This is a genomic window from uncultured Brachybacterium sp. (genome assembly GCF_947500705.1).
In the GTDB taxonomy this organism is placed as follows: Bacteria; Actinomycetota; Actinomycetes; order Actinomycetales; family Dermabacteraceae; genus Brachybacterium.
This window is the reverse complement of the sequence record NZ_CANMSY010000010.1, coordinates 56,421-143,674: the sequence shown is the minus strand read 5'-3', so window position 1 is coordinate 143,674 and position 87,254 is coordinate 56,421. Positions and strand designations below refer to the sequence as shown.

Annotated in this window: 86 protein-coding genes, 4 tRNA genes, 1 other RNA gene and 1 riboswitch (1 of these 92 only partly in view); of the genes, 60 read left to right on the top strand and 31 right to left on the bottom strand. The window is 70.0% G+C overall.

Translation table 11 applies throughout. The features are described 5' to 3' along the window. The 5 genes from Q0937_RS15415 to Q0937_RS15395 all read right to left on the bottom strand — a co-directional run. The coding region (locus tag Q0937_RS15415; RefSeq protein WP_299305467.1) for a thioredoxin domain-containing protein at positions 1-413 on the bottom strand (413 nt) is incomplete at its 3' end. Then, the gene (locus tag Q0937_RS15410) at positions 410-2,305 is read right to left on the bottom strand and encodes a cation-translocating P-type ATPase (protein ID WP_299305464.1); all 1,896 of its coding nucleotides are present in this window, start codon (positions 2,303-2,305) and stop codon (positions 410-412) included. The genes Q0937_RS15410 and Q0937_RS15415, both read right to left, overlap by 4 nt. 137 nt (positions 2,306-2,442) lie before the next feature. After that, positions 2,443-2,823, bottom strand: a complete 381-nt coding sequence (locus tag Q0937_RS15405; protein ID WP_299305461.1) for a helix-turn-helix transcriptional regulator — start codon at positions 2,821-2,823, stop codon at positions 2,443-2,445. Then, positions 2,817-3,338 (bottom strand): hypothetical protein, encoded by a 522-nt coding sequence (locus Q0937_RS15400; RefSeq protein ID WP_299305458.1) that lies wholly within the window; start codon positions 3,336-3,338, stop codon positions 2,817-2,819. Before Q0937_RS15400 ends, Q0937_RS15405 begins: the two co-directional genes overlap by 7 nt. Before the next feature lie 128 nt (positions 3,339-3,466). Then, positions 3,467-3,540 (bottom strand) — tRNA-Ile (locus Q0937_RS15395). A gap of 173 nt (positions 3,541-3,713) precedes the next feature. Here Q0937_RS15395 and Q0937_RS15390 point away from each other — a divergent pair. The 4 genes from Q0937_RS15390 to Q0937_RS15375 all read left to right on the top strand — a co-directional run bounded on the left by Q0937_RS15390 (position 3,714) and on the right by Q0937_RS15375 (position 5,406). Further along, positions 3,714-3,785, top strand: a tRNA-Asn gene (locus Q0937_RS15390). 76 nt (positions 3,786-3,861) lie between these two features. Further along, complete coding sequence (locus tag Q0937_RS15385; RefSeq protein ID WP_299305455.1) at positions 3,862-4,338, top strand: OsmC family protein; 477 nt, start codon at positions 3,862-3,864, stop codon at positions 4,336-4,338. Next, on the top strand, positions 4,335-4,826 hold the full coding sequence (locus tag Q0937_RS15380) for a peptide deformylase (RefSeq protein ID WP_299305452.1): 492 nt from the start codon (positions 4,335-4,337) through the stop codon (positions 4,824-4,826). Before Q0937_RS15385 ends, Q0937_RS15380 begins: the two co-directional genes overlap by 4 nt. Positions 4,827-4,914: 88 nt before the next feature. Further along, a complete protein-coding gene (locus tag Q0937_RS15375; RefSeq protein ID WP_299305449.1) occupies positions 4,915-5,406 on the top strand; it encodes a DUF3145 domain-containing protein in 492 nt (163 codons plus the stop codon). A gap of 184 nt (positions 5,407-5,590) precedes the next feature. On the opposite strand, the gene Q0937_RS15370 is transcribed toward Q0937_RS15375, so the two are convergent. The 5 genes from Q0937_RS15370 to aceE all read right to left on the bottom strand — a co-directional run bounded on the left by Q0937_RS15370 (position 5,591) and on the right by aceE (position 12,110). Further along, complete coding sequence (locus Q0937_RS15370; RefSeq protein ID WP_299305446.1) at positions 5,591-6,832, bottom strand: beta-ketoacyl synthase; 1,242 nt, start codon at positions 6,830-6,832, stop codon at positions 5,591-5,593. Between the two features lie 91 nt (positions 6,833-6,923). Then, the gene (locus tag Q0937_RS15365) at positions 6,924-7,172 is read right to left on the bottom strand and encodes an acyl carrier protein (RefSeq protein WP_010551652.1); all 249 of its coding nucleotides are present in this window, start codon (positions 7,170-7,172) and stop codon (positions 6,924-6,926) included. 126 nt (positions 7,173-7,298) lie between these two features. Beyond that, positions 7,299-8,300: a beta-ketoacyl-ACP synthase III gene (locus Q0937_RS15360; RefSeq protein ID WP_299305442.1), complete on the bottom strand. Its 1,002-nt coding sequence runs from the start codon at positions 8,298-8,300 to the stop codon at positions 7,299-7,301. Position 8,301: 1 nt separating this feature from the next. Then, on the bottom strand, positions 8,302-9,249 hold the full coding sequence (locus Q0937_RS15355) for an ACP S-malonyltransferase (RefSeq protein ID WP_299305439.1): 948 nt from the start codon (positions 9,247-9,249) through the stop codon (positions 8,302-8,304). A 110-nt stretch (positions 9,250-9,359) separates the two neighbouring features. Then, on the bottom strand, positions 9,360-12,110 hold the full coding sequence (gene aceE, locus Q0937_RS15350; RefSeq protein ID WP_299305436.1) for a pyruvate dehydrogenase (acetyl-transferring), homodimeric type: 2,751 nt from the start codon (positions 12,108-12,110) through the stop codon (positions 9,360-9,362). Between the two features lie 307 nt (positions 12,111-12,417). On the opposite strand from aceE, the gene Q0937_RS15345 reads away from it, so the two are divergent. Together Q0937_RS15345 and Q0937_RS15340 are read left to right on the top strand one after the other, a co-directional pair. Further along, on the top strand, positions 12,418-12,837 hold the full coding sequence (locus Q0937_RS15345) for a DUF3052 domain-containing protein (protein WP_299305435.1): 420 nt from the start codon (positions 12,418-12,420) through the stop codon (positions 12,835-12,837). A 78-nt stretch (positions 12,838-12,915) separates the two neighbouring features. Then, a tRNA-Val gene (locus Q0937_RS15340) sits at positions 12,916-12,989 on the top strand. Between the two features lie 21 nt (positions 12,990-13,010). Here Q0937_RS15340 and Q0937_RS15335 read toward each other — a convergent pair. Continuing rightward, positions 13,011-13,229 (bottom strand): hypothetical protein, encoded by a 219-nt coding sequence (locus Q0937_RS15335; protein WP_299305433.1) that lies wholly within the window; start codon positions 13,227-13,229, stop codon positions 13,011-13,013. Between the two features lie 188 nt (positions 13,230-13,417). Here Q0937_RS15335 and Q0937_RS15330 point away from each other — a divergent pair, with 188 nt between their 5' ends. The 3 genes from Q0937_RS15330 to Q0937_RS15320 are packed head-to-tail and all read left to right on the top strand — an operon-like array spanning position 13,418 to position 16,028. Next, positions 13,418-14,695: an aminotransferase class V-fold PLP-dependent enzyme gene (locus Q0937_RS15330; RefSeq protein WP_299305431.1), complete on the top strand. Its 1,278-nt coding sequence runs from the start codon at positions 13,418-13,420 to the stop codon at positions 14,693-14,695. Next, positions 14,692-15,147, top strand: coding sequence for a Fe-S cluster assembly sulfur transfer protein SufU (gene sufU, locus Q0937_RS15325; RefSeq protein WP_299305429.1), 456 nt, complete (start codon positions 14,692-14,694; stop codon positions 15,145-15,147). Before Q0937_RS15330 ends, sufU begins: the two co-directional genes overlap by 4 nt. Further along, positions 15,144-16,028: a Nif3-like dinuclear metal center hexameric protein gene (locus Q0937_RS15320; protein ID WP_299305426.1), complete on the top strand. Its 885-nt coding sequence runs from the start codon at positions 15,144-15,146 to the stop codon at positions 16,026-16,028. Before sufU ends, Q0937_RS15320 begins: the two co-directional genes overlap by 4 nt. Positions 16,029-16,036: 8 nt before the next feature. Here Q0937_RS15320 and yaaA read toward each other — a convergent pair whose 3' ends face one another. After that, positions 16,037-16,816: a YaaA family protein gene (yaaA, locus tag Q0937_RS15315; protein WP_299305423.1), complete on the bottom strand. Its 780-nt coding sequence runs from the start codon at positions 16,814-16,816 to the stop codon at positions 16,037-16,039. 202 nt (positions 16,817-17,018) lie between these two features. Between yaaA and rnpB the strand changes: the two genes are divergently transcribed. Next, positions 17,019-17,381: RNase P RNA component class A (gene rnpB, locus Q0937_RS15310), an RNA gene on the top strand. A 69-nt stretch (positions 17,382-17,450) separates the two neighbouring features. Here the strand turns inward: rnpB and ppgK are convergent. Further along, the gene (gene ppgK, locus Q0937_RS15305) at positions 17,451-18,326 is read right to left on the bottom strand and encodes a polyphosphate--glucose phosphotransferase (RefSeq protein ID WP_299305419.1); all 876 of its coding nucleotides are present in this window, start codon (positions 18,324-18,326) and stop codon (positions 17,451-17,453) included. Positions 18,327-18,453: 127 nt separating this feature from the next. Continuing rightward, a complete protein-coding gene (gene map / locus Q0937_RS15300; RefSeq protein ID WP_299305417.1) occupies positions 18,454-19,341 on the bottom strand; it encodes a type I methionyl aminopeptidase in 888 nt (295 codons plus the stop codon). A gap of 37 nt (positions 19,342-19,378) precedes the next feature. Here map and Q0937_RS15295 point away from each other — a divergent pair, with 37 nt between their 5' ends. Next, the gene (locus Q0937_RS15295; RefSeq protein ID WP_299305415.1) at positions 19,379-19,597 is read left to right on the top strand and encodes an SPOR domain-containing protein; all 219 of its coding nucleotides are present in this window, start codon (positions 19,379-19,381) and stop codon (positions 19,595-19,597) included. Positions 19,598-19,607: 10 nt separating this feature from the next. Here the strand turns inward: Q0937_RS15295 and panB are convergent, their stop codons facing one another. Then, positions 19,608-20,441: a 3-methyl-2-oxobutanoate hydroxymethyltransferase gene (gene panB, locus Q0937_RS15290; protein ID WP_299305413.1), complete on the bottom strand. Its 834-nt coding sequence runs from the start codon at positions 20,439-20,441 to the stop codon at positions 19,608-19,610. 174 nt (positions 20,442-20,615) lie between these two features. On the opposite strand from panB, the gene Q0937_RS15285 reads away from it, so the two are divergent. From Q0937_RS15285 to Q0937_RS15245, 9 genes are all read left to right on the top strand, one after another. Then, a complete protein-coding gene (locus tag Q0937_RS15285) occupies positions 20,616-21,176 on the top strand; it encodes a hypothetical protein (protein WP_299305411.1) in 561 nt (186 codons plus the stop codon). Positions 21,177-21,299: 123 nt separating this feature from the next. Then, a complete protein-coding gene (locus Q0937_RS15280; RefSeq protein ID WP_299305409.1) occupies positions 21,300-21,920 on the top strand; it encodes a hypothetical protein in 621 nt (206 codons plus the stop codon). Between the two features lie 96 nt (positions 21,921-22,016). Beyond that, on the top strand, positions 22,017-23,354 hold the full coding sequence (locus tag Q0937_RS15275) for a glutamine synthetase family protein (RefSeq protein WP_299305407.1): 1,338 nt from the start codon (positions 22,017-22,019) through the stop codon (positions 23,352-23,354). 27 nt (positions 23,355-23,381) lie between these two features. Further along, positions 23,382-26,492, top strand: a complete 3,111-nt coding sequence (locus Q0937_RS15270; RefSeq protein WP_299305405.1) for a bifunctional [glutamine synthetase] adenylyltransferase/[glutamine synthetase]-adenylyl-L-tyrosine phosphorylase — start codon at positions 23,382-23,384, stop codon at positions 26,490-26,492. Between the two features lie 145 nt (positions 26,493-26,637). Beyond that, a complete protein-coding gene (locus Q0937_RS15265; protein WP_299305403.1) occupies positions 26,638-27,555 on the top strand; it encodes a hypothetical protein in 918 nt (305 codons plus the stop codon). A 312-nt stretch (positions 27,556-27,867) separates the two neighbouring features. Beyond that, a complete protein-coding gene (locus Q0937_RS15260; RefSeq protein WP_299305401.1) occupies positions 27,868-28,530 on the top strand; it encodes a TetR/AcrR family transcriptional regulator in 663 nt (220 codons plus the stop codon). After that, on the top strand, positions 28,527-29,501 hold the full coding sequence (locus Q0937_RS15255) for an ABC transporter ATP-binding protein (RefSeq protein ID WP_299305398.1): 975 nt from the start codon (positions 28,527-28,529) through the stop codon (positions 29,499-29,501). Before Q0937_RS15260 ends, Q0937_RS15255 begins: the two co-directional genes overlap by 4 nt. Further along, positions 29,498-31,153, top strand: coding sequence for an ABC transporter permease (locus Q0937_RS15250; protein ID WP_299305396.1), 1,656 nt, complete (start codon positions 29,498-29,500; stop codon positions 31,151-31,153). The genes Q0937_RS15255 and Q0937_RS15250 overlap by 4 nt, the downstream gene beginning before the upstream one ends. An 88-nt stretch (positions 31,154-31,241) precedes the next feature. After that, positions 31,242-31,583 carry a YciI family protein gene (locus Q0937_RS15245; RefSeq protein ID WP_299305393.1) on the top strand — a complete coding sequence of 114 codons (342 nt, stop codon included), beginning with the start codon at positions 31,242-31,244 and terminating at the stop codon, positions 31,581-31,583. 235 nt (positions 31,584-31,818) lie between these two features. Here the strand turns inward: Q0937_RS15245 and Q0937_RS15240 are convergent, their stop codons facing one another. Together Q0937_RS15240 and Q0937_RS15235 are read right to left on the bottom strand one after the other, a co-directional pair. Beyond that, positions 31,819-32,748 (bottom strand): hypothetical protein, encoded by a 930-nt coding sequence (locus Q0937_RS15240; RefSeq protein ID WP_299305390.1) that lies wholly within the window; start codon positions 32,746-32,748, stop codon positions 31,819-31,821. Positions 32,749-32,963: 215 nt separating this feature from the next. Then, complete coding sequence (locus Q0937_RS15235) at positions 32,964-33,617, bottom strand: hypothetical protein (RefSeq protein WP_299305388.1); 654 nt, start codon at positions 33,615-33,617, stop codon at positions 32,964-32,966. A gap of 77 nt (positions 33,618-33,694) precedes the next feature. On the opposite strand from Q0937_RS15235, the gene Q0937_RS15230 reads away from it, so the two are divergent. Genes Q0937_RS15230 through Q0937_RS15220 form a run of 3 tightly spaced genes read left to right on the top strand, consistent with a single transcriptional unit; the run spans position 33,695 to position 35,490 of the window. Beyond that, the gene (locus Q0937_RS15230) at positions 33,695-34,006 is read left to right on the top strand and encodes a hypothetical protein (RefSeq protein WP_299305386.1); all 312 of its coding nucleotides are present in this window, start codon (positions 33,695-33,697) and stop codon (positions 34,004-34,006) included. 30 nt (positions 34,007-34,036) lie between these two features. Continuing rightward, on the top strand, positions 34,037-35,242 hold the full coding sequence (locus Q0937_RS15225) for a LuxR C-terminal-related transcriptional regulator (RefSeq protein WP_299305383.1): 1,206 nt from the start codon (positions 34,037-34,039) through the stop codon (positions 35,240-35,242). After that, a complete protein-coding gene (locus Q0937_RS15220; protein ID WP_299305380.1) occupies positions 35,227-35,490 on the top strand; it encodes a hypothetical protein in 264 nt (87 codons plus the stop codon). The genes Q0937_RS15225 and Q0937_RS15220 overlap by 16 nt, the downstream gene beginning before the upstream one ends. Before the next feature lie 60 nt (positions 35,491-35,550). Here Q0937_RS15220 and Q0937_RS15215 read toward each other — a convergent pair whose 3' ends face one another. Both Q0937_RS15215 and Q0937_RS15210 read right to left on the bottom strand, forming a co-directional pair. After that, positions 35,551-35,877: a 2Fe-2S iron-sulfur cluster-binding protein gene (locus tag Q0937_RS15215; protein WP_299305377.1), complete on the bottom strand. Its 327-nt coding sequence runs from the start codon at positions 35,875-35,877 to the stop codon at positions 35,551-35,553. Between the two features lie 110 nt (positions 35,878-35,987). After that, positions 35,988-37,034, bottom strand: a complete 1,047-nt coding sequence (locus Q0937_RS15210) for an LLM class flavin-dependent oxidoreductase (protein ID WP_299305376.1) — start codon at positions 37,032-37,034, stop codon at positions 35,988-35,990. Positions 37,035-37,289: 255 nt separating this feature from the next. On the opposite strand from Q0937_RS15210, the gene Q0937_RS15205 reads away from it, so the two are divergent. Next, positions 37,290-37,808 (top strand): MarR family winged helix-turn-helix transcriptional regulator, encoded by a 519-nt coding sequence (locus Q0937_RS15205; protein WP_299305374.1) that lies wholly within the window; start codon positions 37,290-37,292, stop codon positions 37,806-37,808. A gap of 118 nt (positions 37,809-37,926) precedes the next feature. Here the strand turns inward: Q0937_RS15205 and glnA are convergent, their stop codons facing one another. Then, the gene (glnA, locus tag Q0937_RS15200) at positions 37,927-39,357 is read right to left on the bottom strand and encodes a type I glutamate--ammonia ligase (RefSeq protein WP_299305372.1); all 1,431 of its coding nucleotides are present in this window, start codon (positions 39,355-39,357) and stop codon (positions 37,927-37,929) included. Positions 39,358-39,532: 175 nt separating this feature from the next. Here glnA and Q0937_RS15195 point away from each other — a divergent pair, with 175 nt between their 5' ends. Further along, positions 39,533-39,967: an RDD family protein gene (locus tag Q0937_RS15195; RefSeq protein WP_299305369.1), complete on the top strand. Its 435-nt coding sequence runs from the start codon at positions 39,533-39,535 to the stop codon at positions 39,965-39,967. Positions 39,968-40,189: 222 nt separating this feature from the next. Here the strand turns inward: Q0937_RS15195 and Q0937_RS15190 are convergent, their stop codons facing one another. The 3 genes from Q0937_RS15190 to lipB form a co-directional block, all read right to left on the bottom strand. Then, complete coding sequence (locus Q0937_RS15190; protein WP_299305366.1) at positions 40,190-40,945, bottom strand: DUF4191 domain-containing protein; 756 nt, start codon at positions 40,943-40,945, stop codon at positions 40,190-40,192. Positions 40,946-40,977: 32 nt separating this feature from the next. Beyond that, positions 40,978-42,000, bottom strand: a complete 1,023-nt coding sequence (gene lipA / locus Q0937_RS15185) for a lipoyl synthase (protein ID WP_299305363.1) — start codon at positions 41,998-42,000, stop codon at positions 40,978-40,980. 62 nt (positions 42,001-42,062) lie between these two features. After that, entirely contained in the window at positions 42,063-42,761 is a 699-nt protein-coding gene (lipB, locus tag Q0937_RS15180) for a lipoyl(octanoyl) transferase LipB (RefSeq protein WP_299305360.1), read from the bottom strand. An 80-nt stretch (positions 42,762-42,841) separates the two neighbouring features. Here lipB and Q0937_RS15175 point away from each other — a divergent pair, with 80 nt between their 5' ends. Further along, the gene (locus tag Q0937_RS15175) at positions 42,842-44,329 is read left to right on the top strand and encodes a hypothetical protein (RefSeq protein WP_299305358.1); all 1,488 of its coding nucleotides are present in this window, start codon (positions 42,842-42,844) and stop codon (positions 44,327-44,329) included. Between the two features lie 112 nt (positions 44,330-44,441). On the opposite strand, the gene sucB is transcribed toward Q0937_RS15175, so the two are convergent. The 3 genes from sucB to Q0937_RS15160 form a co-directional block, all read right to left on the bottom strand. Beyond that, positions 44,442-46,286 (bottom strand): 2-oxoglutarate dehydrogenase, E2 component, dihydrolipoamide succinyltransferase, encoded by a 1,845-nt coding sequence (gene sucB, locus Q0937_RS15170; RefSeq protein WP_299305355.1) that lies wholly within the window; start codon positions 46,284-46,286, stop codon positions 44,442-44,444. A gap of 23 nt (positions 46,287-46,309) precedes the next feature. Next, positions 46,310-47,713, bottom strand: coding sequence for a dihydrolipoyl dehydrogenase (gene lpdA / locus Q0937_RS15165; RefSeq protein WP_299305352.1), 1,404 nt, complete (start codon positions 47,711-47,713; stop codon positions 46,310-46,312). A gap of 147 nt (positions 47,714-47,860) precedes the next feature. Then, positions 47,861-49,339 carry a leucyl aminopeptidase gene (locus Q0937_RS15160; RefSeq protein WP_299305349.1) on the bottom strand — a complete coding sequence of 493 codons (1,479 nt, stop codon included), beginning with the start codon at positions 49,337-49,339 and terminating at the stop codon, positions 47,861-47,863. Between the two features lie 64 nt (positions 49,340-49,403). On the opposite strand from Q0937_RS15160, the gene Q0937_RS15155 reads away from it, so the two are divergent. From Q0937_RS15155 to Q0937_RS15145, 3 genes are read left to right on the top strand one after another with little or no spacing between them, the layout of a single operon-like run. Further along, positions 49,404-49,766 (top strand): hypothetical protein, encoded by a 363-nt coding sequence (locus tag Q0937_RS15155; protein ID WP_299305346.1) that lies wholly within the window; start codon positions 49,404-49,406, stop codon positions 49,764-49,766. Further along, positions 49,763-50,251, top strand: a complete 489-nt coding sequence (locus Q0937_RS15150) for a hypothetical protein (protein ID WP_299305343.1) — start codon at positions 49,763-49,765, stop codon at positions 50,249-50,251. Before Q0937_RS15155 ends, Q0937_RS15150 begins: the two co-directional genes overlap by 4 nt. Positions 50,252-50,284: 33 nt before the next feature. Further along, complete coding sequence (locus Q0937_RS15145; protein WP_299305340.1) at positions 50,285-51,385, top strand: quinone-dependent dihydroorotate dehydrogenase; 1,101 nt, start codon at positions 50,285-50,287, stop codon at positions 51,383-51,385. Positions 51,386-51,431: 46 nt separating this feature from the next. Here the strand turns inward: Q0937_RS15145 and Q0937_RS15140 are convergent, their stop codons facing one another. After that, on the bottom strand, positions 51,432-52,502 hold the full coding sequence (locus Q0937_RS15140) for a patatin-like phospholipase family protein (protein WP_299305338.1): 1,071 nt from the start codon (positions 52,500-52,502) through the stop codon (positions 51,432-51,434). 175 nt (positions 52,503-52,677) lie between these two features. On the opposite strand from Q0937_RS15140, the gene Q0937_RS15135 reads away from it, so the two are divergent. The 10 genes from Q0937_RS15135 (at position 52,678) to Q0937_RS15090 (ending at position 62,445) form a co-directional block, all read left to right on the top strand. Further along, positions 52,678-54,039 (top strand): replication-associated recombination protein A, encoded by a 1,362-nt coding sequence (locus Q0937_RS15135; protein WP_299305336.1) that lies wholly within the window; start codon positions 52,678-52,680, stop codon positions 54,037-54,039. A 149-nt stretch (positions 54,040-54,188) separates the two neighbouring features. Next, a complete protein-coding gene (rpsD, locus tag Q0937_RS15130) occupies positions 54,189-54,815 on the top strand; it encodes a 30S ribosomal protein S4 (RefSeq protein WP_299305334.1) in 627 nt (208 codons plus the stop codon). A gap of 134 nt (positions 54,816-54,949) precedes the next feature. Beyond that, a complete protein-coding gene (gene alaS, locus Q0937_RS15125) occupies positions 54,950-57,658 on the top strand; it encodes an alanine--tRNA ligase (RefSeq protein ID WP_299305332.1) in 2,709 nt (902 codons plus the stop codon). Beyond that, positions 57,655-58,182: a Holliday junction resolvase RuvX gene (gene ruvX, locus Q0937_RS15120; protein ID WP_299305329.1), complete on the top strand. Its 528-nt coding sequence runs from the start codon at positions 57,655-57,657 to the stop codon at positions 58,180-58,182. Before alaS ends, ruvX begins: the two co-directional genes overlap by 4 nt. Then, complete coding sequence (mltG, locus tag Q0937_RS15115; protein ID WP_299305326.1) at positions 58,179-59,366, top strand: endolytic transglycosylase MltG; 1,188 nt, start codon at positions 58,179-58,181, stop codon at positions 59,364-59,366. The genes ruvX and mltG overlap by 4 nt, the downstream gene beginning before the upstream one ends. Beyond that, positions 59,363-60,220 (top strand): shikimate dehydrogenase, encoded by an 858-nt coding sequence (locus Q0937_RS15110; protein WP_299305324.1) that lies wholly within the window; start codon positions 59,363-59,365, stop codon positions 60,218-60,220. Before mltG ends, Q0937_RS15110 begins: the two co-directional genes overlap by 4 nt. Positions 60,221-60,344: 124 nt before the next feature. Next, positions 60,345-60,770: a hypothetical protein gene (locus Q0937_RS15105; RefSeq protein WP_299305321.1), complete on the top strand. Its 426-nt coding sequence runs from the start codon at positions 60,345-60,347 to the stop codon at positions 60,768-60,770. Between the two features lie 92 nt (positions 60,771-60,862). Then, positions 60,863-60,948: transfer RNA gene (locus tag Q0937_RS15100), tRNA-Leu, on the top strand. A gap of 145 nt (positions 60,949-61,093) precedes the next feature. Then, positions 61,094-61,561, top strand: a complete 468-nt coding sequence (locus Q0937_RS15095) for a tRNA (cytidine(34)-2'-O)-methyltransferase (RefSeq protein WP_299305318.1) — start codon at positions 61,094-61,096, stop codon at positions 61,559-61,561. Beyond that, complete coding sequence (locus Q0937_RS15090) at positions 61,558-62,445, top strand: RNA methyltransferase (RefSeq protein ID WP_299305315.1); 888 nt, start codon at positions 61,558-61,560, stop codon at positions 62,443-62,445. The genes Q0937_RS15095 and Q0937_RS15090 overlap by 4 nt, the downstream gene beginning before the upstream one ends. Before the next feature lie 67 nt (positions 62,446-62,512). Here the strand turns inward: Q0937_RS15090 and Q0937_RS15085 are convergent, their stop codons facing one another. Further along, positions 62,513-63,016 (bottom strand): hypothetical protein, encoded by a 504-nt coding sequence (locus Q0937_RS15085; protein ID WP_299305312.1) that lies wholly within the window; start codon positions 63,014-63,016, stop codon positions 62,513-62,515. A gap of 82 nt (positions 63,017-63,098) precedes the next feature. Further along, on the bottom strand, positions 63,099-63,377 hold the full coding sequence (locus Q0937_RS15080; RefSeq protein WP_299305310.1) for a DUF5703 family protein: 279 nt from the start codon (positions 63,375-63,377) through the stop codon (positions 63,099-63,101). A 132-nt stretch (positions 63,378-63,509) separates the two neighbouring features. Between Q0937_RS15080 and Q0937_RS15075 the strand changes: the two genes are divergently transcribed. From Q0937_RS15075 to mshC, 3 genes are all read left to right on the top strand, one after another. After that, positions 63,510-63,845, top strand: a complete 336-nt coding sequence (locus Q0937_RS15075; protein ID WP_299305307.1) for a DNA primase — start codon at positions 63,510-63,512, stop codon at positions 63,843-63,845. Between the two features lie 163 nt (positions 63,846-64,008). Further along, positions 64,009-64,881, top strand: coding sequence for an undecaprenyl-diphosphate phosphatase (locus Q0937_RS15070; RefSeq protein ID WP_299305304.1), 873 nt, complete (start codon positions 64,009-64,011; stop codon positions 64,879-64,881). A 34-nt stretch (positions 64,882-64,915) separates the two neighbouring features. Beyond that, on the top strand, positions 64,916-66,166 hold the full coding sequence (gene mshC, locus Q0937_RS15065; protein WP_299305301.1) for a cysteine--1-D-myo-inosityl 2-amino-2-deoxy-alpha-D-glucopyranoside ligase: 1,251 nt from the start codon (positions 64,916-64,918) through the stop codon (positions 66,164-66,166). Positions 66,167-66,199: 33 nt separating this feature from the next. On the opposite strand, the gene Q0937_RS15060 is transcribed toward mshC, so the two are convergent. Beyond that, the gene (locus Q0937_RS15060) at positions 66,200-67,009 is read right to left on the bottom strand and encodes a PAC2 family protein (protein WP_299305299.1); all 810 of its coding nucleotides are present in this window, start codon (positions 67,007-67,009) and stop codon (positions 66,200-66,202) included. Positions 67,010-67,115: 106 nt separating this feature from the next. Here Q0937_RS15060 and Q0937_RS15055 point away from each other — a divergent pair, with 106 nt between their 5' ends. The 17 genes from Q0937_RS15055 (at position 67,116) to Q0937_RS14975 (ending at position 85,752) form a co-directional block, all read left to right on the top strand. Then, positions 67,116-68,231, top strand: a complete 1,116-nt coding sequence (locus Q0937_RS15055; protein ID WP_299305296.1) for a site-2 protease family protein — start codon at positions 67,116-67,118, stop codon at positions 68,229-68,231. Positions 68,232-68,274: 43 nt separating this feature from the next. After that, on the top strand, positions 68,275-69,342 hold the full coding sequence (locus Q0937_RS15050; RefSeq protein ID WP_299305293.1) for a tRNA (adenine-N1)-methyltransferase: 1,068 nt from the start codon (positions 68,275-68,277) through the stop codon (positions 69,340-69,342). A gap of 22 nt (positions 69,343-69,364) precedes the next feature. Beyond that, the gene (arc, locus tag Q0937_RS15045) at positions 69,365-70,957 is read left to right on the top strand and encodes a proteasome ATPase (RefSeq protein ID WP_299305290.1); all 1,593 of its coding nucleotides are present in this window, start codon (positions 69,365-69,367) and stop codon (positions 70,955-70,957) included. Then, positions 70,954-72,651: a depupylase/deamidase Dop gene (gene dop / locus Q0937_RS15040; protein WP_299305287.1), complete on the top strand. Its 1,698-nt coding sequence runs from the start codon at positions 70,954-70,956 to the stop codon at positions 72,649-72,651. The genes arc and dop overlap by 4 nt, the downstream gene beginning before the upstream one ends. Before the next feature lie 12 nt (positions 72,652-72,663). Continuing rightward, a complete protein-coding gene (locus Q0937_RS15035) occupies positions 72,664-72,855 on the top strand; it encodes a ubiquitin-like protein Pup (RefSeq protein ID WP_299305284.1) in 192 nt (63 codons plus the stop codon). 4 nt (positions 72,856-72,859) lie between these two features. Further along, on the top strand, positions 72,860-74,317 hold the full coding sequence (gene pafA / locus Q0937_RS15030) for a Pup--protein ligase (RefSeq protein WP_299305281.1): 1,458 nt from the start codon (positions 72,860-72,862) through the stop codon (positions 74,315-74,317). A gap of 93 nt (positions 74,318-74,410) precedes the next feature. After that, entirely contained in the window at positions 74,411-75,349 is a 939-nt protein-coding gene (locus Q0937_RS15025; RefSeq protein ID WP_299305278.1) for an FKBP-type peptidyl-prolyl cis-trans isomerase, read from the top strand. A 64-nt stretch (positions 75,350-75,413) separates the two neighbouring features. After that, the gene (locus Q0937_RS15020) at positions 75,414-75,797 is read left to right on the top strand and encodes an FKBP-type peptidyl-prolyl cis-trans isomerase (protein WP_299305276.1); all 384 of its coding nucleotides are present in this window, start codon (positions 75,414-75,416) and stop codon (positions 75,795-75,797) included. 170 nt (positions 75,798-75,967) lie between these two features. Then, a complete protein-coding gene (locus Q0937_RS15015) occupies positions 75,968-77,953 on the top strand; it encodes a primosomal protein N' (RefSeq protein ID WP_299305273.1) in 1,986 nt (661 codons plus the stop codon). A 113-nt stretch (positions 77,954-78,066) separates the two neighbouring features. Next, a complete protein-coding gene (locus Q0937_RS15010; RefSeq protein WP_299305272.1) occupies positions 78,067-79,692 on the top strand; it encodes a DASS family sodium-coupled anion symporter in 1,626 nt (541 codons plus the stop codon). Positions 79,693-79,725: 33 nt separating this feature from the next. Continuing rightward, positions 79,726-80,691 (top strand): methionyl-tRNA formyltransferase, encoded by a 966-nt coding sequence (gene fmt / locus Q0937_RS15005; protein WP_299305269.1) that lies wholly within the window; start codon positions 79,726-79,728, stop codon positions 80,689-80,691. Then, entirely contained in the window at positions 80,688-82,277 is a 1,590-nt protein-coding gene (locus tag Q0937_RS15000; RefSeq protein ID WP_299305266.1) for an RsmB/NOP family class I SAM-dependent RNA methyltransferase, read from the top strand. Before fmt ends, Q0937_RS15000 begins: the two co-directional genes overlap by 4 nt. Beyond that, entirely contained in the window at positions 82,274-82,960 is a 687-nt protein-coding gene (gene rpe / locus Q0937_RS14995) for a ribulose-phosphate 3-epimerase (RefSeq protein WP_299305263.1), read from the top strand. Before Q0937_RS15000 ends, rpe begins: the two co-directional genes overlap by 4 nt. A 102-nt stretch (positions 82,961-83,062) precedes the next feature. After that, positions 83,063-83,180: riboswitch (FMN riboswitch) on the top strand. Positions 83,181-83,271: 91 nt separating this feature from the next. After that, on the top strand, positions 83,272-83,979 hold the full coding sequence (gene pnuC / locus Q0937_RS14990) for a nicotinamide riboside transporter PnuC (protein WP_299305260.1): 708 nt from the start codon (positions 83,272-83,274) through the stop codon (positions 83,977-83,979). Positions 83,980-84,040: 61 nt separating this feature from the next. Then, positions 84,041-84,304: a phosphoribosyl-ATP diphosphatase gene (locus Q0937_RS14985; RefSeq protein WP_299305257.1), complete on the top strand. Its 264-nt coding sequence runs from the start codon at positions 84,041-84,043 to the stop codon at positions 84,302-84,304. Between the two features lie 118 nt (positions 84,305-84,422). After that, positions 84,423-85,280 (top strand): ATP phosphoribosyltransferase, encoded by an 858-nt coding sequence (hisG, locus tag Q0937_RS14980; protein WP_299305254.1) that lies wholly within the window; start codon positions 84,423-84,425, stop codon positions 85,278-85,280. A gap of 7 nt (positions 85,281-85,287) precedes the next feature. Further along, entirely contained in the window at positions 85,288-85,752 is a 465-nt protein-coding gene (locus tag Q0937_RS14975) for a PH domain-containing protein (RefSeq protein WP_299305251.1), read from the top strand. 67 nt (positions 85,753-85,819) lie between these two features. Here the strand turns inward: Q0937_RS14975 and Q0937_RS14970 are convergent, their stop codons facing one another. Then, entirely contained in the window at positions 85,820-86,935 is a 1,116-nt protein-coding gene (locus tag Q0937_RS14970) for a DUF3866 family protein (RefSeq protein WP_299305248.1), read from the bottom strand. A 67-nt stretch (positions 86,936-87,002) separates the two neighbouring features. Here Q0937_RS14970 and Q0937_RS14965 point away from each other — a divergent pair, with 67 nt between their 5' ends. Then, on the top strand, positions 87,003-87,254 hold the start of the coding sequence (locus tag Q0937_RS14965; protein ID WP_299305246.1) for a WYL domain-containing protein. The gene runs 1,740 nt beyond the window's last position; only the first 252 of its 1,992 coding nucleotides appear in the window; its start codon is at positions 87,003-87,005; its stop codon lies beyond the right edge, outside the window.

Genomic DNA, 87,254 nt, shown 5'->3' with positions numbered 1-87,254 from the left:
TGGTGACTCCACTCGGCCGCGTTGTCGAACAGCGCCTTGTACATGGCCTCGAACTCGCCCTGCTCTCCGGCGGCCTCGGCCGCCTTGGCGGCTTCGACAGAATTTCCGTGCAGCGGCAGATACCGCACCACGAAGGTCACGCGGTCGCCGTACTCGGCGCGGATCTCCTCGACCGCGGGATACAGGGATAGACAGGCTTCACATTCGAAGTCGAGGTACTCCACGAAGACGACGTCGCTGCTGCCCTCGGACAGCGTGGGACTGTCTTCGCGCACGAGCTGGGCCGACGCGGAACCCGTGCCCTCGGCCGGCGCCGATTCCTGCTCGTCGGGGTTGAGGAAGATGACGAACCCGGCGAAGACCAGCGCAGCTGCTGCGATCAGTGCCAGGGTGAATTTCGTGCTCCTGCTCATGCGGCGGGTCCTCCCACAGTCGACGTCTCGCGCAGATCCTGCCGGATCGGCCTGGACGGCTCCTGCGCGCCCACCCCTTTGGTGCGTGCGGCCCGCATGCCGTTGGCGATCACCACGACTTCGGCGACCTCGTGCACGAGCACCACCGCGGCCAGACCCAGCACCCCGAACAATGCCAGGGGGAACAGCACCACGATGATCGCCAGCGCGAGGGCGATGTTCCCGGTCATGATGCGGCGGCCCCGGCGAGCATGTGCCAGAGCGGCGGGGATCTGTCGCAGGTCCGTGCCGGTGAAGGCGACGTCGGCCGACTCGACCGCTGCTGCCGTGCCGGTCGCTCCCATCGCGATGCCCACGGTCGCTGACGCGAGGGCGGGCGCATCGTTGATGCCGTCTCCGATCATCGCGGTCGGGGCCTGCTCCGAGAGGCGACGGACGTGGGCGGCCTTGTCGGCGGGCAGCTGCTCGGCATGAACTTCCTCGATACCGGCCTCCGCCGCGATCGCGCGAGCGGTCAGGGTGTTGTCGCCGGTGAGCATGACCGTGCGAATGCCCTGGGCGTGCAGCGCAGCAACCGTCGCGGCAGCTTCCGGGCGCAGCTCGTCGCGGATGCCGACAGCGCCGATCACCTGGCCTTCCTCCTCGACCATGACGACGCTCATTCCACCTGCGGCCATCTCGCGAGTACGGTTCTCGAGCTGGCCAGGGGAGATCCAGCGGGGACTTCCTACGCGCATCAACCGGCCACCGATGTTGCCGGTGATGCCGTGTCCGGGGGTTTCCTGGACATCGTCGGCGTCCACCGTGGTATCGGTTGCGGCGAGGATGGCGGTGGCGAGGGGGTGAGCGCTGGCGGATTCGAGAGCAGCGGCCGCTGCGAGGACCTCCTCACGGCTGCGGCCCTCGCTTGTGGCGACATCCACGACCCTGGGTTCGTTGCGGGTGAGCGTCCCGGTCTTGTCCAGTGCAACAGTGCGGATCGTCCCCAGCTGCTCGAAGGCGGCGCCGGACTTGATGACCACACCGAGCTTGCTCGCGGAGCCGATCGAGGAGATCACCGTCACCGGCACGGCGATCGCCAACGCGCAGGGCGACGCGGCGACGAGCACCACCAGGGCACGCTCGATCCAGATCGCCGGTTCTCCGGTGAGGACGCCGATCAGTGCGACCAGTGCGGCGACGATCAGCACCACGGGGACGAGGGGACGGGCGATGCGATCAGCGAGGCGCGCACGTTCACCCTTGGCGGCGTGGGCCTGCTCGACCAGGCGCACGATCTGGGTCAGCGAGTTGTCTCGACCGTCAGCCGTGGCACGCAGCGATAGCGAGCCCGAGCCGTTGACCGAACCTGCATGCACCTCATCCCCAGGGCCGACCTCGACCGGTATGGACTCGCCCGTGATCGCGGAGGTATCCACCCAGGAGCGCCCGGAGACGATGACCCCGTCCGTGGCTACCTTGTCGCCCGCGCCGAGCAGGAGCACGTCGTCGCAGCGGACCTCCGCAGCCGCGATGGTCTGAGATCCTCCTCCCGGGCGTGAGACGCGAGCAGTTTCGGGGATGAGCGCGAGCAGTGCCCGCAGGCCCTGCTTCGCACGATCCATCGACCGGTCCTCGAGCGCCTCTGCGAGGGAGAACAGGAACGCCAATGCGGCGGCTTCGCCGATGTGCCCTAACAGCACCGCACCGAGCGCGGCAATGGTCATCAACAGGCCCACACCGAGCCGACCGCGTCCACGGCCCTGCACCAGGCGACGCAAAGTGCCGGGGACGAAGGTCCAGGCCCCGGCCAGCAGGGCGAGAACGTGGGCCGCGAGACCGGCCGTGCTGAGCCCTGCCCAACCGATCAAGAGCCCCACTACCCACAAGACACCGGACGCGACCGGCAGCATCAGCGCACGATCGCGCCACCACGGTGTGGGCTCTTCGAGCTCGAGCGCCTCCGGCGGACCACTGCTTCCGCAGCATGCATCTTCCACCACTGGGGCCACGGGGGGTGCGGGCTTCTCGGGACCGCAGCAGTCGTCGCTCATCGCGCACCCGCCTCGGAGCGCACCTCAACGGACGCGTCGCAGCACAGCGGGACGTCACAGTCCTCGTCAGTGCACGGAAGGCCGTCGTCAACCGCGAGCACGGTATCGACCAGGACCGAGAGCGCCTTGGTCAGGTGCGCGTCTGCGATCTCATAGCGCGTGCGTCGCCCCTCGGGGGATGCGACCACGATGCCGCAGCCGCGCAGGCAGGAGAGGTGATTGGATACGTTCGTACGGGTCAGCGACAACTCCTCCGCCAGTACCGCGGTATAGCCGGGATGGTCGAGGAGGGACAGCAGGATGCGGGAACGAGTGGGGTCGGCCATGGCCCGGCCGAGCCGATTCATGACCTCAAGACGCGAAGCTTTAGTCAGCATGCACTGACCATACAGCATGTGATGACCAATTCGGGAGCCGGCAGCTGCTCGACGAGCGAAAGCTCGTGCCGCTTGAGGGTAGTGAGCATCACCCCTCCGAGTCGAGCCATCGAGCGAACCCCGAGTGTCGTGCCGGGGGTCGAGGTCGCGCGAGCGACCGAGAGAGGGAGTGCGCAGCGCGCGTGCGGCCACTCGAGCACCTCCCGTCTCGTGCGCCGAAAGATGGTCTGCACCGGCCGAGTCTCGGGCTGAAGATCGTGGCAGCCGAGGAGCCCGTGCAACCACGTCGTACCACGACCGAGCGCGACGGAGAGCGCCTCCATCGGAACGCCGTCGTCGACGATGGATCGGCAGGCTTCCGCCGGTCGGCGCTCTTCGGGGCCGCGGACGGCTCGGCGGGAGAAGCCGGGATCTTCGGCGATCCGGTCGAGGGGCTGCCCGTTGTCCCTGCGTCTGAGGACCTCTTCAGTGTCGGCGAAAGGTTGCCCCTTCTGGCCACCGAGGGTCAGGTCCACGGCAGTGGGGCGGACAGGCAGGGGGAGCCGCTCCTGAAGCGCGAGTCCATACGAGAGATCATTTCTCGCTCTCAACTCGCTCCTCGCTATTCCGGAATGTACCGAAGCGGGTGAACCTGCTGGTCAAGTAGCCCAGGCGGGGCTTGAACCCGCGACCGACGGATTATGAGTCCGCTGCTCTGACCGGCTGAGCTACTGGGCCGTGCGCTCCCGAGGAGCGCACCCGAATCTACCGCACCAGGCCCGCTCGCACGGACACCGCCGCCCACCGTCTGGTCCCGGCCGGCAGGGCGTTACCTTCGTCATAGTGGCCGGTGGGAGCGCAGAACGGAGATGCGAACACCGGCCGGATCCTGCTACAGTCGTTCAGGTCGATCCCGCATAGCTCAACGGCAGAGCACTCGACTGTTAATCGAGCGGTTCTTGGTTCGAATCCAAGTGCGGGAGCCCCACACAGGAGCACAGCCCCGGAGATCTCCGGGGCTGTCCCATTTTCTGATGGTTCTCGCGAAGGAGAAGGGCGATGCCCACCGTCCCCGATGATCGTTTCGAGCTTCCGGAGAACTTCGGTCCCGGCAGCGTCTGGGCGGACCGCTCCGGCGAGCGCACCCTGATGGGTCGCAACCAGCGCGGCCTCGAGATCCCGATCGGCCACGGCGAAGGCGAGATCAACCCCGGTGAGCTGCTGAAGCTCGCGCTGATCGGCTGCGCCGGGATGAGCTCGGACCTGAACCTCGCCCGCCGTCTGGGGGAGGACTTCAGCATGCGTCTGTGGGCTCACGGCACGTCCGACGAGGCCGAGAACCGCTACCTGAGCATCGCCGAAGAGGTGCAGCTCCCGCTCGAGGGGCTCACCGAGGCCGAGGTCGAGACCGTGGTGAAGGTGTTCGGCCGTGCGGTCGCCGCCGGCTGCACGGTCGAGCGGACCGTCGTCCCCGGTGTGGAGGTCACCCACCGCGTGCTCGGCGCCGAGCAGGACGAGCAGGAGCCGCAGGCATGACCATCCGTCCCATCCGCGTCGTCGGCGACCCCGTGCTGCGCACCGCCTGCGACCCCATCACGACGATCACCGACGGCACCCGCACCCTGGTGCGCGACCTGCTGGACACCGTGGACGACGAGGGCCGGGCCGGCGTCGCCGCCAACCAGATCGGCGTGAACCTGCGCGCCTTCTCCTGGCACCTGGTGGAGAAGCAGGAGCTGGGCTACATCCTGAACCCGGTCATCGTCGAGCTCTCCGAGGAGCTCCAGCACGACGACGAGGGCTGCCTCTCGGTGCCCGGGCTGTTCTTCCCGCGCACGCGCTCCGCCTACGCGCGGTGCGTCGGGACGAACCTCGAGGGCGAGGAGATCGAGTTCGCGGGGGAGGGGATCATCGCACGCCTGATCCAGCACGAGGTCGGCCACCTCGACGGTGCGCTCTACATCGACGGACTGGAGCGGTCCGTCAAGAAGCGCGCTTTGCGCCAGATCAGGGAGACCCTCTAAGCTCTACCCGGAGCGACACCTCTGTCACCAGATCCATCCGCGGTACCGATTCGTTGGGGAAGACGCATCGGAGACCGGAAGGAACGAGATGACTCAGGGCGTTCTGTATATTCACTCCGCGCCGCGGGCCCTCACGCCGCATATCGAATGGGCCGCCAGCGGAGTTCTCGGCATGCCCGCACGCATCCGCTGGGAGGAGCAGCCGGTGAGCCGTGGGCTGCAGCGGGCCGAGATGACCTGGCGCGGACGCGAGGACACCGGCGCCCAGCTGGTCAGCGCGCTGCGGGGCATGAACGAGGTGCGCTTCGAGGTCACCCAGGAAGCCACCGCCGCAGTGGATGGCGCCCGCTGGAGCTGCACCCCCGAGCTCGGGATCCATCACGCGGCCACCGACCATGCGGGGAACATCGTCCTCACCGAGGATCATGTGCGCGGCTGCATGGAACGGGCGGGGAATGACCCCCACGCTCTCCATCGCGAGCTCGACATCGCGCTCGGCGCCCCCTGGGACGAGGACCTCGAGATCTACCGCCACGCCGGCGAGGGTGTGCCGATGAGGTGGCTGCACCGCGTGAGCTGAGCACCTCGGCCCCCGCACGCTTCCCGGCAGCTCGTGACACGAGATCGACGTTCGGTACAGGATTCGGTGGCGAATCTGTTCCGAACGTCGATCTCGGCACGGCATGCAGGGCCGGCAGAGCCTGCACGGCCTGCAGGGCACGGCGTGGGCGTCACGCTGTGCCCTGCGGCCGTACGGCGGCGGCTCAGGCGCTGGTGAACACCACGGCGATGTCGTGGCCGCCGAAGCCGAAGGCGTTGTTCAGCACGGCGATGTCGCCGCCCGGCAGCTCGGCCGGGGTGTCCTGGGCGATCCGCATCGGGGTCTCGGGATCGAGGTTCTCGATGTTGATCGTCGGTGGTGCGAGGCGGTGGTGCGAGGCGAGGACCGAGAAGACGGACTCGAGCGCCCCGGCGCCGCCCAGCAGGTGACCGGTCATCGACTTGGTCGAGCTGACCACGATCTGGTCCGTGATCCCGCCCAGCGCGGTGGAGACGGAGTTGAGTTCGCCGATGTCGCCGAGCGGGGTCGAGGTGCCGTGGGAGTTGAGATGCACGATGTCCTGCGCCGCGACGTCCGCATCCTCGACCGCTTCGCGGATGGCGCTCGCCTGGCCCTCGGGCGAGGGGGCGGAGATGTGATGAGCATCCGCGGCCATGCCGCGCCCGGAGGCGTAGGCGTACACGCGGGCACCGCGGGCGGCGGCGTGCTCCTCGCTCTCGAGCACCAGGATGGCAGCGCCCTCACCGAGCACGAAGCCGTCGCGGTCCACGTCATAGGGACGGGAGGCGGTCTGCGGATCGTCGACCCGGCCCGAGAGGGCCCGGATGTTCGCGAAGGCGGCGATGGTCATCGGATGGATCGACGCCTCGGTGCCGCCGACCACGACCACGTCGGCGCGGCCGTCGCGGATCATCCCCATTCCGAGCGCGACGGCTTCGGAGCCGGAGGCGCAGGCGGAGACCGGGGTGTGGGCGCCGGCGCGGGCGCCGAGCTCCATCGAGATGTTGGCGGCCGAGGAGTTCGCCATCAGCATCGGGACGGTGTAGGGGTTGACGCGGCGGGCGCCGCGCTCGCGCACCACGTCCCACTGGTCCAGAGTGGTCCAGATGCCGCCGATGCCGGTGCCGACCACGACGCCGAGCCGCTCGGGGGCAACCTCGGGGGCGCCGGCATCGGCCCAGGCCTGACGGGCGGCGACCATGGCGTACTGGCCCGAGGGGTCCAGCTTCTTGGACTCGGGACGGGTGAGGGAGTCGAGTGCGCCGGGAACGATCTGGCAGGCGAAGTCCACGGACAGCCCGTAGCGCTCCTTCCAGTCGTTGTCGAAGGTGCGCGCGGTGGAGGTCCCGGCCAGGGCGGCCTCCCAGGTGGAGGCCACGTCACCGCCGAGCGGGTTGACTGTGCCGAGGCCGGTCACGGCGACACGGGAACGGGGAGCGGACATACGGACCTCCGGGTCGGGGCGGCTGTCGGGTCAAGACGGAAGATCAGACGGCGACGCCCGGGACGGGATCGTCCCGGGCGTCAGGCGGGGCTCAGTTCTGGGCGCCCGCGATGTACTTGACGGCGTCGCCGACGGTCGCGAGGTTCTTGACCTCTTCGTCGGGGATGCGCACGTCGAACTTCTCTTCGGCGTTGACGACGATGGTCATCATCGAGATGGAGTCGATATCGAGGTCGTCGGTGAAGGACTTCTCCAGCTTGACGTCCTCGGTGGCGACACCGGTCTCCTCGTTGACGATCTCGGCGAGGCCCTCGAGGATCTCGTTCTCGGTGTGTGCCATGGGTGCTCCTTCAGATGTGCGGATGTGTGGCGGTCACAGACTACCCGTGCTACCGCGGGGTAATCGGCCAGCGGGGATCGTGTCCCCGCTGAGGCGTGATGCGGGCGACAGAGCACCCGCGACGAATCAGGGCAGGATCAGCACCTGGCCTGCGTAGGCAAGGCCGGCACCGAAGCCGAACTGCACGAGCACGTCGCCGCTCTTGACGGCGCCCTCCTCGATGAGTCGGTGCGTGGCCAGCGGGATCGAGGCGGCGGAGGTGTTCCCGGTCTCGGCGATATCCCGGCCGATCACCACGGACTCGGGCAGCTTCAGCTGCTTGGCGAGCTCGTCGATGATCCGCATATTGGCCTGGTGGGGCACGAACACATCGATGTCCTCGATGGTCAGACCCGATTTGTCGAGCATCTCGCGGATCTTCTCGGCGGTGTGCCAGACGGCCCAGCGGAACACGGTGCGGCCATCCTGCTCGAGGGTGGGCCAGGGCCCGTCGCCGTCGCGGAAGTTCACGAGCGAGTTCGTCATCCGGATGGTGTTCCAGTTGTCGCCGTCGCTGCCCCAGACGGTGGGGCCGATCTTCGGGGTGTCGCTTTGGCCGACGACCGCAGCTCCCGCGCCATCGCCCAGCAGGAAGGAGATCGAACGATCAGCGGGGTCGACGAAGTCCGAGAGCTTCTCCGCGCCGATCACGAGCACATTGCGCGCCGCCCCGGAGCGGATCAGCGAATCGGCCTGGCCGATCCCGTAGGCGAAGCCCGCGCAGGCGGCGGAGATGTCATAGGCGATGACGTCGGGCCGGCCCAGCTCTCCGGCCAGCAGCGTGGCCAGGGACGGGGTCGGATACGGGAAGGAGATGGTGGAGACGATGATCGCGTCGAGCGTCTCCAGATCGATCCCGGAGCGCTCGATGGCCTCCTTCGCCGCCGTGAGCGAGAGGTCCTTGACGCCGACGTCCTTGCTGGCCCGCATGCGGGTGATGATGCCGGTGCGCTGCCGGATCCACTCATCGGAGGAGTTGATCGGGCCGACCAGATCGTCGTTAGGGACGACGACATCGCCGCGAGCCGCGCCGTAGGCGAGGACCTGCGAGCCGGGAACGGTCTTCTGGGTGGTGAGGGAGACGGCCATGTCAGTTCTCCTGGTCCGTGGAAGCGGTGCCGGCATGGTCGCGCACCAGGGCGCGGGCCGACTCGAGGTCGTCGGGGGTGTTGAGGTTCGCGAGCGCGATCCCCTTCAGCTCACGCTTGGCGAGCCCGGTGAGGGTCCCGGCGGGGGCGACCTCGATCAGCGCGGTCACGCCGCGCTCACGCAGCACCGCCATGCAGGCCTCCCAGTCGACGGGGGAGGCGACCTGGTTCACGATCAGCTCGAGGTAGCGAGAGCCCGAGGAGACGACCTCGCCACCGGCATTGGAGACCAGCGGGACCGTCGGGTCCGAGGGGTGCAGCCCGGGCGCGAACGCCGCCAGCTCCTCGCGGGCCCCGGCCATGTACGGGGTGTGGAAGGCGCCGGCGACCTGGAGGGGGATCACGCGAGCCTTCACGGGCCCGTCCTCGACCAGGGCGGCGATCTGCTCGGCCGCCCCGGCGGCGACGACCTGCGCGGCGGAGTTGAGGTTCGCCGCGTGCAGTCCGTGGCGCTGGATCGTGGCGAGGACGTCCTCGCGGGTGCCGCCGACGACGGCGGCCATGGAGGTGGGCTCGGCAGCGGCGGAGTGCGCCATCGCCTGGGACCGGACGGCGACCAGTCGCATGGCGTCCTCGTTGTTCAGCACCCCGGCCAGCGCCGCGGCGGTGAGCTCGCCGACGCTGTGGCCGGCGAAGACGTCGGCCGTGGGGAGACCCTGCTCCTGGTAGAGGGAGGAGGCGGCGATGATGCCTGCAGCGACCAGCAGCGGCTGGGCCACGGCGGTGTCACGGATCGTGTCCGCATCGGACTCGGTGCCGTGACGGAGCAGGTCGATGCCTGCAGCGTCGGAGAGCGCTGACAGTGCCTGATCGACACCGGGCAGTTCACGCCATGGACTCAGGAATCCGGGCTTCTGGGCCCCTTGTCCGGGACAGACGATCGCGAGCACTGGTACCTCCAGGGAGAGACGGGGCACGGCCCGCTCGGAGGACGAGACGGGCCGGCTGGGGTGAGACCGTCGGGCCGTCCGTCACCAGGACGGACGGCCCGACGGGGAGATCAGGACTCGCCGCCGAACGAACCGGACTGGCCGGCGTTCACGTTCGTCAGGTCGTACTTGTCGATGGCCTGGCGCACCACCGAGGGATCCACCTTGCCCTCCTTGGCGAGCAGCTGCAGGGCCTTGACGACCATGGAGTGCGCGTCGATCTTCAGATGGCGGCGGGCCGCCGGACGGGTGTCCGAGAAGCCCCAGCCGTCGGCGCCGAGCACGCCGTAGCGGCCCGGGATCCACTCGCGGATCATGTCCGGGACCATGAAGTCGTAGTCGGAGGTCGCGATGAACGGACCCTCGACGCCCTCGAGCTTCTGGGAGATCCACGGGGTGCGCTGATCCTCAGGGTGCAGGAGGTTGTGCTTCTCGGCCTCCTGAGCCTCCTTGCGCATCTCGGTCCACGACGTGACAGACCAGACGTTGGCCTTCACGCCCCAGTCCTCGGAAAGGAGCTCACGGGCATGCAGCGCCCACGGGACGCCGACGCCGGAGGCGAGCAGCTGGGCCTCGGGGCCGTCGCCCTCGGGCTTGGCCTGGTTGAGGTACATGCCCTTGAGCAGACCCTCGACGTCCAGGTTCTCGGGCTCCTTGGGCTGCACCATCGGCTCGTTGTAGACCGTGATGTAGTAGAAGACCTCCGCCACCCGATCGTCGACGCCGTACATGCGCTGCAGACCGTCCCGGATGATGTGGCCGAGCTCGTACCCATAGGTCGGGTCGTAGATCACGGCGCCGGGGTTGGTCGCAGCGAGGATCGGCGAATGGCCGTCCATGTGCTGCAGTCCCTCACCCGCGAGCGTGGTCTTGCCGGCGGTCGCGCCGATCACGAAGCCCTTGGCCATCTGGTCGCCGGCGGCCCAGAAGAAGTCGCCGGTGCGCTGGAAACCGAACATCGAGTAGAAGATGTAGAACGGGATCATCGGGAAGTCGTGCGTGGCGTACGAGGTGCCCGCCGCGGTGAAGGCCGCCGTGGAGCTGATCTCGTTGATGCCCATGTGCTTGATCTGGCCGGAGGTGGACTCCTTGTAGGCCAGCAGCAGGTCACGGTCCACCGACAGGTAGTTCTGACCGTCGGGGTTGTAGATCTTCGCCGTCGGGAACAGCGAGTCCATGCCGAAGGTGCGGGCCTCGTCGGGCACGATCGGAACCCAGCGCTTACCGGTCTCCTTGTCGCGCATGAGGTCCTTCAGCAGGCGCACGAGCGCCATCGTGGAGGCGATCTCCTGCTTGCCGGAGCCGCGCTTGACGACCTCGTACGCCTTGTCGCCGGGCAGCTCGAGCGGCTTGTGCTCGGTACGACGCGAGGGCACCGGACCGCCCAGGGCCGCGCGGTGCTCCTTGAGGTACTTCATCACCGGCGAGTCGTCCTCCGGCAGGTAGAACGGTGCGTCGTAGACGCTGTCCGCGGAGTCCAGCTGCTCGTCGCTGATCGGGATCCGCAGCGTGTCGCGGAGGGCCTTGAGGTCCTCGGGGGTGAACTTCTTCATCTGGTGGGTCGCATTGCGGCCCGCGAAGTTCTTGCCCAGCCGGTAGCCCTTGACCGTGTGGGCCAGGATCACGGTGGGCTTGCCGTTGCGCTCGGTGGTGGCCTGCTTGAACGCGGCGTAGATCTTCTTCGTGTCGTGGCCGCCGCGGGACAGCTTCCACCAGATGTCCTCGTCGGACATGTCCTCGACGAGCGCCTTGGTGCGCGGGTCGCGGCCGAAGAAGTTGTCGCGGATGAACCCGCCGGACTCGGCGCGGTAGGTCTGGTAGTCGCCATCCGGGGTGGCGTTCATCAGGTCGATGAGGGCGCCGTCGGTGGACGCCTCGAGCAGCGGATCCCAGCCCGCGCCCCAGATCACCTTGATGACGTTCCAGCCGGCACCGCGGAACTGGCTCTCCAGCTCCTGGATGATCTTGCCGTTGCCACGGACAGGTCCGTCCAGGCGCTGCAGGTTGCAGTTCACCACGAAGGTGAGGTTGTCCAGGTGCTCCTTCGCGGCGATGTGCAGCGCGCCGCGGGATTCGACCTCGTCCATCTCGCCGTCGCCGAGGAACGCCCAGGTGTGCTGCTCGCTGGTGTCCTTCAGACCACGGTTCTGGAGGTAGCGGTCGAAGGAGGCCTGCTCGATCGCCGCGACCGGGCCGATGCCCATCGAGACTGTCGGGAACTCCCAGAAGTCCTGCATCGCCCGCGGGTGCGGATAGGAGGGCATCCCGTGCTCGCTGGAGAACTCCTGGCGGAAGCCGTCGAGGTCGTCCTGGGAGAGGCGGCCCATCATGTAGGCGCGCGAGTAGATGCCGGGGGAGGCATGGCCCTGGAAGAAGACGTGGTCGCCGCCGCCGGGGTGGTTGCGGCCGCGGAAGAAGTGGTTGAAGCCGACCTCGTACATCGTCGCGATCGAGGCGTAGCTCGAGAGGTGCCCGCCGACGCCGATCCCGGGAGCCTGCGCCCGGTGCACCACCATCGCCGCGTTCCAGCGGTTGATGTTGCGCAGCTCCTTCTCGAGCTCGAGGTCACCGGGGTACTCCGGCTGCTGCTCGACCGAGATCGTGTTCACATAGTCCGTGGTGAGGGACTCGGGGAGGTGGATGTCCTCCTCGCGAGCGTGCTGGATGACGCTCTGGACGATCTCGGAGGCGCGCTCGGCGCCGCGGTGCTCGACGAGACCGTCGAACGAATCCAGCCACTCCCGGGTCTCCTCCGGGTCGGGATCCTGGGCGTGGCTCGGCAGGTTGATGCCGATGGGACGAGGGGTCTCGTGCGAAGTCACACTGTCCTTCTCTCTACGGGAGGGGGCGGACCGGCCGGGGGAGCGGGAATCGCCGGTGGGCCCTGCTCCGTCGGCCTCGGTGCCTGCAAGCCTACCTTCGCCGAGAGGGCCCGGGACCTTCACGGTCGCTTCACATCTGTGACACGTCGGACATCGAATTCTCCGGTGCTGCGGTCCGGGACTCTCGTCCCGGAATGCATGTGACGTGCGCGTGACATAGAATCAGGCCCGCGCAGCACGGCCTCGGGCCCTGCAGGCCCCCGTCGCTGCCGAGTTCGCTCTACCCCTGCTCTGAAGGAGTCCTTTCTTGTCACCGTCGGCAGACGCCACTTCGTCCAGCTCCCTCGCCGAGGTGCTGAGCTTCACCACTGGCCAGATCGTGCAGGAGATCGGCTACGACGATGACGTCGATCTCGACCTGCGCGACGCGATCGAGGACCTCATCGGCGACGAGCTCGAGGACGAGGACACCCAGGAGATCGTCGACGCCGTGGTGCTGTGGTGGCGCGATGGCGACGGTGACCTCACCGACGCCATGGTCGACACCCTGCGGAACATCGAGCCCGGCGCGCCGGTATGGATGCTGGTTCCCAAGGCTGGCCGGCCCGGTCACGTGATGCCGGGGGACATCCAGGAGAGTGCGAGCATCGCCGGGCTGCGGGTGATGACCTCGGTGAGCCTCGCGCCGGACTGGACCGGCACCCGCCTGGCCAGCCGCACCAGCTGAGCTGTGCCGCGGGGCGCTCCCGGTGAGGAGCGTCACGACGCCCGATGAGTCGGGTGTCATGGGGGTTCGCCCCCGCCCGGGTCGTTAGCTCAGTTGGTCAGAGCGCCTGGTTTACACCCAGGAGGTCGGGGGTTCGAGCCCCTCACGACCCACCGGAACCTTCCCCGCAGCTCTCACCGGGTCACGGTGTACAGCAGCACCAGCGCCACCGGCACAGCGACGATCAGGCAGCCCCAGATCACACCGGTCTGGCGCTCCTTCGCCTTCTCCTCTGGAGTCTTCTCCGGTGCCTCCGGGCGTCCGGACCTCTCCCATTCCTCGCGGGCGCGCTGGCGCCGCATCAGGAGCTGTCCGATCAGGATGACCACCGAGACCAGGATGGCCACGGCCATGGCGAGCAGGATGAGATTCGTGATGGCGGTGCCTCCGGCAGGTCGCAGGGGTGAGGGGCTGTGCACAGGGTCTCACGGCCCGGCCCGTCGACCTGGACGCTTCCTATACTGGCGGGGCAGCCATGACCGGCGTGCTCCGCAGCTCGCGGAGCCTGGGCCGGAGCCCCGTTGAAGGAGGAGCCGCGCAGGTGAGTGCACTCAGCAGAGAGTTCGATGTCGAGGCGATTCGCGCAGACTTCCCGATCCTCACCCGGATGCTCGATCCGGACACCCCTCTGATCTACCTCGACGGCGGTGCCACCTCGCAGCGCCCCCGGCAGGTCATCGACGCCGAGGTCGCCTACCTCCTCCACGACAACGCCGCGGTCAAGCGCGGCGCCCACCGGATGGCGGGTCTCGCGACCGACGCCTATGAGGGCGCCCGCGAACGCATCGCCGACTTCATCGGCGCCCCGTCGCCCGACGAGGTGGTGTTCACCAAGAACGCCACCGAGGCGCTGAACCTGGTCGCGTATTCCCTGGGCAACGGCGACGACTCCACGCCGGCCCGGCTGCGGGTGCGCGAAGGGGACGAGATCCTGGTGACGGAGATGGAGCACCACGCGAACCTGGTGCCCTGGCAGGAGCTCGCCCGGCGCACCGGCGCGAGACTGCGCTGGATCCCGGTGACGGACGACTTCACCCTCGACCTCACCGATCTCGGCACGCTGGTCACCGAGCGCACCAAGGTCATCGCCTTCACCCACCAGTCCAACGTGCTGGGCACCGTGAACCCGGTCGCCGCGCTGGTCGAGGCCGCGCGTGCCGTCGGCGCCCTCACCGTGCTGGATGCCGCGCAGTCCGCCCCGCACATGCCCTTCGATGTCGCCGCGCTCGGTGTCGACTTCGTGGCCCTGTCCGGGCACAAGATGCTCGGCCCCACCGGGATCGGCGTGCTGTGGGGGCGGTACGAGCTGCTGGCCGAGCTGCCGCCCTTCCTCACCGGCGGCTCCATGATCGAAATGGTCCACATGGACCGCTCCACCTTCGCCGAGCCGCCCGCCCGCTTCGAGGCCGGCACCCCGCCGATCTCGCAGGCCGTCGGCCTCGCGGCAGCCTGCGACTATCTCGACGCGCTCGGGATGGAGCGCATCGCCGCCCATGAGCAGGCGCTCACCCAGCAGGCGCTGACCGGCCTCGCCGCGATCGACGGCGTGCGGATCATCGGCCCTGCGGCGTCTCCCTCGCGTGCCGGTGCCGTGGCCTTCGACGTCGCCGGTCGTCACCCCCACGATGTGGGCCAGGTGCTCGACTCCCTGGGCATCGAGGTGCGCGTGGGCCACCACTGCGCATGGCCCCTGCATCGCCGCTTCGGGGTGCACGGCACCACCCGGGCCAGCTTCTCCGTCCACACCACCGCCGCCGAGGTCGACGCCTTCGTCCACGGCGTCGCCCACACCATCGACTTCTTCGGATCCCTCTCATGAGCAACCAGCTGTCCGCCCTGTACACCGAGCTCGTGATCGAGCACGACAAGCGCCCCCTGCACGCCGGGCTGCGCGAGCCTTTCGACACCGAGGTCCATCACGTGAACCCCACCTGCGGCGACGAGATCACGCTGCGCCTGCGCCTCGCCGAAGGCGGTGAGCGGATCGAGGACATCTCCTACGACGCCGTCGGCTGCGCGATGAGCCGCGCCGCCGCCTCGATGATGGCGGACCTGCTGATCGGTCGCACCATCGAGGAGGTCGCCCCCGCGCAGGACCATTTCGAAGCGGCCATGCGCTCGCGCGGACGGCTCGAGGGCGATGAGGACCTCATCGGCGACAGCATCGCCCTGCTCGGCGCGGCGAAGTTCCCGGCCCGGGTGAAATGCGTGCTGATGCCCTGGAAGGCCTACCAGGCCGCGCTGGTCGAAGCGCGGATGCTGGGAGCATGAGCGCTGTGCAGAGCACGCCCGGATCCGGCACCCACGCCGCCGCCTCGACCGTCAGCGCCGTGATCGGCGCCCTCGAGGCCGCCTACCCCCGCTCCTGGGCGGAGCCCTGGGACCGGGTGGGCCTGGTGCTGGGAGAGCGGGGCGCCGCGGTGCGGCGCGTGCTGCTGGCAGTGGATCCGACGGTGTCGGTCGCTCGCGAGGCGGTGGACCACGGCGCAGAGCTCCTGGTCACCCACCACCCGCTGCTGCTTCGCGGAGCCAGCTTCCTCCCGGCCGACGACGGCAAGGGCGCCGTGGTCACCCACCTGCTGCGCCACGGCACCGCCCTGTGGTGCGGGCATACGAACGTGGACCGCTCCACCCGCGGCACCGTCGGCGCCTGGATCTCGCAGCTCGGCCTGCAGGACGCCGCCGCGCTGATCCCGGGGGAGGTGCCTGCTGACGCGGCGCACGGCTCCCACCGCTTCGGACTCGGTGCGGTGGGAACTCTCCCCGCGGCCACGACGGTGGGGGAGCTGAGCTCCGCGATCGCAGGCATCGTCCCGGCCACCGCCCGCGGGATCCTCCACACCGGCCACGCCGACCGGCCGGTGCGCCGCGTCGCCGTCTGCCCGGGCGCCGGGGACTCCTTCCTCGAGGCCGCCGCCGGCGCCGAGGTCGATGTGTACATCACCTCGGACCTGCGTCACCATCCGGCACTCGAGCATCTCGAATCCGCCGCTGATCCCGCAGCGGTGCCGGCGCTGATCGACGTGCCCCATGCCGCGAGCGAGGCGCTCTGGCTGCCGCTGGCGAAGGAGCTGCTCGAGACCGCGCTGCCCGGTCTCGAGGTGCTCCTCAGCGAGCACACCACCGACCCCTGGGGCGGCCGCGCCAGCTGACGTCGCTCTCAGCCCACGCGGTCCACGACGACCAGCCGGTCGCCGTCGAGCTCGACCTGCAGGTGCGTGCTGAACACGCTGCGGACGACATCGACCACCTCGTCGGCCGTGGTCGGTGTCCGTTCCGCCTCCAGCAGCGCCCCGGTCACCAGCCCGCGATACCGCTTGGCGTCGTGGGAGATCACCTTCCGCACCCCGGCGCGCTCCTGGACCGGAGACACCTCGAGCACGCGCACTCCCTCGCCGCTGCGCATCGCCATCATCGAGCGGTACGAGCCGGAGCGGCAGTCGATGACCAGGGGGGAGTCGCTCGCCGCCTGCTCGCTGCGCAGGTCATGGACGAGGGGCTTCAGCCGTGGTGCCCACCAGGAACCGGCCTTGCCGAGGCGCGAGAGGGTCGAGCCGGCGGAGAGACGATAGGCGGGGATCCGGTCGGTGCCGGCATCGACGAGCCCGAACAGGGCGCTCTGGACCAGCACCCGCCGATCTTCGACGGGGGAGAGGTCCTCCCGGAGCTGGTCGAACAGCACACCCGAGTAGACGGACAGGGCACCGGCGGTCGGCTCGGACTCGATCTGCGCCATGCGGTCCAGGAGTTCGGGCGACGAGGCGGGCACACCGAGCTTCGTGGCGCCGTCGGTCGCGACGGCGGTGCGCTGAGCGGCCCGCAGGACGGTGCCGCGCGCCGCGGTCAGCTGCGGCAGGCCGAGTGCCTCGAGGTCCAGGGGGTCGGCGCCGTCCGCGGCGGGACGGGTCTTGGTCTCCGAGGGCGGCAGCAGGATCAGCACCTGACCATTCTGTGCCGCCGCCATGGCATGGGCAGGTCAGCGGCCGGGAGATGTTCAGCACGTGGCGCAGCGACCAGGGCCGAGATGCTGGATCGAGGCGCTCCGGCCGTCGCACGCAGAGAGCTGACGAGCAGGAGCGAGGTCTCGGGCACGAAGGGCTGGGCCTGACCGGCATGCGCTGCCCGGTATGCTGAGAGCTGGACCAGTCGGCCGGGCAGCCGCGTCCTCGGGGCTCCGGCCTCGGGGCCGAGGAAAGTCCGGGCTCCATCCGGCACGGTGGTGGGTAACGCCCACCCGGAGTGATCCGCGGGACAGTGCCACAGAGAGCAGACCGCCACCGCACCCCTCGGGGAGCGGCGGTAAGGGTGAAAGGGTGGTGTAAGAGACCACCGCGGCCTCGGTGACGAGGTCGGCACGGTAAACCCCACCGGGAGCAAGGTCAGACAGGGGATGTTCGAGGGCGCCGGCCCGAGTCCCTGGGTAGACCGCTGGAGGTCGTCGGCAACGGCGATCGTAGAGGGATGGCTGCCGATTACAGAACCCGGCTTATAGGCCGGCTGGTCCGCCCTTCGGGGCCTCGCGCCGCGACCCCGACGGGACGCGGCGCGAGCCTCACGCAGGCGAGAGGCGCGGCCTACTTCGCCGCCTCGCGCTTGACCTTCTCCTTCTTCGCAGCCTTCTTCTCCGCCTTGTCGGCAGCCTTCTTCGCGGACTTCTCGTCCGACTTTCCGTCGGACTTCTTCGCCGCCTTCAGCAGCGACTTCTGCTCGCGGCGGGCGAGGGCTGCAGCGCCGACGATCCCGGCCTCGTTGCGCAGCTCCGCCGGCACGATCTCGGTCCTCAGCTCCAGCAGCGGCAGGAACTTCTGATGCTTCTTGGACACGCCGCCGCCGACGATGATCCGGGTGGGACTGAAGAGGAACTCGACATGCGAGAAGTACTCCTGGAGGCGTCCCGCCCAGGTCTCCCAGTCCAGCTCCTCCTTCTCGCGGATGGAGCTGGCCATGTACTTCTCGGCGGAGTCCCCGTGCAGCAGCAGGTGACCGAGCTCGGTATTGGGCACCAGGGTCCCCTCCACGAAGGTCGCGCTGCCCACGCCGGTGCCGAGCGTGATCACCAGGACCACCCCCGAGGTGTCCTGGCCCGCGCCGAACGTCATCTCGGCGATGCCGGCGGCGTCCGCGTCGTTGACCACGAACACATCGTGGCCGGTGCGCTCGGTCAGCAGCGCATCCACGTCGGTCCCGATCCAGGCCTTGTCCACGTTCGCTGCGGTCTGGGCCACCCCGGCCTGGATCACGGCGGGGAAGGTGACGCCCACCGGCATGTCGTCGTCGATGTCGAAGGAGGCGATCAGCTCCGCGACCGCGTCCGCGACGGCATCGGGCGTCGAGGGCTGCGGGGTCGCGATCCGCACCCGCTCCGCGAGGAGCTCACCGGTGGCCAGATCCACCGGGGCCCCCTTGATGCCGCTGCCGCCGATGTCGATCCCGAAAGCCTTCTTGCTCATCGTGTCTCCTGGTTGCCGTAGCGGGGCAGGTCCGAGCCCCGCTGATCAGTGCACCGGACGTGGCGGTGCTCACAGCCGCCCAGAATACCTGGCGTGAGGGTCTCGGCGGCGCGCGGTCCGTGATGACTCAGACGACGGTCAGCAGCTCGGGGCCGTCGGCGGTGATGACCATCGTGTGCTCGAACTGCGCGGTGAAGGAACGGTCCCTGGTCACCACGGTCCAGCCGTCGTCCCACTGCTCCCACGCCTGGGAACCGATCGTCACCATCGGCTCGATCGTGAAGGTCATGCCCTCTTCGATGACGTCGTCGAACATCGGGGCGGAGTCGTAGTGCGGGATGATCAGGCCGTTGTGGAAGCCCTCGGCGACGCCGTGGCCGGTGTAGTCCTGCACCGACTCGTAGCCGTGGCGGGCCACGAACTTCTCGATCACGCGGCCGATCACGTTCACCTCACGACCGGGCTTGGCGACCTTGATCCCGCGCATCATCGTCTCGTGCGCGACGGTGACCAGATCCTGCGCGCGGGGATGGATCTCGCCCACCGCGAAGGTGGCGTTGCAGTCCCCGTGCACACCGTGGATGAAGGCGGTGACGTCCACGTTGAGGATGTCCCCGGACTCCATCACGGTCGAGTCCGGGATGCCGTGGCAGATGACCTCGTTCAGGCTCGTGCAGCAGGACTTCTCGAAGCCCAGGTAACCGAGCGTCGAGGGATAGGCGCCGTTCTCGATCAGCACCTGGTGGACGACCTCGTCGATCCGGTCCGTGGTCACCCCCGGCTGGGCCGCCTCGCCGGCGGCCTGCAGGGCCAGGGCGGCGATGCGCGAGGCCTCGCGCACCCGCTCGATCACCTCAGGGGTCTGCACGCGGGGACCGCTGTCCGAGACCGCCTCGTCCTTGCCGACGTACTCGGGGCGCTCGATGCGCGCCGGGACGCTGCGACGGGGGCCGAGGGTGCCGGGCACCAGCAGCGCACGGCCTTCTGGACGGGTCCATTCCTGCTCTACAGTCATGCCCACCAGTCTCTCATCGACTTCGAAGGAGCCAGACATGAGCGAAGGCGCGCAGTTCTACTACAACCTCAGCACCGGCAGCGTGGAGGAGGGACGGCAGTCCCCCGGCTCGGAGCTGATGGGACCGTACCCGACCCGGCGGGAGGCCGAGCAGGCGCTGCAGACCGCCGCCGCTCGCAATGAGAAATGGGAGGAGGCCGACGAGGACTGGGAGGACTACGGCACTCCGCCGGCGACGCCCGACGGCGCGCGCTGAGCCTTCCGGCTCACTCGAAGGAGTGCTCGGCTCCCGGATAGCTGCGCTCTCGCACCTCGGTGCGGTACTGCTCCGCAGCCTGCTGGAGGTCTCCGCGCAGATCCGCGAACGCCTTCACGAACTTCCCCTGGAAGCCGGAGAGCCCGGCCATGTCCTGCCAGACCAGCACCTGGCCATCGCAGTCCGGCCCGGCGCCGATCCCGATGATGGGCACGGAGACCGCGTCGGTCACGCGCGCGGCGACCGCGGCGGGGACCAGCTCGAGCACGATCGCGGAGGCGCCCGCCTCCTCGAGCGCGAGGGCGTCGGAGAGGAGCTTCTCGGCGCCGGCCTCGTCACGGCCCTGGACCCGGTGGCCTGAGAGCGAGTTCACCGACTGCGGGGTGAAGCCCAGATGACCGCACACCGGTATTCCGGCATCGACCAGCGCCCGGACCTGCGCGGTGACCTCCACCCCACCTTCGAGCTTGACCACCTCGGCACCCGCGCGGATCAGCTCGACGCCATGGCGCAGCGCATCCGTCGGCCCGCTCTCATAGGTCCCGAAGGCGAGGTCCGCCATCACCAGCGGGCGGTGCACGCTGCGGGCCACCGCACCGGTGAAGGTGAGCATGTCCTGATGGGTGGTCGCGGTGGTGGAGGAGTGGCCCAGCACGGTGCTGCCCACGGAGTCCCCGATCAGCAGCACCTCGATGCCCGCCGCCTCGAAGATCTGCGCGGCGAACTGGTCGTAGGCGGTGAGCATCGCGAACGGCTGCCCCTGCGACTTGGCCAGCTGCAGATGACGCAGGCGGATCTTCGCCGGAGAGGCGGGGCCGGGGGCGGCGGGGGACTCAGTGCTCACAAGGCGCTCCTGGGCAGTGAACGGGTGGGGAACTGCGCTCCAGCCTATCGCCGTCGGAACCGGCCTCATCGCGTGCGCCGGGTCGACGACCTTCGGCCTCTTCACCTCGCCTGCCCTGGAATGTGTCACCCTGGTGCCGACCCACGCATCGGTCGGCCAGGAGGAGAAGGCGACGTGAGAACGAGGACGCACGGCATCGGCCGCCGCATCGCTGCAGGCGCCGGGCTGCTCGCGCTCGCGCTGAGCGCCTCGGCCTGCACCGGCGGGGATCCAGAACCCTCCCCGTCGCCGCAGACCAGCACCTCGCCGCAGGACGCGCCGGGCCCCGGGACCGCGGAGGAGAGCACCCCCGCGCCGAGCGACGGCGGCGGGGAAGCCGCCGGCAGTCCCTTCAGCGACGAGCAGCTCGAGGCCGCCTCCCAGCGCTTCGTCGAGGGTCTGCAGCTGCTGGACGACCATGACTGGGACGCGGCGTGCGCCCTCGTGCTGGACCCCACCACCCGCGCCGCTCCCGAGGGCGAGCGGCTCCAGGAATGCGCCGACGGGGTGGAACCCGCGCTCGCCTCCTACTCGGAGCTGCTGGTGCCGGGCCGGTTCGACGTGATCGACACCTCGATGGTCGAGGCTGTCGACAACGGTGACGGCACCGTCTCGCTGAGCCTGCTCGGGGAGCCGCTGGACATCCCGATGGTGCAGGGTGACGACCAGGAATGGTATTTCTCGATCCCCTTCTGAGCCCGTCGCGACGCCTCGTGAGGGTGCGCAATGGGGAGTTCTCCCCAGCGACAGCGCAGCGGCTGCTGTGCCACGCTGAGCGTCGTCGGCATCCGCGTCGGCATCCAGAGGGAGGACAGCATCATGACGTCGATCATGCGCAGGACAGTTCGTGGGACCGCCGCAGGGCTGGGGGCCCTTGCCATCATCGCCGGGGCCGCCGCCTGTGGAGGCGGGGAGACCGAGACCACGGACCCCGCCGTGTCGGAGGAGAAGCCCGCAGAGGACGCGGGCGAGCCGGCCGACGAGGCCGACCCCGTCGAGGAGGACGGCGGCGAGGCGAGCACCGACGAGGGTGAGGGCGACGCCGCCGCGAGCGAGGGCGACGCCGCCGCCGGCGAGCCGCTCTCCGAGGAGGACCTCACCGCCGCGGGCGACCGCTTCTTCGAGTTCCTGCAGGCTGCCGCCGGTGCCGACGGCGAGACCGCATGCTCGCTCATCACCAACCCGCTGACCGACCAGCCGCTGGAGGGCAAGGATCGCGACGAGTGCGTCACGAGCTTCACCGAGACGGCGGGCGAGGCAGGGGTCGATCCTGCGACGGCCGACATGATGGAACGCTCGATGATCGAGGCGGTCGACAACGGCGACGGCACTGCCGGGATCACCCTGTTGGGCACGGATGCCGGGCTCTCCGTGCTCAAGGCCGATGACGGCCAGTGGTACGTCGACGGGGCAGCTGCCATGCAGCAGCAGGCAGGCTGAGTGCTCCGTCCGTGAGATCGGCACCCCGGCATCCAGCCTTCGGATGCCGGGGTGTTCCGTCTCCGGCGGTCCCGGGGCTTGAGGCACACTGGTCACATGGGACATCTCCACGATGACGTCATCCGCACCGTCTCCGATCAGGACGTGCGCTTCATCCGGCTGTGGTTCTGCGATATCGCGGGGACGCTGAAGTCCATCGCGATCTCCCCCTCGGATCTCGAGACCGCGTTCACCGAGGGGATCGGGATCGACGGCTCGACCATCGAGGGTCTGACCCGCAGCTTCGAGTCCGACATGCTCCTGCGACCCGACCCCGGCACCTTCGAGCTGCTGTCCTGGCGGGGGGAGACGAACGCGACGGGCCGCATGATGTGCGACGTGCTCACCCCCGACGGCGAACCGGCCGCTTCGGATCCGCGGCGGGTGCTGCGCCAGGCCCTGGGCCGCGCGGAGGAGAAGGGGCTGGAGTTCTTCACCCACCCGGAGATCGAGTTCTACCTCTTCGAGGAGCCCTACGCGCAGGGCGAGGTGCTGCGCCCGATCGACAACGCGGGCTACTTCGACCACGTCCATCGCGGGCAGGGCCAGGACTTCCGGCGCACCGCGATCCAGCACCTGGAGGCGATGAACATCCAGGTCGAGTTCTCCCACCACGAGAACGGGCCCGGCCAGAACGAGATCGACCTGCGCTACGCCGACGCGCTGACCACGGCGGACAACATCGTCACCCTCCGCACCGTGGTCAAGGAGGTCGCGCTGTCGATGGGGCAGGTCGCCACCTTCATGCCCAAGCCGATGATCGACCAGCCCGGCTCCGGCATGCACACCCACCTCTCCCTCTTCCAGGGCGGCAAGAACGCCTTCCACGAGCCGGGCGCCGAATACGGGCTCTCACGGACCGGGCGCCAGTTCATCGCCGGGCTTCTGCGCCATGCCCCCGAATACAGCGCGGTGACCAACCAGTGGGTGAACTCCTACAAGCGGCTGTGGGGCGCGCAGGAGGCACCGAGCTATGTGTGCTGGGGGCACAACAACCGTTCCGCCCTGGTGCGGGTGCCCTTCCACAAGCCCACCAAGGGCACCAGCTCGCGCGTCGAATTCCGGGGGCTGGACTCCGCGGCCAACCCCTACCTGGCCTTCTCGGTGCTGCTGGCCGCCGGCATGGCGGGCATCGAGGGCGAGTACGAGCTGCCCGAGGGTGCGGAGGACGCGGTCTGGGATCTCTCCGAGCGGGAACGTCGGGCCATGGGCATCGACCCCCTGCCCTCCGACCTCTTCCGTGCCCTGGAGGCCTTCGAGAGCTCCGAGCTGATGGCCAGCACCCTCGGCGAGCAGGTTTTCGAGTTCTTCCTGCGGGACAAGCGTCAGGAGTGGCAGCGGTACCGCGAGCAGGTGACCGACTACGAGCTGCGCTCCACCTTCAGCCGCGTCTGAGCAGGCAGCGACTCGCCAGGAGAGCATGTGAGCAGCGAACCGTCGACCACCACCGGGGCCCTCGCGCGCCTCGGCTTCAGCAGCACCGACCGGGTGCGCCGCTTCCTCGCCGAACCGGCCCTGGCCGGGCTCGGCCAGGATGCCGCCCGGGCCCTGGGCGGCACCGCCGACGGTGACGACGCGGTGCTGGGGCTGCTGCGGCTGGTCGAAGCCGCCCAGGCGGCCGACCACCAGCCGCTGATGGACGAGTTCCTCAGCGGGATCGGGGCGGCGGGCACCGCCGGGCACCGCCTCATCACGCTGCTGGGCACCTCCGTCGCCCTCGGCGACTTCCTGGCCCGCCATCCCGAGCACCTGACCCTGCTGCGCGAGGGCGACGATGAGCTCTCGATGACCGCGACCGAGATCCGGCGCACCCTGCTCGAGGCCGTCGGTGCAGATCCCGCGGCCGACGTCCCCGTCGCCGGCGACAGCGGCCGGGAGGTACGGGACGCCCTGCGCATCGCCTACCACGGCCGGCTCGCGCAGATCGCTGCTGCAGACGTCTGCGCGACGGACCCGACAGAGCTCCAGCCCCGCGTCTCCGCCGCGATCAGCGACCTCGCCGATGCGGCGCTCGAGGCCGGCGCTGCGATCGCTCGGGCGACCATCGAGGGCCACGAGAAGGTGCGCTGGGCGGTGATCGCGCTGGGCAAGACCGGCGCCCGCGAGCTCAACTACATCTCCGACGTCGACGTCATGCACGTCGTCGCTCCCGCGCAGCGCCCGGAGGAGGGTGGCGAGGGGGAGAAGGACGTCATCACGATCGGCTCGGCCCTGGCCCGCGAGCTCGCCCGGGCCTGCTCCGAGCGGACCGGCGAGGGCTCGCTGTGGCAGGTCGACGCGAACCTCCGCCCCGAGGGCAAGGACGGACCCCTCGTGCGCACCGTCCCCTCCTACCGCCGCTATTACACCGAGTGGGCGAAGTCCTGGGAGTTCCAGGCGCTGTTGAAGGCGCGCGCGGCCGCCGGGGACCACGAGCTCGGGCTCGAGTTCGAGGCGATGGTGGAGCCCTGGGTGTGGCAGGCCTCCACCCGGGACGGCTTCGTCGAGGATGCCCGCGCGATGCGACGGCGCGTGGTGGCCCACATCCCGCGCGCCGAGGTCGAGCGGAATCTCAAGCTCGGACCGGGCGGGCTGCGGGATGTGGAGTTCACCGTGCAGCTGCTGCAGATGGTGCACGGCCGCGCCGACGAGGTGCTCCAGGGCCGCTCCACCCTCGACTCCCTCGCCCGGCTCGGCGAGGGCGGCTACATCTCACGGGACCATGTCACCGAGATGGACGAGGCCTACCGCTTCCTGCGCTGCGTCGAGCACCGCCTCCAGCTCCACCGCCTGCGCCGCACCCAGGTGCTGCCCACCGCAGCCTCCGATCTGCGCCGTCTCGCCCGCAGCGTGGGCCTGTCCACCGACGAGTTCCATCAGCGCTACCAGCGCACGAGGCGCCGGGTGCGGCAGCTGCACGAGGAGATCTTCTACCGGCCGCTGCTGCTGACCGCCTCGCAGCTCAGCGATGGGCAGATCCGACTCAGCCAGGAGGACGCCGCCGCGCGCCTGGCGGCGATCGGCTACCGCGACCCCTCTCGGGCGCTCGGCCACATCTCCGCGCTCACCGAGGGCATCTCCCGCCGCGCCAAGATCCAGCGTCAGCTCCTGCCCGCCATGCTCGAATGGTTCGCCGACGGCGTCGATCCCGACCTCGGCCTGCTGGGCTTCCGTCGGCTCTCGGACACGATCGGCTCCGCGCACTGGTATCTGGGACTGCTGCGCGACTCCGGACTCGCCGCCAAGCGGCTCACCCGGGTGCTCTCCTCCGGCCGGTACGTGGGCGAGCAGCTCGAGCAGATCCCCGAGGGAGTGCGCTGGCTCGCCCGCAACGAGCAGCTGCGCCCTCTGGACCGTGATGTCCTGGGACGGGAGTTCCTCGCCGTCATCTCCCGGGTCGATGACGCGGAGGTGGCCCGCGACGTGCTGCGCCGCACCCGCAACCGGGAGCTGCTGCGCATCGCCCTCGCCCACCTCACGAGAGTGGCCGGCCCGGCCGAGGTCGCACGGGCCCTCACCGACCTCGCCGAGGCGGTGCTCGAGGCGGGGATGCTGGTCGCCCTGCACGTCGTGGCTCGCGAACGGGAGGTGGTGGGGGAGGACGCCGAAACCCTCGACGGCGAGCCGGAGGTGGATGTCGAGACCGCCCTGAGGCTGCGCGAGACGCGCTCCGATCCGGCCCGAGCCCTGGGGATCGAGATGGCGATCATCGCACTGGGCAGCTTCGGCGCCCGCGAGATGGGCTATTCCTCCGACGCCGACGTCCAGTTCGTCGTGATCGACCGCGGCGCCGGGACGGCGGCGGTCGAGATCGCCGTCGCCGTCGCCACCCAGATCCAGAAGATCCTCAACGCCCCCACCGCCCGCTCGGACATGCGCGTGAACGCAGACCTCCGCCCCGAAGGGAAGATCGGTCCGCTCGCCCGCAGCCTCGACTCGTGGAGCGACTACTACCGCCGCGACGCGGAGACCTGGGAGAAGCAGGCCCTGCTGCGGGCACGGCCCGTGGTCGCCTCCGAGGCGGTCGCCGAGCAGCTGCGCGAGGAGATGGACCGTCACCGCTATCCCGACGGCGGGCTGCCGGAGCCGGCCCGCCGCGAGATCACCCGGATGAAAGCGCGGGTGGAGTCCGAGCGGCTGCCCCGCAACACCGACCCCTCCCTCCACGTGAAGCTCGGCCGAGGAGGGATGACGGACGTGGAATGGTCCGCCCAGATCCTCGCCCTCGAGCATGGCCACGAGGTCGAGGGGCTGCGCACGCCCCGCACCCTGGAGCAGCTCACGGCCGCCGCGGAGGCTGAGCTGCTCACCGCCCGCGAGGCCCAGGAGCTCACCGAGGCCTGGATCCTGGCCTGGCAGATCCGGCGCGGACTGTTCCTGTGGAAGGGCCGCGAGGGGGACGTGCTGCCCACCGACCGCCACGACCTGCGCGCCCTGGCGCTGCTGATCGATGGCGAGGACGGCTCCGCCTCCGAGCTCGAGGAGCGCTACTTCCGCCTGACCCGCCGGGCCAGGATCATCGCCGCGCGGCTCATCTTCGGCGAAGAGGAGTGAGCATGAGCGGCTCGCATGTGATCCGAGGGAGCGGACCGGCGCGTCCGCACACCCGCTCAGCGCACTTCGACAGGCCGCGGCGTACGGTGGGCAGGTCCATCAACCCCGTCGCCCCGGCGACGCCAGCTCCCGTTCCCGAGGACTCATGACCACGCCCTCCCTCAGCGCCGACACCCCGCGCGGCCGCATGTACCGACTCGAGCCCGACGGCCCGCTCATGTACCCCTCGATCACCACCGTCGCCGGCGCGCGGGCGAAGGACTTCCTGCAGGGCTGGTACGCGACGATGGCCTCCAAGCGGGCGCTGGACATGTACGCCTGGCTGGACCGGAACCCGCAGCGGGCCTCCGCCGAGATCTCCCGGGTGACCCGAGACCGCTGGGGGACGCAGAAGCGCATCGCCGCAGCCGCCCCGGAGTACACCCGCACCGCCGCAGACTTCGGCACCCTCGTGCACACCGCCTGCGAGGACTGGGGCACCAGCGGCACCCGGCCGGACGGCGCCCACATCGGGGGACTCATCGAGCAGATGCGCGCCGCCCAGGGATGCTTCGCCGAGGAGAAGGATCCCCAGGCCCTGATCGCCCGCGCCGAGGTGCGCCTGGACGGCTACGGCCGCTTCCTCGAGGACTATCAGCCCGAGTTCCTCGAGGTCGAGCAGACGGTCGTGAACCACACGGTGGGCTACGCCGGCACCACCGATGCGATCGTGAAGATCGGCAACACGGTGCTCAGCGCCGATATCAAGACCTCGAAGAAGGTGCGCGGGGACTACGCCCTCCAGGGGGTGGCCGTGTGCCGCGCCGAGCTGCTGCTGGACAATGACGGCACCACCCGCGAGATGCCGGAGCTGACCGGCGCCTTCATCATCCACCTGCCCGAGGCGGGCGGCTATCAGGCGGTGCCGCTGCGCACCGGGGACGCCGAGTTCGAGGTGTTCCGCTCCCTGCGCGCGGCCTGGTCCTTCGAGCCCGACGAGTGCGCGCTCCCGCCCGCCACCGGGCCCAAGGACCTGCTGCTCTCGCTGCTGAAGGCCAAGGGCGGGCTCGACAGCCTGGGCTGATCGGCCCGGGTCCTGCTCCCGCGCCCGCGGGCTGCACGCCCGCCCCCGCCGGCCCGCCCGCACCCACGCCCCCGCCCGCCCCCGTCGGCCCGCTCCCGCGGTGCGCGGCGAGTTCTGTGCCTGCACGACCTATCGGCCGACGACCATCGGTCCTGTCGGCACAATTCCGCGCCCCTGCCGCGGAGTCCCCGCGTCACCGTCGCCCGCACCCTTGCGCACGGTTTGAACACGTGTATAGCCTAGTGAGCAGACGTTCAGCGCGGGGCTGGTCAGAGCCGATCCCGCGCAATCTTCCCGCCCGCGAGGAGCGCCATGGAACCCACGCCATCCGCCGAGGAGCGAATCCTCCGGGCCGCGCTCCGGCGCTTCGCCGTCGAGGGCCTGGGCGCTCCGCTGCGGGCTGTCGCCCAGGATGCCGGGGTCAGTGCGGGCCTGATCATCCACCACTACGGCTCTCGGGAGAAGCTGCTCGAGGCCTGTGACCGTCAGGCGCTGAAGGCGACGCGGGAGAGCAAGCTCGACGTGATGTCCGGTGGCTCCGGGGCGATGCTCGCTCAGCTCGCCGAGATCGAGCACTATGCCCCCGTCATCGGGTACGTGCTGCGCCGGCTCCAGGCCGGCGGGCCGCTCGCCCGCCAGCTCGTCGACGACTTCGCCGCCGACGCCCTGGTCTACCTCGAGCAGGGCACTGCGGCCGGGCTCATCAACCCCAGCCGGGATCCCGAGGCGCGGGCCCGGGCACTGACGCAGATGGCGCTCGGTTCTCTGCTGCTCCAGCTGCCAGCCCAGCGCGAGCCGCTCGATCTCACGGAGCTGCCGGCATGGCTCCGCTCCTACTCCGAGGCGCTCTCCGCGCCTGTGCTCGAGATCTACTCCGTTCCGCTGCTGACCGACACCTCGATGCTCGACGCCTACGTCGCCGCGGCCTCCGAGGGCGATTCCGCCGCACCCACGACCGAAGGGGCACCGTCATGACCGCCACCGACACTGCTGACACCACCGGCTCCGCCTCCACCACGTCCGATGCCGCCGTGGTGGTCCGGAGCCTGACCAAGACCTTCGGCACCACGCGCGCCCTGGACGGCTTCGACCTCACAGTGCCCCGCGGTCAGGTGACCGGCTTCCTCGGACCCAACGGCGCCGGGAAGTCCACCGCCATCCGCGTGCTGCTGGGACTGCTGCGGGCCAGCTCGGGCTCCGCCGAGGTGCTCGGCATGGATCCGTGGTCCCACGCCGTGCAGATCCATCAGCGCCTCGCCTATGTGCCGGGCGATACGAACCTCTGGCCGAACCTCACCGGGGGAGAGGCGATCGACGTGCTCACCCGCGGGGAGAAGGGCGCCGCCCACCGGCGCCGCCGGGGCGAGCTCATCGAGCGCTTCGAGCTCGATCCCAGGAAGCGTTCCCGCACCTACTCCAAGGGCAACCGCCAGAAGGTCTCGCTGGTCGCAGCGTTGTCGCGGGACGTGGACCTGTACATCATGGACGAGCCCACCTCGGGCCTGGACCCCCTGATGGAGGCGATCTTCACCGACGAGGTCGCGCGCCTGCGAGCCGACGGGCGCACTGTGCTGCTGTCCAGCCACATCCTCGCCGAGGTCGAGAAGCTCTGCGACACGGTGACGATCATCCGCGCCGGCAAGGACGTCGAATCCGGGACCCTCGTCCAGCTGCGGCACCTGACCCGCTCCACCGTCGCCGCCACCTCGAGCGCGGATCCCGCCCCGCTCGCCGCCCTGGACGGCGTCCACGACCTGGTGATCGACGGGGACCGGCTCCGCTTCGACGTCGATGACGCCGCGCTCCACGATGTCCTGCCGGTCCTCACCCGGATGGGGGTCACCGCGCTGACCATCACACCCCCGTCCCTCGAGGATCTCTTCCTGCGCCATTACGGTGATGACCTCGCCGCCGGATCCCGCAGCGCCGGAGCGGAGGACTCATGAGCACCTCCATCCGCCCGCCCAGCCGTCACACCCATCGGGCGGACCCGGTCGCGGCCTCGCCGCTGACGGGTCTGGGCTCCCTGGTACGGCTCTACGGGCGGATCTCCCGACGCGCGATCATCGTCTGGACACTCGCTGTGCTCGTCCTGGTGCCCGCCTCGATCCTCGCGATGGAGGAGGCCTATCCCGATCAGGGGGCGCTCGATGCGCGAGCGATGCTGCTGGACAACCCCTCGGCCGTCATGATGACCGGGCCCTACTTCGCCACCGAGCACTACACCTTCTGGGCGATGGTGGCCAATGAGCTCTTCCTCTACATCCTGATCCCGGCCGCGATCATGAGCGTGCTGCTCACCGTGCGCCATACCCGCGGCGAGGAGGAGGCCGGGCGCCTGGAGCTGATCCGGGCGCTGCCCGCCGGACGGCTCGCCCCCGCCGTCGCCGCGCTGATCGTCGTCAGCCTCGCGAACCTCGCACTCGGTGCAGCGATCACGGCCGGCACCCTCGTCATGGGCGGAGAGATCGCCGGGTCGCTCGCGCTCGGGCTCGCGACCGCGCTGACGGGAATGGTCTTCGCCTCCCTCACTGCTGTCGCTGCGCAGTTCACCGAGCACGCCGGCACCGCCTCCGGGATGGCGCTCGGGCTGCTGGCCCTCGCCTTCATGGTGCGTGGAGTCGGAGACGTGATCGACCGCCAGGGCTCCTGGCTCTCCTGGTTCTCGCCCCTGGCCTGGGCCCAGCAGACCCGGGTCTTCGTGGACCTGCGCTGGTGGCCGCTGCTGGTCTCCCTCGCCGCCGTGATCGCCCTGCTGGTGCTCGCCGGGGCCCTGTCCCACCGCCGAGACGTCGGTGCCGGACTGCGTGCCGCCTCGGCCGGGCCGCGCAGCGCCTCGCCCGCGCTGCTGGCTCGCGGCGGTCTCGCCCGGCGACTGGTGACCGGGTCGATGCTCGCCTGGGGGATCGGGCTGTTCCTGTTCGCGCTCGCCTTCGGCTCGCTGGCCTCCTCGCTCACCGACTTTATCGAGGAGATGCCGGCGATCGGGGAGTTCGCGCCGATCGCTATGGACGACGTCACCGGCTCGTTCTCCGCCTTCGTGCTGATGATGCTCACGACCGGACCGGTCGCCCTGATCGTCTCCGGAGTGCTGCGGATGCGCACCGAGGAGTTCGCTGGACGCCTCGCCGGGGCACTGGTGGCCGGCACCTCCCGCGTGCGCCTGGCTCTGATGTGGTTCCTGGTGGTGCTGCTCGAGACGGCGCTGATGCAGGTGCTGCTGGGCCTCGGAGTGGGGCTCGGCGTCTGGGCGGCGACGGATGACACCGCCTGGATCGGGGACATGACCGCCGCCGCCCTCGCCTACCTGCCCGCGATCGCGCTTTACGGCGCCGTCGCGCTGGCGCTGTACGGGCTGAACCTGCGTTTGACGAGCGTCGCCTGGGCACTGGTGGTGTACACCGCGCTCATCACCTTCCTCGGCGACCTGCTGGGCCTGCCCGATGGGGCGAAGGATGTCTCGCCGCTGAACCACGTCCCGCTGCTGCCCTCGGCGGAGTTCGAGGGCGTGCCGCTGCTGGTGATGGGCGTCGGTGCGGTGGTGCTGGTGGTCGTGGGTCTGGCCGCGCTGCGCCGACGGGACCTGGCGGCGGGGTAGCGGCGCGGACACCGGGGGAGGAGACTCTCCGGCAGCAGGCACAGGACCCCGCGACGCAGTGTCTCGGGGCCGACGAGAGGTGGACCCGATGTCGAAGTACCTGATCTCCTTCCCCAGCAGCGCGATGAGGATCCAGGAGCTGGACATGCAGCAGGTGAGCGATGACTCCCACGCCGTGGTGCGCGAGGCGAAGGCGGCCGGCGTCTGGGTGTTCGGCGGCGGGATCGACGGGAGGGTGCCTCCCGTGATGGTCGACGGGACCGGCACCGTGCTCGAGAGCACCTACGCTGAGACCCGTCATATCGAGGGCGGATACGCCGTGCTCGAGGTCGCCGCCCGCGAGGAGGCGCTCGAGTGGGCACGAAAGATCGCCGTCGCCTGTCGCTGCGCCCAGGAGGTGCGGGTGTTCGGGGACGATCCCGAGTGCTGAGGCGCTCCTCGCCCTTCGCCGGACCGCGGAGCGGCCAGCACGAACCCCCAGCCGGAGAGCGTGCGGGACACTGCGCGGACGATCCGGGTCGGTGTCGCCTGCCGCCGATCGAGCGAGAGGCTCGACCTGCTCTGGAGCGTGCCTCTGCACGCTCGCCAGGGCCATGCCTGCCGCCGCGCGCGTCCGGAGGGCATCGCGGATCGACGGTCCGATGGGCAGATGGTCCTCCGCGTCCTCACGGGGCGACCTCTTCCGCGGGGGGAGCAGCAGCAGTCGCGGCGGACGGCCGCACCCGGTGCGGAGCGCTGCGGAGCGGGAGGGACGTCGCCAGCGCACCGGTGACGAGGAGCCCGAAGTAGAGGATCGTCGCCCAAGCACCGTAGGGGGTGTTGACGGCGAATTCCGCGCCGCCCACTGCGGTCGCGGTGATCGACCAGACGGATAGCGCGGCAACGAACACGATGGTGCACACGAGCCGGACCCACACCTGGCAGGCAGCGAGCGCGAACGCGCCGACCACCAGCATGATCGGCACGGCGATGGCCCCGCCGCCGATACCGTCCTCGAGCAGGGCGCCGAGGTCGGTCAGGCCGGGCAGGAGGACTGCTCCGAAGAGGAGCGGTGACCACACCAGCACGCGGTGAGGCCTGCCTCGACGGCGCTCACGCTCCGCCCAGCCGAGCAGGGCGCCGGCGAGGGTGCCGGGCAGCAGCACCCAGCCGAAGGTCCCTAGCCACGAGGCGTTCGACCCGTCTCCGACGATCTCGGCCATGAAGCCGCGCAAGGATCCTGCCCACGCGAACCCTGCGGCTGCCCCGACCCACGTCAGCGCGCCGTCCTGCAGCGAACCCTGCTGGTGGGGCAGCGTTGAGGCGACGCTCAGCACCAGCATCAGCGAACCGCCCAGGAGGCACACCCAGACTCCGCGTGCGGTGGACGCAGGGCCCGCCATAGTCCCGATGAAGGTCACGGCCATCATCCCCAGGCCCCACACCACGAGTGCGGTGACCCGGGCGGTTGTCCAGCGACGGCTCGAGAGTGCGACGCCACCGGTGAGCGCGGTGGCGACGACCAGGAGGGCGCCGCTTCCCTCTCCCGTCCTGAGCAAGGCGGTGAAGATCTCCGGGTCGAGCAGTGCCACGGTCAACAGGGTGGGGGCCAGCATGAGCCACCTGGTCGGGGGGTGACCCTGGGCACGCCGCTCGGCTGCCCGTCCGAGCACCCCTCCCACGGCCGCACCAGGCAGGAGGATGAGGACGAGGGTGAGCCCGCTGACGGCCGACTCGTCGCCGCTCAGCTGAGCCATCCATGCGCGCAGCCCGGCAGCCCAGGTGAGGCCGACGAGCGCGCCGACCGACACCGCGACCCACGCCTGCCGCGTCATGGTCGGAGCGCCGACTGATCGGTCCGGCGGAGCTGCATCCCGAGGACGGCGAAGAGCACCATCCACCTGACGATGGCCAGGCGGCCCCAGACCATCGGCGCGAAGAGGGCGGGCACCATGGGGACGAAGACCCAGACTCCGAGCGCGAGGGGCAGATAACGCCAGATCCCGTCGAAGACCCGTTGGCGAGCCAGGCCGACACCGGCCACGATGAGACCGACTCCGATCATCAGCGAGGCGACCCCGTAGAGCGCGCCGAGCACCTGGCCTCGTTCCGAGGTCGCGGTGATACCGAGGCCGAGGAACGCGACGGCGGCCTCCATGGCGATGAGAGCGACCATCCCGGCAGCGGCGAGGCCGATACCGGCGCGGGTGGCGCGGGTGGCGACCATCCTGTTCAGCGACCCGAGCGCGAGGATCCCGACCAGCAGGCCGAGGTGGTGCACGGCGAAGAAGAGCTGGAAGGCGACAAAGGACGCCGTCCCCAGGGGATAACTGAACTGATCGGGAGCCACCTCGCGCGGCCACACCGCGAGAGCGACCCCCGCGACCGCGCCCAGGACGCCCGCGGCGAGCGTGAGATCTCCCGCCAGCAAGGCGCGGGTGAGAAAGGAGGTCCGGGGTTCTGATGCAGTGATCTGGGTGCTCATCCCTCGACACTAGGAGTACCTCGACCGGGTGCACATCCGTGCGACCACTCAGGTGGTCCCACGAGTATCGTTCGGTGATGAAACCTGCCGATGACGTGGGGAGCGACGAGGGCATCGACGCCCTGTTCGACGTCGCCCGCAGTCGCCACGCGGCGGGCGATATCGCCGGGGCATGGGAAGCCGTCGCGCGAGTCGCCGAGCTCGCCCGGGCAGACGGCGACGTCAGCGCCCTGAGCGATGCCGCACTCGTCGTCCGCCGGCCCGCAGGCTCGCCGCTGCGTGCGAGCATCCATGCCCTCGCACGGGAGGCTCTGGCGAGAACACCGGCGAGGGACCCGCGCCGCGCCCGCCTCACGGCTCAGGTGGCCGCCACGCGCGATGCCCACTAGGCTCCCGCAACGGAGGCCGACCCCGCTGACATGGCCGACCCGGAGTCGGCATTCCTCGGCCTGCAGGCTCGAATGGTCGACCTGCAGAACCCCGTCCACGTCCAGGAGCGCCTCGACATCTCAGGCCGCGCCGTGGGCCTCGGCATCGCCACAGGAAACACGGAGTACGCGGCGTGGGGCCACCGGTGGCGGATGGATGCCTCCGCGGAGCTGGGCCGTCCGATCGAGCTCGCTGCCGACCGGGCCGCCGCCCGGGCACTGGTCGACTCCCTCGGACAGGAGTGGCGCTCGTGGCCCGTCCTCACGCTCGCCTCGGCAAAGCTTCTGGTCGGTGCGTTCGACGAGGTCGGACCGCTCGTCGACGAGGCCCGGCGCATCGGGGGCCCCTCGAGCACCGCCGACTTCTTCCACCTCGTCTACACAGCCGAACTCGCAGCGTGGACCGGTCGGGACGCAAGCCGCGTGGCGAGCGAGGTGGCCCGGGCCATCGACGATCTGCCCCACCTCGCCCGGTTGTGGCTGGCCAGGGCCTGGCATGCCGCAGGGAAGCTCGAGGAGTCCCGACAGGTGTGGCAGAGCGTGCGGGGGAACATCTCACGTATGCCCGATGACGCACTCGAGCTGCTCATGGGGGCCGTCGGCGCGGCCGAGATGTGCGATGTCCTCGCCGACGCCGAGGTCGCAGCCGACCTCTACGTCCAGCTCTTGCCCTATGCGGATCGGCACGCCATCGCGATGGCCCACGCTCCGTATCATGGCCCCGTCTCCCTCTCCCTCGGTCGGCTGGCGCTCACCCTCGACCGACCCGAGGACGCGCGCCCCCACCTGCACGCCGCGCTCACGGCCTGCGCCGAGTTGGGGGCACTTCCGTATGCGGCTCTCACCCATTTCACACTGGCCCGCACGTTCCGACCAGGCACCAGGGGGCGGAGTGAGCATGCGGCGGCCGCCGCAGGCCTTGCGCGTCGTCTTGGTGCGTCGCCCGTCCAGATCAGGCCTGAGGCCTTGTCGGCAGATCTGGACGGCGACCCCCGGCTCACCCCACGCGAACGGGAGGTGGCCGCCCTCGTCACCGAGGGTCTGACCAACGCCGCCATCGCCCGACGGCTGGTGCTTTCGGAGCGAACGGTGGAGAATCACGTCGCGCACGTCCTGCACAAGCTCAACCTCCGCACCCGTACGGCACTGGCCGTGTCTTCTGAGCGTCACGTACCGCGCTCGTGGACCGACGACTGATCCGACTCTCTCGCGAGCCCCTCCGGCACCAGGGATTCCGCCTCTTCTGGTCGAGCGGCACCCTGACGTTCCTGGGCGTCTCGGTGACCATGGTCGTCGCCGATGCGCTGATCATCACCGAGCTCGAGGCCACCGAGTCCCAGGTGCTTCTGGTGCGAGCGGCTCAGTTCCTTCTTTACCCCCTGAACACGCTGTTCGGGACGGCGGTGTCCATCGTGCTGATCAGTTGGGCGCTGCCCTCGCTCTGAGCCGACGGTCCTCGGAACACGCCAGACCCCTCCGCGACATTCGCGAATGCGCTGTGACGATCAGAAGGGGCCGATCCGTACCACGGCGCCCGCGAGGTCCATGTCCCAGGGGATCTGGCAGGTCAGGCGGGAGGTGGGTTCGCGCTCCGACTCGGTGAGGGAATCCAGCACATCGGCTTCGTCCTCATCGATCTCGCCCGCGGTCTCGAAGGAGACCTGGTCGAGGAAGGAATGGCAGGTGGAACAGGAGGCGTTACCACCACAGATCGCGAGGATCGGGAAGCTGTTGCGGACCAGGCACTCCATGAGGGACTCGTCGTCCTCCCATTCCACGCCGGGTGTTTCGACGCCTTCGCGGTCGATGACGGTGATCTCGATACTGCTCATGCCCCTATTTCACCTCATCCGGGCCTTTGAAGCCAGTCGGGTCCAGGAGGGCAGGTGCACGGCGCAGCGAGCTCGGAGAAGCCCTCGCAGATCCGCCGTCTCCGCAGGACTCACCGCTGCCGCGCGAGGAGCCGCTCCACGCGCGGCTTCACCTCGGTGGCCAGCAGGGTCAGCGACTCCAGGAAGTGCTCCTGAGGGAGTCCGCCGATGTCCATCTGCAGGAAGTGGCGGGTGTGGCCCATGAATCCGTGCAGGTGCACGATCCGCTCGGCGACCTCATCCGGATCACCGACGCAATAGGCGCCGGGTGCCTCTGCCTGGACCAGGTACGCATCCCGGTCGGGCTCGGGCCAGCCGCGCAGCCGGCCCATCTCCACATTCAGGTTGTACCAGCCCTGGTACATCCGCTCGAGGGCCTCCTCCTTGGTGGGTGCGACGAGCCCGAGCGCAGCGACGGACACCTTGATGTCGTCTCCCGTATGGCCCGCCGTCGCGGCGGAACGACGGTACAGCTCCGCCAGCGGGGCGAAGCGCTGGGGAGCGCCGCCGATGATGCCGTAGGAGATCGGCAGCCCGAGCTGGCCGGCGCGGGCTGAAGAGCCGGGGTTCCCGCCGGTGGCGAGCCAGATCGGCAGCTTCCCGGAGATGGGTCGCGGCACGACCGCGAGTCCCGGGATGTCCGGCCGTCGCCCACCCTTCCAGGTGACGATCCCGTCGGGGCTGTTGTTGAGGGCCATCAGGAGGTCGAGCTTGTTGGCGTAGAGCTCGTCGTAGTCGTTGAGGTCATGACCGAACAGGGGGAAAGTCTCCACGGAGGAGCCGCGGCCGGCGGTGATCTCGATCCGCCCGCCGCCGGAGATCGCGTCGGCGATCGCGAACTGCTGGAAGACGCGGACCGGGTCATCGGTGCCGATGATGCTCGCCGCGCTGCCGAGGATGATCTGCGAGGTCGCCGCCGCAGCAGCGGCGATCACTGTGCCGGGGGAGGAGGCGGGCATGCTCATCGTGTGGTGCTCGCCGACCCCGAAGTAGTCCAGGCCCACGGCATCGGCGTGCAGGATCGCCTCGTGCAGATTGCGGGTCGCGGTGGCGGTATCGGTCTGCTGGTTGTTGCTGTTGAAGGGGGTGTCGCCGAAGCTGTAGGCGCCGATCTCCATGGTCTCTCCAGGTGTCGGTAGCGGGTGTCGGCCAACGTTCTGCGGCCGACCGAGGGGGTAGTGCTCAGGCGAGCGTGAGCTGGGCAGCGGCACCGAGCAGGGCGCGGAGCTCATCCGCGGTGTGGGAGCCGTGGAAGATCTCGGTGCCGAAGACGGCGACCTTCGCCATGGCGTGCTCACACTATATGTTGCATTACAGATGATATTGATCCAAGATCATCTTGGCAACCGAGCGTCGCCGGATACGATGGAGGTATGGAGAACACTGTCATCAAGGCCGAGGCCGGGGCCAGGACTCGCGAGAACGGCGCACCGCCCGGCGAGCTGGGATGGCATCTGGGTATGGTGCTGCGCGGCTATCAGACGCTCCTCGAAGATGCCGTCGAGGGGATGCCCTCCGGTGTGCGCGGCTTCCAGGTGCTCTCGACCGTCGTGCACCGAGACCCGCCCAATCAGCAGGCGCTCGGCACGCATCTGGTCATCGACCGGACTGTTCTCACCTATCTGCTCGACGATCTGGTCGATGCCGGAGTCGTCGAACGTGTTGCGGCTCCGTCGGACCGCAGGGCGCGGAAGATCGTGCCCACCGACAAGGGGCGTGCCGTGCTGGCCCGCTATGAGGAGCGCGTCTCCGCGGCCGAGGCCGAGCTGCTGGCGGGGCTCGATGGCTCCGAGTCCGGCGATCTGATCGCCCTCGTCGGCCGCCTGGCCATGGAGATCCACCGCGCCCAGCCCGGCTCCAGCCCCTGCGAGGCGATGGATCACCTGCCCTGACCCACGCTGGTGGACCCCAGCGAAGCGAAGGGTCACCCCGGCGACCCCGTCGGCGCACGAGAAGGGCCCCCGATCTGCGGTGGCGCGGATCGGGGGCCCTTCTCAGAGGGGCTGAAACTCAGATGTCGTAGTACAGCTCGAACTCGTGTGGGTGCGGGCGGTAGCGGAACGGATCGATCTCCGTGGTGCGCTTGAGCTCGATCCAGGTCGAGATGAGGTCGGCCGGGAAGACGTCACCCTCGGTGAGGTAGTCGTGGTCGAGCTCGAGGGCGTCCAGTGCGGCGCCGAGGGACTCGGGCAGCTGCTTGATCTGCTTGTGCTCCTCGGGGGGCAGCTCGTACAGATCCTTGTCGATCGGCTCGGGCGGCTCGATGCGGTTGCGGATGCCGTCGATGCCGGCCATCAGCTGCGCGGCGAAGGCCAGGTACGGGTTGGCCGAGGGGTCCGGTGCGCGGAACTCGACGCGCTTGGCCTTCGCGGAGGCGCCGGTGACCGGGATGCGGATCGCGGCCGAGCGGTTGCGGGCCGAGTAGACCATGTTCACCGGCGCCTCGAAGCCGGGCACCAGGCGCTTGAAGGAGTTCACCGTGGGATTGGTGAATGCCGTCAGCGAGGGGGAGTGCTCGATGATCCCGCCGATGTACCACCGCGCGATGTCGGAGAGCCCGCCATAGCCGCGCTCGTCGTAGAACAGCGGCTCGCCGTCCTTCCACAGGGACTGGTGGGTGTGCATCCCGGAGCCGTTGTCACCGAACAGGGGCTTGGGCATGAAGGTCGCCGTCTTGCCCGCGTCCCACACGCAGTTCTTGACGACGTACTTGAACTTCATGACGTCGTCAGCAGCCTGCAGCAGGGTGTTGAAACGGTAGTTGATCTCCTGCTGACCCGCGGTGCCGACCTCGTGGTGGGCGCGCTCGACCTGCAGGCCGGTCTCCTCCAGCACGGCGCAGATCTCATCGCGCAGATCCGCCATCTGGTCGTTCGGCGGGACCGGGAAGTAGCCGCCCTTCAGGCGCGTCTTGTAGCCCTGATTGCCGCCGAACTCGGACTCGTCGCGGTCGGTGTTCCAGACCGCCTCATCGGAGTCGATGCTGTAGAAGCCCGAGTTCACCGTGGTCTTGAAGCGCACATCGTCGAAGATGTAGAACTCGGCCTCCGCGGCGAACAGCGCGGTGTCGGCGATGCCGGTCGACTTCAGGTACTCCTCGGCCTTCGTCGCCACGGTGCGCGGGTCCCGGGAGTACGGCTCATCCGTGAACGGGTCCACGATCGAGAAGTTCATGATGAGGGTCTTGCGCTCACGGAACGGATCCAGGTACGCGGTCTCCAGGTCCGGGACGAGCTTCATGTCCGACTCGTGGATCGCCTGGAACCCCCGGATCGAGGAGCCGTCGAAGAGCTGGCCGGTCGCGATGGCCTCCTCGTCGAAGGTGCTCGCGGGGATGTTGAAGTGCTGCATGATGCCGGGAAGATCGCAGAACCGGATATCGATGAACTCGACACCCTCTTCTTCGATGTACTTCACGACCTCGCTGGGATTGTTGAACACATGCCCTCCATCCGCGCCCTGGGCGCGTGTTGTGCTGTCTGACCCCGATGGGCCTCACCTGATGAGCTCCGGCGGTCCAGGAGGGACCTGAGCTCGGGTGAGCCCAATCCTAATGCTGTGGCGCGCAGCACTCCCGGAACTGCTCTTCCCAGACCGGCGCACTATGGTCGTGCTCGTGATCGAACGCAAGGACCTCGGCGCCTGGCTGGAGGGCGCCCCCCACGAGACCGGCTACGTCAAGGGCTCCTCCATCGGGCTGCCCGCTGAAGGACCCGGTTCCGTGGCGCCGTTCTGGCGCCGACCGCTCTCGGTGGTGATCGACTGGGGGCTGTGCATGCTGGCCTCGGCGCTCGTGTTCGACGGTGATGCGCTGGCGAACCTGGTGCTCTTCGTGGCGATGAACGTGCTGTTCCTGACGCTTTTCGGGGCGACCATGGGGCAGTTCGTGCTGAAGCTGCGAGTGCGGCCCGTCCGCGGGCGCAGCCCGATGCTGCTGAGGTCCCTGATCCGCACGGGGATGATCCTGCTGCTGCTTCCGACGGTGGTCTGGAACAAGGACGCACAGCCGCTCCACGACGTGGCCGCGGGCACTGCTGTCATCACCGTCTGAGCCGCCGGATCCGATCCTCGCGGCGCCGGATCCACTGGTGCCACGCGCTCATCCTTCTCCCGGCCGTCACCTTCTTTCACGGCCCTGACCTGCGACGATAGAGAATGTCACGAAAAGGTCTCGGAGGTCACGGAATGATCACGGCGAGATCGTGGTCGGCAGGGGACGACGAAGCCCCCGTCTGAACGTCCAGACGAGGGCTCCGCAGCAGGGGAGTGGGGCTCAGCGGCCCTTCATCGCCTTGCGGTTCGGGCGGGCACGCATGGGGTCGACGCCCTTGGGGATCGACTGCCGCAGCGAGCGACGCAGAGCATTCAGCCGCTTCGTGACCTGAGCGGCCTCATTCTTGGTGAGCTGCTTCTTCATCCGCTGCATGTGGCTGGGCAGCTTGTGCAGCGGCACCTCGCCGTCGCCGTCGCCGACCACGATCTGATGGACCGGCACGTTGTCGTGCTGGAGCACGCGCCGGATGCTGCGACGCTCCTTCTCCAGCAGCTTCATCGAGGTCGCGGTGGAATCCTCGGCGACCACCGCGATGCCGGCCCGGCCCGAGGCGCGGAACAGCATCTTCTGGCTGCGGGGGTCGATCTGGACCGGCTCCTCGTCGACGTTCCAGCCGCGACGGATGGACTGCATCGCTGCGAGCGCCGCACCCGGCTGCCCCTTGATGCGGCCGAAGGCTGCGCGCTCGGCCTTGCGGGCCAGGATCATCATCGCGGCCAGCACACCGATCGCCAGGCCCATGAAGATGCCGTACCAGGGGCTGTTCAGCACCAGCCAGCTCACCAGGACACCCAGCGCGATCGCACCGATGAGCGCGGCGAGCATCCACGGCAGAGTGGTGCGATCAGTCTCCTGGGTGTACTTGTACACCTCGATGATCTGCTTGATCCGGCCCTGCTTCTTGGAGCCGTCGGCGTTGAGCTTCTGCTTCTTCTTCGAGCCCTTCTCGGGCTTGGTCTCGGTCGTGCGAGCCATGTGTGGTGGGTCCTCTCGGGGCCGGGCGGGCGTCAGCTCGCGGCGGCCTGCTGGCTGCGGGCGACGACGCTCGCAGCTTCCTGACGGGCGGGCTGGTTCGAATCGAGGTGGCGGAGGTTCTCCGGGATCTCGCGGCCGAGCTTCCGCATCGACTGCGCCCAGAGCTTGCCGGCGCGGTAGGAGGAGCGGACCATCGGCCCGGCCATCACCGCGAGGAAGCCCATCTCCTCAGCGGCCTGGGACAGCTCGACGAACTGCTGGGGCTTGACCCAGCGGTCGATCGGATGGTGCAGCTTCGAGGGGCGCATGTACTGCGTGATCGTGATGATGTCGCAGCCGGCATCGTGAAGGCGCTGGAGCGACTCGAGGATCTCCTCGTCCGTCTCACCCATCCCGAGGATGAGGTTGGACTTGGTGATCATCCCGGCGTCCTTCCCCATCGAGATCACCTCGAGGGAGCGCTCGTAGCGGAAGGCAGGACGGATCTGCTTGAAGATGCGCGGGACCGTCTCGAGGTTGTGCGCGAACACCTCGGGTTCGGCCTCGAAGACCTGCTGCAGGTGCTGGCCGTTGCCCTTGATGTCATCGATGAGAAGCTCGACCCCGGTGCCCGGGTTCATCGCATGGATCTGCTCGCAGGTGCGGGCGAACAGACCGGCTGCACCGTCCTCGAGGTCATCGCGGGCCACGCCGGTGATGGTCGAGTAGCGCAGACCCATCTCTTTGACGGACTGGGCCACCTTGAAGGGCTCCATCGGATCGACGGCCATCGGCTTGCCGGTCGCGATGTTGCAGAAGTCGCAGCGCCGCGTGCAGGTGTCACCGCCGATGAGGAAGGTCGCCTCGCGGTCCTCCCAGCACTCGAAGATGTTCGGACAGCCGGCTTCCTCGCAGACCGTATGCAGGCCCTGACCATGCACGCGCTTCTTCATCGCGGTGTACTCCGGGCCCATCACGGCCCGGGTCTTGATCCATTCGGGCTTGCGCTCGATCGGGACCTCGGCGTTACGCGCCTCGACGCGCAGCATGCGTCGGCCTTCGGGGGCGAATGTCACCCTGATGCCTCCTCATCTCGACGTTCCCTGGAGTCTATCGACCCGGCCGAGTCCCGGTGCACTCAGCCCATGCGGGGCGACGTGCGGTGTGCCACGAGCTCGATCATCGCTGTCGCGGCGGTCTCCACCACGTCGGCGACCGCGATCCGGCGGCCGGCCTCGCGGCTGAGACTGGTGACCCCGGCGTCATCGATCCCGCAGGGGATCACGTTCTCGGCCCAGGAGAGATCATTCGCGCAGTTCAGAGCGAATCCGTGCATGGTGGCCCGCTTCGAGACCCGCATTCCGATCGCGCACACCTTGCGTGCCTCCTCGCCCTCCGGCGCGACCCAGACGCCGCTGCGGCCCTCGACCGGGACGGTCGCCACGCCGACGGCGGTGCAGACCTCGATCAGGGTCCGCTCGAGATCACGCACGAAACCCACCACATCAATCGGGATCGGCAGCTTCACCAGCGGGTAGCCGACGAGCTGCTGGGGCCCGTGCCAGGTGAGCTTCCCTCCGCGGTCGATGTCCACCACCTCGGCACCGTCGCGGGGGCGCTCGTGGTCCTCGGTGAGCTTGCCCGCGGTATACACCGCCTGATGCTCGAGGAGCAGCAGGGTGTCGGGCCGCCGGCCGGAGACCACCTCGGCATGCAGCTCGCGCTGAAGTGCCCAGGCGGCGCGGTACTCGACCGGGCCCGGGGGCAGTCCGAACTCCTCATGACAGTCCCCATCGGGGAGCGGTTCGCTGAAGCCGAGGCGGATGACGTCGAGCATTGACACAGATTACTCCGCCTCCCACCTGCGCGTTGTGGATGAATCACGGGGACCTCGCTGTGATGCGGTTCACTGCTGTCATGGATCAGATCGACGAGGAGAGCTTCCGCCGCGGGCCCGGCTCGTCCGGTACGGGCGGAGGAACGGTTCGGGCAGGATCGGGGCGGCAGGAGACGCGCCGTGGAGCTGACGGGCAGGAACTCCGGGTCGAGGTCACGGGTCTGGACGCTGACGCCCGGCGGCGAATCCGCGAGGAGCTCCAGCTGCTGGCGGCGCTCGAGGTCGCAGGGATCACGGCGGCACCCAGCGTGCTCGAGATCGAGGACGACGGATATCTGCGGGAGTCCGCGCCGCCCCTGCAGCGTCGGTCCGGTCGACGGGCCGCCGAAGACTGCACCCCACCCACTGCAGAGCGTCTCGCCCTCGCCCGGGCTCGGCACGATCTCGATGATCTGGTCGAAGCGCTCCATGAGCGGGGCTGGGTGCTGGGAGCGGCGCCGGGGCAGGGACTCGGCGTCCGCAGTGACGGGAGCGTGGTGGCGCTCGACCTGGGCGGGCTGCAGCGTGGAGAGTCACTCCCCGCCCGTCAAAGAGATCGCCGCTGGGTCGATTCGGTGCTCGAGGACCAGGAGCGGACCCTGCGCCGACGCATCGATCTGGTGGCTCCCTCCTGGCCCTTGCGGGAGAGCTCCCTGCTCGATCCCATACCTGCTCTCGAGATGCATGAGCAGAGGGCGCCCGTCGAGCAAGGGCAGGTGCCGGAGGGGGTGGACCGTGCAGAGGGCCATCCCGCGGGAGTGCTCGCAGGGTCCGCGCTGCCGTCACCCCGCAGGATCCGGCGACGGAAGGAGAAAGGACGGGCAGCCGAGGACGCGCTCGGACACCCCGCCCTGCCCTCCGCCGGTCTGTCGGCGCCGGCCGGCGTGCTGGGACCGACCGGCCGGTGGACGGGGGCAGGGAGCCGCGGCCTCTCGGCGATCCGGCAGGTGCTGAGCCAGCCTCCGCTGAGACGAGTCGCCGTGGGAAGTGCTCTCGTGGTCCTGCTGCTGGGGTCCACTGCGGCAGTCGGTGCCTGGTGGGCCAGCGAACGGCCCGCTCAGGCACCCGGAGATGCACAGCCGCTGGTCCCCACCTCTGCACCCTCCACCGAGGTGCCCCGGATCGAGGATCCCTGGGCGCTGGTCGCGGACGTCGCGGGAGCCCGGCACGCCTACGTCACCGGAGTGTCCGAGCACTCAGCGGCCGTACCGGGCGGCGAGGCGTTCACCGCCGACGAGGAGACCCGCCTCGCCTACCGGGACCATCAAGTGCGCGGCGGTGGGCCGGTGATCCATGAGGCGGAGCTGCTCGAGGGACCGGACGCCCGCGGCACGGCGGTGCTGCGCGCGGTGACCTCGACTGCCGAACATGAGCTGGTCGACCAGGCCGGGCAGCTCACCGTCGTCCCGGCCACCGCGCCGAGAGAAGTCCGCCTCACCCTCCAGTGGGAGGGCGGGCGCTGGCTGATCGTGACAGCCGAGCAGGCAGAGCCTGCAGGAGAGAAGGGGGAGGGTGCCGGGGCGAGCTGATCGGCTCCCGACAGCGAAGGGCCCCGACATCGGTGTCGCCGATGCCGGGGCCCTTCGTCGTCGCTCAGCGCACGGGGCACGTCACGCCGAGGTGGTTCGGTAGCTCACTGGCTCACACTCCGAGCTCCGCCTCGAAGGCGCCCTCTTCGAGCCGCTTCTTCATGAAGGTGAGGAAGCGGGCGGCGTCGCCGCCATCGACCATGCGGTGGTCGTAGGAGAGGAACAGGTACATCATCGACCGGATGGCGATGGTGTCATCGCCCTCGGCGTTCTGCACGACCGCGGCACGCTTGGTGATGGTGCCGGTGCCCAGGATGCCCACCTGCGGCGCGGGGACGATGGGGGTATCCCACAGCGCACCGCCGGAGCCGGTGTTGGTGATGGTGAAGGTGGCGCCGGCGAGATCATCAGGAACCAGCTTGTTGCCCTTGGCGCGGCCACCCAGATCCCCGATCTGACGAGCCAGGCCCGCCAGGTTCAGATCGCCGGCGTTCCGGATCACGGGAACCACGAGACCACGCTCGGTGTCCGCCGCCATACCGATGTTCTCGGAGCCGTGGTAGATGATCTTGTCGCCATCGATGGTGGAGTTCAGCTGCGGGTAGGTCTTCAGACCCTCCACGGCTGCCAGCATCAGGAACGGGAGGAAGGTGAGCTTCGCACCCTCACGGGCGGCGAAGTCCTCCTTGGCCCGGGCGCGCAGCTTCGCGACGCGGGTCAGATCGACCTCGACCGCGGTGGTCAGCTGAGCCATCCCATGCAGCGACTCCGTCATCCGCTGGCCGATGACCTTGCGGATGCGCGGCATCTTCTCCTCGGTGCCACGCTTCGAGGAGACCTCGACCTTGGGAGCTGCCGGGGAGGCTGCGGGCGCTGCGGCGGCAGCAGGTGCCGAGGCGGCGGCCTTCTGCGCGTCGATCGCCTGCTGGACGTCCTGCTTGCGGATGCGCCCACCCAGGCCGGAGCCCTTGACGCTGGACAGGTCGACGCCGGCCTCGGCCGCCATCTTCCGGACCAGCGGGGTGACATAGCCGGAGGACTCCGCACCGGAGACGGCATCGGAGGCCTTCGGAGCGGCAGCGGCAGGAGCATCTGCCTTCGGTGCCTCGGCCTTCGGTGCCTCAGCCTTGGGAGCATCTGCCTTCGGTGCCTCAGCCTTGGGGGCCTCGGCAGGCTTCTCCTCGGCCTTCGGCGCCTCGGGCTTCTCCTCCTCGGCCTTCGGGGCCGGGGCAGAGGGCTCCTCTGCGGGGGCGGAGGCCGCATCCCCCGAGCCGACCACGGCCAGCACGGCGCCGACCTCGGCGTCCTCGTCCTCCTGGACCTTGATCTCGAGCAGGGTGCCCGCGACGGGGGAGGGGATCTCGGTGTCGACCTTGTCGGTCGAGACCTCCAGCAGCGGCTCGTCGACCTCGACGGTGTCGCCGACCTCCTTGAGCCAGCGGGTGACGGTGCCCTCGGTGACGGACTCGCCGAGCGCGGGCATCGTCACCTCCTCCCCGGAGGCGGCGCCGCCGGAGGTGCCGGAATCGGCATCGCCGGAGGCCTCGGCAGGCTTCTCGGACTCGCCGGCCGGAGCCTCCTCATCGGTGGACGGGGCGACGGTCTCGTCGGAGGCGAGATCCTCGCCCTCGGCGGGAGCTTCCTCGTCCTCGGCGGGGGCCTCGTCCTCGGAGGCGGCCTCAGCACCGGAATCATCCGACCCGGCACCCTCGGAGCCGGAACCATCGCCGATGACGACGAGATCGGCGCCGACCTCGGCGTCCTCGTCCTCCTCGACCAGGATCTTCTCGATGGTGCCCGCGACGGGCGAGGGGATCTCGGTGTCGACCTTGTCGGTCGAGACCTCCAGCAGCGGCTCGTCGACCTCGACGGTGTCGCCCACGGCCTTGAGCCAGCGGGTGACGGTGCCTTCGGTGACGGATTCGCCGAGAGCCGGCATCTTCACGGTTTCAGACATGGGGGTTTCTCCTCCTGGAAGAGTCAGGCGTGGGCGTGCAGCGGCTTGCCGGCGAGGGCGAGCGCGGCCTCGCCCAGGGCCTCGTGCTGCGAGGGGTGGCCGTGGACGAGGGAGGCGACATCCTCGGGGTAGGCCTCCCAGTTGACGATCAGCAGCGCCTCGCCCATCAGCTCGGAGGTGCGCGAGCCGATCATGTGGACACCGATGATGGGCCCATCCTTCTCGCGGACGAGCTTGATGAAGCCGGTGGTGCCGAGGATCTGGGACTTGCCGTTGCCACCGAGGTTGTACTCGTAGGCCTCGACGGCGTCCTCACCCAGCTGCTCCTTGGCCTGCTTCTCGGACAGGCCCACTGAACCGACCTCGGGCTCGCAGTAGGTGATCCGCTCGATGCCGGACTCGACGATCGGCGCCGGGTTCAGGCCACCGATCCGTTCGGCCACGAAGATGCCGTGGGCAAAGCCGCGGTGCGCGAGCTGCAGGCCGGGGACGATGTCGCCCACGGCGTAGACGCCGGGGACGTTGGTCTCGAGGGTCTCCTTGTTCGCGAGCACGAAGCCGCGATCCATCTCGATGCCCTGCTCCTCGTAGCCGAGCCCTGAGGTGTTCGGGCCACGGCCCACGGCGACCAGCAGGTAGTCGCCCTCGAAGACCTTGCCGTCGGCGAGGGTGACCTTCACCCCGGACTCGGTCTGCTCGGCCTTCTCGGTGAAGATGCCCAGCGAGAACTTGATTCCGCGCTTCTTGTACGCGCGCTCGAGGGCCTTGGACAGCGCCTCGTCCTCGTTGGCGACCAGGTGGGGGAGGCCTTCGATAATGGTCACGGACCCCGCGCCGAGCGACTTCCAGATCGAGGCGAACTCGACCCCGATCACGCCGCCGCCCAGGATGATGGGGTTCTTGGGGATCTCGGGCAGCTGCAGCGCGGCCTCGGAGTCGAGGAAGCGGCCGCCGAGGTCGATGCCCGGAAGGGTCTTCGAGTACGAGCCGGAGGCCAGGATGATGTTCTTGCCGGTCAGGGTGCGGGTGCCGGACTCGGTCTCGACCGAGACGGTGTTCGGGCCCGTGAGCGTGCCGAAGCCCTCGACGTACTCGACCTTTCGCGACTTCACCAGGCCCTGGAGGCCCTTGTAGAGGCGGCCGATGATCTTGTCCTTGAAGCCGATCACCTTGGTGGCGTCGATGCCGTTCAGGGTCAGGTCGACGCCGGCGGCGGCCGCCTCGGACGGGGCGTCGGCGAGTTCGCCGACGTGCAGCATCGCCTTGGTCGGGACACAGCCGCGGTGCAGGCAGGTGCCACCGAGCTTGTCCTTCTCCACGAGCGCGATCTTCTGGCCGAGCTGGGCTCCGCGCAGCGCGGCCGCATAGCCGCCGCTGCCACCGCCCAGGATCACGACGTCGAACTGGTCAGTGGTTGTCTCCGCCACCTGTGTGCTCCTCGGTGTATACGTCACTCCGCGACCCGTCGGGACCTGTATGGCCGACGGCGCCGCCTGCGTGTCCCATGCTAGGCCACCAGGCGGCGCCGGACCGACTGCTTCGCGCGATCTCTCAGTGCTGAGGTGCGGTGCGCATCACGCCGCGGGACGGGAAGCGACGTCCGCGAGGAGCTGCAGCACGGTGCGGGTGCTCATCCCGGTGGCGCCCTTGCCCGTATAGCCCTGAGGCGAGGAGGCGTAGCCCGGCCCGGCGATATCCAGGTGGGCCCACGGGGTCTCGCCCACGAACTCGGCCAGGAAGATGCCCGCCGAGAGCGCACCGCCGGGTCGGTCCCCGATATTGCGGAGATCGGCGACGCGGCCGTTCAGATCCGCACGCAGCTCGCGAGGGAAGGGCAACGGCCAGAACGGCTCACCGGTCGCCTCCGAGGCCGCCATCACGAGGTCGCGGCCCTCGGCCGTGCCCATCACACCGGCGGTGCGCTTGCCGAGCGCCACGACGGCCGCGCCGGTGAGAGTGGCGACATCGACCACGAGGTCCGGCCCCTCGGCGACGGCGTCGACCAGGGCGTCGGCCATCACCATCCGCCCCTCGGCATCGGTGTTGAGGACCTCGACGGTCTTCCCGTTGCGCATGGTGACCACGTCGCCGGGGCGCTGGGCCCCGCCGCCGGGCATGTTCTCGGCCAGTGCGAGGTAGGTGGTGACCTTGATCTCGAGGCCGAGGCGCGCCGCCCCGACGGCTGCAGCGAGCACGGTGGCAGCGCCGGTCATGTCGGAGGTCATGTCCTCCATGCCGGCGGCGGGCTTGAGCGAGATGCCGCCGGTGTCGAAGGTGATCCCCTTGCCCACCAGGGCCACCGAGCTGGTGGCGCCCGCGGGGGCGTACTCCAGGCGCACCAGGCGGGGCGGGCGGGTCGAGCCCTGGCCGACGCCCACGATGCCGCCGTAGCCGCCCTCGGCGAGCTGCTTCTCGTCCAGGACGGTCACCGTGATCGGCAGATCGGCGACGAGCTCCTCGGCGCGGCGGGCGAACTCGGCGGGGTAGAGCAGGTTCGGGGGCGTGTTGACGAGGTCGCGCACGATGCCGACGATCTCGGCGAGCACGCCGGAACGGTCGACCGCGGCCTGGGCGGCGTCGGCGTCCTCCTCGGCGACCAGGGTGAGCGCCGCGAGGGCGGCCTTCGGTGCGCCGGCACCGGTGCCGGTCTTGTACGTGATGAAGGTGTAGGCGCCGAGCGCGGCACCCTCGAGGGCGGCGGCGCGCTGCTCCGTGGTCGCGGTGGGCACCGCGAGGGCGGCGTGCTCGACGCCGGCGAGCGAACGGGTGGCCGCGCCGAAGGCGATCCGGAGGTCCTCCTCCTCGACTGCTGCGAGATCCTCGTCACCGACGCCGACGAGCAGCAGCGAGGTGGCGGAGGCCAGTCCATAGGAGGGGATCCGGTGGAGATCGCCCCGGGCGGACGAGGCGTCGAGACCCGCGATGACCTCGGAGATCTCCGGTGCACCGGGCACGGTGGCGGGGGCGCCGTCAGCGCCCGCGAGGAGAGGAAGGATGAGGACGTCGGCAGCGACGTCGCGCAGTGATGTATCGGTGATGTCGATGGTGGGCATGGCTCTATCGTAGGGGCGGGCCGGACACGGTGTCGGCGTCCCACGGAGGAGGGCGGAGGAGCAGATGACGGTGCTGAGCATCGTGGTCGTGGGGCTGGGCGGGCTGACCGCCCTGCTCGGGATGTACTACGCGGCGCGCGACCTGAACGCCGATCTGGTGCTGCTGGGAGCCTGTGCCCTGGCAGCCGCTGCCTGGGCCGTGCTGGGAGTCGCCCTGGGGCTGAAGGACCTCGCCGGCGGGAATCCTCCGGAGCGGGTGACCCTGTACGGCTACCTCGCCACGGCGCTGCTGATGACCGTCGGCGGCGGTTGGGTGGGACTGTTCGAACGCAGCCGCTGGGGGAGTCTCGTCATCGCCATCTGCGCGGCGGTCTCGGTGGTGCTGCTGATGCGGCTGGAGCAGATCTGGCCAGGAGGATTCGCATGAGTGCGAAGAGCGCGAAGGACAGGAAGGACGTGACGAGCACCGGAAGTTCGCGCGCGTCGAACCCACGCCCATCGAACCCGGAGCGTCCTGAGCGCACCGGGCGCGGCTTCGAGATCGTCCTGATCGCGGTCTACGGCATCTTCGCGCTCTCGGCGACCGCGCGCAGCCTGGTCCAGGTGCTGCGCGACTTCTCCTTCGCCCCCGTCGCGTACAGCCTCTCGCTGCTCGCCGCCGTGACCTACATCGCGGTGACCATCGCGCTGGTCCGTCGAGGCCGCGGCTCGCCGGTGGCGAGGACGCTGTGCGTCGCCGAGCTGGTGGGAGTGCTCATCGTCGGCTCCCTCACCTTGCTCGATCCGGCGCTGTTCCCGGACGGGACGGTCTGGGGCGTCTACGGCAGGGACTACGGCTTCGTGCCCCTGCTGCTGCCCGTGGTCGCTCTGCTCTACATGTCGCGAGCACGTCGCTCGGGACCTGCGCGCTGAGATCTGCTCCCAGGACCGCGTACGGTATTCCCCGTGACCCCTGATGACGCCCCTCGACGTGGGCTCTATGACGTGCTCTTCCGCTGCGCGCTGAGCCGGCTCGATCCGGAACACGCGCATCGGTTGACGGTGCGGGCCCTCGCCGGTGCACATCGCCTTCCGGGCGGCCCGCAGCTGCTGCGCACGCTGTTCGGCGGCGCAGACCCGCTGCGGGATACCGGACCCAGCCGCATGATCCTCGGTGCCGAGCACCGCAGCCCGCTGGGACTGGCCGCTGGCTTCGACAAGGACGGCGAGGTGCCGCTGGCCCTGCTGGATCTCGGCTTCGGCCATGTCGAGGTGGGCACCGTCACCGCCAAGGCGCAGCCCGGCAACCCTCGGCCGCGCTCGTTCCGGCTGATGGAGGACCGGGCCCTGATCAACCGCATGGGGTTCAACAACCACGGAGCTCAGGCCCTGGCCCGCCGCCTGGCCAGAGCGCGCCGCACCGAACGTGGTCAGCGCGCCGCGATCGGCGTGAACATCGGCAAGTCCAAGGTGACCGCCCTCGAGGATGCCGCCGAGGACTACCGCTTCTCCGCCCGCCTGCTCGCCCCCTATGCCAGCTATCTCGCCATCAACGTCTCCAGCCCGAACACCCCCGGGCTTCGGGATCTGCAGAGCGTCGAGATGCTCCGCCCGATCCTCGAAGCAGTCGCTGAGGAGGCCGCAGCCGCGCGGACCCGGCTGCGTCGGGAGGTGCCGGTCCTGGTGAAGATCGCCCCTGACCTCCATGACGGGGACGTGCGGGCAGTCGCCCGGCTCGCCGCCGAGGTGGGGCTGGCCGGTGTGATCGCGACCAACACCACCATCGCCCGCCCCGACTCGCTCGTGACCCCGCGAGCGCAGGTCGAGCAGATCGGCGCGGGCGGGCTCTCCGGGCCGATCCTCGCCGAGCGTTCGCTGCAGGTGCTGCAGCTGCTGCGTGCCACCCTTCCGCAGGACGCCGTGATCATCAGCTGCGGCGGCGTGACCACCGCTCAGGATGTGCGCGATCGCCTCGACGCCGGGGCAGATCTCGTCCAGGGGTACACCGCGATGATCTACGAAGGCCCGTCGTGGCCCGGGCGCATCGCTCGCGCGCTGCGGAGCTGAGGACGGCCCTGCCGGCATGCTTCCCGTTCCGCCCTACGACGGAGGATCAGGCTGGGGCCGCCCTGGGCCGGAACTCGCTGATGTATCGGTCGAAGTTCCACCCCGGCGTGCCCTCGGAACCGTCGAGGAAAGTGATCGCGGCGTGGCGACCGTTCCGATACAGCATGTCCCGGTCCGCTTCCGTCAGGTCGAACTGCGTCGTGCGAACCTTGCCGGTGTCGATGAAGATCGTGCGGGCGATGGCATCCGCCGACTCGATGTGCATGCCGTCATAGAAGCCCATCATCGTCCGCAGGATGGCGATACCGAACGACAGCGTGCCGGTGATCTTGTTCGCGACTCCGAGAGCAGTGTCCGGTCTGCTCGAGAGCTTGATGCCGTAAGTCGGCCAGCGAGGCGTTCGGTCCGCCGGGGCGTCGAACTCCGTGATCGGGAAGTTTGACAGCATCCCGCCGTCGACCAACCACGTTCCGCGTCCATTCGTCTCGGTCCACTTCACGGGCCGGAAGAAGAACGGTATAGACATCGAGATGCGAACGGCGTCGACGATTCTCTGCTCTCCCGGCGTGCGGTGATAGTCCTCGAAGTCCCGCGGCAGGAACTTCAGACGCCCGTTGGACAGGTCCGATGCGGTGACGACCAGGCGGAACTTCTCGTTCTCCGGGATGGACCGCGCATTCTCGGGGTCCTCGTACCTCAGGTCGGAGAAGGTTCCCTGCTCGTAGCGCGGACCGTGCGTCCTCAGCTGTTCGTCGAGCCATTCTTCGAGGAAGCGGCCGGGATAGATGCCCTTCTTCACCAGGACACCGATCGCCTGCACCGGCAGGAACCGGTTCCAACGCCGCCCGTCCTGGAATCTTCCGTACTCGACGGACCTCATGATCTCCGCCATCGTGGCACTCGGGATACCGGCAGCCACCATGGCGCCCGCAATGGCGCCTGCTGATGAGCCGACGACGCGGTTGAAGCGGTAGCCGCGTTCCTCGAGCACCTCGAGGGCTCCGACCAGCGCGATGCCCTTGACCCCACCGCCCTCGAGGACCAGGTCGAGCCGGTCCTCGACCGGAGGAGAAGGCGTACGGGATGCTGACGGTTCCGAAGCGTCGACGCTCTTCATGAGTGCATTATCGTATGATGCTGGACGGTGTCAAGGGGGGTCGGATCTCCGCGCGGCCTGGTCTGGGCCGGGTGGTCGAGGGGGTGAGATCGGTTCACCGCACTGACCCGAGCGGGGTGGGCGCAGGCTGCGCTCCTGGGCACGTCGCCTCAGGTGCCGGGCCTACCCTGGAGGGATGGACGAGGACCTCTTCTCCCTCAGCGGTGACGCCCCCGCACCGCGCACCCTCTCGGATCGCAACCGCGACCACCGCGCTCCGCTGGCGGTCCGGATGCGACCGCGCTCCCTCGAGGAGGTCGTGGGTCAGCGCAGCGCGCTCGAACCCGGCAGCCCGCTGCGGCGCCTGGTCGGGGCCGACGATTCCCGCACCGCCCCCAGCTCCCTGATCCTGTGGGGTCCTCCCGGCACGGGCAAGACCACCCTCGCCTATGTCGTCGCGCAGTCCGGGGATCGCGAGTTCGTCGAGGTCTCCGCCGTGCTCGCCGGGGTCAAGGACATCCGCGAGGTCGTCGACCAGGCCCGCTCCCGACTGCGCACGATCGGCCGCGAGACGGTGCTCTTCGTCGACGAGGTGCACCGCTTCTCCAAATCCCAGCAGGACGCCCTGCTGCCGAGCGTCGAGAACCGCTGGGTCACGCTGATCGCCGCGACCACCGAGAACCCCTACTTCTCGGTGATCTCGCCGCTGCTGTCCCGATCGATCGTGCTCACCCTGGAGTCGCTGGGCAGGGAGGATCTCGACGCGCTCGTCGACCGCGCACTCGAGGACGAGCGCGGCCTGGCCGGCTCGGTGACCCTGACCGACGAGGCGCGCGAGGCGCTGCTCCGGCTCGGCGGCGGTGACGCCCGGAAGATCCTCACCTCCCTCGAGGCGGCCGCGGCGGCGGCGCTGATGAAGGAATCCCGGGAGATCGACGCCGCGACGCTCGCCCAGGCGGTCAACCGGGCCGCCGTGCGCTATGACCGGGCCGGCGACCAGCACTACGACGTCACCAGCGCCTTCATCAAGTCGATGCGGGGCAGTGACGTCGACGCGGCCCTGCACTACCTGGCACGGATGATCGAGGCGGGGGAGGACCCCCGTTTCATCGCCCGACGGGTGGTCATCGCCGCAGGGGAGGAGGTCGGCATGGCCGATCCGAGCGCCCTCCAGGTCGCCGTCGCCGCGATGCAGGCGGTGCAGATGCTCGGCATGCCCGAAGGACGGATCCCGCTGGCCCAGGCCGTGGTCCATATCGCCACCGCGCCGAAGTCCAATGCGTCGTATCAGGCACTGGATGCGGCCATCGCCGATGTCCGCGCCGGGAAGGGGCAGGGCGTGCCGGCGCATTTGCGCGACGCGCACTATTCCGGCGCGAAGAAGCTCGGGCACGGCGTGGAGTACCAGTACGCCCATGACGCCCCGCACGGAGTGGTGGCACAGCAGTACGCCCCCGATGACCTGGTGGGCGTGGACTACTACCACCCCAAGGGTCACGGGAACGAGGAGCGCACGAGGGGCCGGGTTGAGGCGCTGCGACGGATCCTGCGCTCGTGAGCCCGGCGTCCGCGTGAGGCACTCCACAGGAAGCAAGGCGTGACCAGCGTCGTCGGTCGTGGACCTCGGGCCGTTGCTGCGGTAATGTGGGACGCTGAATCCGCGGCTGCATGACTGGATTCAACACACGCGAACAAGAGGTATACCTCGTGACCAACGTCACCCGTGCGCGCCGCCAGGCGCGCCTCTCTCGAGCCCTCGGGCTCCCGCTCACCCCGAAGTCTGTCAAGTACTTCGAGAAGCGCCCGTACCCCCCGGGCGAGCACGGCCGTGCTCGCCGCCGCACCGAGTCGGACTACGCCGTGCGACTCAAGGAGAAGCAGCGTCTGCGCGCGCAGTACGGCATCCGCGAGAAGCAGATGCACCGCGCCTACCTGGACGCCAAGAAGGAGCCCGGTCTGACGGGTGAGAGCATGGTCGAGCTGCTGGAGATGCGCCTGGACGCGCTCGTCCTGCGCTCCGGCTTCGCCCGCACCACCCTCCAGGCTCGCCAGGCCGTGGTGCACCGCCACATCCTGGTCGACGGCAAGCTGGTGGACCGTCCCTCGTACCGCGTCTCCCCGGGCCAGACCATTCAGGTCAAGCCCAAGTCGCAGGCGATGGAGTCGTTCCAGATCGCCGCCGAGGGCGGCAACTCCGACGTCCTCGCGAAGACCCCCTCGTACCTCTCGGTCGAGCTTCCCGAGCTGAAGGCCCAGCTCGTCGCGCGCCCCAAGCGCGCTGAGGTCCCCGTGACCTGTGAGGTCCAGATGGTCGTCGAGTACTACGCTCGCTGACCTTTCTTCACCGCGGCGCGACAGGCCCCGGCGGGTGTACTCCGGTACCCTGACCGGGGCCTTCGTGTCCGCAGAAGTGCCTCGCCCGCCGAGCGGGCCCACCCCGGCTGTTCCAGGAAGGACACCTCCCGACCATGCGCACCTCCGAGATCCGTCATCGCTGGCTCGATTTCTTCGCGAAGAAGAACCACGAGATCGTGCCCAGCAGCTCGCTGGTGTCCTCCGACCCGTCGATCCTGTTCACGATCGCGGGCATGGTCCCCTTCATCCCGTACATCGTGGGGACGGAGAAGGCGCCGTACCCTCGTGCGGCGAGCGTCCAGAAGTGCATCCGCACCAATGACATCGAGAACGTCGGCCGCACCACGCGCCACGGAACGTTCTTCCAGATGGCCGGGAACTTCTCCTTCGGCGACTACTTCAAGACCGGCGCGATCGATCTCTCCTGGGAGCTGCTGACCACCTCGCAGGACGACGGCGGATTCGGCTTCGATCCCGAGCGCCTCTGGTTCACCGTCTGGGAGCAGGACGAGGAGTCCTACCGCCACGTCACGGAGGTGGTGGGCCTGGACCCGCAGCGCGTCGTGCGCCTGCCGCGGGAAGAGATCTTCTGGGACACCGGCCAGCCCGGCCCCGCCGGGCCCTGCGGCGAGTGGCACTACGACCGCGGCCCCGAGTACGGGCCCGACGCCGTCACCGGCACCGTTCCCGAATGGCCCGGTGATGAGAAGGGCGAGGACCGCTACATCGAGATCTGGAACCTGGTCTTCGACCAGTACCTGCGCGGCGAGGGCGGCGGCAAGGACTACCCCCTCCTCGGTGAGCTGGACCAGAAGTCCATCGACACCGGCCTCGGCGTCGAACGGGTCGCCTACCTGCTCCAGGGCAAGCAGAACATGTACGAGATCGACCAGATCTTCCCGATCATCGAGAAGGCCCAGGAGCTCTCGGGCCGTGTCTACGGCGCGGACGGCGAGGATGACGTCCACCTGCGGATCATCGGCGACCACGTGCGCAGCGCGCTGATGCTGGTGTCCGACGGGGTGCGCCCGGGCAATGAAGGGCGCGGCTACGTGCTGCGGCGCCTGATCCGGCGAGCGGTGCGCTCGATGCGGCTGCTGGGCTACTCGCAGCCCTCGATGACCGCGCTGCTGCCGATCTCGAAGTCCCTCATGGTCGAGTCCTATCCCGAGCTCGAAGCGGACTTCGCGCGCATCAGCGAGATCGTCTACGCCGAGGAGGAGGCCTTCCGTCGCACCCTGGAGACGGGCACCTCCATCTTCGAGCAGCTCGCAGGCGAGGTGAAGAAGGGCGGCGGCCGAGTCATGACCGGCGACGACGCCTTCCGCCTCCATGACACCTACGGCTTCCCCATCGACCTCACCATGGAGATGGCGCAGGAGGTCGGGCTGCAGGTCGACGCCGACGCCTTCCGCGGAGCGATGCAGGAGCAGCGCGAGCGTGCGCGGGCCGACGCCGCCGCGAAGAAGTCCGGACACACCGACACCGCGATCTACAACCGTCTGCTCACCGAGCGCGGCGGCGAGGTGCCGTTCCTGGGATACACCGAGGACACGGTCGCCACCACGGTCGAGTCGGTGCTGGTGGACGGCCAGCTGGTCACCGCGGTCGAGGCTCCGGCTCAGGTCGAGGTCGTCCTCGCCTCCACCCCCTTCTACGCGGAGTCCGGCGGCCAGCTCGCCGATCAGGGCCGCATCGCCCTCACCGGCGGCGGTCTGATCGAGGTCGACGATGTGCAGAAGCCCGTGCGCGGGCTGATCGTCCATCGGGGACGCCTCGTCGAGGGCACCCTCGCGCAGGGCACCTCGGCGATCGCGACGATCGACGGCGAGCGACGCGGCGCGATCGCCCGCGCCCACACCGCCACCCACATGGTCCACGAGTCCCTGCGGGAGGAGCTCGGCCACAGCGCCACCCAGGCCGGCTCCGAGAACTCCCCGGGCCGGATGCGCTTCGACTTCCGCTACGGACAGGCCGTCCCGAAGTCGGTGCTCGAGCAGATCGAGGGCCGCGTCAACACACTCCTGCAGGATGAGCTGACCGTCACCGACCAGCAGATGTCGCTTGATGAGGCCAGGTCCCTCGGTGCGCAGGCGCTGTTCGGTGAGAAGTACGGCGAGGTCGTGCGCGTGGTGTCCATCGGCGGCGACTGGTCGCGTGAGCTGTGCGGCGGCACCCATGTCTCCAGCACCGGCGCGATCGGCACCGTGCAGCTGATGGGCGAGGCGTCCATCGGCAGCGGAGTGCGGCGCGTCGACGCGCTGGTCGGGCTCTCCGCCTACCGCCACCAGGCCAAGGAGCACGCACTGGTCTCCCAGCTCTCCGAGCTGCTGAAGGTCGGCGCCGCCGAGGAGCTGCCCGAGCGGGTGCGCTCGCTCACCCAGCGGATGAAGGACATGGAGAAGCAGCTCGCGGCACTGCGCGGCCAGCAGCTGCAGGCCGAGGCCGGGCGACTCGTGGACTCCACCATCGAGGTCGCCGGGGTCCGGGTGCTGACGCACGACGCCGGCGAGGGTGTTGACGCAGGGGATCTGCGCACCCTCGCGCTCGACCTCCGCACCAGGCTCGGCGAGGACGCGCCCGTCACCGTCGCGGTCGCCGGCCACGAGAGCGGCCGGGCGGCTCTGGTCATCGCCACCAACGCGGCCGCACGGGAGCGCGGGCTCGCCGCGGGCGCCCTGCTGCGCATCGCCGCCGAGGCGATGGGCGGCCGTGGCGGCGGCAAGCCGGACATGGCGCAGGGCGGCGGCGGCGAGCCCTCCCGGGTGCCCGCGGCGCTGGCCGCGGTGCACACGGCGATCGAGGCGGCTCAGGACGCATGAGCCAGGGCGTCGGCGAGGAGTCGCATCGGCCCCTGTCTCTGCCCCGCGGAGTCAGGCTCGGGGTCGATGTGGGCGATGTGCGGGTCGGTCTGGCGCGCAGCGACCTCGACGGGATGATCGCGACCCCGGTCGAGACGCTTGCCCGTGACACGGCGGTGGAGCGCGTCCTGGCTGAGGCCGCGGAGCTCGATGCTCGTGTCATCATGGTGGGGCTTCCACGGTCGCTGAACGGCACCGAGGGCGTCGCGGCGCAGAAGGCGCGGGTCTTCTCCGTGGAGCTTGCTGCAGGTTCCCCGGACATCGAGGTCAGGCTCATCGATGAACGGCTGACGACCGTCTCGGCGCACAAGGCGCTGCACAGCTCCGGCCGGAAGGGTCGTAAGCACCGTCAGGTGGTCGACCAGGTGGCCGCCGTGATGATCCTCCAGCAGGCGCTGGACATCGAACGGTCCACCGCAGCGCGCACCGGCGAGTGGGTTCCGCCCACCGCCGACCCGTCATCGATCGAGGAGGACACCCGGTGAACGACGAGGAGCTCTCCTTCGACGACCTGACGGACTCCCAGGGCGACGAGCCCGCAGCAGCAGGATCAGCGGCGGCGCGCGGTCGTCGCCGGGCTCCCCGGCGACCGCGCCGACGCGGCGGATTCCTCCGCGGCGCGCTGCCGGTGCTGCTGGTGCTGCTGGTGGTCGGCGGTCTCATCGTCGGCGGGATCCAGGGTTACCGCTGGATCACGTCCAACGTCAGCGTGGAGCAGGAAGCGGCGGACTATCCGGGGCCCGGCAGCGGCGAGGCCGTGGTGGAGGTGGCCGAAGGCGACACCGGCACCGATATCGCGGGGACGCTCGTGGAGGCGGGCGTGATCAAGAGCACCGGTCCGTTCGTCAACATCTTCGCCAACACCCCGGAGGCCGCTCTCATCGAGCCCGGCATCTATCGCCTGAAGCTGGAGATGACCTCGTCGGATGCGCTGCAGGCGCTGCTGGACCCCTCGAACCTCGCCGGCCAGCGCGTGATCATCCCCGAAGGGAAGCGGCTCACCCAGATCTGGGAGCAGCTGGCCACGGAGACCGATATCCCGGTCGAGGACTTCACCGCCGCCGCCGAGGACTACACCCGCTACGGGATCCCCGAGAACTCCGCGAAATCTCTCGAGGGCTACCTCTGGCCCGGCCGCTATGACATCTACGAGGACGCCACCGCCGAGGACGTCATCCAGATGATGTGGGATCGGATGGAGGCGGAGCTGACCGCGCGCGAGATCCCGCAGGAGCAGTGGCACGAGTCGCTGACCATCGCCTCCCTCGCAGAGATGGAGGTGCGCAATCCGGAGGACTACGGCAAGGTCGTACGGACCATCGAGAACCGTCTGGAGGGTGCCGGCGAGGCCAAGGGCACGCCGATGAAGCTCCAGTTCGACTCCACCGTCCACTACGTGACCGGAAAGTCCGCGAGCGTGGGGACCACCGACGCGGAGCGCGCCACGGACAGCCCCTACAACACCTACAAGTACCAAGGGCTGCCGCCCGGACCGATCGCCGCTCCCGGCGCCAACGCCCTGGACGCGGTCGACGCACCGCCCGAAGGCGACTGGCTGTACTTCGTCAGCGTGAACACCGATACCGGGGAGACCAAGTTCGCGGCCACCTGGGCCGAGCACGAGCAGAACGTCAAGGAATGGCAGGAATGGGCCGAGGCGAAGGGATGAGCCCGCGCCGCTTCGCGGTGGTCGGCTCGCCGGTCGAGCACTCCCTGTCTCCCGTCCTGCACCGCACCGCCTATGAGGTGCTCGGCATCACGGACGCGGTCTACGAACGCCATCAGGTGCGCTCCGGGGGGCTCGCGCAGTTCCTCCAGCATGGCGCCGGGCGCGGGCTGCAGGGCCTCAGCGTGACCATGCCGGGCAAGCCCGAGGCGTATGCGCTGGGCGCCGAGGCCGACGAGACGTCCCGCCGGCTCGGCATCTCCAACACTCTGATCCGCACCGGGCAGCAGTGGCGCGCCGAGAACCATGACGTCCACGGCATCGTCGCCGCCCTGCGGGACCACGGCGCCGACCGACCCGTCACCGGTGCGGTGCTCGGCTCCGGTGCCACGGCGCTGAGCGCCCTCGCCGCCCTGTCGGAGCTTGGTGTGCAGAGCGTGCTGCTCTCCGCCCGCAGCACGCACAAGCTCGCGCCGCTCGAGGAGCTCGCCGCGGCCCATGGGCTGACCGTGCAGCAGGTCCCCTGGGAGGAGCATCATGAGGTGCTCACCGCTGAGGTCGTGGTCAGCGCATTGGCGATCGACGGTGCCCGTGCGGTCGCCGAGCAATGGCGGTCCCGCCCCGAGCTCTCGATACCCGGGGTGCTGCTGGATGTGCTCTACGACCCGTGGCCGGCACCGATCGCTGACGTGATCCAGCGGGCCGGGGGCGAGATCGCGGACGGTCTCGAGATGCTCGCGCACCAGGCCGATATGCAGCTCCGCTCCATGCTCGCGGTGCCCGCCGCACCGGTGCCCGAGATGCTCGCCGCAGCACGCAGGGAACTGGCCCGGCGCCGGCGTGACGCCCCCGTGTGAGCGCGGTTCCCGGCTCGACTCGTGACGGGCACAGGCTCTTGTTCCCATAGGTAAAGCAAGGGTAAAGTCGGTGTCGAGGAAGAGGCCCGAGGGGCCCGGGATTCGAGCACGGGGGAAGTGACTCATGGAGCTGGAACGCGGAGCGGGCGAGCGGATCGATCTGATGGCCCAGGTCGTCGCAGGGTCGTCGAAGGGAGTTCGCCGAGCGGCCGCGCCGGAAGCCGAGAGCGGTCATATCGACGCCGAGTCATCGGTCGCGGTACTGCGGCGCTGCACGGCGCTCGCGGCCCGGGCTCGCGTGGAACTGCTCACCGAGAGCCGTCGCACGGCGACCGAGGAGCTCTCCGCGCTGCTCGGCACCATGGGGGAGTGGTCCTCCGCGCGGCTGGAGGCGCCGGATCCGACGATGACCGTGCTCTGCGCCGCCGCCCTCCAGGATCTCGCCGCACGGCTTCCGGACCCCGACGGGGTGCTGGCGGCCCGGGTCGAAGCGGTCCTGGCCCTGCTGCACGGCGTGATGGCGGAGGGCCGCGTCGTCGCTCCAGCGTGATTGTCTTCACGTTCCCCCAGGCAGTGCCGCTTTCGGGTGCGAACCATCCCCTGGTGCGTGCTAATCTGCTCTAGTCGCTACGGCGATCACCCGTCCGGGTGGCGGAATTGGTAGACGCGCTAGCTTGAGGTGCTAGTGCCCTTTATCGGGCGTGGGGGTTCAAGTCCCCCTCCGGACACACCTTTCCTGGGTCGCGTCATCGTGGAGCAACGGTGACGCGACTCAGTCTTTTTTGCGTAGCTCTGCTTCCAGGGGGTGTGCGGCGGCGTGGAGCCGATGCCGACGTGGTGAGGGCGGGGCGGCGGCGTGGAAGAATCTGCAGCATGGTCCACGTCTTCCTCCACGAACCGGCGATCGCCGGCAACACCGGCAATGCGATCCGGCTGTCCGCCGTCACCGGCGCGCACCTGCACCTGATCGAGCCGCTCGGCTTCGATCTGGAGGATGCGAAGCTGCGCCGGGCGGGCCTGGACTATCACGACCTCGCCGACGTCAGCATCCATTCCGGCATCGAGCAGGCCTTCGCCGCGATCCCCGGCGCGCGGGTGTTCGCCTTCACCTCGGGCACCGACGTGAGCTTCGAGAGCATCGAGTACACCCGCGAGGACGTGCTCCTGTTCGGGACCGAACCGACCGGCCTGCCCGAGGAGGTCATGGACCATCCGCGCATCACCTCGCGGGTCAGGATCCCGATGCTCCCGGCCCGGCGCTCGCTGAACCTGGCCAATGCGGTCTCGATCGCGGTCTACGAGGCCTGGCGTCAGCTCGGCTACGACGGAGCCGGAGCATGAGCCGCTCCTCCGCCTCCGCGCACACCACTGCGTCCGGAACCCGCAAGGGCGCATCGCGCCTGCCCTCCCGGCTGGATCGGCGCAACGCGCTGTTCCAGCAGTGGCAGGCGCTGCTGACCAACCGCACCAAGCGCTCCCGAACCGGCGAGATGATCATCCAGGGCGTGCGTCCGATCTCGCAGGCCATCGCTCATGGCGTCGAGATCCGGGCGCTGCTGAGCGATGGCAGGGAGCAGCCCTCCCAGTGGGCGCAGGAGCTTCTGCAGAGCAACCCGGCACCGGTGGTGGCACTCGCCCCGGAACTGATGGCCGAGCTGGGGGAGCGGGAGGACGGCATCCCGGAGCTGCTGGCTATCGCGGCACTTCCCACCGATGACCTGGAGCGGCTGCGCCCTGAGCACTCGGACGTGGTGGTCGTCTTCGACCGCCCCACGGGCCCGGGCAACATCGGTTCGCTGGCCCGCTCCGTCGACGCCCTCGGCGGGTCCGGGCTGCTGATCACCGGGCACTCCGCCGATGCCTGGGACCCGGCTGCGATCCGTGCCAGCACCGGAAGCCTGTTCGCGATGCCGGTGCTGCGCCTGCCCTCCCATCGCGAGGTGATGGCGTGGCTCGAGGGACGTCGAGCACTGGGGGAGCCGTGGACCGTGGTCGGTCTCGACGAGGCCGGCGGCCATCAGCTGGCGGACACGGACCTCACCGGCCCCACGCTGCTGGTGGTCGGGAACGAGACCATCGGAATGAGCGCCGGCTGGCGCGAGGCCTGCGATGTGGTCGCGGAGATCCCGATGACCGGCAGCGCCTCCTCCCTGAACGCCTCGGTCGCCGGATCGATCGCGCTCTACGAGGCCCGGCGCCAGCGCCGCGCCGCTCCCTCCGCCTGAGTCGAGCCGCGGCCACACCTGAGTCGACGAGCCCCCTGTCGGCTCACCGCCTCCACGATCTGAGGGGTCAGCCGGTGCCGAGCGCGGCCCGCACCAGCGGAGCACCCAGCAGGCCCAGGAACGGCCCGGCCAGCAGCACCGGTCCCCACGCGAAGCGCACCCCGGCGCGGCGGGTCACCCCGAGCACCACCATCCCGATCACGCCTCCCACCAGGGCGATCCCGAGCAGAGCCCCGATCAGGGCCTCGCCGCCGAAGGCCGCTGACATCAGCACCACCACCGGCACCGTCTTGGCATCCCCCATGCCCAGCAGCGGGGGAGCCAACAGCGACACCAGGATCGCCCCGAGGCCCAGCGCCAGGGCGAGCACCGCGGCGGTGGCCAGTCCCGGGCGCAGCGCCGGCACCATCAGGGCGAGCACCGCCAGCGCAAGGCCCACCGCGCCGGTCAGCAGGGCGACCCAGCGGTTCGGCAGCCGACGCTCCCGCCCGTCGACCCAGGCCAGCACGAGCGCGGGCGGCAGGTAGATCACCAGCAGCACGGCGCACAGCAGCAGGAAGCTCAGGGACACCAGGCCATTGCACCAGATGTGCGGGAGCTCTGCCGTGCGCTCCCGCCGACTGTGGACAGAGCAGCCGCTCTGCACATGACTGCTAGAGCGTCGACTCCACCCGGATGATCCGTCGGCGCATCCAGACCTTCTTCCCGCCCCCGAGATAGAGGCGGGTGCGGGCGTGCTCCCAGCGACCGTATTCCGCCTGCTCGGTCAGCTCAGCACGCACCTGGCCGAAAGAGGTGCCCCGTGGCACCGTGATGATCTGGAACTCGTAGTCCGCGGCGCGGCGTCCGCTCTCGACGGGCAGGTCGCGCCATCCGCGCGGATCGCTCACGAGCTGGACGCCGGCGACGAGAGGGGTGCGGGGTCGGATCAACGGTTTTCCTCCTGTGGTCGATGACCTGCAACAGCAGTGGTCGGTGACGCTGCTGGGACTGCGGCGGATTCGTGACCATCGCGTGCACGCTTCCACTGTTCATTCTGCCGTTCGAGGATGTACGGTCCAACCATGAACACGGATCCTCGCTCCGCTCTTGCTGCGCTGATCGCTGCCCTTGAACGTCACTACGAAGCCGCCGCCGGCTCTCGGGGTGATGATGATCCCGCGCTGGAGTCCGCCACCGAGCGGCTCGCCAACGCTTTCGACACCTACGACGACGCACTCTTCGACGCCTACGACGTCGCGACCCCACTGATCGTCTTCGACGACGATGACGGCGACGAGGACGAGGATGACGACTTCGACGATCTCGATGACTTCGAGGACGACGAGGACGACGAGGACGAGGACGAGGACGACGATGAGGACTACGAGGATGATGATGAGGACGACGCTCCTCGCTGAGCGCTGAGCGGTCTCGGCACCTGTCCCAGGACCTCTACGTAGTCTTCACCACTGCTCCGCTGCGCGGCGCCGGGCTCTCCGCCCGGCGCCGCGTACTCTGTCCGGGGTCCGGTGTCGCTGCGCGTCGGCACCGGAGGTCCCCTGAATCCATCGAGGAGTGTTCATGTCGTTCATCGAGGCGGTGGTCCTGGGCCTCGTCCAGGCGTTGACCGAGTTCCTCCCCGTCTCCTCGAGCGCCCACGTGCGCGTGGTCGGAGAGCTGATGAACCCCGGCCAGGACCCGGGTGCCGCGTTCACCGCGATCATCCAGCTGGGCACCGAGGCTGCGGTGCTGATCTACTTCTGGAACGACATCACCCGCATCATCGGCAAGTGGTTCAAGGCGCTGGCGGGCAAGGTCCCGCACTCGGACCCCGATGTGCGCATGGGCTGGCTGGTGATCCTCGGCTCCATCCCCATCGGGGTGCTGGGACTGCTCTTCGAGACGCAGATCGACCACAGCCTGCGCAACCTCTACATCACCGCGACGATGTTGATCGTCTTCGGGCTTCTGCTGGGCGTCGCGGACCGTGTCGCCCCGCAGCGCAAGGAGCTCAAGGAGCTCACCGTGCGCGACGGCATCCTCTTCGGTCTGGCGCAGGCGCTCGCTCTGATCCCCGGGGTCTCCCGCTCCGGTGGCACGATCACCGCCGGGCTGCTGATGGGGTACACCCGCCAGGCCGCGGCCCGCTATGCCTTCCTGCTCGCGATCCCTGCCGTCTTCGCCTCGGGCCTGTACAAGGCGGCCCAGGAAGTCCCGGTGCTGCTGACGGCCGACGGTCGCGCCGCCGCCGCAGCGGCCGGCGAACCGTCGCTGCTGGCGATGGTGGTCGCGACTGTGGTGGCCTTCACCGTGGGCTATGCGGTGATCGTCTGGTTCATGCGCCTGATCGAGAACCGCTCGTATCTGATCTTCGTCATCTACCGGATCGTCGCCGGGCTGGTGCTGCTGGGACTGCTCGGCACCGGGCTGGTCGACCCCCTGGGCGGGTCCTGAACCGCAGGCGGCCGACGGATCGTATGATCACGTAGTGCAATCCTGGACTTCTCCCTCGCTCAGCCCGCTTCCCCCTTCCGGCAGGCCACTGCGCCTGTTCGACTCGCGCATCGGCAGGGTGGCACCGATCACTCCGCTGACTCCGGGACGGGCGCGGCTGTACGTCTGCGGGATCACACCCTATGACTCCACCCACCTCGGGCATGCGTCGACCTACCATGCCGCGGATCTGATGCGTCGCGCCCTGCACGATTCCGGGCTCGAGGTCGAGATGGCGCAGAACGTCACCGACGTCGACGATCCGCTGCTCGAACGCGCGGACCGCGACGGGGTGGACTGGGAGGAGCTCGCCGCGTCCCAGGTCGAGCTGTTCACCGGGGACATGGCAGCGCTGCGGATCATCGCTCCGGAGACCTTCCGCTCGGTGAGCGAGGCGATGGACGGGATCATCGAGATGGTGCTCACGCTGCACGCGCGCGGCCGGGCCTACCCGGTGGCGGCGAGCGATGCCGAGGGACCGGATTGGTATCTGGACCTCGCCGTGGACGGTGCGCTGGGCGATGTCTCGGGCTGGACCGAGCAGCAGATGCTCGAGGTGTTCGCCGAGCGCGGGGGAGACCCCGAGCGGGAGGGCAAGCGCGGGCCCTTCGATCCGCTGCTCTGGCGAGCAGAGCGTCCGGGCGAGCCCGTCTGGGAGGCCGGGCTGCTCGGCCGCGGCCGTCCCGGGTGGCATGTCGAATGCGTCTGCATCGCGCAGGAGGCGCTCGACCTGCCCTTCGACATCCAGGCCGGGGGCAGCGATCTGATCTTCCCCCACCACGACCTCAGCGCCGCCCATTCGGTGGCGCTCGGGCGCCCCTTCGCCACCACCTACGCGCACAGCGGGATGGTCGGCTACGAGGGCGAGAAGATGAGCAAGTCGCTCGGGAACCTCGTCTTCGTGCACCGCCTGGTGCGCGACGGTGTGGACCCGATGGCGATCCGGCTGGTGCTGATGGCGCATCACTACCGCTCGGACTGGGAATGGTCCGCACAGGAGCTCGAACTGGCCGGCACGCGCCTTGCCCGCTATCGCACCGCGGCCCAGCGCGACGGGCACTCTGCGGCGACCGTCCAGGCGCTGCGCGCAGCGCTGCGTGACGACCTCGACACGGCGACCGCCCTCGACGCCCTGGACAGCTGGGCCGCAGGCGGGAGCTCCGCGCGCTCGAAGGACGTGACCGAGGGGCCCGGAGACGTCGCAGCAGCTGTCGATGCCCTGTTCGGGATCACGCTGCGGGGCTGAGCGCTGCGGGGCTGAGCGCCGCGGGGGTTGAGCTCAGTCCTGCTCGCGCCGGCGGCGCAGGAACTGCTCGAACTGCTCGGCGATCGCCTCGCCGCTGGCCTCCGGCAGACCGGCGGCATCCTGTGCGCGCTCCAGCCGAGCCACATAGTCCGCCACATCCTCATCCGTGCGCGCGAGCTCGTCCACTCCGCGCTCCCAGGCCGCGGCCTCCTCGACCAGCTCATCGAGCGGGATCGTGGCGTCGACCACCTTCTGCACCTCACGCATCAGCCCCAGCACCGCCTTCGGAGAGGAGTTCTGGGAGACGTAGTGGGGAACCTGGACCCACGCGCTGATGGTGCGCAGCCCGGCGGCAGCGGTGCGTCGAGCGAGGATCGTGGGCACCCCGATCGGTCCCGAGTAGTGCTCGGCCCCGTCGAGCGCCCGGGCGGGAGACGCCTCGACCTCGGCAGTGACCGGCAGCGGGCGGCTGTGCGGGGAATCCGCGAGCAGGGCGCCCAGCGAGACCACCGCGCTGACGTCCAGGATCTGGAGCTGCTCGAGCACCTCGTCGCAGAACCGCTTCCAGTGCACGGAGGGCTCCGGCCCCATGACCGTGATCAGCTCGGGACCGTCCGGAGGCGTCACCAGCCGCAGCTGGGTGTCCGGCCAGTCGATGACCCGCAGCCCGTCCTCATCGGTGCGGATCTCGGGACGGTTGACCTGGAAGTCGATGAACTCCTCGGCATCGACCGCGCCGACGGGCCGTGAGGGCCAGACCTCGAGCAGATGCTCGATCACCCCGGTGGCGGCTTCGCCGGCATCGTTCCATCCGCTGAAAGCCGTGATGGCGATTCGACTCATCCCTCCATCATAGGCACCGCAGGGCTCCGAGTCGGGGCGCAGGGGGAGCGGCTATCCTCAGCCTGCCCAGAGGGAGCCGCCGCCCCGGTGGCGGAGGAGATGGATCATGAGAAGCCCCACGCTGCGCCTCGGCGCGCTGCCTCCGCTCAAGGTGAGCCCCGGGACGCTCGTCACGGTGCTGCTGCTCGCGGTGCTGATGTACCCGGCGCTGAGCCGGGGTGGCGCGGACCCCGGTCTCGTGGTGCTCCTGGCCATGGCGATCGGGCTGTTCATGATCGTCTCGGTGCTCGCGCACGAGGTGGCGCATGCCGTGACCGCCCGGGCATTCGGCGCCACCGTCGACCACATCGCCCTGACCCTCTGGGGCGGTCACACGCAATATCGCGTCCGACAGATGTCGTCGCTCGGCTCTGTGCTCGTCTCCCTCTCCGGCCCGGCCGCGAACGGCGTGCTGGCCGCGCTCATGGCCGCCGCGACGCAGGTCGCAGGTCCGGGCACCTCGCTCGCCGTGTTCTTCTCCGTCAGCGCCTGGCTGAACCTCGTCCTGGCCCTGTTCAACCTGCTGCCCGGGCTGCCGATGGACGGCGGGCGGGCACTCGAGTCGCTGCTAGCCGCACTGGTGAAGAAGCCCGTGCTCGCGACCAGGATCACCGCCTGGCTGGGCCGGGCCATCGCCGTGGCGGTCGTGGCCTACCCGCTGGTGCAGATCGTGCGCACCGGAGGCGCCGGGAGCCTCTCCCTCCTCACCCTGGTGTGGGCGATGCTGATCGCGGGGATGCTCTGGCAGGGCGCCACCCGCGCGCTCGAGGGCGCGGTCCTGCAGAGCCGCATCCACAGCCTCGCCGCCGGCTCGCTCGCGGTCCCCCTGCGGATTGTTCCGCCGCACACCCCGCTCGCCGCGCTCGGCACGCCCGATCAGCTCGACCAGGTGCTGCTCCTCGAGCGCGACGCCGGCCTCCCGGGAGGTATCGGCCGGGGATATCGGATCGATCCGGAGGCCGCCGCGTCAGTCCCTCCCGAGCACCGGGCGTCCACCCCGGCGAGCGCCGTGGCCGGCTCCGTGGGACCCCTCGGCACCCTTCCTCTCACCCTGCAGGGCGATGCGCTGATCGAGGCGATGCTGTCCCAGCCGGCTCCCGCCTACCTGGTCCTGGCCGAGGACGGCACGCTCCACGGGGTGCTCCTGAGCGCGGAGGTCAACGACCTCCTGCGCCGGCGGTGAACATCTCGGCCCGGGCCCCCACCGGAGCCATATGCTGGAACCCATGACTGAGCAGCCGCAGCCCGCCGCCCATCCCGGGGCGCAGGAGCCCTCCCCCCGGGCCCCCCAGCGCGGTCTGGACCGCACCGGACCCTTCGCCCTGGGTGACAAGGTGCAGCTCGCGGATTCCAAGAACCGCCTGCACACCATCACCCTCAAGCCCGGAGGTGAGTTCCACTCCCACCGCGGTGTGCTCCACCATGATCAGCTGATCGGCGCGGAGGACGGCACGGTCGTCGAGAACACCCACGGCATCCGGTACCAGGCGCTGCGGCCGCTGTACGCGGACTACATGCTCGCGATGCCGCGCGGCGCCGCGATCATCTATCCCAAGGACTCCGCCCAGATCCTGATGTGGGGAGACATCTTCCCCGGTGCCCGGGTGCTCGAGGCCGGCGTCGGCTCGGGCGGCCTGACCACCGCGCTGCTGCGCGCCGTGGGCCCCGAGGGCTCCGTGCACTCGATCGAGCGCCGCGAGGACTTCGCCGAGGTCGCGCGCGAGAACGTCGAGACGTTCTTCGGCGGCCCGCACCCCGCCTGGGAGCTGTCGATCGGGGACTTCCAGGATGTCGCTCCGACGCTCGCGCCGGACGAGCCCGCCGTGGACCGCGTGGTCCTGGACATGCTCGCCCCCTGGGAGTGCGTGGACTCCGCCGCCGAGGTGCTCGTCTCCGGCGGAGTCTTCCTCTGCTACGTCGCCACCGTCACCCAGCTCTCCCGCACCGCCGAGGCGCTGCGGGCCCACGGCGAGTTCACCGAGCCCTACGCCTGGGAGTCCTTCGTGCGTCCCTGGCACCTCGAGGGACTGGCCGTGCGCCCGGAGCACCGGATGAACGCCCACACCGGGTTCCTGCTCACCGCCCGTCGCACCGCGCACGGCCAGCCTGCGCTCACGCGCGTCACCCGCCCCGCGCCCGGATCCCGGCTGGAGGAGGAGCTGAACCACCCCGACAACGAGGGCTTCGGCGGCTCCGACGGCGAGTGGGGACCGCAGGATGTCGGAGAGCGCGGGGTGGCGCCGCGCAAGCTCAAGCGAGCCCTGCGCGATATCCGACAGGGCCGCGATCGCTGATCCCGCCCGGGAAGGAGATCTGATGACGATGAAGACGTATGCAGAGATGACCGCCGAGCTCGAGAAGCTCGCGACCCACAACGAGCGGCTGGTCGGAGGGCTCCGCGCCGCCCGCGAGCAGATCGTCCAGCTCAAGAGCGACCTGGAGCGGGTCGGCGATCCGCCGAACTCCTATGCCACCTTCCTGCGCCGCTGCGAGGGCAGCACCATCGACGTGCTGCACAACGGCCGTCGGCTGCGGGTCGCGACGGCCGCGAGCCTCGACCTGGAGGCGCTGCTGCCGGGCACCGAGCTGCGGCTCAACGAGGCCCTCGCCGCCGTCGACGCGGTCCCCGCGAGCGATGCCGGCAACGTGGTGCCGGTCGTGGAGTCCCTGGCCGATTCCCGCATCCTCGTCGCCGTCGCCCCCGACGACACCCGGGTGCTGCGCCGCGCCGGCACCCTCACCGAGGAGCAGCTCCACCCCGGCGATCACGTGCTCGTGGACCTCAGGAGCCAGCTGGTGCTCGAGCGCATCGATCGCGCGGAGATCACCGACCTGGTGCTCGAGCAGGTGCCCGAAGTGACCTTCGAGCAGATCGGTGGGCTGGGCGAGCAGATCGAGGCGATCCGCGATGCCGTCGAACTGCCCTTCCTCCAGCAGGACCTCTACCGCACCTACGGGCTGCGGCCCCCGCAGGGCGTGCTGCTCTACGGCCCGCCCGGCTGCGGCAAGACGATGATCGCCAAGGCGGTGGCGCACGAGCTGGTGCTGCGCAGCGCCGAGGTGCGCGGGGTGAGCGTCGCCGAGGCGCTCGAGAACTCCGCCTTCCTCAACGTCAAGGGCCCGGAGCTGCTGAACAAGTACGTCGGCGAGACCGAGCGCTCCATCCGCCTGGTCTTCGAGCGGGCCCGCGAGAAAGCCGCTGCGGACCACCCCGTCGTGATCTTCTTCGACGAGATGGAGGCGCTGTTCCGCACCCGTGGCACCGGCCTGTCGAGCGACGTCGAGACCACGATCGTGCCGCAGCTGCTCGCCGAGATCGACGGTGTCGAGGGACTCGACAACGTCATCGTGATCGGCGCCTCGAACCGCGAGGACATGATCGATCCCGCGATCCTGCGCCCCGGCCGCCTGGACGTGAAGATCCGCGTGCGCCGCCCCGGTGCGCGCGCGGGACGAGAGATCCTCGGCCTCTATCTCGACGAATCGGTCCCGCTGCGCGAGGGCCGCGAGCAGCTGCTGGACCTCGCCATGCATGAGATCTACGACGAGAGCCCGGCCTCGGCCTTCGTACGCGTCGAGTACTCCGACGGCGGTGAGGACACGCTCCACTTCCGCGACTTCGTCTCCGGCGCGACCCTGCGCAACATCGTGGATCGGGCGAAGAAGCTCGCCGTCAAGGACCAGCTCGCCACCGGGCAGATCGGCGTCGGCGCCCAGCACCTGCAGGACGCGATCACCGCTGAGTTCGTGGAGAACGAGGACATGCCCTCCGCCGCCCACCCCGAGGACTGGGCCCGGGTCTCGGGCCTGCCCGGCAGCGGCCGCCGCCGGGTCGACGCGGTCATCCCGCTGCAGGGACGCACCCGCGGCGTCCCGGCCGCCGCGATCGCGGAGGAGGTGCCCTCATGAGCGGGACGAAGAGCGGGACCACCGGGCAGCATCCCGAGGCCGGGCTCACCACTGAGCGGGTGCTGGGCATCGAGACCGAGTTCGGGGTGACCCATGCCGATCTCGAGGACCGCACCCGCGCCGGCGCCGGCAGCTCGATCCTGCTCTCCCACCTCGTGGTCGGCGCCTATGCGCTGCTGGATCCCCAGGAGGGCGAGCGCGGGCGCCGGGTGCGCTGGGACTACGGGGACGAGACCCCGCTGCGGGATGCCCGTGGCTTCGAGCTGCAGCGCGCCGCCGCCCACCCCTCCCAGCTCACCGACGAGGTGAGCGATGCCCACGTGCCCAGCGTCGAGATGGACATCCCGCTCAGCGGGCCCGAGCTCGCTCCCGAGGGGGACGATGCCGAGGTGCTGACCTGGGCGACCCAGCGCTCGATCGGGAATGCGGTGCTCAGCAACGGCGCCCGCTGGTATGTGGACCATGCCCATCCCGAGTACGCCGCGCCCGAGGTGCTGCGCGCCCGGGAGGCCGTAGTCGCCGACCGGGCCGGTGAGGAGATCGCCCGCCGGGCCATGGCGCTGCTGGCCGCGGCCGATGGCATCCCCGAGGTCGCGCTCTTCAAGAACAACACCGACGGCAAGGGCGCCTCCTACGGCACCCACGAGAACTACCTGGTGGACCGCGCCGTCCCCTTCGAGCGCGTGGTCGCCGCGATGCTCCCCTTCCTGGCGACCCGACAGGTGATCGTCGGCGCGGGTCGGGTGGGTCGCGGCACCCGCGGCCAGGAGCCCGGCTTCCAGCTCTCCTCCCGGGCCGACTTCATGGAGGCCGAGGTGGGGCTCGAGACCACCCTGAACCGGCCCATCGTGAACACCCGGGACGAGCCGCACTCCGATCCTCGCCGGTTCCGGCGGCTGCACGTGATCATCGGGGATGCGAACCTGCTCGAGGAGTCCACCTTCCTCAAGCTCGGCTCCACCTCCCTGGTGCTCGCCGCGCTCGAGGCCGAGCACCGCACCGGCACCGCGATCCTGCCGGATCTCCGCCTCGCGGACCCGGTGGCGGCGGTGCGCGCGATCAGCCACGACCCCTCGTTGGCCACCACGGTGCCCCTGGCCGACGGCCGCGAGCTCACCGCCCTGCAGATCCAGCGCGCCCACCTCGACGCCCTCACCGCAGTCGCCGACACTGCGGACGAGGAGACCACGACCCTGCTGCGCTCCTGGGGCGAGATCCTCGACCTGCTCGAGCAGGACCCGATGCTCGCCGCTGAGCGGGTGGAGTGGGTCGCCAAGCTCCAGCTGCTGGAGCGCTACCGCACCCGGCACGGCTTGGAGTGGGACGATGCACGGCTGTTCATGATCGACCTGCAGTATTCGGACCTGCGCCCGGGCCGGGGCCTGTTCGACAGGCTTCGCGCCGCCGGTGCGGTCCCCGCCCTGGTGAGCCAGGACGAGGTCGATGCCGCGATGACCACCGCACCCACCAGCACCCGTGCCCATCTGCGCGGCGGACTCATCACCGCTCACCGCGGGAACGTGCCCTCCGCCGGTTGGGACGCGATCACCCTGGCCGGTCCCGAGGGCGGCCACCGGCTGCGCCTGGCCGATCCGCGACTGGGCTCCGCCGCCTGGTGCGCGCAGCACGGCATCGACCCCACCGACGACACCGCGACGATCCTCGACGCCCTGCGCCGAGCCGTCACCGACTGAGAAGGAGCACCCATGTCCCAGCAGTCCCTCAATGCCCCCGGCAACGGCCCCGAGGAGTCCGGCGACGACTCCGAGATCGTCACCGGCGGCCAGACCTTCGCCTCCGCGCAGGCCGCGGACGACCTGCTCGACGAGATCGACTCGGTGCTCGAGTCCAACGCCGAGACCTTCGTCCGCTCCTTCGTCCAGAAGGGTGGCCAGTGACCCGATGAAGCGTCGAGTCGGAGGTCTGGAGACCGAGTTCGGGCTCGTGTGCGTGCGGGCCGACGGCTCGCGGGCGCTCGAGCCCGAGGCCGCCGCGCGCGAGCTGTTCCGCCCGGTGGTGGCGATGGGCCGTTCCTCGAACGTGTTCCTCGGCAATGCCGCACGCCTCTACCTGGACGTCGGCTCGCACCCGGAGTACGCCACCGCCGAGTGCGACGACTGGTGGGAGCTGGTCGCCCAGGACCGCGCCGGCGAGCGGATCTTCGCGGAGCTCACCGCGCAGGCCAACGAGCGCCTGGCCGCCGACGGCCAGGACGCCCGCATCCACCTGCTGAAGAACAACGTCGACTCCGCCGGCAACGCCTTCGGCTCGCACGAGAACTTCCTGGTGGACCGCCGCGGCGAGTTCACGCGCCTGCCCCGCTACCTGCTGCCCTTCCTGGTCACCCGGCAGATCATCACCGGCGCCGGGGGAGTGGTGCGCCCGCAGCAGCCCGTCGGTGCCGGGCCTGCTGCCGCCGCACCCGCCGCCGCCGCCGACGCCGCACCGGAGCCGGCGCAGTTCGTCTTCTCGCGCCGCAGCGATCACATGTGGGAGGCCGTGTCCTCCGCCACCACCCGCACCCGCCCCATCATCAACACCCGCGACGAACCCCATGGCGACCCCACCCGGTTCCGACGCCTGCACGTCATCGTCGGCGATTCCACGATGAGCGAGGTCTCCACCCACCTCCGCTTCGCCACCACCGACCTGGTGCTGCGGGCGATCGAATCCGGGCGCGCCCTGCCCGAGCTCAGCCTCCACGACGACATCTCCGCGATCCGGGCCGTCGCCCGGGACCTCAGCGGCAGCGCGCCGATCCCGCTCTCGCACGGCGGGACCACCACGGCGATCGAGGTGCAGCAGCGCTGGCTCGACCACGTCACGCCGCTGGCGGACGAGAGCGAGCAGCAGGTGCTCGAGACCTGGCAGAAGGGGATCGACGCCGTCCGTACCGGAGACCGCAGCTGGGCCGCCACCCACCTGGACTGGGCGATCAAGGAGCGATTGTTCCAGCAGGTCACGGAGCGTCGCGGGATCGAGCTCGGAGACCCCGCCATCGAACGGCTGGACCTCGCCTATCACGACATCGACCCGGCCCACGGGATCTTCCACACCCTGCAGCGCCGGGGCCTGGCCCCCGCGACGCTGCCCGAGGAGCGGATCGAGGCGGCGAGGACCACCGCCCCCACCACCACCCGCGCGCACCTGCGCGGGCAGGTGGTCACCACCGCCACGCAGCACGGCGTGGACCACGTGGTGGACTGGACCACGATGCGACTCACCCGCCCCGGATCGATGCCGGTGCAGGTCCTGGACCCCTTCACCACCGCACTGCCCGCAGTCGATGATCTGCTCGCGCAGATCCGTGACCTCGGCACCGAGAGCGGCCCCGGGCCCGCTCCCGCTCCCTTCGCCTGAGCGCTGGACCACACCCCAGCTCGCTGTCATCCGCCTGCCCGTACCCTGGTGCCTGCCCCCTCCCGCGGGGCCGCCGATCCGAAAGGTCCTGACTTGATCCGCCGCCGCACGCTTCTCACCACCGCCCTCGCCGCGACCGCCGCCATCGGCCTCGCCGCCTGCACCGACGAGGGCTCCACCGGTGCGTCCGACGGTGGCGGCTCCGACGGCGGCGGCGACGTCCTGGCCGGGGTCACCGTGAGCGACGATCTGGGCGCCGAGCCCGTCGTCGAGTTCACCGCCCCGCTCGAGATCACCGCCGCCGATGCGGAGATCATCACCCCCGGGGACGGCGCCATGATCGCTGAGGGGGACACCGTGATCTGGCGCAGCCACTTCGTCGACGCGAGCACCGGGGAGACCCTCTCGTCCTGGTGGCAGGGCGCCCCCGCCGGAGGCATGCAGGTGACCCCCGACGGAGCGGGCGAGGTCGCGTTCTCGTTCCTCACCACCGTGCCCGTCGGCTCCCGCTTCGTGATGGCGGGCTGGCAGCAGGGAAACGACGGCCAGGCCTATTCGCTGCTCCAGGTCGCGGACGTCGACCGCGTCGTCTCCCCGCTGCGCGCCGAGGGCGAGCCCGCAGATCCCTCCGGCAGCTTCCCCACCGTCACCCTGGCCGAGAACGGTGCTCCCGCGCTGGACGCCCCGCCCGAGGGCGAGCCGCCCGCTCAGACCACCCGCGAGGAGCTCATCGTCGGGACCGGGGACACCACCCGCGCCGGCGACTACCTCACCATGCACTACACCGGCTGGAAGTGGTCCGACGGCTCCCAGTTCGACTCCTCCTGGGATCGCGGGGCCCCTTTCGCCTTCATCCAGGGCCAGGGCATGGTGATCCAGGGCTGGGACGAGAACCTGCTGGACCTGCCGGTCGGCAGCCAGGTGATGCTGGTGATCCCTGCCGCGGAGGCCTACCGCGACCAGGGCGAGCTCGCCGGTGAGACCCTGGTCTTCGTGATCGACATCCTCGATGCCGCCCACACCAACGCCTGACACAGGCGCCTGTCCTGACCATCCAGACTGTCCTTGACCATCCATCACCACAGGAGGAAACCGCATGACCGATCGCACCAAGCCCGAGGTCGAGTTCCCCGAGGGCGACGCCCCCACCGAGCTGATCAGCACCGACGAGATCATCGGTGACGGGGAGGAGGCCGGCCGCGGCGACGTCGTCGACGTGCACTACGTGGGCGTCTCCCACTCCACCGGCGAGCAGTTCGACGCCTCCTGGGACCGCGGCGAGCCGCTGCGCTTCCAGCTCGGCGTGGGACAGGTCATCTCCGGCTGGGACCAGGGCGTCCAGGGCATGAAGGTCGGCGGCCGCCGCCGTCTCGACATCCCCGCCTCCCTCGGCTACGGCGCCCAGGGCGCTCCGCCGGTGATCGCCCCGAACGAGTCGCTCATCTTCGTCTGCGACCTGGTCGCGGTGCACAAGCGCTGAGCAGCACCGCCGACGGTGCGGCGGGGGAGCATGCGGGAGGGCAGGAGTCCCTCTTCGCGGCCCCCGCCGTTCCTGTTCCCGATCCCTCGCCGCCGGCCGCCGCGCCGAGCGACCCGGGCCGCCCCGCCGCGGCCCGGGCGTCCGGGCTGCGCACCACGGCAGGGTTCGAGGTGGCCTCGGAGCTCCCGGTGGCGAGCGTGCGCCTGGTGGGGGTGCTTCCCCATCTGGACCGGCCCTTCGAATACGCGGTCACCCCGGCGGCGGCGGCCGCGCGGCCGGGCATGCGTGTGCGGGTGCGGTTCTCCGGCAAGGACACCGAGGGGATCGTGCTCGGCCGCCACGCCACGGCGACCACCGACCGGGCACTGGCCCCCGTGCACCGCCTGGTCTCCGAGGACGTGGTGGTCCCGCCCGCGCTGATGCGCGTGTGCGAAGAGGTCGCCGAGCGCTGCGCCGGCACCGTCGGCGATGTGCTGCGCCTGGCCCTGCCCCCGCGCCACGCCCGCGCCGAGAAGGCCGATCGCGCCGCGGAGGAGAAGGAGCGCGAGACGCTCCCGGCTCCGGACTCCGGAGCCGCACCGCCCGAGGAGCCCGGGCGCGCCCGGCCCGGCGACCGCTATCCGGGATTGGCCGCGCTGCTCTCCCGGGCCGGCACCCCGGAGGGTCCGGTGCCGCGCGCGAGCATCACCCTCGATGCCGCCGACAACTGGACCGAGGTCGCCGCCGATGCGATCGGGGACCTCGACCCGGAGCAGGGAGCGCTCGTGATCGCCCCCGACCAGCGGGACGTCGCCCGGCTCTCCCGAGTGCTCACCGAGCGCGGCATCAGCCACGAGATCCTCGCCGGCACCGAAGGTCCGGAGAAGCGCTACCGCACCTTCCGGCGCATTCTGCGCGGCGCCACCAGGGTGGTGCTCGGGAACCGTTCCGCAGCGTTCGCGCCGGTCAGAAACCTCGCTCTGGCCATCTGCTGGGACGAGGCGGACGATCTGCTCGAAGAGCCGCGGGCCCCCTACCCCCACACCCGCACCGTGCTGCAGTGCCGCTCCGCCGAGGAGCGCTGCGCACTGCTGTTCCTCTCGGCGAGCGAGTCGGTGACCCTGCGGGCGCTCGTGGATCTCGGCTATCTCGCACGCCTCGAGCCGCTGCCCGGACCGGTCACCGCCGTCCGCCCGCGGATCGTGGCGATGGATGAATACCTGCGTGACCGCGAAGGCGCCTCCGGCCGTTCCCGCCTCCCGCAGGAGGCGATGCGCGTGATCCGGCGCGGCCTGGAGCGGGGCCCGGTGCTGGTGCAGGTGCCTCGCTCCGGATACTCGCCGGCGATCGCCTGCACCTTCTGCCGCACCCGCGCCCAATGCCCGCACTGCTCGGCGCCGCTGTCGCAGAACGGCCGCGGCGGCCCCCTGCACTGCCGGGTCTGCGGCCGACGGGAGGACGGCTATCGCTGCCCCGAATGCGACCGCACCGACGTGCGGGCCATGGTCATCGGCTCCACCCGCACCGCCGAGGAGCTGCACCGCGCCTTCCCCCAGGCCACCTTGAAGGTCGCCGGCGGCGCCCACGGAGCACTCGAGGACGACGCCGTCCCGGACCGGGCGATCATCGTCGCCACCCCCGGCGCGGAGCCGGCCCCGCGATCCCGCTACTCCGCCTGCCTGCTGCTGGATGCGGATGCTCTGCTGGGCCGTGCCGCCTTCGACGCCGATGTCGAGGCGGTGCGGCGCTGGCGGGGCGCCATCGCGCTGGTGCGCAGCGCAGAGCATGGAGGAGAGGTGCTGATCGTCGGCACCTCCACCCTCCCCGCGATCCGCGATCTGGTCGCCCACCGCTCCTCGTTCTTCCTGGACCGGGTGCTCGAGGACCGTCACGAGCTGGACCTGCCCCCGTTCCGGCGGGTCGCCGAGATCGTGGGCGACAGGGAGGCATGCCGAGGGTTCCTGGAGACCGTCGAGCTCCCCGACGGCACTGACGTCTTCGGCCCGGTCGACCTCGAAGGGCCCGACGCCGCCGGCCGGGCCCGCGCGGTGGTGCGCATCGAACCGGCCCGCTCGCGCGAGCTCGCCACCGCCCTGCGCGCCGGCGTCGCCGCCCGCAGCGCCCGCAAGGCTCGCGGCTCACTGCGTGTACGACTGGATCCGCCCGACGTGTTCTGAGCGTCGCGCCCGGGTGGAGACCACGATCGTCGTAGGGTGATCGACGACACAGGTGTCTCCGCCGCGGGCGGCGGCACCCCGATGCTTCGCAACGCCGCGAGAGAAGGACCCCGATGACCTCCGACGCCGCTCAGGGTCCCCGCACCACCGCAGAGGACGACCGGCCCGACCTCTCCGAGGGGGAACGGGCACCCGCCAGCAGCCGCCGCACCCTGCGGGTGCGCCGCCTCGGCCTGGCCCTCGGCCTCGTCGCCGCTGTGCTCATCTACGTCCTGATGCCCGCCGACGTCCCCCACGGCGCGAAGCTCACCGCCGCCACCGCGGTGCTGATGGCGGCGTGGTGGATGACCGAGGCGCTGCCGATCCCCGCCACCGCCCTGGTGCCGCTGGTCGTGTTCCCAGTGCTGAACAGCGAGGTCGGCGTCGACGACGTCGGCGCCTCCTACGGCAACAACATCATCTTCCTGTTCATGGGCGGGTTCATGCTCGCGCTCGGCATGCAGCGCTGGAACCTGCACAAGCGGATCGCCCTTGCGATCGTCGGAACGATCGGCACCAGCCCCTCGCTGCTGATCCTCGGCTTCATGGTCGCCACCGGCTTCCTCTCCATGTGGGTCTCCAACACGGCGACCGCCGTGATGATGCTGCCCATCGGCCTGTCGGTGCTGCTCCTGGTGAACAAGCTGCGGCTCGAGGACGCCGCCGCGAAGGGGGAGGAGCCCGGCGAGGGCGTGGACCCGGATCCCGAGGGCGGTGCTCGGGACGGTGCCTCAGCCCCTGTCACCTCCAAGTTCGGCACCGCCCTGATGCTCGGCATCGCCTACGCCGCCTCGATCGGCTCCCTCGCGACGCTCATCGGCACCCCGCCCAACGCCCTGCTCGCGGCGCACTTGAGCCAGGAGTTCGGGATCACGATCGGCTTCGGCCGCTGGATGATGGTGGGCGCGCCGATGGCGATCGTGTTCATGGTCATCGCCTGGCTGCTGCTGACCAAGGTGCTGTACAAGCCGGAGATCACCGAGATCCCCGGGGGCACCGAGCTGATCCGGCAGGAGCGCCGCAAGCTCGGCCGCATCTCCGCGGGGGAGGCCAGGGTGCTGACAGTCTTCGTGCTGGCCGCACTCTCATGGGTGTTCATCCCCCTGATCTCCGACGCGCTCGGCCGCGAGGATCCGTGGATCTCCGACGCCGGCATCGCGATGGTGGTGGGGCTGGCCCTGTTCCTGCTGCCGGCCGGCGCGGCCAGGGGCGTGCGCCTGCTCGACTGGGACTCCGCGGTGAAGCTGCCCTGGGGCGTGCTGCTGCTGTTCGGCGGCGGCCTCGCGCTCTCGGGGCAGTTCAGCTCCTCGGGCCTGACCGAGTGGATCGGTCAGGTCACCGAGGGCGTGGGCGGCCTGCCGGTGGTGCTGATCGTGGCGATCGTCGCCGCGGGTGTCCTCTTCCTCACCGAACTCACCTCGAACACCGCCACCGCCGCCACCTTCCTCCCGGTCGCCACGGCCGTGGCCGTGGGCATCGGGATAGACCCGATGCTGCTGGCGATCCCCGTCGCGATCGCCGCGACGTGCGCCTTCATGCTTCCGGTCGCCACGCCGCCGAACGCGATCGCCTATGGCTCGGGTTATGTCACGATCCCGCAGATGGCCACGGTGGGGCTGTGGCTGAACCTGATCGGTATCGTGCTGGTCACTGCCACGACGATGGGCCTGGCGGTATGGGTGTTCGGGCTCGTCTACTGACCTCCTCCAGCGCCGCCGTAGACTCGAGCCATCATGCGACTGCTCTTCGCCGGCACCCCTGAGGCCGCACTTCCTTCCCTGCGCACCCTGCTCGACTCCCACCATGAGGTCGTCGGGGTGCTCACTCGGCCTGACGCCCCCTCCGGGCGCGGCCGCCGACTCACCCCGTCACCGGTGAAGACCCTCGCCCTCGAGGCGGGCATCCCGGTGCTGACCCCCGCCACACTGCGCGACGAGACGGTCCAGCAGCACCTCCGCGAGCTCGCACCGGACGCGGCGCCCGTGGTCGCCTACGGGAACCTGGTCCCGCAGGCCGCGCTCGACATCCCCCGCCATGGCTGGGTGAACCTCCACTTCTCGCTGCTGCCCGCCTGGCGCGGCGCGGCGCCCGCGCAGCGCGCGGTGCTCTCCGGCCGGCGGGAGACCGGCATGAGCGTGTTCCGCCTCGAGAAGGGGCTGGACACCGGGGACCTGATCGCCACGGCACCCACCCTCATCGGCGAGTTCGAGACCTCCGGAGAGCTGCTGGAACGAATGGCGAGCGACGGCGCCCCCGTGCTCCTGAGCGCACTGGATGCGCTCGAGAACGGCACCGCGGGGCTCACCCCGCAGGACCACGCACAGGCCACCCACGCCGCGAAGCTCACCACCGCCGAGGCGATGACCGACTGGACCCTCCCCGCGGAGCAGGTCCAGGCCCACATCCGGGGGATGAGCCCGCATCCCGGGGCATGGACGCTGCTGGACGGCACCCGCACGAAGATCCTCGGCGTCGAGCAGGTCCAGGAACCGGGACCGGACCACGCCCCGTTGGCGCCCGGGCAGATCGCAGCGACCAGGCGCCAGATGCTCGTCGGCACCGGCACCGAGGTGATCGCCGTGGCGACCCTCGCCCCGGCTGGGAAACGGCCGATGCGGGCCGCGGACTGGGCCCGCGGCGCGGGCCTCGCCCCCGATGCCCGATTCACCAGCACGCCGCAGGACGGAGCCAGCGCATGAACCAGGACCGACGCAGCAACCAGGACCGCGGCCGACGCGACGGGAACGCTCAGCGCGACCAGCGCGACCACCAGGGCCGCTCCCGCTCCGGATCGCGCGGTCAGGGAGGTCCCCGCCGCGGCTACTCCGAATCCCGGCCGGCCGAGCGCGCCCGCCGTTCCACCCCCTCCCGCCAGGTCGCCTTCGAAGGTCTGCGGATGGTGCGCGAGGAGGACACCTACGCGAACCTGGTGCTGCCGCGGCTGCTGCGCACCCACCGGGTCTCCGGCCGTGACGCCGCCTTCACCACGGAGCTGTTCTACGGGTCGCTGCGCGCACAGGGCCGACTCGATGCCGTGATCGCAGCCTGCGTGGATCGCCCGCTGGACAAGATCGACCCGCCGCTTCTGGACGTCATGCGGCTCGGCGCCTACCAGCTGCTGGACATGAGCGTCGCCCCGCATGCGGCGACCTCCGAGACCGTGGCCCTGGCCCGGTCCGTGGTCGGCGCCGGTGCGGCGAGCTTCGCCAATGCGGTGCTGCGCCGCGTCGGGGAGAAGGACCTCCCGCAGTGGCTGCTCGAGGTCGCCCCCGACCGCGAGCAGGATCCCACCGGGCACCTCGCCGTGGTGCACTCCCACCCGCGCTGGGTGGTGCGCGCCCTGAGCGACGCCCTGGCCGGCCACGGCCGTTCCCGCGATGAGATCGATGAGCTGCTGGCCGCCCAGAACGCGGCACCGTCGGTCTCGCTGGTGATGCGACCGGGACTCACCGACCTCGACGAGCTGATCGACCACGGCGCGAGCCAGGGCCGGCTTAGCATCTTCGCGGCCTCCTGGCCCTCCGGCGATCCCGGCGGCATGGACCCGGTCAAGGAGGGCCGCGTCGCCGTGCAGGACGAGGGCAGCCAGCTCGCGGCCCTCGCCCTCGCACTCGGCGCCGACGACCTGGTCCTCGCCGAGGACCACCACTGGCTGGACCTCTGCGCGGGCCCCGGCGGGAAGGCCGCGCTGATGGGCGGACTGACCGTCGGCCACGACGCGGACCTGCTGGCGGTCGAGCTCCAGGAGCATCGCACCGAGCTCGTCGACCGGGCGGTGGCCACCTTGCAGGAGGCCGGCTGCGAGATCACCACCCGCACCGCCGACGGCACCACCATCGGTGACGAGCTGCCCGGGCGCTTCTCCCGCGTCCTGGTCGACGCCCCCTGCTCCGGGCTCGGCGCCCTGCGACGCCGGCCCGAGGCCCGCTGGCGCCGCACCCCCGCCGACATCGGCCAGCTGGGCGGGATCCAGCGCGGGCTGCTCAGCTCCGCCCTGGACGCCGCCGCGCCCGGGGGAGTGGTGGCCTATGTGACCTGCTCCCCGCACCTGGCCGAGACCCGCCTGATCGTCGCCGATGTGCTCAAGCGGCGCGACGACATCGAGCAGCTCGACGCGCGCGACGCGGTGCGCGCCGGGATGCTCCTCGCAGCTCGGCAGGACGTCGAGCTCGGAGAGGGCCCCGCGGTCCAGCTGTGGCCTCACGTCCACGGCACCGATGCGATGTACATCCACCTGCTGCGCAAGCAGCCCGCCCCCACCGAGGAAGGACTCCCGACGGCATGAACACCCTGTACTCGACCGACGGCCACTACATCCACCCCAGCATCCTCAATGCCGACTTCATGAGCATCGGCAGCGAGCTGGACAGGATCTCCAGCGCCGACAGCGTCCACGTCGACGTGATGGACAACCACTTCGTGCCGAACCTGACCTTCGGCCCCTCCATGGTCGAGCAGATCGCCCGGCGCAGCACGATCCCGGTCGATGCGCACCTGATGATCGATGATGCCGACACCGAGGCCCCCGCCTACGCCGAGGCCGGCGCCGCGTCGGTCACCTTCCACCTGGAGGCCGCCCGCGCCCCGGTCAAGCTCGCCCGCGACCTGCGCAGGAAGAACGTCCAGGTCGGGGTAGGACTCCGGCCCGCCTCCGCGGTCGAGCCGATCCTCGACATCATCGGCGAGTTCGACATGCTGCTGATCATGACCGTCGAGCCCGGCTTCGGCGGCCAGAGCTTCCTGGAGACGATGCTCCCCAAGATCCGTCGGGCCCGCGCTGCGATCAGCGAGTCCAACCTCGAGGTGTCGATCCAGGTCGACGGCGGGGTCAGCCGGGAGACCATCGAACGCTGCGCGGAGGCCGGCGCGAACGTCTTCGTCGCAGGGTCCGCCATCTATCGGGCCCAGGACGCGGCCGAGGAGATCTCCGCCCTGCGCGAACTCGCCCGGGGCCACGCCGCCCACTGATCTGCACGAACGCCGTCCATGGCGTCTCCGGCCCTGTCACCTGCGTTCATGCACCGTCCGCCCGTGGGGCCGACGGTCTAGGATGGTCCCGTCACGACCAGTGACGTGCTCCGGGGTCGGTGAAATTCCGAGCCGGCGGTGATAGTCCGCGACCCGCTTCGGCGGTGGAGCCGGTGGAACTCCGGCGCCGACAGTACAGCCTGGATGAGAGGCGCACGTCCTGCATGTCCCAGGGCGCCCTCGGCGCGCCCTGGCGCCATGCCGGAACCCTTTTCCCCGGAGCCACTGCATCCGACGGCGAAAGGACCGACATGGATCTTCTGCAGTGGCTCTTCGACGCGCGAATCGATTTCGCGGGCGGACAGTTCCTTCTTCTGCGCGAGGTGCTCGGCAATGTCTTCGGACTGCTCAGCGCCCTCGGCGGCATGCGGCGAAAGGTATGGGCCTGGCCCATCGGCATCGTCGGCAATGTGCTGCTGCTGACGGTGTTCATGGGCTCGGTGTTCGGCAACCCGAACTCCGTGGATCTGCTCGGCCAGGCGGGTCGACAGGTGATGTTCATCGCCACCAGCATCTACGGCTGGCAGCGCTGGCGGCAGTCCAAGCATGACGGCGGCACCGCCGTGGAGCCCGAGTGGGCTTCCTGGGGGACGCGTGCTCTGCTGCTGGTCGCCCTGGTGGGCGGCACCGCAGCGCTGACCCCGCTGTTCCGGATGCTCGGCTCCTACGAGCCGGTCTGGGCCGATGCCTGGATCTTCATGGGCAGCCTGCTGGCGACCTTCGGCATGGCCAAGGGCTGGGTCGAGTTCTGGCTGATCTGGGTGGCGGTCGACATCGTCGGCGTCCCGCTGCTGCTCGATGCCGGCTATTACGCGAGCGCCTTCATGTATGTCTTCTACGGAGCCTTCACCCTGGTGGGGTTCTTCGTCTGGTGGGGTGTGCGGCGCCGTCGCGAGGTGGAGGAGGCCCGGGTGACGGTGGAGACCGCGCATCTGGATCCCACGGTGCGCCGAGAGTGAGTCCTGTTCCGGCAGGTGGTCCTCGGAACGGGCCATCTGCCGGAACGCGTATCCTGTCGGCGTGAAGGATTTCGAGGCACTGTTCGCCGAACTGACTGAGAAGGCCCGGACCCGACCCGAGGGGTCGGGCACCGTCCGCGAACTCGACGGCGGGGTCCATCAGATCGGCAAGAAGATCGTCGAAGAGGCCGCCGAGGTGTGGATGGCCTGCGAGCATGAGTCCGACGAGGACGCCGCCATGGAGATCAGCCAACTGCTCTATCACGTGCAGGTGATGATGATCGCCAAGGGCATCTCGCTCGAGGATGTCTACCGCCAGCTCTGACCCGCGTCGCTCTGCGCGCGAGGGCGTGCCCCCGGTCTCGGCATCGAGCGGGCTCCCTCACCACTGTCTCTCCCTCTCCCACCCCACTCGTGGCCGCTGCGGCGGCCGAGGAGGATCCGTGCTCCGCATCGCCGTCCCCAACAAGGGCGCCCTGTCCGAACCCGCCGCCGATCTGCTCCAGGAGGCCGGCTACCGGCGCCGCGGCACGGCCAAGGAGCTCGTCGTCGTCGACGAGGAGAACGGCGTCGAGCTGTTCCACCTGCGCCCGCGCGACATCGCGGTGTACGTGGGCTCCGGGACCGTCGACGTCGGCATCACCGGGCAGGACATGCTGCTGGACTCCCGCACTCCGGCCGACGAGATCCTGCCGCTGGGCTTCGCGCGCTCGACGTTCCGCTTCGCCGCTCCCGCAGGGACCCGCCATGACGCCTCCGAGCTGCAGGGCGCCCGCATCGCCACCAGCTACGAAAACCTCGTCGAGGACTATCTCGCCGAACGCGGTGTCACCGCCGAGGTCGTGCACCTCGACGGGGCCGTCGAATCCTCGATCCGGCTCGGTGTCGCCGATGTGATCGCCGACGTGGTCGAGACCGGCAGCACGCTGCGTCAGGCAGGGCTCGAGCCCTTCGGCGAGGCGATCATGACCAGCGAGGCGGTGCTCTTCTCGCGTCCAGGACTGGAGCTCGACGAGACCGGCACCCACGCCCTCGAGGTGCTCGCACGGCGCATCCGCGGTGTGCTGGTGGCACGCGAGTACGTGATGCTCGACTACGACATCCCCACCGCCCTGCTCGAGCGCGCCGTCGAGATCACCCCCGGACTGCAGTCCCCGACGGTCTCCCCGCTGCACGGCGGCGAATGGTCCGCGGTGCGGGCCATGGTGGACACCCGCTCCGCCCACCGCATGATGGATGACCTCTACGACGCCGGGGCGCGCGCGATCCTGGTCACCGCGATCCAGGCCTGCCGTATCTGAGATGCCGATGAACGCCTCCGCAGCGGACCGGCAGCCGGGGGAGGACCGTGCCAGGATCGTGCTGCGGCCCCGGGCGGTGCGGGTGGCCGCCTACCTGAGCGCCGCCATCGTGATGGCGGGCATGATCGGCGGCGCGGTGCTGATCACCAGCTTCCAATGGGGCGGTCGGCTCGGTCTGGTCGCCGTCGGCGTGCTGGTCGTCATCTTCTGCCACCTCGAGGCCTCGGTGACGGTCACCGCCCGCCCCGAGGTGCTGGTGGTGCGGAACCTGATGAGCACCCGCACCCTGGAATGGGCCGAGGTGATCGGGATCAGCTTCCCGATGGGCGACCCCTGGGCGCACCTGGACCTGGCCGACGGCTCGACCCTCGCCCTGCAGGCGATCCAGCGCTATGACGGTGACCGTGCGATCGCGGCAGCGCATCTGCTGCTCCGACTGGTGCAGGAACGGGGCGAAGCCGTCGGCGACTGAGCTCGGCCGTCGGCAGCTCTCAGTCGTCGACTGCGCTCAGTCGCCGGCAGCTCCTCCGCAGCGTTGCTCAGTCCCGGGGGATGAGGGACGCGGCGCAGCGTCCCGCGAGCGCCGCGTACTGGAACGCCGAGGGATCCTCGGCCAGGGTGCGCCCCATCGTGGTCATCCGCACCGGCATCTCTTCGAGCGCATCGCGCAGCCCCTTGGCATCGACCTCGATGAGCTGGTGCCGCACCCCTCGCTTCTCTGCCGGCTTGAGGATCGTCGTTTTCACCTGTTTGCGCACAGATTCATGAAAAGCGTTGTAACGGCTGTCGTTGCGGGGGAGCACGGGCAGGTGGACCGGAGCGAGCAGCGCGCGGCCGTAGGCCGTCGAGGAATGGTGCGACAGGCCCCGATGCCGCTTGCGCTCATCGGCTCCGGAGACCCGCAGCGTCGCGACGGGTCGCCCGCCGAGCACAGAGGCTGCGTGGACAGCCTCGGCCGCCTGCACCCCAGAGAACCCCCACCCGGTTCCGGTGCCCAGGTTGCCGGGCCCCTGGATCACGATCGCGACGTCGGCGCCGACCACATGCTTCGCGCCGAGCAGAGCCGAATGCACGGTCACGGCCTCGAGATCACCGCCGAAGGACTGACCGGCGCTGATCACGGAGGCCAGCAGATCAGCTGACCGCAGCCGAGCGGTGATCCGGGAGTAGGCCGCAGGCAGTGCGGCGGCGTCCGTGTGCACGTAGGCGATCTTCGCTGTGCGCCGCTCGGCGCGGATGCCCGCGATGATAGCGGGCAGCGAGGAGTGGAGATCGGCGACCACGACCGGCATCCCGGCGATGTCCTTCGCGGCGCGGACCGTCTCGTAGTGCTCCCCTCCGGGATCATCGAGCGCGTCGACCATGGTCTGCATCGGGGTATAGCGGGCCTTCACCATGTGCCCGCTGCTCTCCGTCGCCTCGGGGAGCACATCGAGGCGGGCCACCACCATGGCGTCTCCGCCGGTGCCCAGCTCCCGGCGGAGCGCATTCGTGTTCAGCAGCACCCGTTCGCCCGACCGAGGTGTGCCGGTCAGCTCCCGATAGGCGATCGCGGTGAGCGTTCCCGCCTCGTCATCGAGCTCGATCTCGAGCCGATCCACACCGTGCCAGGAGCTCAGCGCGTCCTTCACGGTTCCCCGTTCCCATCGCAGCATGAGCACAGCCTAGAGCCGCGGTGCGGAAGCGGCCCACTCGGCCTGCCCTGCCGGATAGTCTGGCTGCGTGGCTTCGAAGAATGTGGAGAGACTCCTCAACGTCATCATGACGATCGGCTCCCGGCGACGGATCGATCGCGCCAAGCTCTTCTCCGTCATCCCCGATTACGCGAATGCGGTCTCCGACCAGGCGGCGGAGCGGATGTTCGAGCGCGACAAGGCCGCGATCCTCGAGCTCGGGCTGCCCCTGGCGACCGAGCGCGATGTGCTCGACGAGAACACGGTGCACTACCGGATCGAGACGGCCCGCTCCGGAGCG

What these genes read in the sequence shown, in the direction of transcription:
- sucB (WP_299305355.1), bottom strand. Translation starts at nt 46,286, where the DNA reads ATGTCTGAAACCGTGAAGATGCCGGCTCTCGGCGAATCCGTCACCGAA.
- Q0937_RS15365 (WP_010551652.1), bottom strand. Translation starts at nt 7,172, where the DNA reads ATGGCACACACCGAGAACGAGATCCTCGAGGGCCTCGCCGAGATCGTC.
- Q0937_RS15375 (WP_299305449.1), top strand. Translation starts at nt 4,915, where the DNA reads ATGACTCAGGGCGTTCTGTATATTCACTCCGCGCCGCGGGCCCTCACG.
- Q0937_RS15385 (WP_299305455.1), top strand. Translation starts at nt 3,862, where the DNA reads ATGCCCACCGTCCCCGATGATCGTTTCGAGCTTCCGGAGAACTTCGGT.
- Q0937_RS15255 (WP_299305398.1), top strand. Translation starts at nt 28,527, where the DNA reads ATGACCGCCACCGACACTGCTGACACCACCGGCTCCGCCTCCACCACG.
- Q0937_RS15000 (WP_299305266.1), top strand. Translation starts at nt 80,688, where the DNA reads ATGAACCAGGACCGACGCAGCAACCAGGACCGCGGCCGACGCGACGGG.
- Q0937_RS15070 (WP_299305304.1), top strand. Translation starts at nt 64,009, where the DNA reads ATGTCGTTCATCGAGGCGGTGGTCCTGGGCCTCGTCCAGGCGTTGACC.
- ppgK (WP_299305419.1), bottom strand. Translation starts at nt 18,326, where the DNA reads ATGAGCAAGAAGGCTTTCGGGATCGACATCGGCGGCAGCGGCATCAAG.
- Q0937_RS15110 (WP_299305324.1), top strand. Translation starts at nt 59,363, where the DNA reads ATGAGCCCGCGCCGCTTCGCGGTGGTCGGCTCGCCGGTCGAGCACTCC.
- Q0937_RS15075 (WP_299305307.1), top strand. Translation starts at nt 63,510, where the DNA reads ATGAACACGGATCCTCGCTCCGCTCTTGCTGCGCTGATCGCTGCCCTT.
- pafA (WP_299305281.1), top strand. Translation starts at nt 72,860, where the DNA reads ATGAAGCGTCGAGTCGGAGGTCTGGAGACCGAGTTCGGGCTCGTGTGC.
- Q0937_RS15370 (WP_299305446.1), bottom strand. Translation starts at nt 6,832, where the DNA reads ATGTCCGCTCCCCGTTCCCGTGTCGCCGTGACCGGCCTCGGCACAGTC.
- Q0937_RS15050 (WP_299305293.1), top strand. Translation starts at nt 68,275, where the DNA reads ATGACTGAGCAGCCGCAGCCCGCCGCCCATCCCGGGGCGCAGGAGCCC.
- Q0937_RS15240 (WP_299305390.1), bottom strand. Translation starts at nt 32,748, where the DNA reads ATGCTGGCCCCCACCCTGTTGACCGTGGCACTGCTCGACCCGGAGATC.
- Q0937_RS15090 (WP_299305315.1), top strand. Translation starts at nt 61,558, where the DNA reads ATGAGCCGCTCCTCCGCCTCCGCGCACACCACTGCGTCCGGAACCCGC.
- map (WP_299305417.1), bottom strand. Translation starts at nt 19,341, where the DNA reads ATGACTGTAGAGCAGGAATGGACCCGTCCAGAAGGCCGTGCGCTGCTG.
- Q0937_RS15205 (WP_299305374.1), top strand. Translation starts at nt 37,290, where the DNA reads ATGGAGAACACTGTCATCAAGGCCGAGGCCGGGGCCAGGACTCGCGAG.
- Q0937_RS15060 (WP_299305299.1), bottom strand. Translation starts at nt 67,009, where the DNA reads ATGAGTCGAATCGCCATCACGGCTTTCAGCGGATGGAACGATGCCGGC.
- Q0937_RS15335 (WP_299305433.1), bottom strand. Translation starts at nt 13,229, where the DNA reads ATGGCCGTGGCCATCCTGGTCTCGGTGGTCATCCTGATCGGACAGCTC.
- Q0937_RS15020 (WP_299305276.1), top strand. Translation starts at nt 75,414, where the DNA reads ATGACCGATCGCACCAAGCCCGAGGTCGAGTTCCCCGAGGGCGACGCC.
- Q0937_RS15320 (WP_299305426.1), top strand. Translation starts at nt 15,144, where the DNA reads ATGAGCGCTGTGCAGAGCACGCCCGGATCCGGCACCCACGCCGCCGCC.
- ruvX (WP_299305329.1), top strand. Translation starts at nt 57,655, where the DNA reads ATGAGCCAGGGCGTCGGCGAGGAGTCGCATCGGCCCCTGTCTCTGCCC.
- Q0937_RS15360 (WP_299305442.1), bottom strand. Translation starts at nt 8,300, where the DNA reads ATGGCCGTCTCCCTCACCACCCAGAAGACCGTTCCCGGCTCGCAGGTC.
- Q0937_RS15035 (WP_299305284.1), top strand. Translation starts at nt 72,664, where the DNA reads ATGTCCCAGCAGTCCCTCAATGCCCCCGGCAACGGCCCCGAGGAGTCC.
- alaS (WP_299305332.1), top strand. Translation starts at nt 54,950, where the DNA reads ATGCGCACCTCCGAGATCCGTCATCGCTGGCTCGATTTCTTCGCGAAG.
- Q0937_RS15140 (WP_299305338.1), bottom strand. Translation starts at nt 52,502, where the DNA reads ATGAAGAGCGTCGACGCTTCGGAACCGTCAGCATCCCGTACGCCTTCT.
- Q0937_RS15155 (WP_299305346.1), top strand. Translation starts at nt 49,404, where the DNA reads ATGACGGTGCTGAGCATCGTGGTCGTGGGGCTGGGCGGGCTGACCGCC.
- Q0937_RS15260 (WP_299305401.1), top strand. Translation starts at nt 27,868, where the DNA reads ATGGAACCCACGCCATCCGCCGAGGAGCGAATCCTCCGGGCCGCGCTC.
- Q0937_RS15275 (WP_299305407.1), top strand. Translation starts at nt 22,017, where the DNA reads ATGGGACATCTCCACGATGACGTCATCCGCACCGTCTCCGATCAGGAC.
- Q0937_RS14970 (WP_299305248.1), bottom strand. Translation starts at nt 86,935, where the DNA reads ATGCTGCGATGGGAACGGGGAACCGTGAAGGACGCGCTGAGCTCCTGG.
- Q0937_RS15135 (WP_299305336.1), top strand. Translation starts at nt 52,678, where the DNA reads ATGGACGAGGACCTCTTCTCCCTCAGCGGTGACGCCCCCGCACCGCGC.
- lipB (WP_299305360.1), bottom strand. Translation starts at nt 42,761, where the DNA reads ATGCTCGACGTCATCCGCCTCGGCTTCAGCGAACCGCTCCCCGATGGG.
- Q0937_RS15190 (WP_299305366.1), bottom strand. Translation starts at nt 40,945, where the DNA reads ATGGCTCGCACGACCGAGACCAAGCCCGAGAAGGGCTCGAAGAAGAAG.
- Q0937_RS15235 (WP_299305388.1), bottom strand. Translation starts at nt 33,617, where the DNA reads ATGAGCACCCAGATCACTGCATCAGAACCCCGGACCTCCTTTCTCACC.
- fmt (WP_299305269.1), top strand. Translation starts at nt 79,726, where the DNA reads ATGCGACTGCTCTTCGCCGGCACCCCTGAGGCCGCACTTCCTTCCCTG.
- Q0937_RS15295 (WP_299305415.1), top strand. Translation starts at nt 19,379, where the DNA reads ATGAGCGAAGGCGCGCAGTTCTACTACAACCTCAGCACCGGCAGCGTG.
- Q0937_RS15175 (WP_299305358.1), top strand. Translation starts at nt 42,842, where the DNA reads ATGGATCAGATCGACGAGGAGAGCTTCCGCCGCGGGCCCGGCTCGTCC.
- Q0937_RS15250 (WP_299305396.1), top strand. Translation starts at nt 29,498, where the DNA reads ATGAGCACCTCCATCCGCCCGCCCAGCCGTCACACCCATCGGGCGGAC.
- Q0937_RS15405 (WP_299305461.1), bottom strand. Translation starts at nt 2,823, where the DNA reads ATGCTGACTAAAGCTTCGCGTCTTGAGGTCATGAATCGGCTCGGCCGG.
- Q0937_RS15215 (WP_299305377.1), bottom strand. Translation starts at nt 35,877, where the DNA reads ATGAGCAGTATCGAGATCACCGTCATCGACCGCGAAGGCGTCGAAACA.
- Q0937_RS14975 (WP_299305251.1), top strand. Translation starts at nt 85,288, where the DNA reads ATGAACGCCTCCGCAGCGGACCGGCAGCCGGGGGAGGACCGTGCCAGG.
- Q0937_RS15105 (WP_299305321.1), top strand. Translation starts at nt 60,345, where the DNA reads ATGGAGCTGGAACGCGGAGCGGGCGAGCGGATCGATCTGATGGCCCAG.
- pnuC (WP_299305260.1), top strand. Translation starts at nt 83,272, where the DNA reads ATGGATCTTCTGCAGTGGCTCTTCGACGCGCGAATCGATTTCGCGGGC.
- Q0937_RS15210 (WP_299305376.1), bottom strand. Translation starts at nt 37,034, where the DNA reads ATGGAGATCGGCGCCTACAGCTTCGGCGACACCCCCTTCAACAGCAAC.
- Q0937_RS15265 (WP_299305403.1), top strand. Translation starts at nt 26,638, where the DNA reads ATGACCACGCCCTCCCTCAGCGCCGACACCCCGCGCGGCCGCATGTAC.
- Q0937_RS15150 (WP_299305343.1), top strand. Translation starts at nt 49,763, where the DNA reads ATGAGTGCGAAGAGCGCGAAGGACAGGAAGGACGTGACGAGCACCGGA.
- Q0937_RS15095 (WP_299305318.1), top strand. Translation starts at nt 61,094, where the DNA reads ATGGTCCACGTCTTCCTCCACGAACCGGCGATCGCCGGCAACACCGGC.
- Q0937_RS15230 (WP_299305386.1), top strand. Translation starts at nt 33,695, where the DNA reads ATGAAACCTGCCGATGACGTGGGGAGCGACGAGGGCATCGACGCCCTG.
- dop (WP_299305287.1), top strand. Translation starts at nt 70,954, where the DNA reads ATGAGCGGGACGAAGAGCGGGACCACCGGGCAGCATCCCGAGGCCGGG.
- Q0937_RS15160 (WP_299305349.1), bottom strand. Translation starts at nt 49,339, where the DNA reads ATGCCCACCATCGACATCACCGATACATCACTGCGCGACGTCGCTGCC.
- Q0937_RS15280 (WP_299305409.1), top strand. Translation starts at nt 21,300, where the DNA reads ATGACGTCGATCATGCGCAGGACAGTTCGTGGGACCGCCGCAGGGCTG.
- sufU (WP_299305429.1), top strand. Translation starts at nt 14,692, where the DNA reads ATGAGCAACCAGCTGTCCGCCCTGTACACCGAGCTCGTGATCGAGCAC.
- Q0937_RS15380 (WP_299305452.1), top strand. Translation starts at nt 4,335, where the DNA reads ATGACCATCCGTCCCATCCGCGTCGTCGGCGACCCCGTGCTGCGCACC.
- rpe (WP_299305263.1), top strand. Translation starts at nt 82,274, where the DNA reads ATGAACACCCTGTACTCGACCGACGGCCACTACATCCACCCCAGCATC.
- Q0937_RS15410 (WP_299305464.1), bottom strand. Translation starts at nt 2,305, where the DNA reads ATGCTGCCGGTCGCGTCCGGTGTCTTGTGGGTAGTGGGGCTCTTGATC.
- Q0937_RS15010 (WP_299305272.1), top strand. Translation starts at nt 78,067, where the DNA reads ATGACCTCCGACGCCGCTCAGGGTCCCCGCACCACCGCAGAGGACGAC.
- arc (WP_299305290.1), top strand. Translation starts at nt 69,365, where the DNA reads ATGACGATGAAGACGTATGCAGAGATGACCGCCGAGCTCGAGAAGCTC.
- Q0937_RS15245 (WP_299305393.1), top strand. Translation starts at nt 31,242, where the DNA reads ATGTCGAAGTACCTGATCTCCTTCCCCAGCAGCGCGATGAGGATCCAG.
- Q0937_RS15055 (WP_299305296.1), top strand. Translation starts at nt 67,116, where the DNA reads ATGAGAAGCCCCACGCTGCGCCTCGGCGCGCTGCCTCCGCTCAAGGTG.
- Q0937_RS15225 (WP_299305383.1), top strand. Translation starts at nt 34,037, where the DNA reads ATGGCCGACCCGGAGTCGGCATTCCTCGGCCTGCAGGCTCGAATGGTC.